The sequence below is a fragment of the Vibrio sp. sp1 genome, from assembly GCF_016920955.1.
Lineage (GTDB): Bacteria > Pseudomonadota > Gammaproteobacteria > Enterobacterales > Vibrionaceae > Vibrio > Vibrio alginolyticus.
Genome location: NZ_CP060590.1, coordinates 1612879 through 1728221, shown reverse-complemented (window position 1 = coordinate 1728221; position 115343 = coordinate 1612879). Strand labels below are relative to the sequence as shown.

The window sequence follows — 115343 nt, the reverse complement described above, 5'->3', positions numbered from 1 at the left end:
CATCCCCAGATAGGTGGTGGAATACGTATATTGATCCTTAGGCCCAAATTCGAAATTAGTAGAAAGCTTCATTCCCGGTTTGAGAAACCTATGCAGTTCATCTTTAGTATGAGTGGCTGGCATCACATTGGCGTTTTAATTTTTTAGTTAAGCTGAGGCTATCAAAACGCCATTTTGTTATTCAAGATAGTAAGGCATAAGTTTTTGTAAAATCATCGCTATCTGTGAAGTGGTGGGCGATAAGTTTGGTTCATTCCATCTTTCATAAAGATTTGGCTTGCCACAATACTGCCGCATGTGACCAACATCAGCGCTAACCAAGTGAGAGAATCTGGTTGTTCACCAAAAATTGGAACGGCAAGAAGTGTCGCGACGACTGGAGTTAATGAACCAAAAGCAGCGCTGGCTTCGGCACCGATGATCCTAATTGCATAAATGAAAGTGAAAGAAGCGATTAAACCTGCGCCAACACCTTGTAGCATCGCGTGGCCAAATAACTCCTCCCATGGCCACTGGCTGAAAGGTGTTACCACCAAATAACTGTCTACCCACCCGAAACCAACAGCGATGATGAGCAGAGCCAAAGACGCGATTGCAACGAATCCTGCACAGACGTGTGCATTAAGATTGGCGACACGAGCGCTGATGGTGAAAGCAGCCCACATGATGCTGCCAGTTAGAAACAGGATATGCCCTTGTAATTGAGACCAGTTGTACTCTGCGCCGCTATTAGAAAGAAGGAATACGAAAATCCCTAACAGCACCGTAGAAAGCCCGATTAAGCGGTGAGCACTCAGCGACTGTTGATAACAAAGTACCGCGATAGCAGAAACAAACAATGGCAAAGTGCCAGGTACTAATGCACTGCCGTGCGCCACGGGAGCGAAATGCATAGCCGTTCCGACGACCAGAAGATAGGGAAGGCCGCTTCCAACCACAACACCAACCAGGTAGCGTTTAGGCACTACGCGCAGCGACTGTTTATGCTTAATCACAAATGGTAATAAAATTATACTTGGGATTAGAAAGCGAACTAACGCGATATCGGCTGGCTGCAAGGCAGAAATTGCGCCCCCTTTTAAAGAAATAAAGAAACCAGACCAAAGCAGTAAGGTCGTTAATATAGCTGCGTATCCCAAGATCATTATCGACATGTCCATTTGTAAATGATGTGTTAATTGTTGAATAAAACTCTTGCCAAAGGGAGGCAAAGTTTGACGTAATTAGGCTTGATGTTGGTGATAAATTGCGTATAAGTGTTAATTGTTGGTGATTAAAGGCACGGAAGAATAAATGGATAAAATTGACAGGCAACTTATCAACCTAATGCAGAAGGATGCCACTCTGACAACGGCAGAACTTGCTGACCAAGTAGGGCTATCGGCATCACCTTGTGCAAGACGCATTAAGCGTTTGGAGCAGGAAGGTGTAATAAGTGGTTATCGAGCTATTGTGTCCAGAGACACTGTAGGCATCGCGATGACTGTATTTGTTGAAGTGAGTTTAAATAACCACCAAGCTTCTTCGATTGATGAGTTTGAACATGCCGTTGTTGAGATGGATGAAGTGATCTCATGCCATGTCGTATCAGGGGCCTATGATTACCTGTTAGAGGTGGTCAGTAAAGATCTCGCTGGTTATGAAACATTTACTAGAAAGTTACAGCGATTAGAAAATGTGAAAGATATTCATACCCACCTGGCGATTAGACAAGTGAAAGGAAATGGCAGTTTGCCGATTTATGCATAAGAAAGATGAAATTTTTCGATAGACTTAAGATTGCCCACTATCATCGAAAGCGATATAGACAGTTTGGTAAAGACAGAGCCCGAACTCTGGGATGGGCAGATAAGTATAGTCAGATCAGCCGTTTTGAGGCGTTGTGCCGAGGGTTAACGTTAGACGGTTCAAGTATTTTAGATATTGGGTGCGGCTACGGAGACTTGTTAGCGTTTATCGAACTTACGGGGGGGCTTCCTCAAAGCTATATTGGCATTGATCAGCAAAAACAGTTTATCTCTGAAGCCAGAAAACGAGATTTTCGTACGCAAAGTAAGTTTATATGTGGCGACTTTTCAACGTTGGTATTGCCTCGTTGCGACTTTGTTTTTGCTTCCGGATCATTGAACTATCAATCCACCAACCCAAATCATACCATTGAAATGATTGATAAAATGTACCGAGCGACAGAGAAAGGTTGTGTGTTTAACTTGTTGGATGAATCCAAACTACCCAGCATGAAAATGTTAGCGTCGCACAATAAAGAAGGTGTCTTTCGCTATTGTCGGTTGCTGTGTCCGAATACACGATTGATTGAGGGGTACTCCGAGCACGACTTTACGATTGCCATGATCAAAAAAGCGGAGTCCGTTTCCTGACTTCGCCTTATAAATTCTTAAGCCTTATTGGTTTTTGTATTGTGAGATTTCACAGTTACCTGTGTATCTATCAACCTTGAATGAGAACGCGGCTGAATGGTATTCCCTCCCATCACTCCATATTGTTTCTCCGAAGATTTTACACAGATCCAAATCACTGATTGAACCGAACTCTTTTACGTGCCTAACTACTGACAAAAACTTGGCTTTGGTAGCATTAGGACATTCCCTGTTACTTAATCGATTGATAACCATGTTTGTAGCATCATCTCCAGCCAAATGTGACTTTTTATTAAATTTTATTAATGGCTAAACTAACCAAAAAATGTCCATAAGTAAAGCATTAATGTGACGTATGTCTCTATAAATTGATTGTCTTGGTCATGGTTTAGTCAAGTTTGTCAAAGGGAGCAATCCCATTATTTACATTTGATATCATTCACGACTAAGGAAAGATAAAAAGCACGAATAACGTCCAATATTGGAGTGAAAAACCAACATCGTCTATTCAAAACTGGCTCTGTTTTTACTTCGAAACATCTTGAGCGTATTGAAGCGCTCGGGCTTCTTTATCATAGACTTGTGACAGAGTTTGATATTGTGAAGAGAGGCGCTTGTAATCTTCAGCAAGTTCCAAAGCGTTGGTGTTATACCATTCCGCAGTTATTTGATTGGCTGTTTTGTTTGACTCGCGGCACTTCTGGGCCAGTATCTCCCACCCATTTGCTGACCATTGGGATTGTGTGCTCAATTTAAGCAGCTGATTCGCTTTAGTTGTGAGCTCTTCTTTGTATTGAATCGATGCTTTTAATTGCGCTTTGAACACATTTTGGTTCGACTTGGCACGCCAAAGTAGCACGAGCTCATGCAGTGAAAAGGTTTCGGACAATAACTGACGCTGTTTATGTTCGGTCAAAAGTGTATTGAATACCTCAACATGCTGATTGTAATTGGACTCTAAACGATTGAATTGGGTAAGATTGTCATTCCACGACGATGGGTTACATTGAATATTGGCGTGCCCCGTTATCGGGAACAGAAGAAATAGTAGTATCCAATTGAGTCTGTTGATCATTATTGCTCGCGTTAGTTGACCTGCTCTTTTGAGTATATACCCAAATTTCTACGACATGCGTGCTGCTGGTGGGATAAGAATAAAGAATGAAAAGGAAAAGGGCATGAAGAAAATTCTCGTCGCATTGATTGTCATGCTGTTGCTCGGCGGAGCGGGGGCTGGATACTATTTCTTCTTTATGCAGAAAGATGAACCTGAAGCACCAAAGGCTACACAAGTCGAGCAATCGTCACTGCAAAAAGAAACATCTAAACCGATTCTGGATTTAGAAGCCGTTCCCCCGGAAGTTACCGAGTACTACGTTATTGAGCGTCGTGTCAATGTTTACAACAAGCCTAACCCTAATGCTTTAGTTGTCGATACGCTCTATAAGGGAGAAAAAGTATCGGTGTTAGAAAAAGTAGATGGGTGGTACCGAATCTCCGGCTATCTTGTCTATGAAGAGGGTGGAGAAGAAAAAGCCGAATGGTTGAATGCTGAAGGGTTATCGGATGCAGAGCCAGTTATTAAAGAGCAAGAGCGCTTAGAGATATTGGATGAATACCTACAGAAGTCGGATGATTTAAAAGTTCACTTGGATATTTTCCGTAAGAAAACACAGCAATTGTTAGACGATGAAACCTGTGATCCGAGTGATTTTGAGGAGCTCGGAGGCTGGGTTCGTTCTGTGACGTTCAAAAAGCGCAACGTTTACTTCATCTATTGTGGCGGTTTGGAGCAAGAGAACAAGATCTACTTAGATGTTGATAAGGGCGATATTTTTTATCGATAACTCACGACCAATTACACTAGTTCTCTAAAGACGTTTTGATAAATGCAATAACGATGCAAACCTGAAATCAGAGATTTATAACTTTTTAGTTGTGAACCATAATCAATAGGAATACTATCAACGAGTCAAGTGACCTAACTTGGCTCTTTGTGTTTTTAGTGAGTTCCTATGTCTTGGATTTACCTTAGAAAGTTGATTTTGCTGCTATTTGCAATGGTATTGCTACCAGTGCATGTATCTGCTGCGCAAATCGACCACAAGGCTCACGTACCGCACTTTTCTAAGCTACAACCTTTTGTAGCCGCAAGTGTATCGCCAAACTCTTCCGTCGATTTTTCTGAAGTCTCAGAAGAAAGCTCTCAATCTCCAGTATCTGAAGGCCATGCAAGTCTCGATTCCGTTGCTTTGTTTAACTCTCAGCGCTGGACGTCTTACTTACGGGAAGGGCTTGATGACGAGCACGTAGATTTTGTCGGCGATCTCACTACTCCGTTTTACGCTGATGCGGGTTACGCATACAGCTTGATGGACATTAACTGGCGTCACAACCAGTCCACATTTTATCATTTCACAAGCGATCATCGCATTTCTGGTTGGAAAGAGACCAATGCCATGTACGTCGCACTCAATAGTCAGTTTTCTGCCTAAACACCATTTATTTGCACCATTGTGCACTCTTAGCACGACGATTGTATTCGACAGGACGTGAGCGTTCTGAGCATTTCATACCCTGAATTTATTCTGGGAGCATCTGTCGTGTGTTAAGCCTTGTTATTAAAAGCTTCACTTCATCGTGAAGGGATGATGTTTACATGAAAAAAACACCAAAGCAGCAAAAGAACAGAAAGCTGATGAATCACTACTCAGCTTGGAAATATGTAGTATTAATCACGACGGTCATTATTTTAACCCTAAGTGCTATACCAACTTGGTTTGGCGAACAGCCTTCTATCCAGTTGACGTTTTCGGAGCAAAACAACAGTGAAATGTCGGTTGTTCATCTGAATCAACTGCTAAAAACCAACCATATTTCAGCCGACAAAATCATCGAAAAAGACGGCAAAACAACCATTGTATTCGATGGTGAAGATGCGCAAAGTAAAGCTCGTGTGTTGTTAAACAAAGAGCTAAATAAAGACGACAGCATCACTTTCTCATACGTATCGGTTGCGCCAGAATGGTTGAATGAGATGGGCTTTAGCCCAATTAAGCTCGGTCTTGACCTTCGTGGTGGCGTTCAGTTCTTGTTGAATGTTGATGTGAATAAAGCGTTTGAAGAACAACGTGATGCATTGATTGATGAAATCAAAGCGAACCTACGTGATCAACGTGTTCGTGGTGTGCAAGTTCGAGCAGAAAGCGGCAACCGAATTACGGTAAACAGTGACAGCGAGCAAGCATTGTCGGAAGTGAACAAGTTCTTGCGTCAAAACTACCCGGGCTGGATTTCAAAAAGTTCATCTCGTGGCTTTGTGCTTGAACCAAGTGAACAAAATATCCAAGAATTTCAATCGTCGACTCTTCAACAAAACCTGAAGATCATGCGTGGTCGTATTGAAGAACTTGGTATCACAGAAGCACTAGTGCAACGCCAAGGTAAAGAGAGCATTCGAATTGAGCTCCCTGGTGTACAAGATCCTGCTCAAGCGAAAAACGTTATTGGTGCAACAGCAAGCTTGGCGTTTTATGAAGTGAAAGATGCGAGCCAAGCACACAGCAGCCAAGATCTTGTTCTTCAAGATAATGACGGTCGTACTGTGATTTTGGCAAAACGACCAGTTCTAACGGGCGAGCACATCGTGAACGCTCGTGCTGGTGTCGACAAAATGGGCATGTCAGAGGTAAATATTTCTCTTGACCACGCTGGTGGTAAGAAAATGAGTGACTTCTCAGCAACTCACATCGGCAAGCCAATGGCGACCGTTTACCGAGAGTACAAAACAAACGATCGCGGTGTAACTGAGCGTAGTGAGCGCGTTATCAGCGTCGCAACTATTCAATCTCAACTTGGTAGCCAGTTCCGTATTACTGGGGCAGGTAGCATGGACGATGCACAGCAGTTAGCGCTATTACTTCGTGCGGGTTCACTAACTGCGCCGGTTACTATTGTGGAAGAGCGAACAATCGGTGCTTCTCTGGGGGCAGAAAACATTGAAAACGGTTTTGCAGCACTGGCTTTAGGTATGGGACTAACACTGACCTTTATGGCACTTTGGTACCGCCGCTTAGGTTGGGTAGCAAACGTGGCGCTTTGTGCCAACATGCTTTGTTTGCTTGGCTTAATCGCCTTGTTACCAGGAGCGGTTCTAACGCTTCCGGGTATTGCCGGTTTAGTGTTAACCGTCGGTATGGCAGTAGACACCAACGTTATTATCTTTGAACGTATTAAGGACAAAATGCGTGAAGGTCGCAGCTTCGCTCAAGCGATTGATCTTGGCTTTGACAGCGCATTCTCGACCATCCTTGATGCCAACATTACTACCATGATCACCGCCGTGATTTTGTACGCCATCGGTAATGGCCCAATCCAAGGCTTTGCCTTAACACTCGGATTAGGTTTGTTAACCAGTATGTTTACAGGCGTATTTGCCTCTCGAGCAATGATCAATTTAATTTGGGGCCGCGATGCCCGTCGTGATGTGAGGGTTTAATCATGGTCGAAATGCTAAAACAAAATATTCGTAAAATTCGCTACTTTACTACGCTAGTTTCCATCATTTTAACGGTGATCGCGATCGTCGCTCTAGGCTTTAAAGGGTTGAACCTAGGTTTGGACTTCACTGGTGGTATGGTGACAGAAGTAAAGGTAGATAAGCAGCTAACTAACCATGATCTGCTTGACGTTCTGCAACCAAAGCTTGGTGAATCTGCGTCAGTGACACGCTCTGGTGAAGATGGCCGTTGGGTGATTCGTTACTCTGCGCCGGAAGATGGACAAACGTTGCCAAGTGTAGAAGAGGTGTTGAAGCCAATCTCTCACCAAGTTGATGTTGTCAGCAACAGTATAGTTGGCGCTCAAGTTGGCCAAGACTTGTTTGAACAAGGTGGCTTAGCATTGTTGATTTGTGTGTTGAGTATTCTCGGTTACTTGTGTTTCCGTTTTGAGTGGCGTTTGGCCAGTGGTTCACTGTTTGCTTTGGCCCATGATGTGATCTTAGTGCTTGGTTTCTTTGCAATTACTCAAATGGAGTTCAACTTAACCGTTTTTGCTGCTGTGCTGGCGATTTTAGGTTACTCATTGAATGACTCGATCATCATTGCAGACCGAATCCGTGAGCTGTTGATTGCGAAACAGAGTTGGAAAACAGAAGACATCAATGACCAAGCTGTTATCGCGACGTTTTCACGCACTATGGTGACATCTGGTACGACATTGATCACTGTTGGTGCATTATGGATTATGGGAGGAGCGCCTTTGGCTGGTTTCTCAACCGCCATGTTTATTGGCGTTCTGTCGGGGACATGGTCTTCGATTTCGATTGGTACTGTGCTGCCTGAGTGGTTGAAACTGGAGCCGAAACATTATCTTCCAGTTGAGATCGACGCTGCGCCGTAGCATTATTTTTAAGGTAAAAGTGCTTGCGCCACTCATCTTGAGTGGCGCTTTTTTGTGCTTATTTCACGCGCATCAAGCGATGTTTCACAAGTCCCAAGTCGAACTCTAAGACTTGTGAGCGCTTCATTGCTTCGACTTTATTCAACATTGGCTCTTGGTAGCCTTTCTTCTTCATCCACTGAAGAGGTACAGAGAAAGCATCTTCATTAACGACATAAGACTCGCCTTTATGCTCACCGCTATAGACGTTCACAACCCAAACTCGGGCTTGAAAGTCCAATACTTCACCCATGACTTTAGCTATTTTATTCAGAATATTTTTCATTGTTTCCAGTTTGCCTTAGCTTAGTAGCAACCAGACACCAACTCCCATCATTAAAGTGCCTGCGATACGGTTCATTAGACGTACATTCTTAGACTGACCTAATACGTGTTTCAACCCTTTACCACCAGTAGCGTACAGAGACATGCAAATGAACTCAAACAGTAAAATAATGGAGACAAGTATGATCAGTTGCGGTGCAAGCGCTGCGTTTTGGTCTATAAAAGGCGGTAAAAGAGAAATCATAAATGCCCAGCCTTTTGGGTTTGCGATTGCGGTAACGAAGCCTTGCATGATCAGTGCGATATTGTCACTCTTTGGTGTTTCTAAGTTGTCGACATTAATCGCAAGTTTCCCTCGCGATCGCCACATTTCAACTCCAAGATAGAGTAAATAACCGCCACCAATGAACTTTAACGCGATAAACATCCAAGGATAATTGAGCATAATCGCAGCGATACCTAACACCGCAGAGACTGACACCAGCGCAACACCGAGAAGCTCTCCTATCATCATCCATAACGTGCGACGATAACCGATACTCATACCTAACGTTAGGGCGAGAGTCATGCACATACCAGGCGTGATTGAGACAAAAAAGAAAGTAGGGATGAACATACTGAGCAATGCAAGATTCATATCTGTTGATGATTTAGTGATTAAAGAGAAGCCACAAAGATAGTGCAAAGTGGAAAAGGATGCTACTACAAAGCGAGCGATTACTTTCACTAGTAGCTAGTTGATGTTCTTCGAATATATAAATTTAAAATGAAATTATATTTTAATCTATGCGTCATAATAGTGCGTATTGCACCAGTATGAGACAAGCTCTTATATCATTTTTAGATTAAATATATTCAATTTATTATATTTTATCGGTATTAATCATCATTGTATTAAAATAATCGAATTGATAACTAAATTATCATTAAATGCAGTAATTAAATGATATGTTTGATAATTATTTTTACCGATAATTGAATTATTATTCTAATCTCAAGTTTGTTGTAATCATATAGGCTTAAAATTCAGATCTTAAATCATGACATAATGTAACTTCTACCATTCTGTATGTAAGTTCATGATATTTAATAATTATGTTTCTATTTCTGTTGGTGTGGCTTTTGTGGAAGTGTGATTTAAAACAATGACTTATGTAAAATTAACCATTTTATAACATTTCACGGGTAATGAGATCTAAATCAATCTTATGCAATTGGGTGAGTTTTTTATTTGAAATGTAATATTTCTAGGTTAACTTAAAATAAAGGCAGCACGGGATTGGTTGTCAAAAGAATAAATAAACACGTCAGTTGGTGAACTATTTCATCAGTGTATTAAGTTTGCTTTTTAAATGCCGTTAAGAATGGAGTCTTCAATGAAGAAAGTCGCTTTGATCACTGGATCAAAAGGCGGAATTGGTTCTGCTATTTCCTCTCAATTAGTCAATGACGGTTACCGTGTAATCGCTACTTATTTCACAGGTAACTACGAATGTGCACTGGAGTGGTTCAACAGCAAAGGGTTTACCAAAGATCAGGTTCGCCTTTTTGAGTTGGATGTAACAAACACGACAGAGTGTGCAGAGAAATTGGCGCAATTGCTTGGGGAGGAGGGAACCATTGATGTTGTTGTCAACAACGCAGGAATCACACGTGATGGCGTGTTTAAAAAGATGACTGCGCAAGCTTGGAATGATGTCATCAATACCAACCTCAATAGTTTATTCAACGTTACGCAACCCCTCTTCGCTGCAATGTGCGAAAAAGGCGGTGGTCGTGTCATCAATATCTCTTCAGTCAATGGTCTTAAAGGGCAGTTTGGTCAAGCAAACTACTCGGCGGCGAAAGCTGGGATGATCGGTTTCTCTAAAGCCTTAGCATACGAAGGTGCTCGCTCGGGTGTGACAGTTAATGTTATCGCTCCGGGTTACACGGGTACGCCAATGGTTGAGCAAATGAAGCCAGAAGTGCTGGAATCCATTACGAACCAAATTCCAATGAAACGTCTTGCGACACCAGAGGAAATTGCAGCATCAGTGAGCTTCTTGGTCAGCGATGCGGGCGCCTACATCACCGGAGAGACTTTGTCGGTGAACGGCGGCTTATACATGCACTAAGGAGAGAAGATGATGGAAAAAGTATTTATCGTAGCGGCGAAGCGTACTCCAATTGGTGCTTTTGGTGGTAGCCTGAAAAATACTTCTGCTGGCGATCTGGCAGCAGTAGCGATTAAGGGCGCGTTGGAAGCGGCAAAGTTGCCTGGCGACAAGGTTGACGAAGTGATTGTTGGCAACGTTGTTGGTGCAGGTCAAGGAATGGGTGTTGGCCGCCAAGCGGCACTGTTTGCGGGGATTCCTGAATCTGTTCCTGCATATGGCGTAAACATGGTTTGCGGTAGTGGCATGAAAACGGTCATGGATGCCGTGTCCCATATCCGTAGTGGCGATGCTGAGATCGTTGTTGCAGCGGGTGTTGAAGTCATGTCTCAGATTCCGTTTGCTGCACCAAGCAGCATTCGTGATGGCAACAAAATGGGCAATCTGGAGCTAAAAGATCTGCTCATAGCGGACGGTTTAACCGATGTTTACAACCAATATCACATGGGTGTGACGGCAGAAAACGTAGCAAAACAAATCGGCTTAACTCGCCAGCAGCAAGACGAATACGCGCTGTCTAGCCAACAGAAAGCGGTAGCCGCTATCGAAGCTGGCAAATTTCAAGACGAAATTGTGCCAGTGGAAGTAAAGCAACGCCGTGAAACCGTGATGTTTGATACGGATGAATACCCAAAAGCGAACGCGACAATGGAAGCCTTAAGCAAGCTACGTCCTGCTTTTGACCGCGAAGGCACTGTGACTGCGGGTAATGCATCAGGCATTAACGATGGAGCGAGTGCGATTATCGTGGCGTCTGAAAGCGCAGTTAAAGCGCATGGATTAACGCCGCTTGCTGAAATCGTAAGCTATGCGCAATCGGGTCTTGATCCGAAGATCATGGGCCTAGGTCCTGTTGAGTCGGTCAATAAAGCACTCGAAAACGCAGAACTCACAGTAAATGATATCGACGTTTACGAGTTAAACGAAGCATTTGCAGCGCAAGCACTTGGCGTGATTCATCAGTTGGCGGAAACAAACCAAGTTCCAGTTAACGCGATTCAAGATAAAGCGAACTTTAACGGTGGTGCTATCGCGCTAGGACACCCGCTTGGTGCATCTGGAAACCGAATCTTAGTCACGCTGGTTCACGAGCTTCATAAGCAAAATGGTCAATATGGCGTTGCTTCACTTTGTGTGGGCGGCGGCATGGGCACGGCTGTGGTTGTAAAGACAGTTAAGTAATTATTTAAACGGACATTTTTAATTCTTTCTCTAGGAGACAAACCATGTACACAGATTTCTTCAAAACATTTAGCGATCAAACTGAAAAAAATCTAGAACCTTACTTGAAGTTCAACAAGCTAGTGACAAAAAACGTAGAAGTGTTGACCGAGCTTCAATTGAACGCCATTCGCACATACAGTGAAGTGGGTCTAAACCAGATGAAAGCAGCGACAGAAATCAAAGACGTAACGTCATTGACTGCTTTCAACAGTCAGCAACTAAGCGTACTTACTAAACTTTCTCAACAAATGATGGATGACAGCAACAAGCTTCAAGCGATTGCAAAAGAGTTCAAAGAAGACGTTGAGAAAATGACTTCGGAAAATCTAAAGACTGTTACTCCAGCGTAATTTGTCCGATTCTCGCCGCCCCTAGATTTGGGCGGCGTTGTTTTTTCCGAATATAGGAGTAAGACTATGTTTCAACACTTCTTTTCGGACTATCTTGTGAAGCTTCAGGAAACCAATCATCAGTGGTGGCATGATTTCGAAGTGAACAAGGCAGTCGTGAACTCTCCTTTAAACAAGGCCATGCAAGAAGTGAACTTTGAGGATACTGCCAAACTGTTCGAACAAGCTGCGAATCAGCCTGCTGCGATTTTAAAGCTGCAAGCACAGTGGTGGGAACAGCAGCTGCAAATTTGGCAGAATGTTGCATTGGCAGGGAACCAAGCACAAATCGTCGAAGCTGAAAAAGGGGATAAGCGTTTCTCAAACGAAGCGTGGCAAAATGAAGCCATGTATAGCTTCATCAAACAATCCTACCTTTTATTTAGTAAGACCTATCTGGACACCATCGAGTCTTTGGAAGGCTTAGATGAAAAGACGAAAGAACGTATTATTTTTTTCTCTCGCCAAGCCATTAACGCCCTTTCTCCTTCCAACTTCATCGCCACTAACCCAGAGCTTTTGAAGCTGACACTTGAGCAAAACGGTCAAAACTTACTGGCAGGCTTAGAGCAGTTGAAAGAAGACGTTGAGTCGAGCGCAGACATTTTAAAAATTCGTATGACGAATAACAATGCATTCCGCGTGGGAGATGACGTTGCGACGACACAGGGCAATGTGGTTTTTCAAAACGAATTGTTTGAGTTGATTCAATATCGACCTCTAACAGAGAAAGTGAATGCGACGCCGCTGCTCATCGTCCCACCTTTCATCAATAAATACTACATCCTTGATTTAACAGCAAAGAACTCAATGGTTCGATGGTTGTTAGAGCAGGGGCATAGTGTATTTATGATGTCTTGGCGCAATCCAGGCAAGGCACAAGCGCACATAGAGTTTGGTGACTACGTGACAGAAGGCGTAGTGAAAGCCGTCGCTGCAATTGAAGATATAACAGGACAAGAGCAAATCAATGCTGCTGGTTATTGTATCGGTGGTACTGTTTTAGCAAGCACGGTTGCCTACTACGCTGCAAAACGTATGAAGAAGCGCATTAAGTCTGCCACTTTCTTCACCACGTTGCTCGACTTCTCTCAACCAGGTGAAGTCGGCGCGTATATCAATGACACCATTGTTAGTGCAATTGAAGCGCAAAATAACACAAAAGGGTATATGGACGGCCGTTCCTTAAGCGTGACGTTTAGTTTACTGCGTGAAAACAGCTTGTACTGGAACTACTACGTCGACAATTACTTGAAGGGTAACAGTCCGGTTGATTTCGACTTGTTGTACTGGAATAGCGATAGCACCAACGTCAGCGCTGCATCTCACAATTTCTTGCTTCGCGAGCTCTATTTAGAGAACAAGCTGGTGCAAGATAAAGGCGTCAAAATTGGTGGAGTATGGATTGATCTAAATAAGATCAAAATTCCTAGCTATTTTGTGTCAACGAAAGAAGACCACATTGCGTTATGGCAGGGAACTTACCGTGGTGCGCTGAACACGGGTGGTAACAAAACGTTTGTCCTCGGTGAATCTGGTCATATTGCGGGCATCGTGAACCCTCCAGCTAAAAATAAGTATGGTTATTGGTTGAACGATAATTTGGATGACTCTGCTGATGAGTGGTTGAATAACGCGGAACACAAAGAGGGATCGTGGTGGACACACTGGAACGAGTGGTTACTCCAATTCAACCCTAAAGAGCAAGTTGAGCCTTTCCCTATTGGCTCAGAAAACCATCCGGTTATTGATGAGGCGCCAGGACAATACGTCAAACAGGTTCTGCCAGTAAAAGAATCTTAAACGACTCCCTATAGCAGTAAATCTTAGCGGCCTTTATGGTCGCTTTTTTTATGTATGATTGCTTGTTTGTTGTTGGCAAGTACCATTGATTAATAAATAAAAAGCGCCGAGCATTTGCTCGGCGCTCAGTGTCAACAAATAGGCTAGTTGACGAGTAGAGATGCGTTACGTTACACCTCTTTATCCTTACCAAATGACAGCAGCCAGAGAGAGATTGCTGCTACCGCCACAAAGCCGGAAAGAATAATCACTGGCATAGCACTGTAGCCAAGGATATGCCAAATTACAGATTCTAATGTACTCATGGTAAGTCTCCTTAGTGCCAGCCTTCAACGCCGCTCATGTCTGGTAGTTTGTGCGCAATACCTTTGTGACAGTCTACACATGTTTTCTCGCCTGAAGCGAGAGCGGTGGAGTGTTGTTCTGCCGCACGTGATCCTTGCTGAGAGTAATCCATGAAATCAAACTCATGACAGTTACGACATTCAAGAGAGTCATTCTTTTTCATACGTGCCCACTCTCGCTCTGCGAGGTGTCCACGACGCTCTTGGAACTTCTCTGGCGTATCGATCGTCTTCGTTACGAAGTGTGCAAATAGCTCTTTAGATGCCTGTACTTTACGAACGATCTTATCCGTCCATTCATGAGGAACGTGACAGTCTGAACAAATCGCACGAACACCAGAACGGTTGGAGTAGTGAATTGTTTCTTGAATTTCAGCAACGATCGGCGCGTGACAGCCAGAACAGAATTCTTCTGTGTTGGTTGCTTCCATACCTGTGTTGAATGCGCCCCAAAATAGAAGGCCACCAGCGAAGCCTAGAAATAAAACCACACCAGCGGCAGCTTTACTCGGGCTCGACAGTCTCTTCCAAAACGCTTTAAGTATTTTCATAAGTAACCTCTTAGTACTCGCGTTTCAATTACTGAAGCGAATCGACTGCCTTAAACTCGTTTTCCACTAGTGGTTTTGCATCCGTTTGTGGAACGTGACATTGCAAACAGAAGTAACGACGAGGAGACATATCTGCCAGTACCGCATCTTCTCTGTTTACATAGTGCGTTACGCTAATTTTAGTCGCACCTGACTCTTTTGCATTTTTCCAGCTATGGCATGCAAGACACTTGTTAGCATTTAACGAAATTTCGTAGTGACGAATGCTGTGTGGGATCAACGGTGGTTGATAAACATAGCTGTCTTCAACAATTTGATCTTTAGGGAAGTCTTTGAACTCGTCTGCTGGACGCGTATCTTCCAATTGAGACATTCCACGTAAAGATTCTAGACCTCCAATACCACCTGGATTATCCAACTCAGCTTGCGCAATGCCTGTCACTAACGCACCTACAGATAAAACTGCGACAAGTAATTTTTTCATCATTTCATCTCCGCCTTTATGGCTTAAATTCTTTATTAGGCCGCCATAATGACGGCCGTAGCATTCAGTATCTGAAGGTTAAGCAATCTTAGTGATTTTGACTGGGCACTTCTTAAAGTCTGTCTGTTTAGACAGTGGATCAGTCGCATCTAGGATAAGCTTGTTAATCAAAATACGTGCATCAAAGAACGGTACGAATACCAAGCCTTTTGGCGGACGGTTACGACCGCGAGTTTCAACACGAACGCGTACTTCACCGCGTTTGTTTGCCATGAGTACTTCTTCACCACGACGAACATTGCGTGCTTTTGCGTCTTCTGGGTGCATGTAACACACTGCGTCTGGTACTGCTTTGTATAATTCAGGTACACGACGAGTCATGGTGCCTGTGTGCCAATGTTCAAGAACACGACCAGTACATAACCACATATCAAATTCATCGTTCGGTACTTCTGGTGGCGCTTCGTATGGCGCGGAAATGATCTTCGCTTTGCCGTCAGCATTGCCGTAGAAGTCCCAACCAGAACCTTCTTTCGCGTATGGGTCTGAACCTTCTTTAAAGCGCCACTGTGTTTCCTTACCATCAACAACAGGCCAACGTAGACCACGTACTTGGTGGTAGCGGTCGTATGGAGCCAAATCATGCCCGTGACCACGGCCAAATGTTGCGTATTCCTCAAACAGACCTTTTTGAACATAGAAACCGAAGTGGTGAGCATCGTCATTCAGTTCACGAGCTTCTTCGATAGGGAATTTGTCGACGTTACCATTGCGGTAAAGTACGTCGTACATTGTTTTACCACGGTATTGAGGCGCTTTCGCTAGAAGCTCTTCAGGCCACACTTCTTCCATTTTGAAGCGTTTCGAGAACTCCATTAGTTGCCAAAGGTCCGATTTTGCTTGACCGACTGTGCCCACTTGTTGGTACCAAGCTTGGGTACGACGCTCTGCGTTACCGTAAGCACCTTCTTTTTCAATCCACATTGCGGTAGGAAGAATAAGGTCTGCTGCTTGTGCTGTTGCTGTCGGGTATGGGTCAGACACAACGATGAAGTTTTCTGGGTTGCGGTAACCTGGAAGACGTTCTGTGTTGATGTTTGGACCGGCTTGCATGTTGTTGTTACATTGAACCCAGTAACAGTTCAGAACGCCGTCATTCAGCATACGGTCTTGCAATACGGCGTGGAAGCCAGGTTTTGGTGGAATCGTACCTTCTGGCAGTTTCCAGATGTCTTCTGCAATCTTACGGTGTTTAGGGTTAGCAACCACCATATCCGCTGGTAGGCGGTGAGCAAACGTACCAACCTCACGAGCGGTACCACATGCTGATGGTTGGCCCGTTAGTGAGAATGGGCTGTTCCCCGGAGTCGAGATCTTACCGGTTAGTAGGTGGATGTTGTAAACCAAGTTATTCATCCATACACCACGAGTATGCTGGTTCATACCCATCGTCCATAGAGACATCACTTTCGTGTTTGGATCCGCGTATTGCTTCGCAAGCTCGATAAGCTTCTCTTTCTCAACACCAGAGATTTCAGATGCTTTCTCTACTGTGTATGGCGCTACTGATTTCTTGTACTCTTCGAATGAGATAGAAGTGAGTTTGCCAGAGTTCGGGTTCTTCGCTGCTTTTTGTAGCGGATCGTCGTCACGTAGACCGTAGCCGATGTCAGTGTCTGCTTGAGTGAAGTTCGTGTGTTTGTTCACGAAGTCCCAGTTTACTGCATCGTTTTCGATGATGTAGTTTGCGATGAAGTTAGCAATTGCAAGGTCAGACTGAGGATTGAAAATGTAGCCGTGGTCAGCCAACTCAAATGAACGATGGTAGTAAGTAGAAAGCACGTTCACTTTAACGTGAGGGTGGCTTAGGCGGCGGTCAGTAATGCGAGTCCATAGAACCGGGTGCATCTCTGCCATGTTTGAGCCCCAAAGAACGAAAGCGTCTGCGTTCTCGAAGTCATCGTAACAACCCATTGGCTCATCGATACCGAATGCGCGCATGAAACCTACAACGGCAGAAGCCATACAGTGACGAGCGTTTGGATCAATGTTGTTTGATCGGAAGCCTGCTTTCATTAACTTTGACGCAGCGTAGCCTTCCATTACTGTCCATTGGCCTGAGCCAAACATACCTACGCTTGTTGGGCCTTTTTTCTCGAGGGAAGCTTTCCATTTCTCAGCCATGATGTCGAAAGCGTCATCCCAAGAGATAGGTGTAAATTCACCATCTTTGTGGAATTTGCCATCTTTCATTCGTAGCATCGGTTGAGTTAGACGGTCTTGACCGTACATGATCTTAGAAAGGAAGTAACCTTTGATACAGTTCAGACCTTTGTTTACTGGTGCTTCTGGGTCACCCTGTGTTGCTACCACTTTGCCGTTTTGAGTGCCAACAAGAACAGAACAGCCTGTACCACAGAAACGACAAGGTGCTTTGTCCCATGTGATTTTGGTTTGATCAGAGCTTGCAATCAGGTTGGCTGCAGATGCTGGTAGTGTCACACCTGCGACAGCAGCAGCTGATGCAGCCGCGTTTGCTTTCACAAACGCACGTCTTGTCATTTTCATACTTCACCCTCGATTTGGGAATGTTGTGTTCCAGTGTCTTCTTCATCCGTTTCTTCAAGCCCAGTTTCGATTTGGTGATAAACCAATACCGTGCTTAAGACGTTCGGTAAATTGTTAATGGCATCGATAGTGTCTGTGATGAAACCTTGGTTCTCAGTTTCAAGTACGACGATAATCTTGCCTTCAGGACTGTCACCATAGATTTCCGCATTTTCGTGTGCTTCTATCTTTTGTTTGATTTCGTCCAAATGTTCCGGCAGCACATGTACTACCAAACTTGAAATATGCACTTCATTTAGTGACATATAGCTCTCTCATTTATTTTTATTGCCTTTGGCCGACGACATTCGGCTTAGGCTGTTGTATTGCTCACATTGATGGATGAAGTCGGGCACACTGAAACACAGGCGCCGCAGCCGTTACACTCATCAAGGTCTAAATTGGGTTGTGCTACTTTCCCCAGTTCTAATTTGAACTGAATCGCCATCGGGTCGCACATATCCCCACAGCTTCGGCATTCGACATTTTGTTTTGCTAAGCAGTTATCGTTGATACTTGCTTTTGCTTGCCAAGGTTGTTCTGTTTCTGGCAAGAAAAGGGGCTCAGGACAGGCGTTTGCACATTGATAGCAAAATGTGCATTCATCGATGGAAAAATCGACCGAGGGGAATCCGCCATCACTTTTGGTTATAATCTTTGTTTCACAGGCCTCAATGCATTTACCGCAGCGAGTGCAATCGTCCGTAAACTGTTGCGGTTTAGTTAACCAAGGCAAACGTACGACGTTGTCGGGGTGCGCTTTTCTTGCAAAGAGTCTTCTTCTGGAAAGGTCTACCACTTAGTCACCTCGAAACTTGGAACCCAAACTAAGCATAGTCCACAATTTTCATTAATAAACTGTCATTTAAACTAACGAAATTGTAGTTTTTGACATATTTGTATAAATACCTCTTAGGGGGTAAATGGTATGCAATATTGTTTTGGATCAATAAATTCCGTCGCAGGTGATCACATATTGATAAAGTTGAAAGGTAATGGGTTCATTGCACGTACAAATAGGATTGTTAATGGGCGAGGAACTCAGATTGTTTAAAAATGTGAAAAAGTCGGTGACGCGCACGATTGCGTCCGCAATGCTTCTTATTTTGCTGCTCTCAGTTGCTACGACTGGTTTTGCAATTTTTACGTTAGCGTCCAGTTTGAACGATGCTGAAGCCGTCAATGTTGCTGGCTCGATGCGAATGCAAAGCTACCGTCTGGCGAATGATATTCAGGTTAAATCTGTTGACTATTCTTCACATATTGACGCATTTGAACATTCGATATATTCACCTTCAATGAAAGCGCTTCAGCATTGGTCTGTGCCAGAAGACATCACTCACGATTACTACCGTCTTATTATCAGATGGCATGAACTCAAGGCGGTGCTTAGAGGAGACAACCCGGCAGAATATCAACTCCTAGTGGCCGGTTTTGTTGAACAAATCGATGAGTTTGTATTTAAGCTGCAAAGCTTTTCGGAGCAAAAACTGATTAACTTAGCCTGGATCGGCGGGTTAGGGTTGGGTGGCATTCTTTGTGTCAGTATGTTTGTCGTTCATTTTGTGCGCCTCGAAGTTGTTCGGCCTCTGCGTGCCTTAGTTTTTGCTAGCGAGCAAATTAAAAATCGCTCATTTAATATATCGCTCAATGTATCTAGCGATAATGAAATGGGAATACTGACTCGAACCTTTAATCGGATGGCGACAGACCTTGGTAAGTTGTACCGAGGATTAGAACAAGCGGTTGATGAGAAAACACGTAAATTGCAGCATGCCAACCAGTCTTTAGAGGTGCTGTATGACTCGTCAAAAGAACTCACGGCGTCGCGTATTAATCAAGACAATTTCCAGGCGATTTTGCAGCATATCGTCAGTCTTGAGGGCATTAAAGCGGTCAAACTTGAAATCGAGCAGCTGGGAGAACCGAGCTGGATATTGATGGAAGGAGAAGAATGCTGCCAAGATTGTGATGAAGATTGCCACGGTAAAGCCCTGATGCTAGATGGTGAGCACTTGGGTTATTTATATTGGAAAGCAGGGTTACCTTGTCCGAACGAGGCTCTTATTGACAACTTCGTGCAGATTTTATCACGCGCCGTGTATTACAATCGGGCGCAGCGCCAAGCAGAACAAATTCTGCTGATGGAAGAGCGAGCCACTATTGCTCGGGAGTTGCATGATTCATTGGCTCAAGCACTCTCTTACTTAAAAATTCAGGTCGCTTTGTTAAAGAGAAGCGTAAAGAACTTGCCTGACGAAAAGGCGATCGCGCAGGCTAATCAAGTTATTGCTGAGCTAGATACGGGCTTATCTGCGGCTTATACGCAGTTACGCGAGCTACTGACGACGTTTCGTCTTACGATTAAAGAGGGCAGTTTTGGCCAAGCATTGCAAGACATGGTTGAAACGCTCAGTGAACAAACTGCTGCGGACATTACGCTAAAAAATAGACTTTCATCAACTGAACTGGATGCACATCAGCAGGTTCATTTACTACAGTTGATAAGAGAAGCGGCAATTAATGCTATCAAACATGCGCAAGCAGATAATATTCACATTCAATGTCTCGATAATGATGGAAAAGTCACAGTAACCGTTAGCGACGATGGAATAGGCTTTGAACATCAAGACGAAAAATTAAATCATTACGGTATGAGTATCATGCAAGAGCGGGCCGCTAGACTGCATGCCGATCTTCACATCGAAGCATCGATAAACAAAGGTTGTACCGTAAAATTAGAATTCCAACATAGTAAGGAAGTAAACAGTGACAGTGTGTAAAGTAATGCTGGTGGATGATCATCCACTCATGCGAAGAGGTATCCACCAGCTTTTAAGCTTTGAGCCTGAGTTTGAGGTTATTGCAGAAGCAAGTAATGGCGCGGATGCAGTAGCGAAAGCGCATGAGCTGGAACTGGATCTTGTACTTCTTGATCTTAATATGAAAGGCATGTCTGGCCTTGATACTTTGCAAGCACTGCGTGCAGATGGCTGTGAAGCCAGAATTGTCATTCTAACCGTTTCGGATAGCCCAGCAGATATAGAAGCAATAGTTCGAAGTGGTGCCGATGGCTATTTATTGAAAGACACTGAGCCCGATGAGTTGGTTGAGTTGCTAAAACAAGCGCACCAAGGGGACAAGGCATACAGCCAAGAAGTTTCTAAGTATTTGAGTGAACGTTCAGAGCAAGAGGACGTGTTTGATACACTGACCGATCGTGAATCGCAGATCTTAAGAGAGGTGGCAAGAGGTTTCCGCAACAAGCAAATTGCCGATCGTCTTTTTATCTCTGAGTCTACGGTTAAAGTACATATGAAGAGTTTACTTAAAAAGCTTCAAGTTCCTTCTCGTACTGCAGCAACCGTCCTTTATCTTGAGCGCTTTGGAGACATCAAATAACATTGTTGGATTTGAATCTGTAATAATAAATAAAATCAAACAGTTATATTGATTCTGACGAATAAAAAAACCGCCTGTTAGGCGGTTTTTTTACTTGTCTGGGCGAATAGAGTACAAGTCACTGTTGTGCTTACCACACTCCAAATAGTACTGATAAGCCACTTTTTTGCTTTCAGCAATGACTCTCATGCAGTGCATTTTCCCCTGTTCAAAATATCGAATCTCATATTCTACACTGGTATCAAGTTGCTCAGCGGCTGCCATACTTCGCCTCCATAAACCATCCAAAAAACATCCATGCAAATTATATGCCGTTATAGGGAGCGTCGTTCGGTACGTTTTTTAGCCGATAATTGCGCTCTAACTCACTTTTTTGCGGATAGCTGTGATCAAAAAGTTAATTTCAAACTCTATATATTATTAAGGTGGCAATCAATATTTGTCACACTGGTGTAAGTTTGCCGCAATACTAAGTGATACAGGTTGAGTATAGAACTTAATCAACAGAAAAGGGAATACGAATAAGTGACTAAATTAAAGGATGTATCTAATAAGGCGCTTCGTTATGGCCTTCTATTTTGTTTCGTATTTCTGCTTGCCGGTTGTGCGAAAAAGTTTTTATACAGCAATATCGATTGGTTCGTGCTCGATTACTTAGAGGACTATGTCTCGTTGCAAGGGGAACAAGAAGTCCTAGTGGAAGAGCGTTTATTATTGTTGGCAGACTGGCACAAGAAAGAGGAGTTACCAATATATATCGAACATTTAAAAGACCTTGAGAGATTAAAAGCGAGCGATATCACCTTAAATTACTTACAAAAAAATCGAGATAGAATGCGAGCGCATTACGATAGAGTGGTCAGCAAAGCAGCACCAGATCTTTTTGCGTTAAGTTTGCAATTAACGAAAGAGCAAGAACGCGAGTTTTTGAGTAATGTACAAGAACATTATCAAGAGCGAAACGCAAAATATGCCGATAAGACAGAAGACGAAGTGCGTGAAATTATTCTGGATAACACTGAAGAGTGGATGGAAGAATGGCTGGGGAATCTATCAGGAAATCAGCGTCAATTAGCTCAAAGATTTTCTCAGCAAGTTATTTTAAACAGCCCTTTATGGAGAGATTATCGAGCCACGGTATATCAAGAGCTCGAATACTTGTTCGACAACAAATCTAATGTTGTGACTTATCAAGATATATTTATGCGACTCTTGTTCGAGCCAGAGAGTTATTATAGTGAGCAGCTTTCTCTGAATATTGACTCTAACTTTGCATTGGTTGATCAACTGACATTAGATGTTTCTCGTTCGATGACCGATAAGCAATGGCGTCATTTTCGTGAAAAGGTTAAAGAGTGGCGAGTACTGGCAGAGGAACTTTTAGATTAAATTCATGCTTCAATGAGCGGAAGCAAAGCGCAAAAGCCTTTCTTATCAAAAAATGATTCAAAGCAAATTCTTATTGAACTAAGAGCGTAACATAGCGTGAGGTTTGATGAGGCAACGTCAGCTTATCAATGCGTGATATGGCCTCATCGTACAAAACAATGAGAATAAATATGAAACATTTAGTTGAAAGATTTCTTCGATACGTCACGTTTGATACCCAATCCAATCCACATGTGACGCTTTGCCCAAGTTCACCTGGCCAGTTTGTGTTTGCTGAGTTACTTAAAAAAGAGATGCTCGAACTTGGCTTAAGTGACGTGACTTTGGATAAAAATGGCTACTTGATGGCTAAACTGCCAGCCAATGTTGATTATGAGGTTCCTCCTATCGGCTTCATTGCCCATATGGATACCGCGCCGGATGCATCTGGCAAAAACGTAAAGCCGCAATTCATCGAAGATTACCAGGGTGGCGATATTGCATTAGGGTTGGGGGATGAAGTGTTATCTCCCGTGCAATACCCAGATTTACATCACCTACATGGCCACAATCTTATTACTACCGATGGCACTACATTACTTGGCGCGGATAACAAAGCTGGTATCGCAGAGATTCTTTCCGCGGTAGCTCTGCTACTGGAAAACCCAGACATTCCACACGGCGACATTTGTATCGGCTTTACTCCGGATGAAGAAATCGGTCGTGGTGCAGATTTGTTTGATGTTAAAAAATTTGGCGCGAAATGGGCATACACTATAGATGGTGGCCCGCAAGGTGAATTGGAATACGAAAACTTTAATGCAGCAAACGCTGATGTAATTTTTCATGGAGTTAGCGTTCATCCAGGTACCGCAAAAGGCAAAATGGTCAATGCGATGAACTTGGCTGCGAAATTTCAAGTTCAAATGCCCCAAGATCAAACTCCGGAAACAACCGAAGGTTACGAAGGGTTCTTCCATCTAAAATCGGCAGAAATGGGCGTTGCACGAAGCGAGCTAGGTTACATTATTAGAGACTTTGACCGTCAAAGACTTGAGGATCGAAAAGCTTTTATGCAGAAACTCGTCGATGAAATGAACACGGGTTTACGCCATGGTTCTGTAGAGCTAAAAATAAAAGACAGCTATTACAATATGAGAGAAATGGTTGAGCCTTACCCTCATATCATTGAGCTGGCAAAGCAAGCGATGGAAGCGTGTGATGTGGAACCGATTATAAAACCTATTCGTGGTGGTACAGATGGTGCTCGTTTATCTTTTATGGGTTTGCCGTGCCCGAATATCTTCACCGGTGGTTTTAACTTCCACGGAATTCATGAGTTTATTTCTGTTGAAATGATGGAAAAATCAGTACTCGTTATTGTCAAAATTGCTGAGCTCACTGCGAAAAAACACAGTTAAAAGACTACGTCGAGACCTCTTGCAGATTTAATAACAAAATAGCCCAGATCTCTCTGGGCTATTTAAATATTAAGATGGAATACTAGCGCACGTCTTTGTCTTCAATTTCAATGTCTTCTAGCGGTAACCAGTCGACTTTCACACCCGCTTGGTCGAACATATCTTGACTGACTTGGATTTTATCTCCCCAGCGAGATAAAAAGTCTTCAGACTGCTCAGGGCAGTGTACGTGTGAGATCCCTGTTTGAATGATCTTTGCCGCGCAGTTAGGGCAAGGAAAATGCGTTACCCAAATATCACATCCGTCTAAGTCACGTTTTGAGAACAAAATTGCGTTCTCTTCCGCGTGCAGTGTTTTAAGGTATTTCAACTCGCGCTCATCGGTGTCGACACTGTCAGAAACACCATGCGGATAGCCATTAAATCCAACAGATACAATGCGATTCTGTTTAGTAATAACGGCACCGACTTGTGTTGATGGGTCCTTACTCCAAGACGCCACTAGTTCTGCCATCTGGTAAAAGCGTTTCGCCCATTTAGAAATCATAGTCATCCTCTCTGTCGAAGGCGTTGAATTAATTGAATGATAACCCATTTATATTAAAAAAATAGTCAAAATCGGGGTCTTGAGTATGAAGGCGTCACTTTTTACCTTTTTAGCCACAAAACGTTCTTATCTTGAGCACTGAATCTCACTTTACGCCCGAATACAATACTCCCGTTAGTGTTTCCAAGCACACGCTAAAATTCGCGATCTCCTAAGGCGTATATTAAATAGTTATGATTGAGTTGTATGTATATTGCTCATTGAATACCACTGTTAACTAAATTACTTTATTTTCCTTTTGTTTCTCATGTTTACATTTAGAAACACCTTGGGCGCTTTTCAGTGAAGTTTTCAGTGGCAGCAAGGAGTAAGGTTGATAGGAATTCAACAATATCCTGTTCTATAAAGACGGTAAATACATGCAAAAGAAACCACTTGTCGCACTAATGGCGGCTACAGCAATCCTCGCTGGATGCGGGGAAGCTAATAATGCCCAAACGAAAGGTCAAGCGCCTCTCGTAGTGACTCAGGATGTCACGGTTATCGACTACCAACCGAGCAAGTCTTATATCGGTCGCATTGAAGCAGTAGAAGATACCAATATTACCGCGCAGATTTCTGGCTACTTAAAAGCTCGTCACTTTGAAGAGGGGCAAATGGTAGAAAAAGGGCAGCTCCTTTACTCTATCGAGCCATCTTCTTTTGAAGCCCAAGTCGCGAGTGCTAAAGCCGCACTTGCACAAGCTAAAGCGGCGCTAAAAAAAGCCGAATTAGATCATACTCGAGGTAAAAACTTGTTGCCTCGCGGTAGTATCTCTCAATCTGAGTTTGATGCTTTAACTGCGGCACTTCTTGGTGCGAGAGCAGAGCTAGAAGCGGCAAATGCTCAACTTAAACTTGCTGAAGTTAACCTTTCCTATACTCAAATCCGAGCACCTTTTAGCGGACGTATTAGTGATACCAAAGTTAGTACGGGTGATCTGGTTTCTCCGTCATCTGGCGTGCTGACAACTCTGGTGAGTTTAGATCCAGTTCATACCTCATTTAGTGTGAGTGAGCGTGAGCGTTTAGCTATGGGTATGGATCAAGTAAAAGGTGATGGCTCGGCTGAATCAAACCGCGTTGAAGTTCAGCTTGAACTGGAAAATGGACAGTTTTTTGAGCATCTTGGTAAGCTTGATTTCTTAGGTAATCGTATTGACACCAAAACGGGTACGATTGCTATGCGCGCGCTAGTGCCAAACCCAGAGCAGAAGTTACTTCCGGGTCAACACATCAAAGTGAACTTGAGAGATAAGAACACGAAAGACGTTATTGTTATCCCACGACGTGCCGTACAGACTGACTTAGAAGGTGACTTTGTGATGGTGATGGCTGAGGGAAGTGTGGCAGAGCGTCGTAACGTCGAGCTTGGCCCTCAGGTTGAACAAGGCATTATCATTCGAGAAGGGCTCGATCAGGAAGATACGGTTATTACACAAGGCCTACAACGTGTGCGTAATGGTGTAGAAGTGCGCCTTCAAGCACCTGCTGAAGATAAGCAGTAGGGGGCACTATGTTAAGTCGTTTCTTTATTCAGAGACCTAAATTCGCGCTGGTTATTTCGATCATATTAACGCTAGCCGGCGCGATCTCACTGGCGATTTTGCCAGTGGCTGAGTATCCACAGATAAGCCCGCCATCAGTAAGCGTTTCGGCTTACTACACTGGCGCGAGTGCGGAAGTTGTCGAGCAGGCCATTGCGGACCCCATAGAGACCTCAGTCAACGGCGTTGAGGATATGATATACATGTCTTCAAAGAGCGCGAACGATGGCTCTTACAGCCTAAACGTCACGTTCGATGTTGGCACCGATCCAGATATGGCGCAAGTTAACGTGCAAAACCGCGTGTCACAGATTGAGTCAAAACTGCCTCAAGAAGTTCGCATGGTTGGTGTGACGGTGAAAAAGCGTTCACCTGACTTGCTGATGGTACTTAACTTCTATTCACCTGATGGCAAATACGATGATCAGTTCTTGATTAACTACATTAACTTGAATGTAAAAGATCAGTTGGCTCGTGCGAAAGGTATCAGTGAAGTTAACGTGATTGGTGGTGGCGAATACGCAATGCGTGTTTGGTTAGATCCTGAAAAAATGGCCAACCTTAAGCTAACCACGTCAGACGTATACGCCGCTTTGGCTGAACAGAACGTTCAAGTTGCGGCAGGGCGTGTAGGTGCAGCACCATACAACAATCCGCAAGAAGTTCAGTTTAACCTTGTGACCAAAGGTCGCTTGGAAAGCGTGAGTGAGTTTGAGAACGTAGTCCTTCGAGCTAATCCCAATGGCTCTACGGTTTATCTGAAAGATGTTGCTCGCGTTGAACTAGGCAAAAAGTTCTACGATGGTAACGGTAAGTTCCGTGGCCAGGACGCGTCAATCGTTGCGTTGTCTCTTCAATCGGATGCGAATGCGTTAGAAAGTGGTCAGGCCGTCATGGAGCTCCTTGAAGGCTTGAGCAAAAACTTCCCAGAGGGAATGGAATACGAGACCAGCTACGATACAACCGTGTTCGTATCTGAATCGATCAAAGGGGTAGTAAAAACACTGATTGAAGCGATTCTATTGGTGATTGCTGTAACTTACTTGTTCTTGGGTAGTGCGCGTGCAACGTTGATTCCTGTTGTCGCGATCCCCGTTTCTCTGATTGGTACGTTTGCCATCATGCAGGCAACGGGCTTCACCATTAATACGGTTACTTTGTTTGGCTTGATCCTTGCGATTGGTATCGTGGTGGACGATGCGATTCTGGTTATCGAAAACGTCGATACTACCATGGCGAAAGACCCAAGCATTTCACCGCGTAAAGCGACGTTGCTAGCGATGAAAGAAGTAACGGGACCAATCATCACGTCGACCTTGGTTCTACTTGCGGTATTCATACCCGTCGCCATGCTGCCAGGTATCACCGGTATCATGTATCGCCAGTTCGCTTTGACCATCTGTATTTCGGTTGTGATTTCATCCATCAATGCATTGACGCTGTCTCCAGCACTTTGTTCTCTGGTATTGAAGCAGGGTGGGGGCAATACCGCTAACTGGTTCCAGGCTTTCAACAGAGGCTTAGAGCGCATCACTACGCGTTATGGCCAGATCGCTGGTTTCTTGGTGAAGAAGTCTTTACTGCTCGTGACGTTCTTTATAGTTGCTATCGCAGCGGTCACTTTCTTTGCGAAAACCACCTCTACAGCGTTTGTTCCTCAAGAAGATAAAGGCATTTTGCTGGTTAACGTACAGCTACCAGATTCAGCCTCTTTATCACGTACTGAAGAAGTCACCAATGATTTAATGAAAATGATCGGTGAAGAGCCTGGTGTGGATGGTGTGACGGTTGCGAACGGTTACTCGTTTATGACAGGCGCAGCAGCATCAAACGGTGCTTCTGTATTTATCAAATTGCATGACTGGGATACTCGTAACTCGCTGCAAGGAGAGCACTCTGCTAATGCTATCGCGGCACGTATTAACGGGCGAGCGGCGACAGAGTTACCTCAAGCGGTTGTTTTTGCGATGGGACCACCGGCGGTTCCAGGTATGGGCGCTGCGTCTGGTTTTGAGTTTGTGCTTGAAGACACGCTAGGGCGAAGTCGTACCGACTTGTCGATGGTCATGGGAGAAATGATCCAAGCGGCTAACCAAGCGCCTGAAATTGCCTACACGTTTAGCACGTTCCGCGCGAATGTTCCGCACTACTACGTTGATATCGATCGTGAGAAAGCGCAGCAATTAGGTATTTCGCTGTCGTCTATTTTCCAAACCTTGCAAGGCAACTTAGGTTCGCTTTATGTGAATGACTTCACCATGTTTGGTAAGAACTTCCGCGTAACCATGCAAGCTGATAGCCAGCACCGTAGCAGCATGGAAGATCTAGAGCGTTTCCATGTTCGTTCTTCGAACGGTGATATGGTTCCGTTAAGTACGCTAGTGAGCTACGAGCAAGTGTTTGAGCCTGATGTGGCATGGCGTTACAACATGTACCGCAGTGCTATCATTCAAGGCCAACCAGCTCCGGGTTACTCTAGTGGTGATGCGATTGCCGCAATGGAACGCGTTGCTGCTGAAGTTCTTCCGCAAGGGTACACGTATGAATGGACAGGTATGGCTTATCAGGAAGTGCTTGCGGGCAACCAAGCCATTTATGCGTTTGCGCTGGCTTTGATATTCATTTACTTGTTTATGGTGGCTCAGTATGAGAGTTGGAGTATTCCACTGGCTATTATTTTGGTGGTCCCAGTAGCAACGTTAGGTTCCTTCCTTGCGTTGAATCTAACTGGCACGCCGCTTAACTTGTATGCCCAAATTGGTCTTGTCTTGCTCATAGCCTTGGCGGCGAAAAACGCAATTTTGATTGTGGAGTTCGCCAAGCAAGAGCGTGAAGAAAAAGATGCTGATATCGATAGTGCAGCGGTTAAAGGAGGCACGTTACGTTTCCGCGCTGTGAATATGACATCTTGGTCATTTATCCTGGGTATCTTCCCGCTTATCTTTGCCGCTGGTGCGGGGCACGTGAGTCAAAACTCACTCGGCGTGTCGCTGATTGGTGGTCTATTGTGTGTGCTTCTAGCAGGTACATTCTTGATCCCAGGCTTCTACGCCCTGGTGCAAAGGCAGCGTGAGAAAGTTCATGGCGGCAACACCAAGCTGGTTCCTCTTGATGATGAATAATCACATCCGAAGTGCGCAGTAAGCACGAAGTGACAATTGAAAAAAAGCCCGAAGCGATGATTGCCTCGGGCTTTCTATTTTGAAAAGGGTTATTTTAGCGCAGTTTTGAATTGTGCAACGGCTTCATCCATATCATGAGCTTGAGCAGAGACAGAGTTCACTTCGTGCAAGCATTCCTGAGCGGATTGCATGTTATTCTCAGATATTGCGTTTAGCTCGGTGATTGAACCGCTAACTTGGTTCATAACGATACCTTGTTCTTCAATTGCTGAAGCTATGCGCTCCGAATTACCTTGAATTGAATGCATGTCAGTGATGATCTGCTGTAGGCTAGAATCCAGTTTTTCAGAAGCATTAAGTGTTTGTTGCCCTTGATCGTTACATTGATCAATATCAGCAACAACTGTAGACATTTGAGTTTGAATGTCTGCAACGACCCGCGTGATTTCCTCTGTGGATTGATGAGTTCGGCTAGCTAGGGCGCGTACTTCATCGGCGACAACTGCAAACCCGCGGCCTTGTTCGCCTGCTCGCGCGGCTTCAATTGCTGCGTTGAGAGCTAGTAGGTTGGTTTGCTCTGCTATTTCTTGGATGATGTTCACGGCACCACCAATTTTATCTACATGCTGATTCAGCGAGCCAATCGACTGCTGGCTGTTTGATAAAATCGTGGTTAGTTGACCGATGTTGGTTACCGTCGCCTCAACAACTCCTCGACCTTGTTCGGCATTATTCGCTGCCTGATGTACGCCTTCTACCGCAACTGATGTGCTTTCAGAGATTTCACCTATTGTGGCAACCATTTGCTGAACTGCCGTCGCCATTGATGCAGTGTGGTCAGTTTGAGTGTGGAATTGCTCCATAACGCCTTCTAACTCACGATGCATATTATCGGTACTTGCAGTGAGTTGCGCCGATTTTTCTTGGGTACTACTAATTAGATGCTCAAGCTTATCCAATAGGTCATTGAGGTGATGACTGATATCAAATAGCTCGTCTTGACCTTTCAAATCAGATCGAAGTCCCATATTGTTCGTTTCGCTGATACTTCGAATGGTGCCAAGTAAGCTATTCACTCGCGTATTGATTGAACGTGAAATTTGCCAAATCAATGCGAAAATAACGACTAAGATCAGAGCTGTAATGACCTGCTTGATGGTCGACATTTGTTCATCACGTTGTGCGGCAGCAGAGCTAAGGGCTGTGGAAAAGGTTTCAAATTGCTCTTCTACGGCATGAGATAATGCGCGAGTTTCACCGAGTAGGCCTTTGTCATAAGCAACCCCAACAACTTGCTTTTGGGCCGCCAATTGCTTACCTGTTTTGATAAGCTCAGGAGCATATTGCCCCTCAAGCAAGTCACTATTGAATAGTCCTGCTTTTACCGCAGAGTCAAAACGGACTAATGCCAATAACTGCTGGTGGTCTGAACGTTGTTTTGCTTCTAATAGTGCTTGTTCGTAACCAGCGAGAAGCCCACTCTTTGAATCAAGCCCGTATCGTTGGTAAGCGCTGACCAGATTCTGAAAGCCCCTTTGGTATGCGAGCAAGTCTTGCTTAAATTGTTGACTGGAAGGTAATTCATTACTCTTGAGTATATTCGCAAGCTCTTTTTCTGTGTCTATAAACTTGTCAACATTGGCGTCAAACTTATTTAGATATTTGTCATTACTACGTAGTAGGAAATCTTTTTCATTTCTGCGTAAGTTGAGTAAGCGTATTTCTAGATCACCAACGAGTTTGATGGCGTGATTAAGGTCATTGCTCTTATTTTCAAAATGGGATGACGTACCCAAAAGGGCCACGATGCCTAAAATGGCGATAACTCCGAGGAAGTAGAGTTTTTGCCTAATAGTCATATTGTTGTTTCCTGAATAAGTAACTAAAAAGAGAAATCCAATGAGATTTCCAAGGGCTAGCAAACGTTGTTCAACTAACATGTCGAGAAAACGACATGCACTAATACAGCACTTTTTTACGTTGCTGTTTTTTCGCTCCGTGCTTGTTTTTTGTATCAAGTCGTCGGCGTTGAGAAGCGCGGGTTGGTTTCGTTTTAATACGCTTCTTCTCCTGTAAAGCGGCAGCTTTTATTAATGCTTGAAGCCGATTTAGGGCGTCTTCCTTATTTTGTTCTTGTGTCCGAAATTGTTGCGCTTTGATGATGATCACGCCATCTTTACTTATACGACTATCAGAAAGTGCAAGTAATCGCTCTTTGTAAAAGTCAGGTAAGCTGGAATGCCGGATATCAAAGCGCAGGTGTATAGCGGACGCTACCTTGTTAACGTTCTGGCCACCATTTCCTTGAGCTCTAATTGGGGATAATTGAATTTCCCACTCTTGAATTGTGACGGAGTTCGAAATTTTGAGCATGATAAGTAAATGCCGGTAAGGACGATTGAAAGAGCTGATAAATTAACATTACAGATGCACAAATAGAAGAAAAGACATGAGCACGATTGATTTTAGACCCTATGAGGGATTCATATTTGATATGGATGGTACTCTAATCGATACCATGCCAGCCCACTTGGCAGCTTGGCAAGCAACTGCTGAGCGTTTTGATTTTCTGTTTTGCCAGGAATGGTTTCACAGTTTGGGAGGGATGCCGAGCTTTAAAATTGTTGAGGAACTAAATCGTGTGCATGAGCTTTTATTAGATCCTAAAACTGTCGCGACATTTAAAATGGAAACATTCGCTGCTATGGAGCTTCATGGTGACGTTATTCCTTGCACGAACATCGTGTTAGAGGAATATTTAGGCCATAAGAAAATTGCAGTCGGTACTGGCAGCCAACGAGAAAGTGCCATGCGCTTATTAAGTCATGCAGGTTTATTAGACAAGTTGGATGTTGTAGTAACCGCAAGTGATGTAGAGAACCATAAACCCTTTCCAGATACCTTTTTGATGGCCGCGGAACAACTCGACTTGGAGGCGTCACAGTGTCTTGTGTTCGAGGATACTGAGTTGGGGAAGCGAGCGGCGCATGCAGCTGGTATGGATTGCGTTATGGTGCAAGATAATGAGTTGATCTTTTTCCCAAAACCATAGTGGCAATATCCCTTAATATGAGATCAAAATGGGGTGCAAATGCACCCCATTAATTTTTACCACATCATCGATCATGAATCATAGATGCTTATTCTGGTTGAACTAGCTCTTGGTATTCAAATGAAGGTACCACAACTTCTACGCGACGGTTTTTCTCACGACCTTCGCGAGTGCTGTTGTCAGCAACTGGGTTTTCTTCACCCATACCTTTAACTGTCAAACGATCTGAACCAATGCCAGCTGCGGTTAGGTAATCAGCAACAGATTGAGCACGACGCTCAGACAGTTTTTGGTTGTATGCCGCAGGGCCTGAGCTATCCGTGTAACCAGTAATCTCTACTTGAGCTTGAGGATATTCGTTCAAGAATGAAACAAAGTTGTCCAGACGTTCAGAAACGGAATCTGTTAACTTAGCACTATCGAATTCAAACGTACCTGTACCGTACTCTTCTTTGTGCACCTTGCTCATCATCACTGGTTCTGGATCTGGCTCGATCACTTCTTCCGTTACAACTGCTGCAACAACTGGAGCTGCTGCAAATTTGTAGTTAACACCGATACCAAAGAAGTTAGCATCCATGTCGTCCCACACGTCGTCAGACATGTCTTGGTAGCGTTGGTATTCAGCGCGAACACTCCAGTTTCTATCGATCGAGTATTCAGCCCCCAAAGAACCTGTTGGGACAAAGTCTGTTTCGTCATCAGACATCATGTAAGCACCACCGATCTTAGCAAACAGATTCCAAGAGTCGTTTAAGTGCCAGTTGAATTTAGGTGCAAGTGTTAAAGCCGTTAGATTGCCGTCAATCGTATTAACCGTGTTAGCCCCTGACATCGAGTTAGCTTTGTAGTCGCCTAAGAAGTCTACGCCGTACTCTAGCCCAATGATATCGGTAAAGTCATAACCGATATGTAGTCCTGCACCGAACGCTTCATCATCACAAGGGCTATTTAGATAGCAAGCGTCGTCAAGTGTAGTCATGCCCACTTTGCCCCCGATGTACATTTCAGCTTGAGCAGAGTTTAAAAGCGCGCTACTACCAGCTACCACTGCTGCTACTGCAATTGCTACTTTGTTCATAATGTTTCCTTGTATTGATTGCATATTAACTTCTACTTCGTTTTATCAAAAAATTAGAAAAAACCAGCGTTTATAAGAAATTAGTTTAATATTATAATCATTTCATATCAAGCAACAATATATTTGAACTTGATCAACATTTACTACCCAAAAATACCTCACAAACTTCTGATATTTCTTACATTGTAGTAAAGATTTTTTGGTGCATAAGAAAATTGATGATTATTTTGAACTTTTTTTCGTAAACTTTACTTTACATTGTGCGTGGTGGTTAACAGGTGGTTTTTATTTGCATTTATTTGCAAAAACTGATTGCAAGTCTACGCCTAAGCCGATAAGTTACTTAAACGCTAGACAGAAAATGACCACAGCCCTTGATGCTGCTCGCTTTGTGAACAATGTTGCAATGAGTTCAGTTGGTAAAAATGGGGTCGGAAATAAAACCAGGAAGTAGAAGTAATGTTTCAAACTGATGATGTAAGAATAAATAGAGTAAAAGAGTTATTGCCACCTGTTGCAGTATTAGAGAAGTTCCCAGCGACTGAAACCGCTTCTTCGACCACTTTTGATTGCCGTAACGCCATTCACAATATTCTTGAAGGAAAAGACGATCGATTACTCGTGATCGTTGGCCCGTGTTCTATTCACGATCCGGCTGCCGCGGTTGAGTACGGTAAAAAGCTAAAAGTACTACGTGATGAACTGGGCGAGCAGCTTGAGGTTGTTATGCGAGTTTATTTTGAAAAGCCGCGTACAACCGTTGGTTGGAAAGGCCTTATCAATGACCCTTACTTAAATGACACCTATAAGCTAAATGATGGTCTACGTATCGGACGTAAACTTCTTCTTGATCTAACCGATATGGGCTTGCCAACGGCAAGTGAATTCTTAGATATGATCACACCTCAGTACGTGGCGGATTTGATCAGTTGGGGCGCTATCGGTGCTCGTACGACAGAATCTCAGGTTCACCGCGAGCTAGCTTCTGGTCTTTCTTGTCCTGTAGGTTTCAAAAACGGTACAGACGGGAATATTAAAATAGCGAGCGACGCGATTCGTTCTGCAAGCGCTTCCCATCACTTCCTTTCAGTAACAAAATACGGTCATTCCGCGATCGTAGAAACCGCTGGTAATCCAGACTGCCATATTATTCTACGTGGCGGTAAAGAACCAAACTACAGTGCAGCACATGTAGCTCAAATTAAAGATGAGCTGGACACTGCAGGTCTGCCGAAAAAAGTGATGATTGATTTTAGCCATGCTAACAGCTCGAAGCAGTTCAAGCGTCAAATGCTGGTGTCTGATGATGTATCCGAGCAAATCTCTGCTGGCGAAGAAGCCATTTTTGGTGTGATGATCGAGTCTCATTTAGTTGAAGGTCGCCAAGACTTAGTGGATGGCAAAGCAGCCACTTATGGTCAGTCGATTACTGATGCATGTATTGGTTGGGAAGATACGGAAACGGTACTTCGTCAGCTTTCTGATGCAGTAAAAGCGCGCCGCAACAAGTAAGCTCAACAGAAAAACTTTTTAAAAGCGAAAAGTGAATAGTGAAGAGCCAGAGGTACTATGCCTCTGGCTCTTTTTGTTGAGAATTACTCTCATATCTTTCTATTGTTTCTGCTTTCCTATATGTTATCTGTATACGTTGTAACCAAAAGGAATTTGGAATTGAATCGTAATGTATGGCTTCTATCTCTCTGCCAAGCCTTATTAATGACAGGGAATATTTTACTCATATCTGTTATTGCCCTTATTGGCAAAACACTTGCGCCGTCATCAAGTTTTATCACATTACCAGTTGCACTGCAGTTTTTGGGACTGATGGCCGCGACAATTCCCGCGTCGCTAATTATGGGCAAGTTAGGGCGTCGCCTTGGTTTTAGCCTTGGTAATGTCATTGGCATTTTGGGTGCTAGTCTAGCGACGTATGCATTAAGTCAACAAAACTTCTATCTGTTCTGCATGTCTACGTTTTTGCTTGGTGTTGGTATAGGTTTCGGTACTCTATACAGGTTTGCTGCCATTGAAGTGTGTGAAGAGTCGGCAAGGCATAGGGCGATTTCGATATCTATGGCGGGTGGGGTGTTAGCGGCGATCCTTGGACCTAATTTGGCGGTGTACTCACAGCAGTGGTCAGGTGATGGCTTATACATTAGTGCATTTGCTGTGCTTGTCGTGCTTTATATAACCGCGTTGGTTGTGCTACAAACCATTCGTTTTCCACCTGCACACACGCAGGCGCTACACGCTAAGGCGGATAAGCTGAGACTGATTATTCGTCGACCTAATTTCATGCTGGCAGTTATCGCGGCAATGGTTGCGTACGCGGTGATGAACATTTTAATGACAGCAACTCCTTTAGCGATGATTGGTTGTGGCTTTGATTTTGATAAAGCGGCGGGAGTGATCGAATGGCACGTGTTGGGTATGTTTGCACCTGCGTTTGTCACGGGCCGTCTGATAGAGCGGTTTGGCGCTAAGAATATGATTTTAGGGGGTGGATTGCTATTTGTTGCTTGTATTGGAATTAACATACATGGAGTGTCTATCTGGCATTTTAGCCTTGCTTTAATCTTGTTAGGAATAGGGTGGAACTTTATGTTTATCGCAGCCACCGGGCTGTTTAGTCAAAGTTATGAAGCGAAAAACAGAAGTAAGGCTCAAGCGTTTAATGAATTCTTCGTGTTCAGTTGTGTCACCATTACCGCATTACTATCTGGTTGGCTTGAGTCTACCGTAGGTTGGCAGAATCTTAATTTGTATGTTCTTCCATTTGTGTTACTCGTTATCGCGATGTTTGCGTTAAAAACGAATAAAAAGCCAGAATCACAAACCGCTTAATTAAGTCTTAATATATAACCCGGCCGATCGTGTCGGGTTTGTTTATTAGCTCAAATCAACAATCTCTTCTTTATGTTTTTATCGATAATGTGAATTCCCACAATAAAAATGTCGGTTTGATAAGACTTTTTATCTAACTTTTTGTAATAAAAATAAAAATCCTGTATATATCTTGCCGAAAATCAATAAAAACTAAAGAAGTTTCGTCTATGTCAGCCAATATTTCTCATAAAGCTCAAGAAACTCTCGTGAGGGAGTCTGAGGAACTCGTCTCAACAACGAACTTACAAGGTGTTATTACATATTGTAATGAAGCCTTTTGCCGCGTTGCTGAATACACTCACGAAGAACTTGTCGGTCAGAACCACAATATAGTTCGTCATAATGATATGCCTAAAGCCGCTTTCGGTGATATGTGGGCACGCCTTAAACAAGGTAAAGCCTGGCGTGGAATGGTTAAGAATTCCACTAAGTCTGGCGGTTACTATTGGGTTGATGCTTATGTCACCCCTATCTACGAAGACAACCATGTTGTTGGGTATCAATCAGTGCGCGTGAAGCCAAAGCGAGAGTGGGTTGATATTGCGACAAAAGCCTACAAAAGCATGCGTGCTGCAGAGAAGTCTGGCCGAACTTGGTCGTTGAAAATCAATGAAACCATTCGCTATGCGATTCTACTTGGTGCACTAACCGCACCTGCAACCGCATATGCGTTGTCTGTTGAAGGGCCGTTGGCTTGGCTTGCAAGTGCGTTACCTGCAAGTGTTCTGGCTCTGTTATTCCGCCAAGAGTTAATTGATACACCTCAGCAACTTAAAAAGTTACAAAAGCAATATGACAGCGTAAGTCGCTTGATCTATTCCGGTAACACGGCATTTTCGATTGCCGATTTCCATATCAAAATGCTATCCGCAAGAATTCGAACCGTGTTAGGAAGAATGACTGACTCCGCATTGCCTTTGCAGCATTGCGCCGAAGAGCTTAGTCAAACAACGGCAGAAGTCTCGGCTGCATTAAATCAGCAAAATACCGATATTCATCGTGTGCGAGATGCTACCCAAGAGGTGGAGTCGTCGGCAAATTCGGTTTCTTCGAGTACCAATGATGCCCATATGTTGATTGATGATACATTGAAGTCATGCTTGATGGCGAAGGAGACCATTGATCAAACGCACACCAATCTAGCGCAATTAAGCCTTCAAGCTGAAAAAGCGACGGAAACGACGTATCAACTGAGTGATCAGGCGCAGAAGGTGAACCATTTGATGGAAGAGATTGGTGGGATCGCAGAGCAAACCAATTTACTGGCACTCAACGCGGCGATTGAAGCGGCAAGAGCAGGGGAGCAAGGTCGTGGTTTTGCTGTTGTAGCTGATGAGGTCCGCGCGCTTTCTGGGCGAACATCCAATGCAACTGAACAAATCCAAGCCTCTATCTCCACTATGTTGGCAACGATTCAAAGTTGGCAGAAAGATATTCTGGCAAACAAAGAGCAAACCGATGCCTGTTCTCAAGTAGCAGAACAAAGCGCGTTGCGTTTGTCTGAAGTTGAACAGATGATGCAAACCATGAGTGGGCTGATGGTTGATGTAGCAGAAGCGGCGAATAACCAGTTAAAGCTATCTAGTGATGTAAACCAGCACATTCATTCTATTGCTTCGACCGCAGAACAAAACTTGGCAGCAACACATTCAGTTGAGCAAAATAGCCGACAGTTGAAAGACCAAGTACAAGATTTCTATCAGCTCGCACTTCGATTTGAAGACAAATAGTCGTAACGAAAGTTGTGATGTTTATGTCCTGGCTGCGTTTATGCGAATAGGAGCCAGATAAAAGAAAGCCCCGCCATTGCTGGTGGGGCTTTTCAGTTTTCACATTCGCAATAGAGAAAACTGACTATCTTTTTACTGCAATTACGCGAGTAGCTCTTTTGCTGTGTTCACTACGTTTTCAGTCGTGAAACCAAACATTTTGAATAGTTCGCCAGCTGGTGCAGATTCACCGAATGAAGTCATACCGATGATGCGACCGTCGAAGCCTACGTACTTGTACCAGAAGTCAGCAATACCTGCTTCAATTGCGATACGTGCTGTTACGTCTGATGGCAGTACAGCTTCACGGTAAGCGGCGTCTTGTTTGTCGAATGCGTCTGTTGATGGCATTGAAACAACGCGTACTTTCTTACCTTCAGCAGTTAGCTGTGCTGCTGCTTCTACTGCTAGTTCAACTTCAGAACCTGTTGCGATAAGGATTAGCTCTGGCTTGCCTTCGCAATCTTTCAGAATGTAAGCACCTTTCGCGATGTCTGCTACTTGTTCTGCTGTGCGCTCTTGTTGCGCAAGGTTTTGACGAGAGAAGATAAGTGCTGTCGGTGCATCTTTACGTTCAATCGCTAGTTTCCAAGCTACAGCGGACTCAACTTGGTCACATGGACGCCATGTGCTCATGTTTGGTGTTAGGCGTAGCGATGCCATTTGCTCAACTGGTTGGTGAGTTGGACCATCTTCGCCAAGACCGATAGAGTCATGCGTGTACACTTGGATGTTCTGAATTTTCATCAGCGCAGCCATACGCATTGCGTTACGTGCGTACTCCATGAACATTAGGAATGTTGCGCCGTAAGGAACGAAACCACCGTGTAGCGCGATACCGTTCATGATCGCTGTCATACCGAATTCACGCACGCCGTAGTGGATGTAGTTACCAGAGAAGTCGCTTGCTTCTAGAGACTTAGAACCAGACCACATTGTTAGGTTAGAAGGTGCTAGGTCAGCAGAGCCACCCATGAACTCTGGTAGTAGAGCACCAAATGCTTCTAGAGCATTTTGAGACGCTTTACGTGATGCAATGTTTGCTGGGTTAGCTTGAAGATCAGCAATGATTTGGCTTGCTTTCTCTTCCCACTGTGCAGGAAGCTCACCGTTTACGCGGCGTTTAAATTCAGCTGCCAGCTCAGGGTACGCTGCTTCATAAGCTGCAAATTTCTCGTTCCACGCTGCTTCCTTAGCTGCGCCTGTTTCTTTCGCTGACCATTCTGCGTAGACTTCTTGCGGAATTTCAAAAGGACCGTGCTCCCAACCTAGTTCTTTGCGTGTTGCTGCGATTTCTTCTGCACCTAGTGGCGCACCGTGACAATCGTGTGAACCAGATTTGTTTGGTGAACCAAAACCGATGATAGTCTTAGTACAGATAAGTGTAGGACGTGGATCCGCTTTCGCTGCTTCAATTGCTGCGTTGATTGCGTCAGCATCGTGACCATCGACTGCAGGGATTACGTGCCAACCGTAAGCTTCGAAACGCTTAGGTGTGTCGTCAGAGAACCAACCTTCAACGTGACCGTCGATAGAGATGCCGTTGTCATCCCAGAATGCAATCAGCTTGCCTAGACCTAGAGTACCTGCAAGAGAACATGCCTCGTGCGAAATACCTTCCATCAGACAGCCGTCGCCCATGAACACGTAAGTGAAGTGGTCAACGATGTCGTGGCCTTCTTTGTTGAATTGCGCTGCTAGCGCTTTTTCAGCTAGAGCCATACCAACCGCGTTAGTGATGCCTTGACCTAGCGGACCCGTTGTGGTCTCGATACCTGGCGCGTAACCGTACTCTGGGTGACCAGGAGTTTTAGAGTGAAGCTGACGGAAGTTTTTCAGATCGTCGATAGACAACTCGTAACCTGCAAGGTGCAGTAGAGAGTAAATCAGCATTGAGCCGTGGCCGTTAGACAGTACGAAACGGTCGCGGTCTGCCCACTCAGGGTTTGATGGGTTGTGGTTTAGATGAGAGCGCCAAAGAACTTCAGCGATGTCAGCCATACCCATAGGTGCACCTGGGTGACCAGAGTTAGCTTGTTGAACACCATCCATGCTTAGCGCACGGATTGCATTTGCTAGATGTTTACGATCCATAGTGATTACTTCTCGATATTTGATTTAAATAGAGGGAACTCGCCGAAACAAGTTCAAATAGAATTTTTTGAAAATAGTGCTGATGGTAAAAGCGAGTAGACGGGCTACTCGCTTTTGGTAAGCAATTAAAGCTTAGCTTCGATCATCGCTTCTAGTTTGCCTTGGTCAACGGCGAAGTTGCGGATACCTTCAGCCAGCTTCTCAACAGCCATTGGGTCTTGGTTATGTTCCCATAGGAATTCAGCGTGAGTCATTGGTGCTGGACGCTCAGCTGCGCCTTTAGAATCAACTAGTTTCTCAACTACTTCACCTTCAGCTGCTTCTAGTTCTGCAAGTAGAGCAGGAGCGATAGTTAGACGGTCACAACCAGCTAGTTCTAAGATCTCACCGATATTACGGAAGCTTGCGCCCATAACTACAGTTTTGTAGCCGTATTCTTTGTAGTAGTTGTAGATCTTAGTTACAGATAGTACGCCTGGATCTTCTTGAGCTTCGAAGTCACGGCCTTCTTTCGCTTTGTACCAGTCCATGATACGACCAACGAATGGCGAGATTAGGAATACACCCGCTTCTGCACAAGCACGTGCTTGAGCGAACGAGAATAGAAGCGTTAGGTTACAGTTGATGCCTTCTTTTTCTAGGATCTCAGCTGCGCGAATGCCTTCCCAAGTTGAAGCCAGTTTGATAAGGATACGGTCGTTAGTGATGCCAGCATCGTTGTACATTTTCACTAGTTGACGAGCTTTCGCTACGCTGCCTTCCATATCGTAAGATAGACGAGCGTCTACTTCTGTAGAGATACGACCTGGGATAGTTTTTAGGATTTCTTTACCGATGTTTACTGCAAGCATGTCACAAGTATCTTGAACTTGTTGAGCTTTGTCGTTGCTCTGTGCTTTAGCGTATTCGATTGAAGCATCGATTAGAGGTGCGTACTCTGCGATTTGAGCGGCTTTAAGGATAAGAGAAGGGTTAGTTGTTGCGTCTTCTGGCTGATACTTTTTAATTGCATCAATCTCGCCAGTGTCTGCTACTACAGTCGTTAGTTTACGAAGTTGCTCTAACTTGTTGCTCATAATCGATCATCCTATTTAAATGGGCTTAAGCGTGATTTTTGTTATCACAGCTTGTGCATTTGCAAGCGAGTTAGCTAACCGTCTCATCGCATTTAATGAGACATCTGCTCAGCCAACTACGGAAAATTTCGTTACCGAACAAATGCTATGAACATTTGATCGATAGCTGAGTAAATGATGTGTCCATATTTATCCTATCTATGCTGAAAGTCAATCGCTGAAATGGACTTATAGTGAACTTCATCAACGTTTTTTTACTGTGTGTTTAGTGGTTAACCCAAATAAACGTTTGCCCTTATTGTTCAAAGCTTGAGCGTTGTCCAAGAGGGTAAAAAATTGTAGTGAGAAAATGTTATTGCGATGAGCAAATGTAGCGTTTAAATTGATAAAGAACATATGCTAAGTCAATGAGCATATGTTCACTTATTGCATACAATATCGATCCTCTTAAAGGGCGAGAGAAACCATGAGCAGTTCTAATCAAGATATTTCCATTGAAAACACGGATTTGTTGACAGAGATTTCCGTCGCGTATTATCAAGACGGTGCGACTCAGGAAGAGATATCGAGAAAATTTGCCATATCACGCGCAAAGGTCGGGCGAATGCTCAAGCAGGCGCGTGATGAAGGCATTGTTGAAATTACCGTTAAATACCATCCGGTGTTCAGCGCCAAGATTGAACAACGTTTGATCGAGCGATTCGGCGTTAAGCGCGCGCTTGTTGCTCTTGATCAACCGAATGAAGAAGCGCAACGACTACAGGTATCGGGATTGGTGTCCAATTATCTCACTAGCACGCTCAAAAACGGCATGGTGGTGACGGTCGGACAAGGGCGCAACGTGTCGTCTGTCGCTCACCATATTGGTGTTATTACGCCGCGTGACTGTAAATTTGTGTGTGGCATTGGTGGTATTCACCCGCGTGGCGGTATGTATAACGCCGACCATATTTGTCGTCAGTTGGCGAAGAAATATGGGGGAACCTCTGAAACCCTTTATGCGCCGGCATACGCAGAAAATAGAGAACAGAAGTTGGCCTTCATGCAAAATGCAACCGTGAAACAAACGCTCGACCTAGCACGTAAAGCCGATGTTGCTTTGGTTGGTATTGGTGACATGAGCGAAAACAGTTACATGGTCGACTTAGGTTGGTTTACGCCTGATGAAGTGGTTCAGTCGAGACTTCAACAAGGTGTGGTAGGGGATTTTGCAGGTTATGACTTCTTTGATATTCACGGTAATGTAGCGAACACGGTAATGAGTGACCGAGTAATTGGACTTGGTATTGAAGAGTTTCGGCCGATCTCGGAAGTCATTGCGATCGCAGCTGAGAACAGCAAGCCACTCGCTCTACTCGGAGCATTAAGAACTGGAGCGATAGACGTGATCGCCACGAGCGTTAGTAACGCATTAACCGTGCTCAACTTAGATGAGCAAATGCACGGTAACGCGACATCTGAACGCTAACGGAAATAGTCGGCTTTTGATGTAGTCAGGCTATGAGGAGGGACAAATCACTCATAGCCAGTTTCTATTTCGAAATGACAAGTTTGGTTTAGAAGCTGCGTTTAGTATATTGGAACACATCATCTTTAGATAAACGTAAGATACTTTGTTAAACAGACACTTGTCTTAACGCTCGATAGGTAGAGAGTGGTCTGCACCCCATTCGGTCCAAGAACCGTCGTACACCGACAGATTGTCCAGACCAATTTGATACGCCGCGAGTAATAAAATGCATGCGGTCACACCGGAGCCGCAACTAAAAATAATTGAATTGTCACTATCTATCGTTAGTGCGCTAAATATCTGTTGCAACTCTGAATTTGGTTTAATGTGACCGTTGGTTAAGAGTTCTTGAAACGGTAAGCAAACCGAATTTGGAATGTGCCCACTACGTAGACCTTCTCGTGGCTCAGGCACTTCAGCAAGGAAGCGTGCTTTGGCTCTGGCATCGATGATATTTGCACTTTTATTGGTGGAATGAGCAAGAACATCTTGTGCACTCAAAAAGGCATTTTGATTGAGCTTACCCGCAAAGTTACCTTTTTCGCTTGGTTGCGATAGGGCACTTTCGACAGGAAATCCGGCTTCAATCCAAGCAGGAAGACCGCCGTTTAAGACTCGAACATTATCATGTCCCATAGCTTTGAACATCCACCAAGCTCTTGGTGCGGCTAAAGTGCCTGAGTTGTCATAAACCACAATCAAGTCTTCGTTGTTCAAACCGAGTTGTTGCGCACTTTGGTTGAAGCCTTCTTCTGTTGGCATCATATGCGGTAGGGAGGAGCCTGGTAAGCAAAAGTCATTGTCGTAATCAAAGCGTAAAGTATTTGGAATCCACTTATCTTGGATCTTTTTACCTTCAGAAGGGATTTGAAACGCAATACTAGCGTCGAGGAGCTTGACGTTAGGTTGGCCGAGAAGGCTATTGAGTTCATCAGTACTAATCAGTGCTTGCATTGTCTTTAGTTTGCTAGGTGGATAATCTTACTGTTTTACAACAAAAAAATCGCATGTTCAAAAGAACGATGCGATTTTTAAGTTAAAGATTGAAGATTTGTTCTGAAAGACAGCTTTCGATTTACCCAGTTACATGGTCCAAGTGTTGTCTCCAGAAGTAATCACTTTCTGAATTGGGTCACTACCGTCATAGAACCAAATTTCAACAAGTAGGCTACCTTGGCTATCAGAAACATTAAAGTCGACATTTGCTGTACCATTGTTGAGTGGAACCGATGCGACTTTGCTTGGGTATTTTGCATCGTAGTTACCTGAACTGTTCTCGACAAACTCTTTGTACACGCTTAGGTGTGCTCGTTGTGAAGAGAAACCACTGATGTCTACATTGAGCGTACCTTCCGTCACTGGGTTGTAGCTAAAGCCATCTGGTACTACTAGATCCTGCATGGTTGCATCTTCTACAGTTACGGTAGTCTCTTCTACGGTTGTTTCTTCCTGTTGGGTTGTGTCTTCCTCTGCAACGGTGGTTTGGGTTGGTGGAGGTGGTGTACTGTTACCACCTCCGCCGCCACCGCCTCCGCCACAAGCCGTTAGTGCTAATCCCATGATGATTGTGATAAGTGCTTTCATAATGTTATCTCCCTATGGAATGTAGCATTTGTTAGGTGTTGGAGCGGTGTGCCAATCTGTGCTTAGTTCGCCACCAGACTCAGCCCAAGTTTGGAATTGAGGGTATGCATCGACCATGTCTACACGCTCTAGCGGCCAATCCCAATCTTCTACTATTAACAGTGCCCAAGGTAAGTTGTTTGCTGTTTTGAAGTACACACCTTGTGCTGGGTCACTTGCATCGACGCCGACACCGAAGAGGTTTTGGTCATCAAACTGTTCTGTTGGTGCTTGGTCTGCTAAGTGAACTTCCCACTTACGCCCTGGTTGGAAAGTAATACCATCGCCATGGTAAGTGCCCGGTGTTGCAAAGATGAACGGGTCGTATGGCATGGCTTGAATGGCTGAACGGTCAGATCCTTCAGTGAAGTACACATTCAAGGTAAAGGTGAGTGAGACGTTATCATCACAGCCAGACTCTGTGCGGAAGTAGCTACAGCTGCTCGCCGCGTGTGTGCTTAAGTCTTCACTGATGATGAAAATTGCTTCATCAGAAATACTTTCCAAGCCATTAGATGCTTGTTCTACACCATTGAAGGATAGTGTTGTTAATCCGTTTTCAATCGAGCTTCTCAATACACCCGGTAGTCGGATTGCGAAGCCATTTTTGTAACTTGCACCGTAAGCCGCTAGGTCGCCAGTAATTTGAATACTCTCAACATGACCCGCAAGACTGGTTTCGGTGATGCGGAATTTTACGACCACATCGTTCATGTCGTAGTCTGCGGTGTATGGCCAGTTATCTTCGTAAGCGACGGTGGCGTAATCTTCTGCACTCGGGAAATATTCCACTGAGTAACCATTACCAGTGATGGTTATTGGGTAATCTTCCACCTCACCAGATGTCGAACCACCATCGTAGTTTAATCCGGTTTGTTGGCTAAAGCGGAATCGGCTCCAGCTAGACCCTTCCGTTGCAGCGGTTGAAACGACAAACGGTAGGGGATTATTACCCGCAGACAGTAATTGGTCGGTAAAGACTTGCTCACCTTCATCATCAAAGTCACCATCGCGGTTCCAGTCAAACCATGCTGATAGGTAGCCAGAAGTAGAAGCTGTCACATTCACAATTGAGCTTAAGCCTGGATCAAGTGCGGATACAAAACCAACACCATCTTCATCGGCTGTGCCCACAGAGTTGTCGTTTGCTTGACCGTCGGCATCACCATCTGGAGCAACAGAGCCAAGCCAAGTTGCACCGTCCACTTCGTGACGAGGACCGTTTGACGCAAGTGTTGTGTGGTAGCTGTCTGGAGCATCACCGAAATCAATTGGCTCGTCTTCGTTAATCACCGGAGCATTTGCACAACGTGCACCGTCATTTTGGCTTGAGCTTGGACCGTTGGATACAAACTCAACCGCAGGAACGATACCTGCTGCGATATTGGCTGCGTTACCTTCCGAAAGATCAACGCGATAGATTTTGCCATCTTGGTTACGTGACACGTAGTAGTTGCCGTTTACATCGAAGTAGCCAGCACCAAATGTGCCTTTCTCACCTGTGTCACCTATCGCAGTTGCGCTACCGTTTGATGGGTTGAACTGATATAGCACACCAGAGTTGTTGTCGATGCCGTAAAGGGAGCCATCACCTGGATGGAATGCAAAGTCGGTTAGGTTCACTGTCGCTGTTGAGCTAATTTTCACGATGCTCAATGTCGCATTTGGATCAGAATTGAGCGGAGAAAGGTCAATGGAGAAAAGTCCTTTGCCTTTGCGGTACAAGTAGTAGACGTGGTTGTAAACGTCGCCAACGTAAAACGTGTGGTCGGTAGGAAGGCCCGAAACATTAAGTGTCTCTGCTTGGAAGTCTTTACCAAGACGAACAATCTTTTTGTTTGTGGTGTCGTAGCCGTAGATATAACGGTCAGTGAAGTTAAAGCCTACACCGTTGATGCCCGAAGCCAAACCTGTGTCGTCCTCTAAAAGAGTCGTAGAGCCTGTAACCAAATTGACGCCATAGATTTGAACCGGGGTTGATTGGAATAGGTATGCTTGGCTTGGGCACGTATCAAATGGCGCCGCTTGTGCATAAGCGCTCACTATTAGAGACCCAAGTAGTAGTGATGTCCTTTTCATAATTCGCCCTCTCATTGGTTCGTGATATATGCAATGAAAGGAATGTGCCAACTTTTAAGTTGTTGAATTTTATGAAGTTAAAATTTGTAAGAAGAAGGGTTTTAAATCTGATTGTCAAAATGAGAAAAAAGCCCAACATCGAGTTGGGCTTTTTGGGAATGATTAGAGGTTTAGAACTAACTACAAACCGGACAGGTTGGCATTTTCATCAGATTCATTTCTCGCCAAGACATGCTGAGCGCGTCCAAAATCAGAATTTTGCCTTTCTTTGGTTGGCCGTAATCAGCAATCACTTTAATCGTCTCCATCGCTTGTACTGCGCCAACAATACCCACAACAGGAGCCATGACTCCGGCTTCGACACAACTTAACGCACCGCTGCCGAAGAGGGCACTTAAGCACTGGTAACATGGTTGAGTTGGGTCGTCGTAAGTAAACACACTCACTTGGCCTTCCATACGAATAGCCGCGCCTGAAATTAGCGGTGTTTTAGTCGCAAAACATAGGCGGTTAAGTTGATTGCGCGTATCGACGTTATCTGATGCATCGACAACAATAGTGTGTTGCTTAATCAGGCTCTCTAACGCGGTATCATCAAGACGTTTTGCGATGGTATCTACGACAATGTGCGGATTAAGTTCACGTAGTGCATTGGCCGCCGAGTCTACCTTCTTACGACCAATATCCGCATCGTGGTGCAGCACTTGGCGCTGAAGGTTAGACAACTCGACGATATCATCATCAATCAGCGTGATTTTACCGACACCAGCAGTCGCCAAATATTGGCTTGATGCGCAGCCTAAACCGCCAGCACCAAGCATCAATACCGATGCTTGTTTGAGTGCTTCTTGTCCTTCAAAGTCAAACTGACGAAGAATGATTTGGCGGTTGTAACGCAACATTTCCTGATCGGAAAGAATATCCACAACGTCTTCCTAGTAAAGGGTTGAGTTGAATAGTTGAATCTGAACCGTTTCGCCCACTTCAACTCGGCCGCGTTCACGTTCCAATACAACAAAACAGTTCGCTAGGCTCATTGAGCGGAATGCACCAGAGCTTTGGTTACCGGTTGTTTCAACGACAAACTTGCCATCTTCCAATGTATAGATACCACGTTGGTAATCGGTACGACCTGGCGCTTTCTTAAAGGCGGTTTTGGTTGTTGCTGGAATAGATTCGGGTGCTTTCCATTCTGTATGGCCTGCAAGTTTTGCCAGCATTGGTTGAACAAGCACGTACATAGTAAGAACTGCAGAAACAGGGTTACCCGGCAGCCCACAGAACCAAGCTGTACTTAGCTTACCAAATGCGAAAGGTTTACCCGGCTTGATTGCTAACTTCCAGAAACCGATTTCACCAAGCTCTTCAAGAATGTCTTTGGTGTAATCCGCTTCGCCCACACTAACACCGCCTGAGGTCACAACCACATCTGCCAATGTTTGTGCTTGTTCAAAGGTTGCTTTCAGAGTCTCTGGGCAATCTGGAATGATACCAAGATCAATGGCTTCACAACCGAAGTTCTCGATAAGTGGTTTAATACCGTAACGGTTGCTGTCGTAGATCTGACCTTCGTCTAGCGGTTCGCCCAGTGGTTTAAGTTCATCACCAGTAGAGAAGAAAGCAACTTTTGGCTTACGTACTACTGTCACATGGCTAACACCAAGCGACGCAATCATCGGAATATCGCGAGGTGTCAAACGTGCACCTTTTGCCAGTACGATGTCGCCTTGTTTGATGTCGTCACCTGTTGGGCGGATGTTGTTTTGCGGCTTCACGTCAGTTTGATTGAACTGAATGCCAGCATCCGTCACTTCTGTGTTTTCTTGCATGATAACGGTATCACAACCCTGTGGGATTTTTGCGCCAGTCATGATGCGAACACAGGTACCTTGAGGCCATTCACCTTCAAAAGGTTGTCCTGCAAATGATTTACCTGCCAGAGGCAATACAGAAGATGACTCAAGATCTTGAATGCGAATAGCGTAGCCATCCATTGCTGAGTTATCGAATGGCGGTACGTGGATAGGAGACAAGATATCTTCTGCCAGTACAAAACCGAGTGCTTCAGCAAGTGGAAGAGAAAGCGTTGTTTGGATAGGTTTGATTCGCGATAACATTTTGTCCATCGCTTCTTCAATTGGCATCAAGCCAGGTGCGTCGCAGCAGCCCATTGAGAAAATCCTGTGTTCTTTTGTTTTGTGGCAACTTTACCATAAAAGGGGACTGAGTAAGAATGTCCACCTATAAAATATGGGTGTAATTATTCAAAAATCCGAGTATCCTTGTCAGCCATCCAAAAGGGGTAAAAAACCTGCGGAGCTCAAGAAAATCAGCTCAGTACCTTCATCTGATGTGACTTGGTGTAAAGACACGAACTGAGCAACTCAAAGCGAAAAGTATGAATGCAATTTTGATTGGGTTTGTACGAAGGCTGAAGTAAAACAAAAGAGGAAGTGGAATGTCAGGTCTTAGCGAGTCAGCGAAGTTAGTAAAAGAAGCGCTAGAGCAACGCGGTTTGGAAACGCCAATGCGTCCAAACAACGTAAGTCGTGAAGAGAAGAAAGAGAAGATCGAACACCACATGCGTGAGATCTTAGGTCTACTTCAACTTGACCTCACTGACGATAGCCTAGAAGAAACCCCTCACCGCATTGCTAAGATGTACGTTGACGAAATCTTCTCTGGTCTGGATTACTCCAACTTTCCTAAAATCACGGTGATTGAGAACAAGATGAACGTGAGCGAGATGGTTCGCGTGAAGGACATCACGGTGACCAGCACTTGTGAACACCACCTTGTGACCATCGATGGCAAGGCTGCTGTGGCTTACATTCCACGTGGCAAGATCATTGGCCTGTCAAAGATCAACCGTATCGTTCGCTTCTTTGCGCAGCGTCCACAAGTTCAAGAACGTATGACTCAGCAAATTCTTGTTGCACTTCAAACGCTGCTTGAGTCCGATGATGTGGCAGTGACGATTGACGCAACACACTACTGCGTGAAATCTCGCGGTGTGATGGATGCAACCAGCGAAACGACAACAACTGCATTGGGTGGCATCTTCAAGAGCAACCCAGCAACGCGTGCCGAATTTCTGCACGGTTTACGCTAGGTAACCAAGTACTATTCTAAGAGGATGGCAAACGCCATCCTTTTTTTATGCTTGTTTAGAAAATGACTTCATGATTTCTGGCCAATACATTTTGACGTAACCTGCCGATACCCAAACAACCAATACAGTCGCGATACTGAGCTCTAGAAAACCAAAGTCGTGTAGCCAGTGCCAGTGAGGGTGCGATTCGGCAAAAAAAGAGGTTAAGCGATGCATTGCGATAGCGCTGATCACGGAAGGAAAGGTTACTGCCGCGATAGAAGGTTGAAACTTCAAGCGAAGTAAGCGGAAGTAACATAAGTAGATCAATAAAGTCATAGTGATGGCGATCCCGGCCAATGCGCCTGTCAGTATCGGATCAGGTAAGGGAAAGTTCACCAAGTATGCTGCTAATGACAAGTTTACCGGCGCGGCCATAATCGCGAGGGTCGGTCTTGCTCGCCTTGGTAGAGAGCCGAAAAACACCAAACGATACAACACGAGTGGCAGCATGAAGAAATAAATGCCGATGCACATCATCGCTAACGTTTCGGAAAATAAGTTGTGACCTAGTTGAGAACCGGCTAGTGAACTACTGATCAGCCCCACCGGATAAAGAAACCAACTCGGTACGATATTGGACATTTTGAAGTTCATTAGCTGAAAGCTAAAAAACAGCACCATCATAGTAAAATGCAGCAAAAGCGCCATAAACCAAAGTGGATAAGCGATGATAGGCGCTACAGCGGCAAGGTAATCTGCAAGGATCAGTAACGCCATACTCATTGGTGCCATTAAACTACCACTCAGCGGGTGACGAATGTCGACCATGAATAATCGTGGATTAGCGGCATATTTTATGAGTACAGGGGCGAGTAAAAGTGCGCCGAGTGACGCCAAAAATGGACGTATCGGTTCACCAATCTCAGGAACATAGAGTGCCCAAGCTTGCCCTAAACCTATCATACCTAGTGCCAACGCGGCTTGAGACGGCGGGACACTATAAAACTGCACAAGTCTTCTCCAGTTCAAATCTACTCCATTTGATTTTTGCCTGAATGAAACGAAACATGACGATTTGGATGAAATGCTCTATTTAAGTAGCGAATACTAACAAGTATGGAGAGGGGTTTCTCATGAAAGGTGGTGAGCAAATATCAGAGAATGATAATTTTGTGAGTTTGGTATCGAATATTTGGGAAAAGATGTAAAAATGCAGAGTTTATCGCTCCAAACCCTTCGATAGTCTGGAGCGAAGTGATAACAAAGAGAATGTTATGTTGATTGATTCTCCGGTAGATCCTGCTGGCGTAACTTTTCGTTTTTGATTGTACGATGCAGCAGCTGGCTGTAAATAGGTTGTCCACCCAACAATTGAGCAATAATCACAGCGCCCAAACAAGTAATGATCAATGGCAGGATTAAGTAGTAGTTATTCGTCATTTCAATCACTAACAGAATACCAGTAATCGGTGCACGTACCGTTGCAGCAAACAGGGCACCCATGCCCGCAATCGCAAATACACCAGGCTCGATATCAAGCGCAGGGAGCAAGACATCAGCACTTGCTCCGAACGCATAGCCAAATAAGGTTCCCAGAGCAAGCATAGGTGCAAAGATGCCTCCCGGCGCACCAGAACCAAAACAGAGCAGGGTTGTAATTACGCGACCAAAGAAAAGCAAAACTAAAATAGATACCGAGTAGTTACCGTTAGTAATGTCAGGAATAAGGCCGATACCACCACCAGTTAGTTGGGGAACGTACAAAAGAAGCAAGCCAAACACGCCTCCCAGTAACGAACCTACAATCAAGTAGCGCTTACGATCGTTTTTGTGAATTGCGACAAAACTGTCTTGTGCCACGGTAATTAGTTTATTGAAGATCACGCCAAACACGCCAAACAATGCGCCAAGCAATAAAAACAGCCATAGGGTTTGAAGCTCTGGCGACTGGTATTGCGGCATAGTGATAACGGCGTCTTGCCCGTTAATGGCGCGAAACACTATGTTCGCCATAATGGCAGAAATGATCACTGCGCGAATTGAGATCAAAGAGTAGCGAAACTGAGGTCGCATTTCCTCCACAACGAACATAATGCCTGCGAGAGGGGCATTAAAAGCCGCAGCCAAACCGCCAGCAGCACCAGAAGCGAGCAGGGAGTGGCGGGTATCGTCATCCTTTACGCGGAATATATCGGTCACCATTCGACCAACAGCGCCCCCCATTTGAACGGTTGGGCCTTCACGACCCAGCACCATACCTGAGCCAAGTGCGCCCATGCCGCCGAAGAATTTTACTGGTAGAACTCGCCACCAGCGCACTGGACGAATATTATCCATTGCCCCTTCGATTTCAGGAATACCAGAGCCTGCCGCTTCTGGCGCAAAGCGGTGCACAAGAAAATAGCCAATAAAAGCTAAAAGTGCGCTAATGAGAACCGCTGCCAGCCACAGTGGTAGAACATTACCAATTTCGCTTCTTAACCATTCTGTTCGTGTTTCAGAAACGAAATGAACGGCAAGCTCGAAATACGTACCGACAAAACCAGCCAACGTACCCACAATGGCGGCCATAATGAGAACAGAAAATGGTGTTGACCCTCGAGAGACAAACTGGTTAATCGCATCTTTCGGTACGTGCGCCAACACAGATTTCACAATTCTCTCGCGTTTGGTCATTAAAAAGCTCTCCTGTTGCTGGGGGGAAGGGACGAAAGAAAGTATACGCTTCGCAGAGTCTAGACCTAATCAATAAAGATGCAATTTAGCTTTTCACTATTGAGTGTTCGAAGTGTCGCGATATTATTCATTCACTCAGATTGTGCTATTGCTCTCATAATTTAGGATAAAAAACTTGTTTTTTGAGAAAAATGAACCATGCTTTAAATGTAAAGCAACATGACTGCTTCAGAAGGAGGGATGTGAGGTTTTACACACAATTTGGATGGATTCAAACCCTACGGTAAGTCCTCGTTTTATGTTCGGGATGCATCAATAGACATCGCCGATTCGCACACTCACGATTGAGTAACGAGGTAGAGGCGCACGCACATGTGCGCCTTCTTAATTTCTGCGTTATAACTTTCATCACCACCTGCCACTATTTTTCTCTTGAACATTTTCTTGCAGTTAGTAATGTCTTGGTTCGATGTCAACCAACTAGAGCAGTGCATGCGCTTTTATCTCCGACTCTTACTTTCTTTATGTTGTTGTTCGGTAACGTTTCCGGCACTTTCAACGCCGAGCTGGTGGCAAGACACGTTGTCAGCAATGCCATATTCCAATCTAAAAGAACGTATAGAAAAAAGTGGAAGCTGGTATGGTTGCGAAGTGCAGTTGCGAGACAACTCAACGTTTATCAGCGCATTTTGTTTGGATGATTTTTCGTACTACCAGCAGCACTTGTATGGTGAAGTGGTTTTGAGAAGAGAAAGTGCTCAGTTCTCGTTTCTCACTGAATACGAGTGGCAGCGTCTGAATGACTTACTTCTCAACTTAAGAAAGGATGGGTTAGTTTTACGCAGAGTTACTATCGGACAAGAACACTATGATGTCGTTGAAGCTCTGGAAAAGAAATCTTCCGAGCTTGTCGATAAAGAAGTTATTTTGTTGATGAACCGCTATCCACAAGAAACGATTCGAAGTTTGCTTTGGGTAAAACCGGACGAGTTTCTGACGCCATCACCGTCCTTAAATGTGCAATTGCGCAGTGATGGCGAAATTATCGAGGTCAAAGTGACTCGTTTTTAGATTCTTTATGGAGAGATAGGAAGGTCGCCATTGCTGATTCATCCAAAAAACCATCCGATTTTTTGTGAGCGCGCAGGTATTGATAGCCTGCGATTAGCTTGCGGTGTAGCTCTTCTGCATCGTCTGACAACGGCTGATTCATAACGTGTTGAAAGGCAAGTTTGTACGCATCCATATCCACGACTTCAGCACGGCGATATAAATAACCACATCCCGTTGCTAACCATTCGAGAGAGCAATTGGCGCGCATTGCAATTTGATTTGCTTTGGTTAGGCTAGGTTCACTGCCTTTAAGGTATTTGCGTATTAAAGCTTCAGACACATCGACGCGTCGAGCGAACCCGCTGATGCTTTCTTCTCCGATCAGGGTGGCTAGGCGTTGGGCAAAAGACATATTTCGTACTCCAGTTCGAATTGCGAAAGTTTACCCGTTGAGCCGGTACGAAAACAAGACTACGATGAATGCAGATCAATTGAAGGAGAAAACCCATGGTTGCAAAAGTAGTAACTGCACCAAAAGGCCCAGAGTTCTCAGAGCTGGTTCAAGGATATTGGCGTGCAGTTGAGTGGGGAATGACGGCTCAAGAGCGTTTGTCATTTCTTAAGCAACACATTGAGTTAGGCATTACGACGGTCGATCACGCCGACATCTACGGTAATTACGAGTGTGAGGCGTTGTTTGGTGAAGCGTTAGCTTTAGACAAGAGTGTTCGTGAGCAAATTCAGATCGTGACGAAATGCGACATCAATTTGTGTGGCGATAAAACGCCAGAGCGTAAGATCAATCACTACGACACGAGCTCAGCACATATCTACCAATCGGTGAATAACTCGCTAGAACGTTTGAATGTGGATGAAATCGACGTACTTTTAATTCATCGTCCTGACGTGTTAATGGATGCGGACGAGGTTGCAGAAGCATTTTCTGAGCTTCACAAAGTCGGCAAAGTGAAGCACTTTGGCGTGTCTAACTTCACTCCACGCCAGTTTGAACTGCTGCAATCTCGCTTAGGTAAGCCGTTGGTTACTAACCAAGTGGAAATCAACCCACTTAACTTTGAGGTTGCACACGATGGAACGCTTGAGCAAATGCAAATGTTGCGCACGCGACCAATGGCTTGGTCTTGCCTCGGTGGTGGTTCAATTTTTAGTGGTGACAGTGAGCAAGCTGTTCGTGTCCGTAACGAATTAGAAGCAATTCGTGAAGAAGTGGGCGCAGCGAGTATTGATCAAGTAATTTATGCCTGGGTACGTCGTTTGCCATCTAACCCTATTCCAATCATTGGCTCTGGTAAAATCGAGCGTGTGCAAACTGCAGTTAATGCATTGAACATCGAACTTACTCGAGAGCAATGGTATCGCGTATGGGTGGCTTCTAAAGGCCATGGTGTGCCATAGAATTGATATCTTATCGATGAAATTATTATTAAAGGCATCCTCTAGCAGGGTGCCTTTTTAGTTTTAGCGCGTTACTGTTTACCCATTATGGAAATGGAAAGAATGAAATTCGAGCAAAAATGGGCTTTGGATGTTAGCTGCAACTTTTTGCTTACTTTTGGTGGAGGAGTTTTACCCATGTTTGTTTTATGTCACTAAACAGCGAATGTGATGCTTGCTTTTTAGTCATTTTGTTCACTCATTCATTCATATTGCGTATGCTTATTGAATAATAAAGAAATAAAAAACTCGTCAGTTTTCTCGTATTACATGCTGTAACAATCTGTTAGACTCCGGCGCAGATTGTGGAATATAAAAAGGTGATTGAATGTCTTTTCCCGTACTCATCTGTGATGATTCAGCGTTAGCACGCAAACAGATGGCGAGATCACTACCAGCCACATTGAATGCCGATATTACGTTTGCTATCCACGGAAAAAACGCGCTAGAAGAACTCGAAAAAAACGAGTTTAAATTGATGTTTCTTGATTTGACCATGCCAGAAATGGATGGCTTTGAAACACTAGAGCACATGCAACGGTTGGGGGATAAAACTCCGGTGGTTGTGGTGTCGGGGGATATCCAACCTAAAGCGAAAGAGCGCGTGTTCGCACTGGGTGCAAAAGCGTTTATTCAAAAACCGATCGCCAAAGATGAACTCAAGAAGGCGCTTAAAGAGTTGGTCGAGCCAGAACCTCGTCCTCAAATTATCACGCCTGTCTCTATTGAGTTACCGATTTTACGTCGTCGCGATATTTACATGGAAGTGGCTAACGTTTCAATTGGTCGAGCAGCCGATGCGTTGGCGCGTCACTTTGATGTGTTTGTGCAACTACCTCTGCCGAACGTCAATATCTTTGAAGTGAGCGAACTTCACATGGCCCTACGCGACTTGGCGTCGCATGACAACGTATCGGGTGTTTGTCAGGGATTTTGTGGCGAAGGTATTGCTGGCGAAGCGCTAGTGATTTTGAGTGATTCAAGCGTATCTGATCTCAAAAAGTTGATGAAAGTACCAGCAGACAGCGAAGAGCTAGAAGAGCTTGAGCTGCTAATGGATATTTCTAATATTTTGGTGGGGTCGTTCTTAAATGGTTTAGGCGAGCAGTCTGAAGTCCGATTCTTCCAAAGTCCACCAGTACTCCTTGGTCAGCATATCTCAATTGACTCGATCATTGAATCTACAACTGGAGCATTCAGCCGCACGATGACATTCGAAGTGAGCTACAACATTGAAGGAACGTCGATTCGTTGTGACTTGTTGTTTATGTTTGTGGATGAATCCTTGCCGCTGCTTGATAACAAACTGTCTTATCTAATGGAGGAGTTCTAATGTTGAATATGCCAGCAGAGTTTGAACAATTCCATTGGATGGTGGATATGGTACAAAACGTCGACATGGGCTTAGTGGTCATTGATCGAGATTACAATGTACAGGTCTGGAATGGGTTTATGACTCATCACAGTGGTTTGCAGTCTCATGATGCGATTGGTCGTTCTATATTTGATATCTTCCCTGAAATCCCACAGGAGTGGTTTAAATTAAAAACAAAACCAGTGTATGACCTAGGCTGTCGCAGCTTCATCACATGGCGACAACGACCTTACTTATTCTGCTGTCGTAATGTTCGACCAGTTACGCAGCAAGCGGAGTTTATGTACCAGAATGTTACGTTGAACCCAATGCGCACACCGACTGGAAAAATCAACTCGTTGTTTTTGTCTATACAAGACGCGACGGCTGAAGCTCTGATGTCTCAGAATCAATAGCGATAAAAAACTTTCTCAAAAGCCAAGGTCCGCCTTGGCTTTTTTGTATACTTATAATTGTGTTTCCCAATGCGTAGAACGTGAATATGGACTTTAATCTCGCCCTAAAACTCTACACCGCAGAGCAAGTAAAAAACGGTGAAACGCTGGCTGCGCAAATGGCTGGTGTTTCTATGTATAGCTTAATGCAACGCGCTGGTATGGCCGTGTATGAGCGCTTTTTACATTTGTATCCTAAATCAAAAAATATCCTAGTGATTTGCGGTAAAGGGAATAACGGTGGCGATGGTTACGTATTTGCATCTCTTGCGAAACAAGCTCAACTCAATGTACATGTTTTCCAAATTGGTGATGTATCTGCGCTAAAAGGTGATGCTTTGCGCGCATACCAAGATTGGCAGTCAATCGACGGTGTTAACAATGATTGGGATGAATGGAATACCGCATTGCTAGAAGCAGATGTGATCATTGATGCCATGTTAGGTACTGGTTTAAGCGGTGAGGTTCGTTCGGAGTATCGTCGCTATATTGACCAAATTAATCAAATTCATGCCCCTGTGATTGCAGTCGACATTCCTTCTGGTCTGTGTGCTAATACAGGTGCAGTTTTAGGTGATGCTATTCGTGCCGAGCATACTGTAACCTTCATTGGGGTTAAGCAAGGCTTATGCACTGGACAAGCGAGAGATCGCGTTGGCGAGCTCTACTTTTGTGGTTTAGGCGTCAATACTAAGTTTGATACTATCGAAGTAGAAAGTGCATTAGGTATTGATCATCAGGTTGTTTCAAGATTAATGCCCAAGCCAAATCCAACGGTCCATAAAGGTGACAACGGGAAGTTGCTTTGTGTTGGTGGCAACCAAGGGATGTCTGGAGCGATTCGTTTATGTTCCTCCGCTGCGATTAGAGCCGGAGCGGGTTTAACTGCCGCAATTACTCACACGAGTAGCCTTATTCCACTGCAGGTTGGTTGCCCAGAAGTAATGAGCCAGAGCATCACCGCTGACTTACTCAGGGATACTGAGAACGACTTAACTAAACGCATTCGCTGGGCTGACGTATTAGTGTTTGGTCCTGGCTTTGGAGATGATGAGTGGGCTTATCAAGCCTATCAATATCTGGCTCAAGAGCAGAAACCTAAAGTTGTTGATGCTGATGGCCTCAATATTCTAGCGATGCTGAGCCAGCGATGCGATGGCACTCTGGTGTACGACAACCATCGAGTGATCACGCCGCATCCTGGAGAGGCTGCTCGACTACTAAATGTAACCATTCAACAAATAGAAAGTGACCGATACTCTGCTGCAAGACAACTGCAAGAGCGTTATGGCGGTGTAGTGGTTTTAAAAGGCGCGGGGACACTTATTTACGATGGAACGAGAATGTACGTCTGTCTAGCGGGTAACGCCGGAATGGCGACGGGGGGAATGGGAGATGTGTTATCTGGAGTCATTGGTGCATTACTAGCCAAAGGTTTACCAATTTCTGTTGCCGCACGTTTAGGTGTGGTACTTCACAGTCATGCTGCTGATATAAACGTGAGTCAGAATGGTCAAATTGGTCTTTTGGCAAGTGATGTCGTTAGCACTCTTCGTACCGCTATCACCCAAGAGCTCTATCGAAATTAATTAGATTTCATGCATTGCTGAGAAAATTGGTCGATTTTTTTGAGTACTGTTTTACGAATTAGCAGGGCATCTTAGTATTAGGTGATTGAGTTTTAGGCAGGTTTGAGAGGTGATGCGTTTTAATTTTTAAGATATGACGCAAAGGTTTGCGCAATAGGTTAACTCAAGTGCTTTCTCAAGTTGTTGATAGTTATAAATAATAAGAGGTTTTGGTGACTTGGGGAGCGTTTTTGATATGCGATTTTCAAGATGGTATCACAAAAAAAATTCAAATATCAGACTTGTAGGAAATAAATCACAGCCTATAATGCTGAAAACCGGAGCGTCTGCCAACGCTCCGGTTTTTTTGTGTCCGAAGAACAGTGAACTCGTCTGCCAACGAAATCACTACGCACTCTGGAATGACACATATACATATGAATCAAGGAATTACACAATGCGTATCGAACAAGAACTTAAGTTAGGTTTTAAAGATGTACTGTTTCGCCCGAAACGTTCTACCCTTAAGAGCCGTTCTCAAGTAAATTTAACCCGCGATTTTACATTCAAGCATAGTGGTCGTCAATGGTCTGGTGTGCCAGTAATCGCAGCAAACATGGATTCGGTTGGTAGCTTTGCAATGGCTAAAGCGCTGGCTGAGCATGGTGTAATGACCGCTGTTCACAAACATTACACGGTAGAAGATTGGGCTGAGTTTGCTAAATCAGCAGATAAAGTAACCATGAATAACGTTATGGTGTCTACGGGAACATCTGACGCAGACTTCCAAAAAACCAAAGACATCATGGCGCTTTCAGATGAATTTATTTTCATTTGTATCGACATTGCTAATGGTTACTCAGAGCATTTGGTCGAGTATGTTGAACGCGTGCGAGCTGAGTTCCCAGACAAGGTCATTTCTGCAGGCAACGTGGTTACTGGTGATATGTGTGAAGAGCTAATCCTAGCTGGTGCAGACATCGTTAAAGTGGGTATCGGCCCAGGCTCTGTATGTACAACTCGTGTAAAAACGGGTGTTGGTTACCCGCAGCTTTCTGCAATCATCGAGTGTGGTGATGCAGCGCACGGCCTTGGTGGCATGATCGTCGGTGACGGTGGTTGTTCTTGTGCGGGTGACGTAGCGAAAGCATTCGGTGGTGGCGCGGATTTCGTAATGCTAGGCGGGATGCTAGCGGGTCACGAAGAGTCAGGCGGCGAAGTGATCGAGAAAGACGGCGAGAAGTTCATGAAATTCTATGGCATGTCGTCGAAGAGCGCGATGGATAAGCACTCAGGTGGTGTCGCTGGCTACCGTGCGGCTGAAGGTAAAACCGTATTATTGCCATACCGTGGTAGCGTTCACGGCACTATTCAAGACATCCTTGGCGGCGTTCGCTCAACATGTACATACGTAGGTGCAGCAAAGCTTAAAGAGCTAACCAAGCGTACTACATTCATCCGCGTTCAAGAACAAGAGAACAACGTGTTCGGTAAAGAGTAAATCGACTGTATGTAACAAGTGTAAAAAGCAACCATAATTTGATATTGCCTCTTCATAAGTCTATTGCTTTTTAAGTTTATGACATTTTTGAAGAGGCAGTTTTATGTCTGCTCTACCTTCCCCTTCTACAGCCAGCCTGCTTTAACTTGAAACTGCGTTTGACACTCCTGCTCGAAACTAAACTAAATCACGTGAAAAACATACACCGTTAAGTCAGTGCTAAGATGGGAAAAAGAGTCACGGTAGAATCATTTTAGAATGTGCCGCTTGTTATCATTTTGATTTCGAGCTTAGCATCGTTCGTTTTTGCTCCTAGCCGATACGGTTTTCATACTGCTTCAATAGCAAAACCCATACCTATGTTCCAGACTTTCTAGTATCAGTTTGATACCGGTGAATATACGCTGTATGAAGTAAAATCCGATATGGAGAGTTCAAAATCGGAATTTCAATGTGAATGGGAAGCAAAAGTACAAGGCGCGTTTGCGTTAGGTTTGGAGCTAGAACTGGTTACAGAGGAAGAAATACTGGATGAGGTTATCTCTAGCAACCTTAAACTTTTGCATCGATATTCCCCAAGAGATAACCGAACCACTTTCATCAAACTCTCCTTACGATGTTAAAACTGAATGGTACCCAAACAGCGAAAAGTTTAGGACATCACCTCTGTCTAAATGGAAGAAAAATATTTCCATTCCTGTGTGATTTGCTCTCTCGAAGCCTACTTAAAACAAGCTTAGAGATCTCACCTCCTCTCGAATCTGAATTGGGTTGTTATGCCTAAGAAATCGTTCTCGAGTTTTCATCGGAAGTCGGCACTTCAGCAAGAAAAGCCTGAGCCAAATGAGAGGGTGTCGATACCAGCGATGTTGATGAAGAAACATATCGAGATATATCTGCATTTCCTGACAATATAGCCATTCAAATTACTTTTCGTCTAAGCATTCTTCGTTATTTAGCACTGTAAGTGCGAAAAATCATTCCAAAGACTATTGAACCACATCGTGTTGTACTACAACGGTTATATGACAAGATTATTCCAAGTGCAATATCAATACACCGGTGGTTGGTTTTCAGAGTATCTGATTGTATAGCTCCAAGGAATAAAGATAAGGGTAATAGTAAAGTCAAGAACCAACATTCGTTGATGCTTTGATGAAACAAGCTGTAGAAAAAGTTATCTTTGGGCGAAAAGCGCGTATCAGAAGGGCCAACAAGCGCGTGCGAAGGCAATTACGTCAGCATAATCTGAACAATGGAACGAAGTACAAATAGCCAACTTATGAATCCCTTCGGAAACGGGTTAAAAAGAAGGTCCCTTTCGAATTACTGACCGCGGAGAAGGGGGAGCGAGTCGTGAAAATAGAGTTCCGTCGGATGGGAAAAAAGATGTTGAGTTTTTACGTCTTTGAGAGGGTAGAAATAGATCATACGGTAGTAGATCTCTTTGCTGTACATGAAGAACATCGCGTGCCATTGGGCCGACCTTGGCTTACTCAATTAGTTGATTGTTACAGCAAAGCAGTTATTGGTTTTTACCTAGGGTTTGAACCACCTTGTAATTAGGTGGTTAAGTAAATCTCGATGTTTGCTCAGTAACTCATTAGATAAACAACCTAAGTCCGTGACTTCCATACCTACAGTTAAGATTGATTCCAATATTTCGACTGCAACTGAAGTTGAACCGCTCTTGACCAATTTAACTAACACATAATTAATATTGCTGACGGTGCGATTATGCTCAGGTGAAACATTGAAAAGTTGTTTTTTTACCAAAAGCTCTATGGTTCGAAAAAAGTGGGAACGAAAGTATGGTTACCACAGACCTTCATCGTCGGAGACCGCTATGTATCGCGTAAAACAACTACTAGGCGCTTCACTCACGCTTCGAAATTACAACGCACAAGTTGGGGAGACATACGCCATTATCAAAGCACTCAACACGCATACTTGAAAGAGGTTTTTGGTTATATCGATGCGACAACGTTAATAGACATGATGATTACTCCTGTTCTTACTGGTTGCACCATTAGTTTGGTACAACGGTGCTAGAAGGGAGGTGCGAAGATCACATCAAAGCTACTAAGTGCATTAAGATAGAGTTGAGACTTGGACTATCTACATATGAGATCAAATCGCAGAATTCAGCATTGGAAAGGTTCGACCGATTTTGTCAACACGCTGTCCGTTACTTCTACTCATACTAAGTGCGCCATTAGTTTGGCGCAACGAAGCTAGATAGGAGATACGTTCATCACATCAAATCCCCCTGTATTCCTCAAGCTATTTTAGCCTGAGGAACACATTTCAAGTGAAGCTTATTGAGGCGCTTTCATCGCTTCAGATTGCTCGCCCGTCATTACGAAGTGCAACTCACCACCCGGTATGAACTCGGAATGGTCGAAGAAGAAACCGTTATCCAAAGCTTTGCCATTGATGGTGACAGACTTGATGTACATGTTGTCATCGGCGTTGTTCTCTGTGGTGATGGTGAACGTGCCGCCTTTCACTGGAATCACCGCTTTGTCGAATAGCGGACGACCCACAGTGTAGATAGGTTCTGCCGCGTTCACTTGGTAGAAGCCTAATGCAGACATCACATACCAAGCGGACATGGCGCCTACGTCTTCGTTACCAATGACGCCTTCTGGCGCTGCAAAGTACATGTCATCAAGAATGTGGTCGACGACTTGTTGTGTCTTCCAAGGTTCTGCGGTCCAGTTGAATAGGTAAGGAATGTGGTGCGAAGGTTCGTTACCAAACGCAACTTGACCAATCAAACCAGACATATCCGGTGTTTCTGTACCTTGGCTTTCTGCGGTGAAGGTTGCTTCTAGGTTCTTCTGGAACTCAGCATCGCCACCCATGATGGTTTTTAAGCCTGCGATGTCATGCGGTACAAACCAAGTCCACTGCCACGCGTTACCTTCGGTGTAGTTGCCTGTTTCGTGCTCCGTACCGTATGGGTCGAATGGCGTCATGAAGGTTTCATCAATCATCAATGGGCGCATAAAGCCCGTCACGCCATGCTCTGCGTACTCCGTTGGGTTGTAATCGAAGTACTTTTTGTAGCCTTTCGAGCGTTCAAGGTATTGCTCTTCCGCTTGAGTATCACCGGCTGCTTTGGCGATTTGTGCGATAGCCCAATCGTAGAATGCGTTTTCCAGACCGTAAGAAACAGACTCAACCGTGTAGTCTTCAAATACTGGCTCACCATCGACACGTTGGATAGCTGGCGTGAAGCCGTTTTTCTCAATGTAGTCGATGTGCTTGGTTAAAGTGCGATCCAATACGCCCTGATCCCAATCGGCTTGCAGTGCAGGGTAGTTGTCGTAAGTCGAAGAGTCGATCGCGGCTTTCAGCGCCAGGTCTTTCTCTTGTTGAGTAAACTCTTCTGGGAATTTGGTGATCGCATCCGCAATCACTGCTACCGCTGGATAGCCGACCATGGTGCCTGTTTCGTCACCTAAGTGCTCCCATTTCGGCAGCAAGCCGCTTTCAGTGTACTTCTGAACTAGGTTCTTCGCGTATTGCACCGCGCGGGTTGGCTCTGTGATGGTTTTTAGTGGGTGTAATGCACGTTGGGTATCCCATAGAGAGTAAACCGAGAAGTTTGGCTGCTCTTCTGTCGCTTGACCATAAGCGATGGAGTATTCCCCTTCACCTTCACGAATCGAGCCTTTGCCCATGCCACGGAATCGACCATCTACATCTTGATGCACCATCGGCGCAATCTTGGTGTGGTAAAGCGCAGTGTAGAAGATCTCTTTCTGATCTTCTGTGCCCCCTTCGATAGAGAAGTTGAGCGCTTTTGCCCATTTCTCACGTGCGTTGTTGCGCGCAGTATCGAAAGAGACATTCGCTTCGGCATCGTAGTTGTTTTCTGCGCCTTGTGGGTCAACCGCAGATAACGCCACTTGCGCATTCAACTCTTGTGAGCCTTCATCTTCAAATTCGATGTAGGCAGTAACGTCCGCTTTGACACGCTTAACTGGATTACCTTGGTCATCGTAAATCAATTCAGAAACGTGCTCTGCCGTTAGGCCGTCAACAGGTTCGCCATTGGCAAGGATGTAAACGTCTTTGATCTTCTTATCGAAAGTCGCATAGAAGAAGATTTTTTGGTTTTTCGCCCAACCAGAGAAGTGCGCTGCATCGCGCTCACCCGTGATGGTATGACCGTCTTCGCTCACCGTCAGTTTGTTGCGCAGAGAGGTCGAACCCCAGTCGCTGTTGAGGATGGAGTTGAGGTCAATCTTCAAACGTTGTGGTTGACCTTGCGGGTAGGTGTAACGATGGAAGCCGACACGTTCAGAAGCAGTAAGCTCAGCTTTGATGCCGTTTTCTGCAATCTTCACAGAGTAGTAACCTGCTTCTGCCACTTCAGAGGTTTTGTCCATCTTGACCGAAATCGCTTCGCGGTAGTCGTCGCTGTCTTCGATGTATTTAGCTTTATCTTCGGTAAACGGCAGGAACAGAATGTCACCTAAGCCGCCCATACCCGTGCCAGATAGGTGAGTGTGGGAGAAGCCAAATAGGGTCTTTTTATCGAAGTGGTAACCTGATGAAGAGTGCCAGCCGATCAGCTCGGTATCTGGAGAAAGTTGCACCATGCCTTCTGGCACAACAGGACCCGGGAAGGTGTGTCCGTTAAAGCCGGTACCAATGAATGGGTCGACGTATTTTAGGTTGGAAGTATCGACGCTTGGTGAGGTGTTATCGTCGTCATCGTTGCAGCCAGCCAAACCAATAACACTCGCAATCACTGCGGTGGCGATAGCGGTTTTCGTAAAGTTCATAATCTTGATTCCTTAGGCAGGAAGCGCGTCACTTCCTGCCACTGAGTTAATCTATCTGCTTATTCTTTAAACACGAATTACATAAAACGTTACTGAGCTTGAAGCGCTTCTTGCTTGTCACCCGTCATGATGAAGTGAAGCTCGCCGCCCGCTTTGATTTCGCTGTGCTTGAAGGTGAAGTTGGCATCCAGCGGTTTGCCGTTGATGGTTACGGACTTCACGTACTTGTTGTGTGGGCTGTTGTTGTCTGCGATGACGGTGAACTCGCCGCCCTCCACTGGAATGGTGATTTCATCGAACATCGGACGACCAATGGTGTAGACCGGATCCGCAGGCGTCACTTGATAGAAGCCCATTGCCGACATCAAGTACCAAGAGCTCATCTGACCCACGTCTTCGTTACCGATCAAACCAGTTGGTTCGCTGGTGTACATCTCTGACATGATGCGGTCTAGGTACTCTTGTGCTTTCCATGGCTCATCCGTTAGCGCGTATAGGTAAGGAATGTGGTGCGATGGCTCGTTACCGTGCATGTACTGACCGATGTAACCCGTTAGGTCTGGTAGCTCTTCGCCTGTGTTTGAAGAACGTGCATTAAATAGCTCGTCCAAATCTTCACGGAACGCTTTCTCTGGCGTGGTGTCTTTGCCTTGCGCCAAGTCGGCTTGGTAGATTTCTTGTTTCAGGCGGTTGAAATCGTGCATTGGTTGGAACTTCCATTGCCATGCGTTCCCTTCGGTGTAGGCAAACTCGTCCACGTAGTAAGGGTCGAATGGTAGCAGCGGGCATTTCTCTTTCATCACACCTGAGCCTTCTGGCCACTCAACCATTTCACACTCATCCAAACGATCTTCATCAATTGGTTGGTTGAACTCCAAAGGTGGTTTGTTTGGTGATGAGCTTAGCGGGTGGTTTTTCGGACGTAAGAAGCCCGTCTCTGCATCCCAATGGTTAAGCCAGTTGTCGGCACGAGTCATAAACTCTTCTTGCAGTTTTACATCGCCAGCCATGCGCGCGATTTCTGCCATTGCCCAGTCGCCGTAAGCAAACTCAAGCGTGTAAGATGCACTGTTCCAATAACCGTGATGAACAAAGCCATTTTCTTCGTACACCTTCACTTGCACAACGTTTGCTGCGCCGATGTTGTTGTCTTCCGTCCAATCTGGGAATTCCGACGCCTCGTGGTAACGCACCGTAAACTCAGCCGCTTCTTTGGCAAGTTGTGGGTCGATGTCTAAACCTTTCGCCATCGCGTCAGCAATGATAGAAACCGCAGGGAAGCCGATCATAGTGCCTGTGTAGTGGCTGTGCAGTTCCCATTTCGGCAGAATGCCACCGTCTTCGTATTTACGAATCAGGTCGTTGGCAAACTCTTCGGCACGTTCCGGATCGATGATGGTTTTCAGTGGGTGCGCTGCGCGGAAGGTATCCCACATGGAGTACACAGAGTAGTTTGGTGTGTCGCCCGCGTCTTTTTGAATGCGAGTACGCATCGCAGGGTATTGACCGTCGACATCTTGGAAAATCATTGGCGCGATAGAAGCGTGGTAAAGCGCGGTGTAGAAGATCTCTTTCTGATCTTCCGTGCCGCCAGATACCATCATGCGGCTAAGCTCTTGGTGCCATGCGTCGTTGGCTTGAGCGCGCGCAGTATCAAATGACACGTCTTTCGCTTCTGCTTCTAGGTTCTTCTCCGCACCTTCTGTGCCTGTTGGTGACAAGCCTACTTGGATTTCTAACGGTGTTGATGATGGTGCGAATTCTAGGTAAGCGATGGTTTTCACTGCGTCGATGTTGTCGTTGTTTACATCGATTTCCGTTTCTGCGCCGTCAACTAAAGCAATGGCTTTGACGATAGGTTGGTTGAAGGTGGCGTAGAAGTACACGTGCTGGTTGTTCGCCCAGCCATTCGAGCTACGTAAACCGCGGATGGTGTAAGCGTCGATGAACTCCAAATCACCCTTCATGGTGCGGTTGTTGAAGTGACCTTTGTTGAGAGTGTGGTCTAAATCGAACTTGATGTGTGGCGTAGTGCCTTCTTTGAAGGTGTAGCGGTGGAAGCCAACACGTTGCGTGGTGGTTAGCTCAGCTTTGATTTCGCCTTTGTTCAGTTCAACTGCGTAGTAGCCCGCTTCTGCCGTTTCGTTGTCTTTATCGAAGGTGTTGAAAACGGCGTTTTCTTTCTTGGTGAAAGGCAGAACTAAGATATCACCAAGGTCGGTAATGCCTGTGCCGGAAAGGTGAGTGTGGGAGAAGCCATATACAGGGATTTCAGTCAGCTTGCCGTGGTCGAAGTAACCTGCAGCAGAGCCCCAACCTTCCATTTCGGTATCAGGAGAAAGTTGTACCAAACCGTAAGGCACAACCGCCCCCGGGAAGGTGTGACCATCTGCGCCTGTACCAATCAATGGATTGACGTATTGAGTTAGTGTGGTGTCGAGGGATGGAGTACCAGATTTGCTGTTGTCGTCATCACTGTTACAACCAGCAAGACCAAACATGGCAGCGAGTATAGCGGTAGAGATAAGGGTTCTTTTTAGTTTCATTTTTATGGTTCCACTGAAGTGAAGTTTTTTAGGGGGCTAGGTGCCCCCTTTCGTTATTTGGATGGGTATCGGCTACTGCGCTTTCATCGCTTCAGATTTGTCTGAAGTCATGACGAAATGCAGCTCTCCACCGTCTTTCAAATCGCTGTGCGCGAAGCTGAAGTTGTCACTCAATTGTTTGCCGTTGATGGTCACTGACTTAACGTAGATGCTCTCTTGGCTGTTATTTTCTGAGGTGATGGTGAATTTACCGTCCGCGACTGGAATCACGGCTTTGTCGAACAGAGGACGACCGATGGTGTAGCTTGCTTCGCCCGGTGTGACTTGATAGAAGCCCAATGCAGACATCACATACCAAGCCGACATCTGACCGACGTCTTCGTTACCAATCAGACCTTCATGGGTTGGGTGGTAGAACTCGTTCATCGCTTGATCGACAATTTCTTGTGTCTTCCAAGGCTCAGCCGTCCAGTTGTAAAGGTAAGGCACGTGATGATCTGGCTCGTTACCCATCACGAACTGACCGATGTAGCCCGACATATCGTGTGATTGGCTCGTATCGGCGTTGGAGTCCGCATTAAACAGCGCATTCAAGTTAGCGAGGAATGCCGCTTTGCCTTGTTCGGTTACGTTTTCAGGAAGAGAGAAGTCAGTGCGGTCGATGTGCTCGCCACCCATCACGTTAGCCAGACCGTTCAAGTTGTGCGGTGCAAACCATGTCCATTGCCATGTGTTGCCTTCGGTGAAGTCTTCGCCTCGGTGCTCAGCACGGTAAGGCCAGAACACGTCACTTTCATTGAGTGCTTTGCGGTCTTTACACGCGTTGTAGTCCATACCGTCTGGGATAGACAGCGCCATGTTCTCGTCCAAACATTCTGCTTTCAGGTTGTTTGCCCAAACCTTGCTGCCACTGTTCATGTAAGCCGGACGCATAAAGCCTGTCGCACCCAATGCGTTGCCTTTGGTGTCTTGCAGTTTGCCGTATTGCTCTGGGTTGTAATCGAAGTAGTTCTTGAACGATTCAGAACGCGCCATGTAGCGGTCGTACTGTTGGTCGTTGCCCGCAAGTTTAGCGATCTGAGCGATACACCAGTCGTAGTAAGCATTCTCAAGACCGTAAGACACCGACTCGTTCACAAGCTCGTCGTATTTGTCGACTTTCAAGCCTTCCACATAACCCGGTTTGTCGCCAGAGTCCGGCGCCCATTTGGTGTTAGCTGGAATAAAGCCGACGTCTTCTTGGTAGTCGTTATGACGTGTCATGACCGTGAAGCGTTTGTCACCGTTCCAAGCATCTTGGTAAGGCACCCAGCTTTCAGTTTTATCAAGGTTGAAGTTGACCGTTTCGTCAGCGGCTTTCAACGCCAAATCAAACTCAGCAGCAGTAAAGGCTTCTGGGTGTTTGACCATGATATCGGCAATAACCGAGACCGCAGGGTGACCGACCATTTCACCGGTGTAATCCGAGTGCAGTTCCCATTTTGGTAGTACGCCGCCCGTTTGGTATTTGTTCAATAGATCGCGTGCGTGTTCAATTGCGCGGTCTTTATCGATGATGGTTTTCAGTGGGTGTGCGGCGCGGAAGGTATCCCACATTGAGTATACCGAGTAGTTCACTAAGCCATCTTCTGCTTGGTGCACTTTGCCATCCATGCCACGGTATTTGCCATCCACGTCTTGGTATAGGAATGGAGCAACAAACGTACGGTAGAGCGAGGTGTAGAACATGGTCTTGTCGGCTTTGTTGCCGCCTTCCAGTTCAAACTCGCCAAGGATGTTTTCCCAAGCCACGCGGTTTTGTTGTACGACGTTGTCGAAGTCCCAACCGTTAGTTTCTGCTTCTAGGTTTTTCAGTGCGCCGTCAACGCCAGTGCCAGAAATCGCTACTTTGACCACCAATGGCTCATCGCTCTTACCAAAGTTCAAATGTGTCAGGACATCGTTTGCGCGTTTTGCCAAGCGTTCTGGGTCAGGTTCTGGTTCGCCCGGCATTGGTTTGTGCTCTGCGTAACCACGATAATCTTCCAAGCCGACTTCGGTAGCGTCAGTTGGAGTCAGTTTGCTCTCAGAAGCCAGCTTTGTGTACAGGTTTTCTTCAATGATTGGATCAGAGAATTCCGCCGCGAAGAACACAGTTTGCCATTGACCCCATTCGTTTGAGGTACGCGCGCCTACGACGGTGTTGTCGTTAACGCGTTTGTAGTAGATGCTGCGAGAGTGGTTGCCGTATTGCTCCAACAGTTTGTGTTGAAGATCGATACGTACTTTGCGGTCTTCACCTGGTTTGAAGGTGTAACGTTGGAACGCCACGCGGTCGGTTGCAGACAGTTCAGCTTTTACGCCGGTTTCTACAAGATCAACCGAGTAGTAACCAACTTCTGCCACTTCCGAGCTTTTATCCATGGTCACGGCATCGGTATTAAAGCCTGTGTATGGCAAGAAAGCGAAGTCGTTTAGGTCGCCTTTACCTGCGCCGGAAATGTGGGTCATTGAGAAGCCAGAAAGCAGGCTGTGCACAGGATCGTATTCAACAGGCGAGCCTTTGCCATTCCAACCGTTTGGATCGAAGTTATCTGGTGACGGTTGAATCATACCTTCTGGCATGACTGGAGATGGGTTTACGTTGCCAAGACCTTTAGTGCCGATCAAGGTATCAACGAATTCCAAAGTAGGGGTAGAGATAACTGGAGTTTCTGGATCAGAGTCGCTGCCACAACCAGCAAGACCAAGCATGGCGGTTAACACTGCGGTAGAGAGTAGGGTTCTTTTTAGTTTCATTGTTTTTATTCCACGAGAAAAGGGGACACGAGGTCCCCTCAAAATCATTATTCGCCTAGGTTGGCTTGCATTGCTTCAGACTTGTCAGCCGTCATCACGAAGTGCAGTTCGCCGCCTGCTTTGAATTCGCTGTGCTGGAAGGTGTTGTAAACATCCAGAGGCTTACCGTTGATGGTTACTTCTTTGATGTACATGTTGTCTGGACCGTTGTTCTCAGCCGTTACCGTGAAGGTGCCAGAACCAATGTCTACCGTCGCTTGGTCGAAGTTCATGCCCGCAACTTCTGTCATGTTAAGAGAAGCACCAGACTTGCCATTCTCGCCGATTTCAACGTTTGATAGCGCCAATTTCGCTTCAACCGTTAAGCCGTCTTTGGATGTGTCGAACTCAACGTAAGCGCGTGCGTATTGATACTTGCCACGTGTTTCGTTACCGATTTCCGTAATGCCTTCTGGCACGTCCATGTAACGACCTTGCTCTTTATCGTAGTAAGCAAAGCGAACGTTTTTGATTGGTTGGTCGAATTCCATCACGAAGAATTCTTTTTGGCTTGGTGCCCAGCCGTCAGAGAAACGGTGACCTTCAAGACGGTTATTGTCTTTGTCCCATTTCAAGTAAGAATCAGAGGTGTAGTCCCAGTTAATTTTGAAGCCAGTGTTCACGATGATTTCTGACTTCTCATCACGAGGGAAGGTGTAACGGTGTACACCAACGCGATCTGACGCCGTCAACTCAGCTTTGATGTCGTAATCCAATAGATCGACTTTGTAGTAGCCTGCCGTCGCTTGCTCGTCACGATGTTGGAAGCGAGACGCTTCTAGGTTTAGCGTTGCCGAACCTTCATCAATCATGTAATCCGAACGCGAGTTGATTGGCATGACGAGAATGTCGTTCAAGTCGCCAGCACCTGCTCCGGAAAGGTGGGTATGAGAGAAACCGGAAGTACGTGCGTCGTGGTAGTAGTAGCCTGAAATGTATTCCCAGCCGTTAGAACCGTTGTTTGGAGAAAGCTGCACCATGCCGTGTGGTGTGGTTGCACCAGGGTAGGTGTTGCCTAGGTTACCTGTGCCGATGAATGGGTTGACGTAGCGTGTTACGTCCATATCGGCGAAATCTACCGGAATGTGAACGCCCATGTCGATTTCAGGTGTTTCTGGGTTTGGCTTGTCATCGCAGTCGCCATCGCCAACTGGAGGACATACTGGCTTGCCGCCGTCAGGAATATCCGGCAGTGCGGGGTTGGTGTCACCGCCTTCATAAATGTTGGTTGTGTCGTCGTTACAGCCAGTCAGACCGACTAGACCACTTAAAACTGCGCAAGCGAGTAGGGAAGGTTTGAATTTCATTTTTAAAGCCTTGTAAATTGTAGGGTTATATAATTAAAAAAATCAGGGGTATTACTAAAACTTAAAAACTTGAAATAGAGCCCTTTGGGGGAAAGGGCTCTTAGGGGGAGGAGCTTAAGGTTTAAGCTTTCACAAGAGTCGCTGCGTTACGCATCGCTTCTTTCGTTGAACACTCAACAACGTTTGCTTTTGCAAAGCGGTGAGCGTCTTTTACTTGGATATCGTGAGCTAGAATAACCAGCTTCGCGTTTGCTACATCTAGGTCAGTGATGCGGTTCTGGATACCGTTTTGACCTTGAGTTTCTACTTTGATTTTCAGACCCGCTGCTGCACCTGCTTTCTCTAGTGCTTTCGCTGCCATGAATGTGTGTGCTACGCCAGATGGGCAACATGTTACTGCTACGATGTCGTACTCGCCTTCGCCTGCTGCTGGAGCCGCTTGAGCTTGTGCAGGTGCTGCTTCAACGATTTCGTCTTCTGCTTCTTCTTCAGCAACTGGTTTCCAGAAGCCAACGATAACTGCTGTTGTTAGTGAGCCTAGTGCGATACCCACAACGTACATTGGGATGTTGCTTGATACAGGAGCTGTGATTAGACCGCCCCATGATGCGTGCAGTAGTACGTCTGTTAGGAAGCCGAACACACAGCCAACGATACCACCAGCAACGATTGAAGGAAGAACGCGTACAGGGTCGTTTGCTGCGAATGGGATAGCACCTTCAGAGATACCGATAGAACCCATGATTGCTGCTGCTTTACCTGCTTCTTGTTCTTGCTTAGTGAACTTCTTCTTGAATAGGAATGTTGCTAGTGCCATACCTAGAGGAGGCGTACAGATTGCGATACCAACACCACCCATTAGCCATGGTTGAGTATCAACTTGAGTTTGAGCGAATAGTGTTGCTACTTTGTTGATTGGACCGCCCATATCGAAAGCAGTCATACCACCAAGAATCGTACCTAGAACCACTTTAGAAGCGCCAGCCATAGAAGCTAGGAATTCGTTCATAGAAGCCATGAAGATCTTGATTGGCTCACCGATACCCCATAGAACGATACCTGCAGAGATAAGCGTACCTAGTAGAGGGTAGATGAAGTAAGCGCCCAACGCAGTCATGTTAGCAGAAAGAGGGATCTTCTTAAGTTGGAATACCACACCACCTGCGATGAAGCCCGCTACGATACAACCAAGGAAGCCGCCGCCCATGTCAGCCATGATGCCAGAAGAGATCATCGCTGGTGCTAGAGCTGGTTTGTCTGCAATTGAGTAACCGATGAAGCCACCAAGAATAATTGGGAACAGCACCAGACCTTTAATACCGATATTAGAAATATCAGCCAATAAACCGTCTGCTGGAACCGCACCTTTACCTGATGCCATTACCGCTAGCGCCAGTAGTACACCACCCGCAACGATAAATGGAAGCATGTGAGAAGTACCGAATAAAAGGTGACCTTTCATGGTACTTAGGATTTTTTTGAAATCGCTATTATTACTAGCTTGAGCTGTGATTGTACTCATAATTTCACGCCTTATGAATTAATTAAAATATTTAGTATTTGGTTTTCGTCTTTTGCGTTATGAATATCTTCAATAAACTCTTCGCTAAATTTACCGAACAATTCTTGAAGAACATAAATATGGTGGTCGGCACCGTTATCTGGTGAGGCAATCATGAAGAATACGGTCGGTTTGACTCCCTCTTCGTCGCCATACTCGATGCCTTCGCGCTTTACGCCAACAGCGATTGCAGGCTCTGTAACCGCTTTGCTTTTTGCGTGTGGGTAAGCGATGCCGTCCATTGAAGTCACGCTTAATGCTTCACGTGCTTCGATGTCGGTTAAAAAAGCCTCTCTGCTGCTGATTCGATTATTTTCGAATAGCATTTGCGCTAGCTCTTCAAAGACTTCTTTTTTATTATTTGCTTGAAGGTTGTCTTTAATTAAATTGACGTTTGTTAGTTCTGTAATCATTTTTTGACTCATTGGTACTGAAGTAATGAGGCAAATTTAATTAATGTTACGGTTTTCTGAAATAGTAAAAAAAATCCAATAACTATATTTTTGTATCACTGAGAGCTAAGTGTGATTTAGCTCTCCAATATATCAATATAAAACTAGGATGAATGAATATCAAAAGCCAATAACGGCGGTTATTGGCTGAACTATAAAATGTAACAGTATGAAGGAAGCTTAATTAGCGTTCACTAACTGTGAGCGCGCGCAACACGACCTTCACAATCCAAAGTGACCTGTTTTGCGTAAGCCGGAATGAAAACTGATTGTCCTTTTTCAACCACGCATGTTTCACCGTTTGCGTGAGTTAGCACAAGTTTGGTATCCAGAGGCATAAGGATCTCAGCGGTTTGAACTTCTAGAGTACGCTGGTGAGCTTGTTTAACGATGGCGAATTTGAAATCGTCCACAGGAATTGGGTATTCCAACATATCGTCGATTTCGTTTGGTGCGAGCAATAGGCTGTCGAACGGCTTCTCGTTGAAGCGTGTGCATGCAACGAGCTCTTTCACGTCCATGTATTTTGGTGTCAGACCCGCGCGCAATACGTTGTCTGAGTTCGCCATGATCTCAAGACCCGTACCTTTCAAGTAAGCGTGTGGCGTTTCTGCATCCAAGAACATGGCATCACCCGGTTGTAGGGTAATGACATTAAGCATCAGTGGTGCAAACAAACCAATATCGCCAGGGTATTGCTTCTCTAGCTCAAGAATAAGGTTGAACAGAGGTAAGTCGGTGATGCGAGCTTGAGCCAATAGCACCGTCAACGCCATCTCTTTCTGTTCGCCTTCTAGTGATAGTAGACCCGAGAAGAAAGTCGCCAAGCCAGTTGGCGTTTGGTTTGCGATAAGGTCATCCACTAAGCCTTGCAGCTCAGGAATCGCCAACTCAGAGAAGAAGCTGATGATTTCACTTGTTGGGCGGAAGCCATTCATCGCTTGGTATTCGGTTAGCGCGTAAACCAACTCAGGTTTGTGGTTTGGATCTTTGTAGTTACGGTTTGCAGCGGTTAGGGGAATGCCTTGTTTTTCTTCCAGTGCAAAGCCTAATTCTGCTTGTTGTTTGTTTGGGTGAACCTGAATCGACAGTGCTTTCTCAGCGGCAAGCACTTTAAACAGGTATGGAAGTTCACCAAAACGGTTTGTGACTTCTTCACTCAGAAAGGCATTCATGTCTTGAGCAATCAGTGAAGAGAGTTTGGTCTCCTCACCGTTTACCATCACCAATGAGCAACCGTTTGGATGCGCGCCCATCCATACTTCTGCTTGTGGTTCGCCCGTTGGGTTTTCAATGCCAAATAGTTGGTTAACAGAAGTAGTACTGCCCCAAGCGTAGTTTTGAATCACGTTGTTCATCAGGAAAAACATCGGATGCTTAGCTTGAGTTTGAATCGTTTGTGTATCGGACATCGTTAAATCAGACATAGAGTGTCACCATGAGAGAAAATCATGGCTTGGGCGACATTGCCCAAGCCATAGGAGCCATTTGGGGGTAGGGGTGATTAAGCGGCTGCTTGCATCATTTTTGCTTTACGTACTTTCTTCAACGTTACACACGTTACTGCGGTAACCGTTGCGCCAGCTGCCATACAAATCAGAGCAAGGACTGGGTGGTTCATCGCGCCAAGTAGAGCGACAACTGGACCGCCGTGAGCAACGCTGTTGGTGATGCCGAATGAGAACGCCATTACTGCCGCCACCATTGAGCCAAGTACGTTTGCAGGAATCACTGACATTGGATCTTGCGCTGCGAACGGAATAGCACCCTCAGAGATACCAACCAGACCCATTGCACCTGCTGCTTTACCTGCTTCGGTTTCTGATTCTTCGAACAGGTCGAACTTACGACCAAGCGCCGTTGCCAGTGCCATGCCTAGAGGAGCAACAGGGATTGCACACGCCATCGCACCCATAAATTGAGTTTGACCGCTCGCAATCATGCCCACAGAGAATAGGAATGCGACCTTGTTGAATGGACCACCCATATCGAAGCCAGCCATACCACCAAGTACGATACCCAGTAGAACGACGTTACCTGTACTCATGCTAGTTAGTAGCGCAGTCAGACCGTCCATTAGGCTTGCGATTGGCGCGCCGATAACGAAGATGAATAGACCTGCGATGAATAGCGAACCTGTGATTGGTGCGATCATGATTGGCACCAAAGGTTGGATGAATTTGTGGTAGTTAATCGACGTAATCCACTTCACGAAGTAACCCACAAGCAGACCTGCGATGATGGCACCGATAAAGCCTGTACCAGCGTCTGCGCCGTAGAAAGAACCGTTGTTTGCAATCCAACCACCGATCAAGCCAGGAGCTAGAGCTGGGCGGTCAGCAATCGCGTAAGCAATGTAACCGGCAAGGATTGGGATCATCAGCGTAAAGGCAACCACACCTACGTTGAGGATTTGGTTCCACATGCTGCCTTCAGGAATTGCCATGCCCGCTTCACTTGGTTGACCACCGACTGCAAGAGCAAGTGCAATCAACAGACCACCTGTTACAACGAATGGGATCATGTGTGATACGCCGTTCATCAAGTAGCGGTACAGATCAGAGCGAGCCTGAGAGGCTTTGTTTGCAACAGACGCTTGTGCATTGCTGCTTGCTTCTGCTTGGTATTCTGGAGCGCTTAACGCTTCGTTAATCAGACCTTGAGCATCGCGGATAGGGGCTTTTACGTTAGTTTTAACCACGCGTTTGCCCGCAAAGCGGTTTATGTCGACTTTTTTGTCACACGCTACGATGATTGCGTCTGCACGTTCGATTTCTTCTGCGGTTGGGCTGTTTTTCACACCGATTGAACCGTTCGTTTCAACCTTGATTTCGTAACCCATCGCCGCTGCACCTTTCTCTAGCGCTTCTGCCGCTAGGTAAGTGTGCGCTACGCCCGCAGGACAACCAGTAACACCAATGATGAAGCCTTGGTTTGCTGGTGCGTCTGTCACTGCTTGAGGCTCTTCTTTAGCAAGTAGAAGTGCCAGTGCGTCTTGGCTGTTTGCTGCACCTAAAAACGCATCGATGAAACCATCTTCAATCAGTTTTGAAGACAGTTCTGCAAGTACTTCGATGTGGTGGTTATCGCCACCGTCTGGAGAAGCGATCATGAAGAACAGCTTTGAAGGTAAACCGTCTTCCGCGCCGTACTCGATACCTGATTTGCTTACGCCGATCACAACCGCTGGTTCAATGACTGCTGCACTTTTTGCGTGTGGGATAGCAACGCCATCCTCAAATCCGGTATTACCTAATTCTTCACGTGCTTTTATATCTGTTAGAAATTGCTCTTGGTCTGAAATACGACCTTGGGCGTGTAGAACTGCAACCAGTTCTTTAAATACGTCTTCTTTTGAAGACGCTTTAAGATCAAGCTTAATTAAGTATTCATTTATTAGTTTGGTGATCATTATCGAACCCCTATAAATATAATTTTTATTTCAGAGGTATTTTTAAATTACTGAGAAAAAGACTGTAGTGAATAAAAAATGCATTTACTGGAGGATTGTAACCGACTAACTATAGTGTGATTTAGATCGTTCACTGGACAAATCTAGCTGCATATCTGTGACATGATGGATAAGAAGCTAAACGATAAGTGAAATGTGGCTTTGCTCCCATTTAAAAAGGGATTGAGTGTTTTTGATAGAGTTTTTGTTACTGGAAAATTGATGCGTTAACTGGGTTTTTGTAACATTAAAATGGAAGTGTGATTTTGCTCAATAGCACAAAAATCCAGTCCGGTGTATATCTATAGTAAATAGCATCATTGATGCATATATAGAGTGTGAGACAATGATTTTTCATGATTTAATTTCAGCGGTATTAAATGAAAGAGAGCCATTTCATAATATTTGGTTTGCAGGAGATTTTCATACGCCGCCTGAATTTAGCTATCAAGTTAATTTCCCTCGCCTAGAGTTAGTTCTGGATGGGGAATATATTAATGAAATGGAAAGTCATGATCGAAAAGTAACGCACATCGTTGCTAAAAAAGGCGACGCGATATTTATTCCACCTAACTGTTGGAATAAACCAGACTGGGATACCGATTGCTCAGTGTTAAGTATTTTGTTTGGGCGTCGACAACTTGGGTTAAGTTTGGTGAGCAAACGCAAAGGTGAGGCAAACTTTTACGATATTCAAAAGCATAGCATCCAAACACGCTCAGGATTTGCGATAGATAACATCTTAGAAGCGTTGAGCTCACTGGCTCGTGAGAATACTAAAAAACCAATGGATGAGCTTTTACTGCAAGCATTACTGCAATACGCGAAGACGATGTTGGATGCACCAGTCGAGCAGCAGTCACATAGCCGTGTGCAAGATCTCTATCAAGGGATTTGTATCTACATTCAAGAGAACTTCCATCGCCCAATCACACGTGACAGCATTGCGTTGAGATTCAGTATTTCCTCGAACCATTTGTCGCGCTTGTTCCGTCAGCAGGGGCACATGACCTTGGCAGACTACATTACTTGGGTACGCGTGGATCGTGCGAAGTTTATGCTCAAAAAATACAACTTCAAACTCAATGACGTGTCAGTGCGCTGTGGATTTAAAGACGTGAACTATTTCTGCCGAGTATTTAAGAACCGTACAGGAAGAACGCCGACGGAATATCGTGGTTCGATTTAAGCCTTCAGTCAGAGTGCGTAAATTATAGAGAAGTTTAGGCGAGCAGCCTCGACATGGCGTACATCAGCAGCGCTTGTAAGTCGACGCTGCTTTTTGTTAGTAGTAGGCGTTCCGCTATTTGATCGGTAAGCAGATTTCGTGTGAGGTTAGTAGCCGCAATGATCTGATCTCGGGTCGGCCTTTCTGGCATCACCAGTGCTATAGTCAGATGAACATCACCCATCTTTGAAGCCCAATCCATCGACTTTTCATTTGCAATAACGGCAATGGAAATGTGGTCAACACCTGAAAACATCACATGCGGTAGAGCGATCCCCGGAGTCACGCAAGTTGATGAACGTTCTTCGCGTTTAATAAAAGCAAGAATCAGTTCGTCGGGATGAATGGGGTGGATCAGCTGAGCTAATCCTTTAAGACATTCAAACTTGGTGAGCTCGGTATGCGCTTTGGCGTAGTGCCATTTGATTTCACAAGGTGGGCAAATTTGCGGTAAACGCTCGGCCAGTTGGCTAGAAAACTCATAGTTGATATGAGATCCCACCACCGTAAAGTGTTCAGCAATCATGTCTTTGATGACGAAGCAGGCCAGCTCTGCGTCAATGCCAATCGCTGTGATTTGACACAAATCACCTTGTTGTAGACCTGCTTGCAAAATCGCCACGGACTTGGTGAGTTCCGCAACACGATTTTGCGTTACATTAATGATATGTAAGGTACTTTTGAACTTCTTTGCCACTCGATTGAGTGGCTGAGCAAGGTGCGCACTGGCATTTGCATTATCGACGAAAAAGGTGATTTGGTATTCGTTCATCTGCAAATTTAGTCGCGGCAGTGGACGAGGAATACTTTGTCGACGTTCAGCAAAACCTCTTCAATGGGGATTTGAATTTTGCGCGTCCCTTCGAATCGGCCTGGTTGTTCTATCTCAATATCCGACACGATCAAAACCCGATCCGCTTGAGCAATATCGTGAGGAGTGAGCTGATTCTCTATCCCCATCGCACCTTGCGTTTCTACTTTAATTTGCACGTTATGTTTTGGCGCAGCTTTCATGAGTGCATCTGCCGCCATATAGGTATGAGCGATGCCTGTAGGGCATGCTGTCACCGCTACGATTTTCATGTTCTATCCATTTTATTTTTTGTGGATATTAACACAGCCACCGCAGATTGAATTGATTTGAGCTGGATTAACGCAAGAGCTCTATCACAGTTTGAATCTCATGTTACATTAATCCAGTTAATGCACTTTTAGTCCTATATATCAAAGGGTAGGCACTGGTTAATCTATGCCCAAATAAAATGAGTAGGAACGCATACGAGCCAGGGGATCCTGTATCTCAAACTCACTTGGGTATATATTCGAGCGTGAATATTGGAAGGTAAAGCAATGGACATCACAAACCTAATTGAGCTGGAAACGATATGTTTAGATCTAAAAGCTCAAACCAAAGATGAAGCGCTCAAAGAGCTGGTCGATATGCTAGAGGCCGCTGGCAAGCTCAACAGTCAAAGCCAGTTCTTGGCAGATATCTGGAAACGAGAAGAGATCGGTAACACAGGATTTGATGATGGTATTGCGATCCCTCATGCCAAAAGTGATGCTGTAGCGCAACCAGCTGTCGCGGTCGGGATCAGCCGTAATGGGATTGATTATGGCGCCGAAGATGGCGAGCTGTCCGATGTGTTTTTCATGCTGGCGTCTCCAGATGGTGATGATCATCATCACATTGAAGTATTGGCACAAATTTCCACCAAACTTATCGAAGACGGCTTTGTTGAAAAGCTCAAGCTGGCTCAATCGCGAGAAGAAGCGCTTGAGATGCTGACTGATATTCAAACCCAATCCAATGAATTTCTCCCGACTTCTTTAGAATTTGCATCAGACCCCCTGAGCCCTTGGGCGCAAAAACTTGGCCGCATTAAAGAGCACCTGCTGTTTGGCACATCCCACATGATCCCGTTTATTGTTGCGGGTGGTGTGTTGTTGTCGTTGTCGGTGATGATCTCTGGACACGGTGGTGTACCACAGGAGGGCATTCTGGCCGATATTGCCCAAATGGGGATTGCTGGCCTGACATTGTTTACTGCCGTTCTTGGCGGTTACATTGCTTATTCCATTGCCGACAAGCCGGGCCTTGCGCCGGGTATGATTGGGTCTTGGATTGCGGTCAGTCATTACAATACGGGTTTTTTAGGTGCAATTGTGGTCGGCTTTTTCGCCGGCTTTGTGGTTTGGTTGCTGAAGAAAATTCAACTGCCGGACAGCATGAGTTCGCTCGGCTCGATCTTTATCTACCCACTGGTTGGTACGTTTGTTACCTGCGGCGCAGTGATGTGGGTGATTGGTGCGCCTATCGCCAGCGCAATGACGACCATGAATGATGTGCTGACGGGGATGGCGGGCTCGGGCAAAGTGATGTTGGGTACCGTACTAGGTGCAATGACCGCGTTTGATATGGGCGGTCCTATCAACAAAGTGGCGACTTTGTTTGCTCAGACACAAGTAAATACTCAACCGTGGCTAATGGGTGGTGTCGGTATTGCGATCTGTACTCCGCCGCTGGGCATGGCGTTAGCGACTTTCCTATCGCCAAGTAAATTTAAACGTGATGAACGTGAAGCTGGTAAAGCAGCGGGCATCATGGGCATAATTGGTATCAGCGAAGGAGCGATTCCGTTTGCGGCGGGCGACCCAGCTCGCGTCCTGCCTGCGATTGTTGCTGGTGGCATTGTTGGTAACGTGATTGGCTTTATGTTCCACGTAATGAACCATGCCCCTTGGGGCGGTTGGATTGTTCTCCCTGTCGTGGATGGAAAAATTGGTTACATCATCGGCACGATTACGGGCTCAGTTACCACTGCATTGATCGTGATTGCACTAAAGAAAACCGTCACCGAAGATGAAAGCTACACTGGTCATTCTCAAGTATATGGTTCCGTTCAAGGCGAAGGTGAGGCAGATGTTTTGGCGGTTACATCTTGTCCATCAGGTGTGGCACATACGTTCTTAGCGGCGAAGTCATTGGAAAAAGCGGCTTGTGCACTCGGCATTAAGATTAAAGTCGAAACTCAAGGGGCGAATGGCGTCATCAATCGAATTACCGAGAAAGACATCGAGAAAGCGAAGTTTGTGATATTTGCTCATGATGTCGCGATCAAAGAACCGGAACGTTTTCGAAAAGTAAAAGTGTTGGATGTCAGTACTAAGGATGCCTTGCTTCATCCAATTGCTTTATTGCAAAACAAGAATGAATAGCTATCTTTTAGTTAGCACTTTCTTCGTTAAATTTACTATATATTTGGTCGACTAAGTCGGTAAACTGGCTCCAATTTGGACTATCGAGCACTACCTCAGAGTAGTACGATCTTGAAACCAGTTTGGCCATGGATGACATCTCTAATCAACCGTGGTTCTCTCACTTTCTGGATTGATGAAGAAGCCATTCGCAAGTGGAAGCAGAATAAGCAAGGTAAACGTGGTAAACCTTTTTAGATCAGCGGCTTAGCCATTATCACTGTGCTTATAGTGAAACGAGTTTTCTCAATACCGTTGAGAACATTGCAAGGGTTTATCGATTCTGTTTTTTTCATTGGCTAACGTCCCTATAGCCTGTCCACATTACAGTTGTATCAGTCGAAGAGCTAAGCAAGTCGAGGTTTTATTTAAACCAAAGACTAGAGGTGTAATATATCATCTAGCCCTCGATGCGGCAGGTCTCAAGGTCTATGGTGAAGGTAAACGGAAGGTCAAGAAGCATGTAACTGGCGGGAAGTGTAGAGTCTGGAGAAAATGGCATTGAGCTATCGATACCAGCACTTACGAAATCGTTGCGGCAGAACTGATTTTATCTAATGTTACCTATGCAGAAGTCCTCCCTTACTTGCTCAAGCAAACAAGTCGTAAAATCATAGCGATATTAGGTGATGGCGCTTATGACACAGGGGATTGTCACGATGTCATACGTATCCAAGTGTAAGTGGAAAAAAACGATACGGCTACCATAAACGCTCACTATCAGAGACAGCAATGTATCGAGTGAAGAAGTTGTTAGTTGAGCGGTTAAGCCTGAGAAACTACAATGTTCAGGTTGATGAAACTTACGCCATGATTAAAGAGTTGAACAAACTTACAGGGTTTGGTATGTCTGAAACTCAGTGTGCAGTATGAGAATTGCTCAACTTCAGGCTGTTTGGTGCTCTGACCGAATTACGAAACAAAGACCCGTTTGGTTCTAAAAGCACTCGTCTGGACTACCGATGTGAAGAATATGAAGAGTTAGCTAAAACAGAATCAAATAAATTTGGCAGAGGAGAGAAAATGAATCGAGATATAGGTTTATAGGTTTCGCCTAGCTATTTAACAAAGTATTTAAGATTGATTCGAAACACGTGGTATTACCAGTTCAAATTGAGTTTAGTGTTTACGGTGCAATGAATTTGTTCTGATCCATTGATACTGAATACTCTCGTAAGGGACTTTTTCCATACTTTTAGTCATTACGCTTGACGTTGGTGCAATGCTATGGAATCACCATATCAGCACGTTAGAAGCCTGGACTTTGATTGGTGGATTCATGCTTTTGATTGGTTGGTCAATCTGGAGCGCACTACGCTCAAAGGGAGACTACTTAGAGCAAGAGATGGGCTACGAACTGTCTAGCCAACGTATGTCACAGAAGTCTTCCATTTTCTGGCTGTTTACAGGGTTAGTGTTACTGATTATCAGCTCGCGCATTTTGGTGTGAGGAGCTGTGGAAATCGCACAACAACTCGGTGTCAGCGATTTATTGATTGGCCTAACTATTGTGGCTTTAGGAACGTCGTTACCCGAATTAGCGGCATCTATAGTGGCGGCTCGTAAAGGCGAGCATGATATAGCTGTGGGTAATGTGGTAGGCTCAAATATGTTTAACTCCTTAGCAGTCATCGGTATTGCGTGCACCATTGCACCTATTGCCAATATTGGTGCTGAAGTCTTCTGGCGTGACTGGACATCGATGCTTTTTGTCACGGGATTACTGCTGTTGACCGCTGCTCGTTTTGGCAAATCACAGACAATTTCTCGCAGTGAGGGCGTTGTTCTGTTGGTGTGTTATTTGGGATACAACAGTTATCTAATCTATGGAGCGCTTTAATACATAAATATTGAACAGTGAACTTATTGAGTCACGCAGTAAGATGGAACACATTACGGTTTTTTATGATACGCGTTAGGCACTCGTTGTGCTGATCTTGCAAAATACGCTCTTGACAATTTTATCTTGGCTTATGTGGTATCCAAGCTCGTCAACCTCGGGATATTCAAAAAGACAGACAAAGTCAGTGGTGGAGATGAAATTATCGCTCGCTGTCTCAAGTGGCTTCTTATGCGGTTTGTTTAGTCGCACTTGTAGATGTTGCCAGTTTGATAGCTTTAGTGGGTGCAGCGGGTTTAGCGATTGGTTTAGCTCTGAAAGGCACCCTGAGCAACACTGCCGCAGGTATCATGATTTTATTTCTGAAGCCGAACAAAAAAGGTGGGTTTGTTGAATTCGGAAGCTGCTCAGGTAGCTTGGTTGATATTGGTTTATTCACTCCCGTGTTTTAGACGGCAGATGGCCTTTACATTTCTAGTTAGAACAGTGTTATTTGGAGCTCAACTGTTTGTAATTTTAGTCATAGCAACAAACGTCGTATGTATATCATGGTTGGTATCTCTTACCAATATTTAGTCGAGGTCGGGTTGAACGTACTTAAAGAACTGGCGTTATCCCAAGCGCATATTCTTAAAGATCCTGAGTCTCAAGTAATTGTTCGCATGCTGGCTGATAGTTAGATTGGCCTCCAGCTTTGCGTCTGACGTCCAACGGATAAATACTGAGAAACCTATTGGTCGGTGCAGAAGCAAGTGAAGCTAAATATCAATACGGCTGGGTTAGCTATATTCCTTTTCCCGCAGAGAAATCTTTACATGAAGTGGTTGTACAGTAATACTGAAGGTAACTTTCTTACCTATGGTTTTTTAGTAAACTGTCGGGTTCACAAAAATATCAACTTATGGTTCCTTTAAGTGATATCAACAAATGGTTGCTTTTTGAGTAAGCTATTGAAGTGAAAGAAATCGTAGATATCACTTTATGGTTGTTTCGATAGGAGGTTCGAATCATTATGAGCCGTAAGTAGCGCTCTTTTTGTCTCAGTTTTCTTAGCGGCGATGTATTCGTGTATACATGCAACGGTTTTTAGAGATAGGTTGGAATATTAGTCGAAATTTGAAACTGTAAACGCGTTTTTGGGACTAGAATTAAGTATCATGAAGATAATATTTGTCATTATCTTCAAATTCTTGTGAAGAAAGAACCAGTTTGGAAACTAGCTTAATGAGTATATATCAGGTAAGAAACCTCAATCGTTACTTTAAAGTTCTTGAGCATGATCCGTATCAGAGGGCCATAGATGCGGGCGATGATGATCTGTTGAATAGGCTTTTCAATGAGCCAGTAAGAGCAGAGGGCTTGTCTGATGTTTGGGTAGAAGAGAGTGTTCAATTTACGGCTCACTACAAGACATCGGTAAAAACCCCTGACATATCTGTTTGGGGAACGTGTTTAGTGCTGACGCTGCGAGCGGCTGAAGTGCTTAAACCATACATTGAAACAGATGGTGAGTTTTTACCTATAGTGATTGATGGTGAGAAGTTTCAGGTTTTCAATGTCATGAGCTTTGGAGAAGAAGACCAGGAAAATACGAAACACGAATATATTGATGAGCATCCGGTTGGCTTGACGTCGCTTAAGTTCATCGAGTTGAGCGTTGCAGATAAGTATGTTTTTAAGTCGTTGATGCAAGGGTGTAACTTGCTGTATTGCGATGATAAGCTAAAGAACTTGTGTAATGAACATGACCTGCGTGGTGTCGAATTCGATCTCGATCTACTAGATGTGTTCGACTACTAGTATACTAGTAAGCCGTTTCATTTTTATTGTCTCGTAGTTACCAATTGATTTTTTCTGTGACTACTTAGTAATACTAGTTATGAGTTTCTTTTATGTAATAACGTTTATTGTTGAATTTCTGAGTTTGAAACGTGATGTCACAAAGTATCAATTCATGGGTATGTAAATAAAGATTAGAATCATTAAGAGCCGCATGTAGCGGCTCTTTTTGATCATGAAATTGGTTAGTGGCGACAGACTACGAAGCGCTCAGAGGGTTACGAGGACTCGCTTCAGATAAATGAAGAAAGAGCGAATCGAAGTGGCTGTTGTTACCTATTTGACTGCTCATACCGTTGCCATTCCGCTGTTAACTCTGCTTTTTCTTTTCTCGCTGCAATCAGCATTTCTATATTTACGTCAGTGTTTGGGTGCCTTTGAATGTATCGCTCGTAATCAACCGGAACACCATTGATGTGCAGTTCAAGATGTAAATGCGGCCCTGTTGTTCTTCCTGTGTTACCCGTTTTCCCTATCACTTGTCCTCGGCTGATCTTCTCACCAACATGGACGTTGCGCTGAGATAAGTGTAGGTAGCGTGATACAGAGCCATTTGTGTGGCGGATATTAATGTAGTTGCCGGCAAAACGGTTGTAGCGGGACTTTAAAACGATGCCATCGGCAATACTACGAATCGGTGTACCTACAGGTGTGGCATAATCAGTGCCTAAGTGCGGAGTCGTTATATTGGTCACTGGATGTGTTCGCTTTAAGTCATAGTCAGAGCTCACTCTGTAGTTTTTATCAAAGGGTGAAGAAAACATGAACTGATTATTTATCGACACACCATGCTCATCAAATACGTTACCGTGACCATCATTGATAATAAATAAATCAGTTTTACTGCCTAAATAGTAAAAAGAACTAATGTAAGTTTCATTTTTACTATTTAATTTAGTTCTTAAGATAAAGTTATCACCTCTTTTAATAGAGTCAATAATATTAAACTTGCTTTTGATAAGTGCTAATAGCAAGTTGATCTCTTTTTGATTCACTCCTGATTTTAATAATGAAGCGACAAAAGAGTATTCAACAACACCGATAGTGATTTTTTGCCTACGAGTATTCTTATTAATTGGTGGCTGCACATTCTCACTTTCGAATTCTAAAGGCTTGATGGTAGGTAGCCTATCCACAGGAGTGAGGAAGTAGTGAGAAAGCGATACGCTAATCAATATGATTAACGCAGTAGTGATAAGGGCTACGGTAGGAGCTTGCACACTCCTTTTTATTATTAAAATAGTCATTAGTTTTGTTGATTTATCAATACTGACAGTTGTGCGTAGAGTATAATATTTTAAATAAAAACTAGCATTAAAGCATGAGTAATTCCTCTGTTTTAACTAAGTTAATGATTATAGGATGTGAAAATAATTTTAATAATTCAGTCAAAGTGACGGTTGGCTTGGTGTTTATGCCTATTTTGTTGGTGTTAATGTCACGTTGAGAAAATATTTTTCAATAATATAATCTCGGGAAAATATATTTTGCCAAATTACTATGTTCGCTAAAAATACGCTGAAATTAACATTAGGTCTTACGCTTACATCTCTTTTATTGAGTGCATGTGGTGGTGGTGATGGAGGAGACAACACACCTCCAGCTAGAAGCAAAGGAAGCATTTCCGGTATGGTGTTTGACGCCCCAGTCAATGGCGCCAAGATTGAGGTTTTCGAGTTCAAAAATGGAAACTTAGGTCGGAAGTTGGCTAACACAACGTCTGATGCCTTCGGAAACTATCTGCTAGAGTTTGAATCTTCGTCAATGCCTCTTTTTGTTGTTGCAAAAGAGGGGAGTTATACCGATCCGTTTACAAATGAAACGGTATCTGTGAGTAATGCGAAGACACTTAAATTTGAAGGTGTTGTGAACTTTAAAGAGGGGAGTGAGCAAAAGTTAATGCTTACTCCGCTGTCGAACTTGGCAGCAGGCTTGGCAAAGTACAAAATTTCCCAGGGGGCCACAGATGAGAGTGCCTTTTCAACTGCTTTGGATAGTATCAATAGCATGTATGGTTTTGACGTAAATGAGACCAAACCTATTGATATTACCAAAGGTGGGCAAAGCAGTTTTGCTAGTACTGGGCATCAATACGGCGCTTTATTAACAGCATACTCGTCTTACTCTTACGATCTTATAAAAAAATACGGCAACAGCGATAACGTCTACACTTCAATGCATTTCGCTGACATCCAATATCGGGATGTTATTGCAGATGGTGTTCTTGATGGTCTTGAAGTGAGCCAGACTTCAGGAGCAGTGACTCCCCTCAGCTTTGGACAGAAAAAGATAAACAGCGACGTTTACACACGTGACTTATCTCAGCACGTTTTGATCGTGGTAAACGACCCAAGTATCAATATTTCAGGTACTGATGCTGCCGACTATGTCGACTTTAGTAAGAAGCTTAATGACTTAGGTACATATGGCAGTACAGATGGCGTCATTCCACCGCGAGATGGGACGGAGATTGATACCACAGCGCCTATCGTGACACGCATTGACCGTGATGTACTTGCAGGCACCGATAAAGTTGACCTAAAAATTGTTGATGATATCGGTGTAGAAGACGTATCCGCCTTTATTCAGTATCAGATTAATGGCTCTTGGTCTGGTGAATTTCAATGTAACGACATACAAGATTTTGGAAGCACATTCTGTTCGGTTGAATTTGATGATTTTGAAGTTGGCCTTCGAGAGACCAACGTAAAAGTTAACATTAATACCAAAGAGATCGATAGTGTGGATATGAACCCTGCCACAGGGCTCTCAAACGTAACAGCAGCACGGTTAGTCTTGTATACAGCGGATGTACTGGGTAATGAGTTAATTCCAGGCAGCCATTCGGGTCTTCATATCAACTTTGAATGGGATAACGATGCGCCTGTTATCGATATTACATCGGCGAGTGCAATTAATAACCAACTTAAAGAATACGTTCTGAAAGGCGTTGTAAAAGAAAGCTCGCAAGAGATTAGTTCGGTCAGTATTTCATTTAAAGATGGCTTACATGAGGGCGTCACATGTTCTCCTGTCACTGTAGAGTCTGGAAATGCTTGTGAGTTTAGTAAGGCTTACCCAACTGATGAATTCCTATCTACGACGGTCTTTGAGGTTCGAGCGAGGGATAGCAAAGGCAATACGGGCTCTGCGCAGCATGCAGTAAGTCGTGACGATCAAGCGCCAGCACAGACGATAACCTATCCTGAAGGTACGTCAATGACGTACGTAAATGTGGGTTTAGATGGTGAACGAACCACTTACGATGGTATCTACTCTCAAGATACGTACACCCCAGACAATGTTCAAGCAAGCCGCGATTTCCTGAAGATTGATTATGCGTACGCAAGTTTAGGGATTCAGAGCTCATTAAAAGGGATAGATTTTAGTAACTTCAACGCTAATTTATTGAAAGAGAATAAAATCCCTTATGTTCGTGTGAAAGTTTCAGACGTAAATACCGATACGGTTTTAGGCTCTAACGCTAATAAGGTTAAGCTTGTCGTCAAGTACTACGTAAGCCAAAACAACGATAATAATTACTCACTTCAGCAAGTTATTGATACAACCGCATCAGATGACGATTACATCGCAAAAATTCCGCACGAAACACTGTTAGATAGCAATGGGCGAGTAGAGGATGTCATTTATTACATTCCTTTTGTAAGAGATATTTTGGGTGACAGCTTTAAATCGGTATCAGAAAACAGTAGTCAAAAGTTAGTCATTCAAACCGTCGATGAGTCTGATAACGAAAGCACTCCAAGAGAAGTATATTTTAGAAGTAGCTTTGACCTACCAACCATAAAAGTGGTGACACCATTTATTGGTGCGCGAGCTCAACTTGAAGGGTTGAGCCCAAGTGGTGAATTCACTTCACTTGCAAGTTGTACCACTATCCAGCAACTGGAAAGTGACCAGTCTATGGCTCTTGACGTAGCGAGCTGTGAAACCACAACTGACGTAGTGAATTATGATTTCATGCGTGTTCGTTTAATTGGTATCGAAGGCAGTGAGCCATACTATTACCAATGGAAAAGAGATCCAGGGACCAAGAAAGTAACGGTTGACTTAAACAAGGCCAATATTGGTGTGTATTTTAAGCTCAAAGGTTCTCAAACTTACTATATTACTGAACTATCGACATATCAGACTGGTTTGTTTGATTTCCAGTGGGATCAAGTGACAGCGGGAGAGAAAACTTCAGAACGTGCGATTCAAATTCTTGATGAGGTGCGCTACGCGTTATCAGGTACGAATAACAACTCATTCTTTGGGTTTGACCCAACGGTTGTGTCTTATGCAACCAATGAAATGCTTACGACTAAAGCGATTCCAGACAAGCCATCAAATGACTATCTACACCGATTCCTTGTTGAAGCAATTGATAGTATTGCCGAGAGAATGCCAAGAAATAACTCATTAGATTTTGCATCTGCTATTTACGATGATTTTAGCTACGATGGAAAAGCAAATGGTATAGGGGCAGGAGGAAGTCAAGTTACGCTCGATTCTTACACGTTTGGCGCTGAAACTTACCGAAAAGACCTGGCGCAATCGTATTATGAAATCATGGCGAGCAAATACGGTATTGAGACCAATATCGCGCAGCTCTATGCTGATGATATTTCGATGGCTAATCCTGACTTAAATGGTAAGAACATTTTTGATACAGAGGGTAGCAGTATCGATACCTTGCCTCCGCAGCCAAAATTAACCATTGAAAGCGGTAGAGAGACGATGGTTGGTAATAGGCTTTATATCGCTGGCGAGGTTGTTTCTAAAATTGTCCTAGACGATCCTTCTGGTATTGTAGGAACCGACGCTTACGGCCCGAAGTTTAGCACGATGTGGTATCAAGCTAATGAGCCAAATATTGAAATACCACTGGACATCAACATCGTAGAAAACTCAGGCAGCAGCAATGCTTATCGAAAAGAGTACTTCTTCACCCTCAACTCCCAGTCTAGTGAACTAAAAGACATTATAGAGTTTGCCGTGGAGACCAGTGCTATGGACCCACATGGCAATGCGTATGGTTATAATGGTAAATCTCCGTTTATAGAATCGGTGTTTATTGATAACGATTTCCCTAAGGCCAGTTATCTTCCACCGAATGATGTCGATGGTAAACCTGTAGAAAACGGTATTTATTTAAATGCGAACAATACTCATGAATTAACCTTCAAGGTTGAGGATATTGTTGGTGATAAGCTTGCCTCGAGGGGCCTTGTTTTCTACCAGCAAACCGGTGAAAAAGTAACATACACACCAGAAAACTTTGCAAGTAACTCGAAAGACGCGTTTAAAGTCAAACTATGTACGGGCGAGATTTGTTCAAATCAAGGCTCTACGATTTATCCTGGTGATGGAGATTGGTTAGTTGTTGCAGCAGCAGAGGACAACTTAGGTAACTCCGTTTCAGAGTTAACTAGCACCGCTCCGAGATTCAATATTCGTATCGACTCTGAAGCCCCTATTGTAAAAAGTGAGCAGGTTCAAAGCCGTTTAGGTGGTAATAACCAATGGGCACCTGTCATTGATTGGGGGACGTTAAGCTCTGGCAATAACGTAAAAATAGATTTGCGCCGCGGATCTGGTCAGGCTCTGACATTAGAAAGCTGTGACCCTCTAACAGAGGCGTGTGACGTACCATACCTAGTTGGTGAACAGCCTGACGTCAAAGTCCAACTGGTTTCAAAAGCATTTGATTACGATGAATGGAATGAATTTTACGTCACTGCGACGGACAACGCTTACCCTGCCAATGTTAGTACAACAGGGAAATTTACCTTCCAAGTCGATAACAAAGGCCCTGAAATCATCCTAAATACGCCTTGGGTTGAAGACACATTGTCTAAAGAGAACTATGTCATAGGGCGTGAGTTCAATGTGCGATTTAAATCCGTAATAGACGATTCAGACCTTGAGCAAGTCTCGCTGTATCAAAGTGGTAAAGATTCGCCAATTAAGACAATTGTGCCAACGGATTCATCTAAAGAGTTTGTCATGTCTCTTATCAAGAGTGACACAGATAAAATAGACATTTCTGAAGATGAAAAAACAACGTCATTGTATGTAAAAGCAACCGATATTTATGGTTTTGAGTCTAGTTCTAACACGCACAAGGTTATTCTTGATCGTGATGGACCAACATTAGGATTAAGTGGTTTCAATGCGAATGACTACTACTTAGGTAACTATGTCTTTGACCTAACGGCGCTAGACCTAAATGCAAACGGTGATGTTTCAATTAATGGTGTCAATCGAGAAAGCCTAGAGTATTGGACGTTTAGCGATCTGGAACCATTACCTGGCTCTCCCGGTACAAAAATCAATGAGGATCTCAAAGTGAGCCTTGGTGATTTAGGTACGGGTACACACAAGGTTCGTTTAAAAGGGTCTGATGTTCGTGGCAACACAACCTTAACCAGTGATGAGCAAGATTTTACCGTCAAAGTGTACAACTCCATCCCGCAGGTGACGCTGGCGATGAGTTACACGGATGGAACGCCAATTACAAACAACACCATCTATCAAGATGGGAATATCGTACTTACGCTTGATATTGTTGATGATAGTGGCGTTGATCGAATTGACTCAACTTATAGATTCTCTGGAGAGCAAAACGGGACTAACTTTACGTTCTCAGAAACCGCAGATGGCACTTGGACTGCAACGTTGCTTTCTACACAAATTGCCAAAGATGGTAATTATGAACTTGATATCAAAGTTTATAACAAAGTTCGTTACCTTGATGAAAAAGACCGAAAGGTTGGAAAAGTAAACCAAACCTTTAGCGTACAGCGTGAAGGCGTGGTTCTAACAGTTGAAAGCCCGCTGGACTTCCAAAATTACTTATCTGATGGTGTTCTTGATGTCACCTTTACTACATTGAGTGCGGTCAAAGCCAAAACGTTAGAGTGTTGGGTTCGTGAAGAATACAACTCTCTGGATGCGCCACCAACTAATGAGCAACCAACTTCTGGTGTTATCAACGTATCGCAAGAACCTTACAGTTGTAGTGTCAATGTTGGGCAAAACATGACCAAAGCACCTGTTACTTTGATCACTAAAACCTTGGGTACAAATGGGCGTGAAACGATCAACAAGTTCAATTTCTCGATGGTGGATATTGATGCACCGACAGTCGTAGATGGTAACTCATACAGTTTTAAAGGAAGTGATGTTTGGTTTGATGAAGCTTTGAAGAAGAAGATGCTCACATTTGAGCTCTCTTTCAATGATGCTTTATCAGGCGTGAATACCGAAAGTTCAGATGAATATCCAAAGTTGGTTCGTAATCTTGGCAACAAAGCTTATACACCAACGACTTGTGCCAAAGGTGTTGGAAATATCAAGTGTACGTATTCTGAATCCTATGCCGATATTATTGATGGCCTGAGTACAACTCAAGAATACAAAATCAAGAACTTATCTGATTTAGCAGGAAACTTGACGCCAGAGCACGATCTACTGCTTGAATTACCTAAAGGTTCGGTAGTCGTTGAAATTACTGATCCGGTTGGAAACACAACCATTAATGGTCAGCAGCTTGTCGCCAAATTCAGAATTAAGCTGTATGAAAACTCTAGACTAGACAATGTGATGGCCAGGTTTGGAACGGAATCCTACAACTATAAAGATAATCCGGAGAAGTTTGCACAATTAGAGGTGTGTGCAGATGATCCAACCTACAAGTGTTCAACATTTACAAGTGAACTTCCTAGCGATGCGGATGGAAAAACGATCAGGACAACGATTACCGCAACGGATGTGTGGTCGAGAGTCGGTGAAGCGACCGTTGATATTAAAGTTGACAACACACCTCCAAGTGTTGGCGATGAGATTATCGTAACCGAATCGCCAACAAATCCTGATAATGTTCGTTTTCGTTTTGACATAACGGACACTGGTAGCAGCCTGGCAACAGTAAACTACTCGGTTTTAAACCCGAGTTATCAAGAAGAAAGAGTAGAGGATGGGAATGGTTCATCTACGTACTTTGAACTACCGAAATCTCAGTTAGAGGGGCGTGGTTCAATCACAGTAGACATCAAAGCGACAGATAGCGTCGGACTGTATTCTGATATCAGAAAAGTCATTGATATTAGTGTTCCTAAAGTCACAGTTGATTTCGATGGAATTACGAGTTTGCAGGGTGGGAAACTGTTCTTAACCAAGGCAAGCCAGCCGTTTACGGTATCTACGGTGGAAGGAGAAAGAGTGAAAGCTTCACAATATTCTGTGGAGCTTATTCCAAGCCTCGGTGATTCCTTGCGTTACTCAGGTGATGTTATCTCATCTAGTGGTAATGGAATGATGAACTTTGCCGTCGATAACCAAGGGTCATATACCCTTAAGGTGACGGTGACGGACTCAGTTGGAAGAGAGAATACAAGCTTTGAATTACTAGGCAAAAGTTATGATGGAAAGGTTATCGAATCTATTGTTGATTATGACGCTCCAAGTATTTCGGGCTTAAGTGCTAATCAAACCTCTAAGGTGCCGACAAACGATAAGTATCAACTAGAAATTAGTGCATACATTACAGATAAAAATTTAAATCTCGTCACGTCAAAAGCGGTGAGTGGTGGTAGCACAGTAGCTCCTCAAGCGATTACTGAGCCGACAACCGAAGCGGGGCCTTATGTCATAAGCTATTTGTTACCGAAAGGCGATCATACGATCACGGTGGCAGCAACAGACAAGGTGGATAACAAGAGTGAAAGTTCTATTGACGCGCATGTGGAAGCGGCAACCGTTCCCGGGCTAAGTATCTCTACCGCCTCAAGCGCCCCTCTTTTTGGAGGCGAAGAGATTACGCTTGCGTTTAACTTTACAGAAGAAGTTACGAACTTTGATATCTCAGATGTCCATCTTGTCGCTAGTGATAGCGGTGTAACAGGAACGTTAAAACAAGATACTTGGTCGACTTCAGACAATATTACGTGGACGGTTAATTACATCAGTCCAGAAAAGCAAGATAAAAACATAACAATACAGGTAGAGGATGATAGCTACCAAAGTACCAACACCATTCCTGGAAAAGGAAGCAGTTTAAGTATCGCGGTTGAAGGAACCTTACCAAAACTGACCAATGTGACATTTAACCCCGAGCATCAGAGCGTGGGGCAAAGCGTGAGTGTCTCGCTTGAGTTTGATAAAGAGCTCCAAGAGGCGACCGCTACGCTTGGCGGCAATCGCATTAGTTCTCTATCAGCAACGGCAGATAAAAAGGTCTGGATTGGTGATGTACAAGTTCCGAGCACCGCGCTGTTAAGTGTCGACTTGGTTGTTAGTCAATTTAAAGATTTGACTGGCAACATAGGTGAGGATAATACTGCTCACGAATTACCGATCACGCCGACCTTAGCCATCACGCCAGTGGGCAATGTGGATGAAACGCATGCCGCCACGCTACAATTCGAAGGTACGTCAACTCGTTTTGATGGTCAGTCCCTGCGTCTTGAAGTGAAAGCCCAAGGCAGCGCGACGGTACTAAAAAGCGGCAGCGCGACAGTACAAGCCGGTGGCACTTGGATCAGTGACGCAATGGACATGAGTCACCAAACCAATGGTACTTATACTGTGATGGTGACGGGGACGAACTCAGCGGGCATTGAAGTGAGTGAAAGCCAGAGCTTTACACTGGCGCAGTCTCTGCCAACGCTGACTAACGCGACGTTTACGCCTGAGCACCAAGCCATCGGCCAAAGCGTGACGGTGACGCTGGAATTCGATAAAGATCTGCAATCCGCCGCAGCAGAGTTAGGTGGTACGACGATCACTTCATTAGTGGCAACCGCGGACCCAAGTGTTTGGACTGGTGATGTGGTGGTACCAAGCACGTCAGAGCTGAATGTGGCGTTGCTTGTTCGTGACTACCAAGACTTATCAGGAAATACCGGTAGCCAGAACACGGCTTACTCCATGCCGATCACGCCAACTTTAGTTATTACGCCAGTGGGTAATGTGGATGAAACGCAAGCCGCCACGCTACAATTCGAAGGTACGTCGACACGTTTTGACGGTCAGTCCTTGCGTCTTGAAGTGAAAGCTCAAGGCAGCGTGACGGTATTGAAAAGCAGCAGTGCAACAGTACAAGCCGGTGGCACTTGGATCAGTGACGCAATGGACATGAGTCACCAAACCAATGGCACTTATACCGTGATGGTGACGGGGACGAACTCAGCGGGCATGGAAGTGAGTGAAAGCCAGAGCTTTACACTAGCGCAGTCTCTGCCAACGCTGACTAACGTGACGTTTACGCCTGAGCACCAAGCCATCGGCCAAAGCGTGACGGTAACGCTAGAATTCGATAAAGATCTGCAGTCTGCAGCGGCGGAGTTAGGTGGTACAACGATCACTTCATTAATGGCAACCGCGGACCCAAGTGTTTGGACTGGTGATGTGGTGGTACCAAGCACGTCAGAGCTCAATGTGGCGTTACTAGTTCGTGACTACCAAGACTTATCAGGAAACACCGGTAGCCAGAGCACGGCTTACTCCATGCCGATCACGCCGACCTTAGCCATCACGCCAGTGGGCAATGTGGATGAAACGCATGCCGCCACGCTACAATTCGAAGGCACGTCGACACGCTTTGATGGTCAGTCCCTGCGTCTTGAAGTGAAAGGCCAAGGCAGCGCGACGGTACTAAAAAGCAGCAGTGCAACGGTACAAGCTGGTGGCACTTGGATCAGTGACGCAATGGATATGAGTCACCAAACCAATGGCACTTATACCGTGATGGTGACGGGGACGAACTCAGCGGGCATTGAAGTGAGTGAAAGCCAGAGCTTTACACTGGCGCAGTCTCTGCCAACGCTGACTAACGTGACGTTTACGCCTGAGCACCAAGCCATCGGCCAAAGCGTGACGGTAACGCTAGAGTTCGATAAAGATCTGCAGTCCGCCGCGGCGGAGTTAGGTGGTACCACGATCACTTCATTAATGGCAACCGCAGACCCAAGTGTTTGGACTGGTGATGTGGTGATACCAAGTACGTCGGAGCTCAATGTGGCGTTGCTTGTTCGTGACTACCAAGACTTATCAGGGAATACCGGTAGCCAGAGCACGGCTTACTCCATGCCAATTACACCGACAATACACCTAGACGTTATCAACGATGTTACTGGAGTGGAAAGCATGACAGTAAGTGGTAGCAGTGAACGGTTTGAAGATGGTGAGTTCATAGATATTAAAGCAGTCGACGCTGATGGTACAGAAGCCACAGGTATGGCTACCGTGCTTTCAGACTCATGGACGACTGATTTAGATCTTTCAGGACTGAAGGAGGGGGTAGTGACGATTTATGTAAATGGTACCAACAAGCTTTCCGCCTCTGCCGAAGAGGCTCAAGCAACATTTAACTATGATCGTTTCGCAAGTACAGCCTCCTTAGGTGCTGTTTACAACCGATATTTTAGTGAGAACAAAACTTTAAAAAATGCGGCATAAATAAAGCGAGCGTTTAGCTCGCTTTATTTCTTTGGGACTTTTTGTGATATTTATCAAAATAATTGCCTTTATTGATAAGTTACTCGAATTAATGAATCGTCTTAATACAAGGCTGAATAACTATAATAACTAGGCCAATGTTGCTTTTAGGTGTGTATGACGTGATTGTGATGGTCGCTCGGCAGGTGCTGTGGTGAATGTGTCTCGTTGAAAATCTTTTTAAATATTATATATTTACGCTCGTTTCTATACTCTGAGTATAGTGTTCTGCATGAGGTCGATGGGTAATACCTCACCTCTTTAACTCGCGATGAAGCAAATTTAATCCTAGCAAGCTTCAGAGCAGTTACTTTTGTGAGTGCGTAATGCGCTCACCTTTTTATTTAAACTTCCTCAGTAACAGTCAATTTGTTGTTTGTTGCTGAGGAGGGCACCTCATAAACTTCTGAATTTCCTCGTGCTTACCTGAAGCGCACGTTACTACGATTTTTGTTAACTTCAGTCCATAAATTAAATTTTTTTAGATAGTACGATTTTACCATTTTGACAGAGTGCGTGATGTTACTGGCTTTTGTTGTGGTCAAATCGCATGTTTTGATAGCAAAAGTCACCATTTTTTTGGTGTTTTTGATTTCGGGCGATTTTTCTATCTCGTTGAAAATAAATGGCTAAGTAAGTAGGATACGCAGACCAAATCGTACTTGTAAGCCTTATCAGCTTAATTGTCACCGCAGCCATATTTACGATGTTGGTTGTGGAGAATTCAAATGCATTTAGTTTGCAAATTTATACCTAGCTCGAAGCTATCCTCCAACGAGCTATCTTATGTTCTTACACCGGACGAGTGTATAGGGCAGCTTTCGCGTTTGCGAAATTCAGATGACATCCTTAGAAACCTCCCTAAAGAGTTGGCGCAAAAGATTTCCATCTCTGCCAAAAAAACGACCAGCGCATTGCTAGCTGCTATAAGAATCGAATTGGGAAAAGGCAATTGGGTGTCATTATCTACCGTTGCTCGTCGGTCGCCATTGACGGACTCTCAGCTGCAAAGCTTCCCTAGACTTAAATCACTCGTTGACTCTGTATCTGCTTCGAATGAAAGCAAAGCTTTTAAAGCAGGATACAAGCAGGTTACCGACGATGTTGCTTTAGTTCGTAGTTACACGCATGTCCCCTCTGAGCCAAGTCTAGATCAAAAAATCGTTGTCGAGTTTGCAGGGCAGTGGTCTAGCAACGCGGCATGTTTGATGTTGGGAAAAACGGAAGCTCAAAAAGAAAAAGTGACTGTAGGCAAGGCTGATACAGAAAACAAACACCGCAGCCTCGCGACATTTAAAGATCTCGAAGCTGAGGGCAAAACGCTCTATATCAAAATCCCTTGCACTGATCAGCCTCAGCCAATTTTGCTTAAACTCGCCGAAGATATGCAACCCGTTGATAAAGAAATTCAAATGGATGAGTGGGATAACGTGTTGGTGCCTGTACTACCTATGCTAGAGGGCCCAAATGGACATGAGTTGGTTGCAGAAGGTTATTTCTATGTAATCTGGAATAACAAAGTTTGGCGAGAGGTTGAAGTTACACCAAAAGGCTACTTTGCTGATGTCGATTTAGAGTACTACAGAAATAATGATCCTGAATCCTCGATGAAAACACGACATGTCAACATTGATGGGGCCAACCTTGTACCAGACTACTATATTGGCGAAGAAGCATTTGAGATTTATCAATCCGGTCAGAAAGTGTATTCGGGACATCTAAGCCTTGATCAAGGTGCTAGGGTATTCCGCTTTGTAGATGAGGAAGTAGATGTTGTTTTTCCAGAATTAGATATTGATCCTATCACTGTTAAAACGGTGCTAAGCCCTTATAAAGCTGGCAAAGATGGTTTGCGTATTGCGCAAGGCGTTCCTCTACCGCATATTTGGGTGCCATACAAAGTCGCGGGAAAAGCACAAGAATGTTATATCCATTACTCCGAGTTGGCTTTGACAAACACGGAACTGTCTGAGCTAGAGAGTGATCCTGCTTCAATTGCTAAGTCTCTTTCAGAGTTGCAAATATACTCCTCATCCCAAAGCTTTAATAATGCGGGCGAGAATATTATTCCAGTTTCCGGTACCGCATCGACAGGCATCGGCAGTGGAGTCATCAACGAACACAAAGAGAGCAATATCGCGGGGCTTAAGTTGGCTCCAAGAGGCGCATTGCCTTCTATACGTTACCTTCACGAGCCTTTGACAGATCAGCCGGACGATTTCTTTGGGCTTCGTAACATAGAACAGGATTGGATTCACAAATCGTACTTTCGTTCAGCAATGAAAGATGACGATGGTTATATGACGCTTCGGTTCGCATTCCCGCCGGAAGAGGTCAAGAGCGTCGATATTGTTCGAGGTGTTCATTCGAGCCTCTCCACCGGTAGCCAACGTCTTGTCGTTGTAGAAGAAAATGTACCCATTTCAGAATTGCTAGGTTAAACCATGAAGAAAATACTATTACTGTTGCTTGCTGCTTTATCGATAGCGGGTTGTAAAGATGACGGCCGCACTTACATTGGTGAACACAACTATTACACCATGGAGCCAAGTGAGATCTTTAAATCTGACTCTGCGACATACCAACAACGTGACTTTCCTCGTTACTTTATCCATCGCGCCAAAGAATGGCCAAGGGAAGACTTAAATGACGCGAGCTCTTACGATTTGCCACGCGTTCAGTTTACTTGGGCCAACTTATCAAACGACTCAGGCTATGAGCCAGACCCTATGTATAATGAATACGAAGGACGAACCAAAATTTGGAGTATGAAGACTGATGGCACCGATTTACGTTTGGTGACCGATTTGCCATGGCTTGGCGATGGTGACATAACTGTTGATAAAACCAGTCGCTCGCCAAACAATCGTTACGTTGCAGTCGGTTTTGGTTTGACTAACTACCTTTTTGATATCAAAAACCAGAAGCTGATTAAGCTGCCACATGATATTGAAGGCCCTTCCGGATTTTTATGGGCGGAAGATAGCAGCTACGTTTATTACCGCACTGGTAAGGTTGGTCGTGTGGTTTATAAGTGGGATATTGCTAAAGGTGAGGCGGAAAAGACCGATCTTTACATCAGTGATACTGGCTTCATAAAGGACGGGAAAAGATATCAGGTAAATGATTTTGCTGCGCTTATTTACGATGCAAATACAAATCAAAAAGCAAAAGCAGTTTTTTGGGATAAGGACTTAGCGACGAATAAATCAAAAGCGGATTATAAAGCCATAAGTCCAGAAGGGGACATTGTCTGGGCGGCTAATCGCAACTATCACAATGTGTTTGTCGTCGACCTAGCGAAAGGTAAACAGATTAAGCGTGATGGGGCAATGCAATATGCCATCGGTTTAAATAATCGTTTTTCGCTAACAAATTACAACGCGATGCTGATGTCGGTGCAGAAAAACCATACTAAACAAGCGTGGAGCTGGTCTCCATTGGGTTATGGGCGCACGTTAGATCCTGCAATTGTGTATAACCTCTCCGCAAATCAAGGAAATTGGTTTAAGGAGGCGAACTAATGGCTTTTACGTTTGATAATGAAGTCTATCTGTTTGGAGCTTTCTTTAGTGCCGTAAAGAACGATGATGGTGTGGAAGTGTGGCCGGACTGGCATTCCCAGCCAGATCTCACTCAAGTAAATGAGCTAGAGGGTAAGATTCGTCCCATACCTTTGACTCCAGTGATGGTCAATGCCTTGTCGGGAGGTGAACCCGCACTGTGGGGCACCACCAGAGAGGGAAAATTGGTCGAGTTAGGTTTAGGCGAGCCACCACAAGCAATGGGTAAGCAACCTTTATCGGGAGAAAAGGTCGACTCTGAAAGTTCTGTACCGAGTGATGTCAACAATTACGAAGTACTCAAGTTGGGCAACCGACCGGAAGGGATCTGCAAAGGGAAAAGCTATGAATTAAGCTTTCCACCATTGCGTTTGTTGGCGCAGATGATTGCGCCGCTGAATGATCCAGAAAGTACTGGGGGCGCAAAAAATCTAGTAAGTCTTGCAGAAAACATTAAGCATTTTGCCCAGTACATTGATGATGGGACCAACAAAACAAACCAAACGGGTGTGAAGTTCCAACTTACTGAAATTGCAGTAAACCAACTTGCTCCTGCCTATGCTGGTGGTGACCTTTCGCCAGAACAACAAAGTTACAATGATTGGTTAGAGCGTCAGAAAAAAAGAAACAAACCCCTGAAAGGTTTTGTTGTGCCAAGAACGCACAGTTGTGCAGTGTTGTTCACTGATAATCTTTATCGTGGCGCGGAAGTTTCGCTAGTTAGACCGGTTAAGCAGCTCAAAGCGGGCGATTTAGAGAGCGCCGCAGAAGAAGTGATTAATGTGAAGGTAGTCGATACCAACGTTGCAAGATGGGCAATTGAAGTTGGTGAAAAAAACGTTTTACCAAGTGCATTGTTTAACCTTGACCCTAGCCAAGTTGAAGATGGTTTTTATTTGTTGCGCATCCAATTTTGGGAAACTGAATGGAAAGCACTCGATGAAACACGTAAAAAGTTACCTGAAAGTGTGTTGAAGGCCAATGCCACAAAGCAGTTTATGAAACACCCTAAAACTGATGTGGAGCAGAATGTATATACTTATGAGCTGCATGAAAAGCTGACGTTTATCGAGACAGCGGGCATTGGCAAAATGGCGTGCGTGTGTGGTGACATGATCACCTTAGAGGAAGCGCTCATCCAACAATTTCCTAATCAGTTGCCATCTTATTCAGACTACGCGACAAAGGGGTTAACCTATCAAACTAAGCAAAAGCCGGGCGTCGCACCGTTATCTTTGCATGCTGCGATCAACAAAACCTACGAATCGTTGAGCAGTGATTTTCTCTCCATTGACGGTGCTAAGCTTTTTGGCCCACCTGCGGATATGGCGAAAACCATCGGGCAGGCGCTATGGGAAAACAGTGAATCAGGGGCTTTACCTCCATTTCTGATGAGTGGTATCGCGTTACATTCGGCACTTGCCGCCACCAGTGGTGTTAAAAAGAGCGTCAGCCTTGCAAAGGTTTTTGCGCGTAAAGAGCTAACGCTGAAACAAGCACAAGCGTTAGTGTTTAGAAAGCATGTAATCGATATTCCTTATATCAAACGTGCTTTTAAAGCGGCAGGCCCAGAGTCAAAAATCATGCGTGGCGTTGGACGTTTAAGCAGTGATTTTTTGAGCGGAACAAATCGCGCGCTACCAGCAATTGGAGTTATCGCAAGTGGCAAGGAAGCGTTAGAGCAATATTCGGCGTTCTCTGAACAAATTAAAAATGCGAAAGAAGCGCAAGAAACTTTAAGCAAATACTCTGAAAACTATCTTTCTTCTTTAACGTTTGTTCGTCGCTTTGATAATCCAGAACATTGGCAAAAAAAGGCAGAAGCGGTGCAGGAAGCGCTTGGTAAAGAAGGGAATGCTCAGATCTTTGTTGATGGTCAAGGGGTCGTTGTTCGAATGAACTTCAAGTTTAACTCTGCTGAGTTTGAGAACGAAGTTCAAGTACTGCATATCGACTATATAGAAGTATGTAAAAAATTATGCCAGCTTTTATCCAAAAACCCTGATTACCAAGTTGCCATTATTGGCCATGCAGGGCCAATAGGAACGCATGAAAATAACTTAAAAATTTCCAGATTGCGTGCGGATGTCGTTAAAGAGGCCATCCTTGCCAAAGCAAGCGAAAAAGAACGAGCGAATCTAGAATCAAGGTTGTGGATTGAATTTAAGGGTAAGTCACAACTGATTGATGATATCGAAGGTTATGCCGACGTTAACGACCGATCAGATACTGCTGATATCGCTGTGAACCGACGTGTAGAGGTTAGGTTGATCATCCCTGACTTTGCGGTTTCCCTACCACCGAGCCGCTCGGGAACGATGGCATTAAATCGCGCGCATCAAATTTGGGAAGGGCATCAGCTTGCGGCAAAGGAAGCTCAAGATAAGTTGATTATTGCTGCCGTTGATGCAATGGCAAGTGTCGCAATCTGGACGCCTGCCGCACCAGTGGCTGCCTATTATTTTGCCGGTAAAGTGGGTGCAGATCTTTTGGGCGCTGCAACTGATTTCTATGGCGACCTTTTTGGTGATGCGACGTTTAAGGAGATCAAAGCTCAGTACAACAACAAAAGCATGCTAAAGACACTCAGTAGCATCAACAAAGAGCTTATCTCTCTGTACAAAGGGATAAGTCAAGACCTTCAACCTCAGGTCATTGATGCTGTTGGCTTAGCTGACTTTCTCAAAAAACAGGCGAATCATGATGAATTGTTGAAGCGCTTTTTGTTGCGCTCTTATGCTTTGAATTCATTGATTGAGTTACTAACGCTTCTCCGCGCTAAGTGGAGCCTGACGGGGGACTTTGATGATTTCATTGAGGATTATCGAGTTGACGAGTTTATTCAGCTGTATGTCATGAGTGATAACTGGGAAATTCCAGTCAATGATGGTAATACACTGGCCCTGAACTGGGTAAACCGCTTTAAAAAATCTGGTTTGTTCTCTAAATCAGATGCCAATAGCTCGTTACAATGGAGTTACGGTGAAAAAATAGGGGGGGCATTTAATACGGGATTCCCTGTACAAACACGTCTATTCTTGGACCGAAAATCAGATGAGTCCTTGCAAGAAAGAGCTTCTATCCGAGAAGGCCTAAAGGCATTTTGTCACGACTTCAACTTAGCTACAGTAGAACTTGGGCATGATGATATAGAGTTCAGCCGCTTGCTGGTTCAAGACGGTGCTAAATGGACGCCATATGTAGAGTGGGCATTTGCGCAGAATGGACGAAAGCTACGCCCACAAACTCGCGTGAAACTACAGGTGGTTTTAAAAGACAATGTCTCATCTAAGGCACTGTTTTTACAGGAGGTCGCTTATCGCGCCGCTGTTGTTGGTTTGGACTCTCATGGGCCAACCTTTGATGTGTTGTTTACAAAAATGGATGCTTCTCAATTCGAAGACCCTGATGAAGCGATTAAAGAACACTTTAAGAGTAAGCGTGTTGAGGAATTGCATGGTCTTGAATTTGAACCAACATATGAATTTGGTGAGTTTTTAATCCATGGCATCAAGCCGTTATGTCCAAATGTTAAAGTCATAGATGAGGTGAAAGCCTTCTTTACAGGTCAAAGCGTGTTTGAATATGTTCGAGACACTGGTGCTTTTGAGCAGATGAGATATGTCTTCTCACTAGGAGGACATGATTTGCTAGCGGGTAAGTTAGAGGGCTTGGGTACATATAAAAATTACACTCTAGATATTACTGAAGTTAACTTTGGTATCGATGGTCAAAGCCCTGCACAAGAAGCGAAAAACTTTAACGGTCGAACATTGGAAAAGACGAAACTCACAGACACTGACTTTTTAATCGAAGAGTTTGTCATGAGTGAGTCTGCATCATCCCGAGACACTACACCGAAGGTGATCGATGGCAACCTTATTATTTTGCCTGGTGTTGAAATTGACGGTGACCTTGCTTGGGGTGAAGGCAATGCGAATAAACTGATAAGCAACAAGTTTGATTGGTCGAAAGAGCAACGGTTCTCACTTTGTTTTGCGGTGTTAGGGGATGATCGTGCGAGTGACGATTACGATACAATGTTACTCAATGCCATTGAATGTGGGGTGAAACTGCAGATCAAAGATGGTCCAGTTAAACATGACGTGATGCATTATGCTGGAGTGGTCAACATTCATTCTCGTCTTGTTACCGAGAAGTCAAATACTGGGTATAATGGAATAGAAACAAGAACCGTTTTTGATCTAGAGCTTGACGATAGCGGCGCGACTAAGCGTACAGGTCTGGAGCAAAGCGCCGTTCAATTTATTGATCAGAATGACGCGAATTTCTCCCGTTTATTAACTTCAAGCGAGAAAAAGTACCTTTATATCATTCGCTTTGAGTACTCTTATGTGTCGCCTACAGGCAAACTAGTTAATGGTTTAAGACCTTTTGGTGATGTTTTAGATGGTAATGATCTAAAACCTATCAAACTTGAGCTGGCTTCATTTGAACAAATGGATGTAAGTGAAGGTTATGAACTACCGAAGTTTGAGCTTCAAGTTCCTGCGGTGAAAGACTTCATGACGGGTAAGCCATGGATAGAAACGGTTGAAAAGGAAAATGCGACAAGTGAGGCGAATCACTTACACTGGAAAAACCTAGGGGTACAGAACGAGCAGAAAGGATATGTTGAGAATTGGATAACGAAACAAGCGTCTTCGCTCAATGCTCCGGAAATCGCTCTTTTACAGGCAAAGTAACATACAAAAAAACCGCCTTCGGGCGGTTTTTCTTTTCTTATGACTTCATACTGAATTTAGAATTTTCTTTTTAAGCCCCATCAACCCGCTGCAGAAATGTCGTATTTCTTCATCTTGTGGTTGAGTGTGCTCATTGGCAGCGCCAATTGCTCAGCGGCCTTCTTGGTGTGCCAATTGCAGGCATTTAAGCAATCGATGATCACTGTACGCTCGTATTGGCTAACGACGTCTTTAAGGCTCTTTGAAACGTCTTCTAAATCCGCTTGTGCTTGCTGCTCGTAAGCAGGTTGCTCTGGGGTAGGTGAAGCTGCTTTCATGTCGATACTTGGTACATCTTCTGGGATTTGTTCGCCAAACTCAATGTGAGTAATGGTTTCAAAATCGGACAGTAGCACCGAGCGCTCAATGATGTTCTTAAGCTCACGCACGTTCCCTGGGTATTGGTAGGCAAGCAGCTGTTTACGTACGTTGGCACTTAACCCTGGCGCTTGCGGCAAACCTAGCGTGTTGGTGGTGTGTTGCACGAAGTGCTCTGCGAGAGGGAGGATGTCCGACTTGCGTGCTCTTAAAGGTGGCAATGTAATCGGGAAGACATTCAAACGATAGAACAAATCGGCACGGAATCCGCCATCTTTGATTTGCTGCATAAGATTACAGTGGGTTGCGGCGATTACGCGCACGTCCACATCAATCTCTTTGCTGGTGCCGATTGGGCGAACTTTACGTTCTTGTAGCACACGCAGCAATTTAGCCTGCAGTAGCATTGGCATATCACCAATCTCATCCAAAAATAGTGTGCCGCCGTTGGCTGCTTCAAACAAACCGACTTTGTCTTTGTCCGCGCCAGTGAATGAGCCTTTCTTATGGCCAAAGAGTTCTGACTCTAATAACTGCTCTGGGATTGCGGCACAGTTCTGTACGATCAAAGGTTGTTCTGAACGATTAGAGTTTTCGTGAATGTATTTCGCGATCACTTCTTTACCAGCGCCCGTTTCACCACGCAACAGAACGTCGACAGGAAGAGATAGCACCTTATCAAGACGATTCAAGACATTGAGCATTTCTTCGCTCTCTGCAATAGGACCCTGATAGGTTTTTTGGGTACGCTTTTTGAGTTGAGTGTTCTCACGCATTAGGGCGTGATTGTCTGCATTGAGATTTTTAATCACTTGCCCGTATTGCTCTAACCACACAGCTTGGCGAATATTACTCGCGGCCATACGACAAAACTCAGTCAATGCAGCTTCATTGTCGATAACACTTAAATCGAGTAAGACTAACAGTCCAATGGTTTTGCTTTCGCTATCAATCAAAGGCCAAGCCAATAAGTTCTCGCTTTTTAATCCCAGTGTCTGCTCAGTTTGATAGATGCTTTCGCAGTCATAGCCGTTGTACTTATACAACTCGTTAATCAACACCACTTCACCATTACGAATGGCAAAGTTGAATGGATCGTTCTCACTGGCTGAGTCTAACTGTAATGCTTCCCAAGGGTGGGAAACGATAGTTTTATCGTTATGGTGAGCGGTACTTGGAATCAACGCCTGCCCAGTCTGGTCCAAAACATAAATGATGCCGTGCTTTGCGAGGGTCATTTGTCTCGCAGCGGTCAACACGGCATCCAAGGTTTGGGTAAGCTGGCTGCGATCAGCCAAAGACTGACTGATCGCAAGTAGGGCGTTACTAAGTTCGCTATGGTTAGCTGAACGCATAGTTTAGTGTTCCTTGCTCATCGACAGACACTTCGATTTGCGTATGTGAATCATCCTTGTTATGCACTAATAGCTGAGTCGATAGTTGCGGCAGCAACTGACGGTTGATGACTGCGTCGATGTTACGCGCGCCCGTTTCAGCAAGGCGGCAGTTACCTAGTACGAACTCAACCAAGCTTTCTTCGTAGCTCAGGGACAACTTGTGATGGCTCTGTAGACGCTGAGAAACTTTGTTCAGCTTGTGGTGAATAATTTCTGTCATTGCTTCATCAGACAGCGGAACAAATGGTAGTACTGACATACGTGCCAACAGCGCCGGCTTGAAGTGTTGGTTCAAAGTAGGGCGAATAGCTTCTGCGATGATGTTTGCATCGATGTCTTTGGATTGATGAACCAAAGATTCGATCTCATGCGTCGCAAGGTTACTGGTCATGATGATCAGCGTGTTCTTGAAGTCGATTGTGCGGCCTTCGCCGTCGTTCAGCGTGCCTTTGTCGAACACTTGGTAGAACAGGTTCAACACTTCAGGGTCGGCTTTTTCCACTTCATCAAGAAGAACAACAGAATATGGACGTTGACGAACCGCTTCTGTCAGCATGCCGCCTTCGCCGTAACCTACGTAACCCGGAGGTGAACCAATTAGGCGAGATACCGTGTGCTTCTCTTGGAACTCAGACATGTTAATGGTCGTCATAAAGCGCTCACCACCAAACATTTGATCAGCAATTGCACGAGCAGTTTCGGTTTTACCCACGCCACTTGGGCCAACCAGCAGGAATACGCCTGTTGGTGCGTCTGGGTTGCCTAAGCCTGCTTTTGCGGTTTGAATGCCTTCAGACAGTGCATCGATAGCGTATTCTTGGCCTTTGATGCTTTGTGTTAGGCTTTCTTTCAGTTTTAGCGTGGTTTCTGCTTCGTCTTGAAGCATCTTACCCATTGGAATACCAGTCCAGTCCGAGATCACATGGCTGACTTCATCTGGGCCCACTTCAAAGTGAACCAGTGGGTTGCCATTGCGGATTACATCTAGCTGTTCTTGGCAGCCCGAAATTGCAATGCGAACGGCTTCTTCATCCATTTCTGCATATGGAGAAACGTCTTGCTCTTGTTCTGAATCTTCGTCTGCAACAAGCTCTTCTTCGTTTGTTTCGCCAAAGACCAGTTCATGTAAGCGAGAGCGTAGAGCAATCATCTCTTGGATCTGCTCTTTTTCTTTGTGCCATTGCGCTTCTTGTTCTGCTAGCTCTTCTTTCGTTGTTTCCATTGCCAGTTTTAGGTCTGGAATGTTAGCAAGGCTGTGCTTGTCGCCAGTTTGCTGCAGAGCATCACGCTCAAGTGCTTCAAGCTCGCGCTGTTGAGCTGCAAGTTCTTGCTGCAGAGTCTCAACAGAAGCAGGAATGGCATTAAGGCTGATGTTCACTCGTGCACACGCCGTATCTAGTACATCGATCGCTTTGTCTGGCAGTTGACGGCCAGAGATGTAACGAGCAGAAAGTGCTGCCGCAGCAGTGATAGCATCGTCACGCACGTAAACGTTATGTGACTTCTCGTATGCTGGGCGCAGACCACGAATGATCAATGCTGCTTGCTCAGGAGACGGTTCGTCGAGTTTCACCAATTGGAAACGACGCGCAAGAGCAGGATCTTTCTCGAAGTACTTCTTGTATTCCGACCATGTTGTCGCAGCGATGGTTTTCACTTCACCACGCGCTAGGGCTGGTTTTAGCAAGTTTGCCGCGTCGCTGCCGCCCGCTTGGTTACCACCGCCAACAAGGGTGTGTGCTTCATCGATGAAAAGAATGATAGGGGTTGGCGAGTTTTTCACTTCATCCAATACTGCGTTTAGGCGTTTTTCGAATTCGCCTTTTACGCTTGCACCAGCTTGCAGAAGACCCATGTCCAGGCCGTAAAGCTCAACACCTTTGAGGTTGTCTGGTACGTCACCTTGTACAATCTTAAGTGCCAAGCCTTCTACTACTGCGGTTTTACCAACGCCCGGTTCACCAACAGCAATAGGGTTGTTTTTACGGCGACGAGCAAGAATGTCCACGATTTGGCGGATTTCTTGGTCACGGCAGAAAACAGGATCGATTTCGCCTTTGCGTGCTTTACCAGTGAAGTCTGTCGTGAACTTACTCAGTGCTGAACCATCCTCACGAGCTTGTGTTTTCTCTGAATTAGCAACTTGCGCCTCAATAGAGTGGCTTGTTAGTTCTGCAAAGTTACGCTTAAGGCTGTCAGGATTTACCGCCTCAAGGATAGAGGCGTAACCATGTTGGCCGTAACGGAGAGGGTTGCTAACAAGAGTAAGGAGTAGGGCGCCAGAGCGGATTTGTGTTTCGGATAGATCTAAAGAAGAAACCAGCCAGCTTTCTTGCAACCATTCGATTAATAAAGCAGAAAAAACAGGTTTGCTGCCATTTCCTTTGGCGTTGGTGTCGAGTGTGGATCGAACCGATTGTCTTAATAAGTTCTCAGAACAATCAAAATGACTTAATAAGACGTCAAAATCACTATTTGGCCTTTCTAATAGACTCAGTAAATAATGCTCAATTTGAACTTCGTTTGCTTTTTCAGAGACTGCAAGTGCAGCGGCGTCTTCTAATGCTACTTTTGCAATCGGGTGTAGACGCTGAATTAATGAAGAAAGGTTTATATTTATCATAGCCATTTTATTCTTTAGAGGAAAAGAGGTAGCGGCTATTATACTAAAAGTAATTGCGTTCTTTTTTTATCAAGATATTTTGACTATCGTTTGTTGGTTATTTTTAATGATTATTGTGACATTAATGTTTGTGGTTATTTTAATGGCGTTGTTATTCTAAATTAATTGATAGTAAAAGTGTCGGATTTATTAGTTTTAATGACTTTATTTACACGGTTTTATATGGTTATTTTCACTTTTTAAAGTTAGAACAATTTATTATTATCTTAATCCAACTTTTTGGTTTTTTATCCAATAAATTGTACTCAATATATTAGTGAACAATGCCTGGTGTTACTTAAGTTGTTGTTTTTGTTTGATTTTTAAGGTTGGCACGGACTTTGATTATACCAACTAGTCGCGGTGATAAGCGATTTGGTGATTTAAACAAAACAGATTTTAGAAAAGGAAATAGCGATGCCAACTCCAGCATATATGTCTATCCAAGGTGAGACTCAAGGCCATATTACTAAAGATACTTACTCTGCAGATTCAGTAGGTAACACATGGCAAGAAGCTCACGTTGATGAGTTCCTAGTACAAGAACTTGATCACGTGCTAACTGTTCCACGTGATCCACAAAGTGGTCAGCCAACTGGTCAACGTGTACACCGTCCACTTGTTGTAACTAAAGTTCAAGATCGCTCATCTCCACTACTATTCAACGCACTAGTATCTGGCGAAAAACTTCCTGAGTGTGTGATCCGCTTCTACCGTACTTCAGTTCAAGGTAAACAAGAGCACTACTACTCAATCAAATTGATTGATGCGCTACTTGTCGATATCCAAACTCGTATGAACCACTGTCAAGACGCAGCAACAGCTGACCGCGTGACAGAAGAAGTGCTTAAGTTCACTTACCGTGCGATCGAAGTAACTCACGAAAACTGTGGTACTGCGGGTAACGACGACTGGCGTGCTCCACGCGAAGCTTAATTGCTCGTCGCGTAAAGATTCAGGGCCAACGATTGTTGGCCCTAATTCGATTATTTGTATCAGGTAAAAGATATGGTGAATGACGTAGAATTTAAATTTGAAGTGCCTGGATGTGGGCATGAATTTCGGGTTGAGAGCTTTCATGTTCATGAAGAGTTATCTAAGCCTTTCCACATCAATCTCTCATTACTTTCACTTGATCCAGATATCTCGTTCGATGAGTTAATACGTAAAGCAGGAACATTGACACTTTACGGACAAGGTGTTGGGGCTGCGCGTGTGTTCAACGGCGTGGTGAATGAAGTTCGTTACTTAGGGACTGGACGTCGTTTTTCTCGTTATCAATTAGTCTTGGTTCCTCAAGCTTGGTTCTTATCTCAGCGCCAAGATTGTCGTATTTTCCAGCAAAAGTCAGCGCAAGACATCATCACAGAAGTACTCGATGATGGAGCAGTCACCGATTACCGATTTGAAGTGTCGGGTACTTATCCTCCAAAAGAATACGTTCTGCAATACCGTGAGTCTGACTTGCACTTCGTGCAGCGTATGATGGCTGAACACGGTATGTGGTATTACTTTGACCATAGCGATTCAAATCATACGATGGTCATTGTCGACAGTAATGACGCGATTGCACCTTTGATAAGCTCGCCACTAAATGCTTCTTACATTGGGCCGATTGTTTATCATGCCGATGGTGGCGGTGTTGCCGATCGCGAACATATCTCTGATCTCGAGTTAGTTAACCGCGTTAGAACGGGACAGGTTACGTACACAGATTACAACTACGAACACCCTAAAATTCCACAAGAGATGACACAGGCTGGCGAGCTAGACCAAGATCTCAAGCAGTTTGATTATCCTGGACGATACGTCGACCCGCTGATGGGGCAGGTGAGAACCACGGAGTGGATGTCGGAACACATAGTCGATAATCAACAAGTGGAAGCAACGAGTGACGTAATGCGCTTAGCATCTGGTTACAGCTTTAACGTCAGTGACCACCCGCGTTCTGAGATTAACCGCGATTACCTCATGTTGTCCGTAATGCACACAGGTCAAGATCCGCAAGTGCATGAAGATGAAGCGAGTGGTATGCCAACCACTTACTACAACCAGTTCTCGTGTATTCCACGTGATGTGGTGTTTAAAGCGCCTAAACTAGCGGCACCAGTAGTGGATGGCCCTCAAACGGCGGTCGTTGTAGGACCAGAAGGTGAAGAGATTTACACCGACAAGCTTGGTCGAGTGAAAGTACAGTTCCATTGGGATCGCTACGGTGATAACAACGAGCATTCAAGCTGTTGGATTCGTGTAAGCCAATCCATGGCGGCGCCAACATGGGGCGCAGTTTATTTGCCGCGTATTGGCCACGAAGTCGTAGTAACTTTCCTTGAGGGGGACCCAGATCGTCCGTTAGTTACGGGCGCAGTTTACAACGGTTTGCATTTCCCACCGTACTCTTTGCCAGAAAACAAAACTCGTACCACGTTCCGCACGCAAACGCACAAAGGAACAGGTTACAACGAGTTGAGTTTTGAAGACGAAGCGAACCAAGAAGAAGTCTATATTCACGCTCAAAAAGACATGTCGACCAAGGTGCTCAACAACCGTTACCGTGATATCGGTCAAGATGAATTCTTGAAGGTTGCACGTCACCAAACGAATGAAGTTCATGGTGACCATAAAGAAACCATTCATGGGCATAAAACGACACAGGTAAACAGTACGTTTACGGAGACAGTCGAGCAAGACGTTACCGTTACATACAACGCGAACGAAGCCCAGTATGTGAAAAACAATTCTGACTTAGAAATTGGTGATAACCGTACGACTAAGATCGGTAAAAATGATGACTTAGATATTGGCGAAAACAGTAACCTTACTATCGGTGCGTCTAAGAGTTCAGATATTGGTGCGGATGATAACCAGACGGTTGGTGGCAACTTAACGGTATCAGTGAAAGGGAACACCGCTTATAAAGCTGATGGTGCAACGCAAATTATCAGTGGCGACAAGATTGTATTGAAAACGGGTGGTTCCTCTTTAGTGATGAACAGTGATGGTTCAATAAAGTTATCAGGCTCGGCTATTACGATCGAAGGCAGTGACAAAGTCGTCGTGAAAGGTGGCAACGTAGTGGTTAACTAACAATGGAAAAACAACCTCTTACAACAGAAGTAATATCAGAGCAGCAAGCCGAATCAACGGCTTGCTTTTCGCGTTTTGGAATAATAGTGGCTATCAATGAGTCTACGGGCAGTGTGCGAGTTGATTTTGATGGTAACCCATTTAAGCAGCCACTCACTGCGAGACTGGGACGTGGCTTTCGTCGTTCTGAACTGCAAATGGCTATCGATAATCGATTAAGTTGTCGAGTTGAGTTTTTGAACGACGACTTAAGCTTGCCTCTTGTGACGGACATTTTCTTCTCCATTCTGGATGACTCTGACGAGTTTGTATTGCGAGCGAAGAAGATGGTTATCGAGACAGAACAAGAGTTGGTAGTCAAAAGTGGTGAGACAGAAACTCGCTATAGCGGGCGCGATGGACGAATTACCACTAAAGCGAAGTACGTCACTTCTCAAGCAGAAAAAGCACAAAAAATTCAAGGCGGAACGATCGCAATTAACTAATTACCTAGCATTAGCTAATTTACGTCGAGTTAGCTAATTACTTTGTATTAACTAATTGCAATCGCGTTATGGCACGCTAATAACGGATAACTAGATGCGACAAAGAATCGGTGTCGAGCACCTAAAGGCACCCATAACCAATCAAGAAGTCGAAGGCGCGTTAGCAAAAGCTGATCGCGCTGTGAATGACCTTTCCCAGTTGCCAGTAACATGGCTGGATTTCTGTAATGAAAAGCTGTCCATTGCTTCTGAAAGTATCGGTTTTTTAATCAGGCAGCGAGTTCAAATTCACAAAAGGGGTTATCCAAGTAGTGAGTTGGCGTATCTCAAGCTGATCGAACGCCAAATTGAAGAACTGAAGCAGGTGTACTTGTCGTTTTATCGGCTAGCACCGGGGTTGATTCATCAGTTAAGAGGCCAGGAGCCAGAAATCTACAGCTGGCTGATGCTACAGGGCGAGTTGGGCTCAGAGTTGGATAACCTTTTGTGCGGATTGAGTTTACTCGAAGATATTGACGCTAAAACCGCAATGGTCATTGCCGTACAATCTCCGGTTGAATCTATGGATAGCACGCTTTCGGAGCTTATTGAGGGTAATGCGACATCCAGTGCGTTTTACTTTGAATGCTTACGTGTACGTCAAACATTAAGTGTTTCTCTCATCAAGCGCTGGCACAAAGCCAGCATCATTAGCTCTCATGTTGCTTTGCCACTGCTCGCTTTACAAGACGTGAAAGAGGGGATTGATTGGCTCAATGACAATGCAGGCAGCGAACAATATCTATTTGAACGTTTGATTACCAAACGTGACAGAGGCACTTGGTTCCGTCAGTGCTTTGGCATCGAACCAAATGGATTACCATCAGCGCAAGTGCTCACTTATGCCAAGTTACTTGAGTTAAAAGAGTTTGAGGCGTTTGATATCTCTTCTTCATTAGCACCTGTTGATTTTGCGCTGGGTGGTAATTGGAAACTGGTGCCCCAAATCATCGAGCACTTGGAAAGTCTGGAGGAAGCTGAAGGTGAAATTTGGCTTCAAGCCTTGTATGTCGTCTACGGAAAGCTTCTTCCTCTGACTCCGCAAGATGTTGGTGTCGAGTATGAATGGGAAGAGATCGTCGATCTGCTCAATGAGTGGGTGGAAGATGAAAAATACATCCAAAATCTACCAAGCCGCTTGGGTTACGCATTGAGCTTCGAGTCTACGTTAGCTGCGATGCAAGATGCTAACGTTGATGTGCTGTTCCGAGATTGGCTATGGCGTCAACTCTGTATTCAATCCAGAGCCTACGTGCCTTGGGATATGGCAATGCCGATTCATCAACAAGACTGGAACTTCAACAATTTAAAGGCCGCACCTTCTGCGAGCGAACGATTCAACTTAAGGAATAGCAATGCAGTTATGGGATATTGAGGCGCACCCTGAGCTATCACTTAAAGGTCGTTTTCAACGTGACGAAAACGGCGATGAAGTCTGGGTTGTAGTCGCCAAACGCACATGGCAATTCGATGGTGTGGTTTGGCACGAATTAGATGAAAGTGAAATCTTCGATGATCCCCAATATTTGGGCGAAGAAGGCTTCTCTGCGATGAAAGTTGACCACGAGTTCGCGTATACCAAAGAAAACACAGATGTACTTGTTTACGGCAAAGCGCGCAGCTACGCGAAAAAGCCAGTGACATACCAAGAGTGTCGTGTGCTGATTGATGGTCATATCGATAAGACTCTCGCTATTCACGGGGAGCGAGTATGGGTTGAGCATGCTGGTAGTATAACGCTGAGCAACCCAGTCCCATTTATTGAAAAAGACATTGATTACACTTGCGCGGTAGGCGGTGATTTACGTAACCGAATAGGCGGTGGTGTTGCCGATTCCAACAAAGAATTGCTTGAACAGAAAGTACCCTCGATTTTTTATCCCCGAGAGGACTGGAGTGCCGCCGCGAAAAAACTACGCGTTGCGGGGTTCGGGCCAGTGCCTCCGTTCTTTGAGGCGCGCCAGAAGCTGGCCGGCACGTTCGATGACGATTGGATTGAGAATCGCAAGCCAATGTTGCCACTCGATTTTGATAAGCGGTTCTTCCAAAGCGCGCCTATTGATCAACAGTGCAAAGGCTTTCTTCGTGGGGGGGAGCGTTTGATGATGAGTGGTTTTTGTCATGATGACACGCTTTCATTTCGAATTCCTAAAGAAAAATACCGTGCGATCGCGACGTTTAAAGGTCAAAGTTATCAAGCTGATATGGCGATGTACACCTTATTCGTTGATGCGGAAAAGAAAACTATATCAATCAGTTACACGGCTGCGTTTCCTTGTCAGGGCAAGGAGCATTTGTTGGTGTCGACATCGATCACTAAGTTGGAAGAGGTAAGCGAGCATGCATAATTCAACAGGCCGTTACGTGCTAGGGATGGAAGTGATGACGCCAACCGGTATGAATTTAGATATTGCTAGTGCAGTTTCGTATGCTGATTTAGGAAGATTCGACCAATGTGTAGGGGATGATGGTATCGAGCGTTTTACTTACGCCAAAATCGAATACACCAAAGAAAGTGAGCAGTTTGAGAAAACGTGTGAGTTAATCACCCACTTGCTTGATTCATTGTTAGCACAGTTACCACGTTCATTGAGACCAATACCTTTGCTTATAGCTGTGCCTGCGTCTGTTTCACTAGTAAAGGTGCAAGAATGGCTTGGTGAAAGTAACTATGCTGAATTTCTCTCTGTGGTGAATGCTGTTCATGCCAGTGGGCCCAGTTTCGTTCTCCAGGCCATGAAATCATTGGATAAATATGATGCTATGATGTGTATCAGTGTCGATTCCTTGGTGAGTTCGATGCAAACACTCATCGACGATGCGATGGTAATGAGTACCAATAATCCATGGGGCGTTATTCCGAGCGAGGGTGGGGCGGGTTTAATTCTTTGTCGAAAAAACACCGTAGAAACATTGAAACTTAAGCCTCAAGCGCAGCTTGGCTACATTGATACGGAATTAAACACTTCAGACCGAAGAGGCATGTTTCGACTTGTTCAACGTGCGAGTAAA

General features: G+C 44.7%; 82 protein-coding genes and 4 pseudogenes (2 of these 86 only partly in view). 46 read left to right on the top strand and 40 right to left on the bottom strand.

Features of this window, described 5'->3' with window-relative positions:
* A protein-coding gene (locus H9L11_RS22990) for a flagellar brake protein (RefSeq protein WP_017635180.1) crosses the window boundary here: on the bottom strand, positions 1-123 show its beginning. Its footprint begins 540 nt before the window's first position; 123 of the gene's 663 nt are visible here — the first part of the coding sequence; it begins with the start codon at positions 121-123; its stop codon lies beyond the left edge, outside the window.
* A 95-nt stretch (positions 124-218) separates the two neighbouring features.
* Positions 219-1145 carry a DMT family transporter gene (locus tag H9L11_RS22985; RefSeq protein ID WP_025767932.1) on the bottom strand — a complete coding sequence of 309 codons (927 nt, stop codon included), beginning with the start codon at positions 1143-1145 and terminating at the stop codon, positions 219-221.
* A gap of 148 nt (positions 1146-1293) precedes the next feature.
* Here H9L11_RS22985 and H9L11_RS22980 point away from each other — a divergent pair, with 148 nt between their 5' ends.
* Positions 1294-1749: an Lrp/AsnC family transcriptional regulator gene (locus H9L11_RS22980; protein ID WP_005373581.1), complete on the top strand. Its 456-nt coding sequence runs from the start codon at positions 1294-1296 to the stop codon at positions 1747-1749.
* A 5-nt stretch (positions 1750-1754) separates the two neighbouring features.
* Entirely contained in the window at positions 1755-2378 is a 624-nt protein-coding gene (locus H9L11_RS22975; RefSeq protein WP_005373579.1) for a class I SAM-dependent methyltransferase, read from the top strand.
* A gap of 24 nt (positions 2379-2402) precedes the next feature.
* Here the strand turns inward: H9L11_RS22975 and H9L11_RS23690 are convergent, their stop codons facing one another.
* Positions 2403-2633, bottom strand: coding sequence for a hypothetical protein (locus H9L11_RS23690; protein WP_080276950.1), 231 nt, complete (start codon positions 2631-2633; stop codon positions 2403-2405).
* A gap of 271 nt (positions 2634-2904) precedes the next feature.
* The gene (locus tag H9L11_RS22970; RefSeq protein ID WP_017635183.1) at positions 2905-3453 is read right to left on the bottom strand and encodes a hypothetical protein; all 549 of its coding nucleotides are present in this window, start codon (positions 3451-3453) and stop codon (positions 2905-2907) included.
* Between the two features lie 103 nt (positions 3454-3556).
* On the opposite strand from H9L11_RS22970, the gene H9L11_RS22965 reads away from it, so the two are divergent.
* The 4 genes from H9L11_RS22965 to secF all read left to right on the top strand — a co-directional run bounded on the left by H9L11_RS22965 (position 3557) and on the right by secF (position 7781).
* Positions 3557-4225 carry an SH3 domain-containing protein gene (locus H9L11_RS22965; RefSeq protein ID WP_005385650.1) on the top strand — a complete coding sequence of 223 codons (669 nt, stop codon included), beginning with the start codon at positions 3557-3559 and terminating at the stop codon, positions 4223-4225.
* A gap of 168 nt (positions 4226-4393) precedes the next feature.
* The gene (locus H9L11_RS22960) at positions 4394-4873 is read left to right on the top strand and encodes a hypothetical protein (protein WP_033906372.1); all 480 of its coding nucleotides are present in this window, start codon (positions 4394-4396) and stop codon (positions 4871-4873) included.
* A 164-nt stretch (positions 4874-5037) separates the two neighbouring features.
* Positions 5038-6876: a protein translocase subunit SecD gene (gene secD / locus H9L11_RS22955; protein ID WP_017635185.1), complete on the top strand. Its 1839-nt coding sequence runs from the start codon at positions 5038-5040 to the stop codon at positions 6874-6876.
* 2 nt (positions 6877-6878) lie between these two features.
* Complete coding sequence (gene secF / locus H9L11_RS22950) at positions 6879-7781, top strand: protein translocase subunit SecF (protein ID WP_005373567.1); 903 nt, start codon at positions 6879-6881, stop codon at positions 7779-7781.
* A 58-nt stretch (positions 7782-7839) separates the two neighbouring features.
* Here the strand turns inward: secF and H9L11_RS22945 are convergent, their stop codons facing one another.
* Both H9L11_RS22945 and H9L11_RS22940 read right to left on the bottom strand, forming a co-directional pair.
* Positions 7840-8106 (bottom strand): hypothetical protein, encoded by a 267-nt coding sequence (locus H9L11_RS22945; RefSeq protein ID WP_005373566.1) that lies wholly within the window; start codon positions 8104-8106, stop codon positions 7840-7842.
* 15 nt (positions 8107-8121) lie between these two features.
* A complete protein-coding gene (locus tag H9L11_RS22940) occupies positions 8122-8742 on the bottom strand; it encodes a LysE family translocator (protein WP_021035942.1) in 621 nt (206 codons plus the stop codon).
* 739 nt (positions 8743-9481) lie between these two features.
* Here H9L11_RS22940 and H9L11_RS22935 point away from each other — a divergent pair.
* The 4 genes from H9L11_RS22935 to phaC all read left to right on the top strand — a co-directional run bounded on the left by H9L11_RS22935 (position 9482) and on the right by phaC (position 13677).
* Positions 9482-10222 carry an SDR family oxidoreductase gene (locus tag H9L11_RS22935; RefSeq protein WP_005373555.1) on the top strand — a complete coding sequence of 247 codons (741 nt, stop codon included), beginning with the start codon at positions 9482-9484 and terminating at the stop codon, positions 10220-10222.
* 12 nt (positions 10223-10234) lie between these two features.
* Positions 10235-11443, top strand: coding sequence for an acetyl-CoA C-acetyltransferase (locus H9L11_RS22930; RefSeq protein WP_033906557.1), 1209 nt, complete (start codon positions 10235-10237; stop codon positions 11441-11443).
* 44 nt (positions 11444-11487) lie between these two features.
* A complete protein-coding gene (locus H9L11_RS22925; protein ID WP_005373550.1) occupies positions 11488-11835 on the top strand; it encodes a phasin family protein in 348 nt (115 codons plus the stop codon).
* 66 nt (positions 11836-11901) lie between these two features.
* Positions 11902-13677: a class I poly(R)-hydroxyalkanoic acid synthase gene (phaC, locus tag H9L11_RS22920; protein WP_205391223.1), complete on the top strand. Its 1776-nt coding sequence runs from the start codon at positions 11902-11904 to the stop codon at positions 13675-13677.
* 170 nt (positions 13678-13847) lie between these two features.
* Here phaC and H9L11_RS22915 read toward each other — a convergent pair whose 3' ends face one another.
* The 6 genes from H9L11_RS22915 to napF form a co-directional block, all read right to left on the bottom strand.
* Entirely contained in the window at positions 13848-13982 is a 135-nt protein-coding gene (locus H9L11_RS22915; RefSeq protein ID WP_005373546.1) for a TIGR02808 family protein, read from the bottom strand.
* An 11-nt stretch (positions 13983-13993) separates the two neighbouring features.
* Positions 13994-14572 carry a NapC/NirT family cytochrome c gene (locus H9L11_RS22910; protein ID WP_005373542.1) on the bottom strand — a complete coding sequence of 193 codons (579 nt, stop codon included), beginning with the start codon at positions 14570-14572 and terminating at the stop codon, positions 13994-13996.
* A 28-nt stretch (positions 14573-14600) separates the two neighbouring features.
* Entirely contained in the window at positions 14601-15056 is a 456-nt protein-coding gene (locus tag H9L11_RS22905; protein ID WP_005389061.1) for a nitrate reductase cytochrome c-type subunit, read from the bottom strand.
* 78 nt (positions 15057-15134) lie between these two features.
* Complete coding sequence (gene napA / locus H9L11_RS22900; RefSeq protein ID WP_005389060.1) at positions 15135-17624, bottom strand: periplasmic nitrate reductase subunit alpha; 2490 nt, start codon at positions 17622-17624, stop codon at positions 15135-15137.
* Positions 17621-17929: a chaperone NapD gene (locus tag H9L11_RS22895; RefSeq protein ID WP_005373535.1), complete on the bottom strand. Its 309-nt coding sequence runs from the start codon at positions 17927-17929 to the stop codon at positions 17621-17623. Before H9L11_RS22895 ends, napA begins: the two co-directional genes overlap by 4 nt.
* A gap of 47 nt (positions 17930-17976) precedes the next feature.
* Entirely contained in the window at positions 17977-18462 is a 486-nt protein-coding gene (gene napF, locus H9L11_RS22890; protein ID WP_081107471.1) for a ferredoxin-type protein NapF, read from the bottom strand.
* Between the two features lie 247 nt (positions 18463-18709).
* Between napF and narQ the strand changes: the two genes are divergently transcribed.
* Positions 18710-20446: a nitrate/nitrite two-component system sensor histidine kinase NarQ gene (narQ, locus tag H9L11_RS22885; protein ID WP_025767926.1), complete on the top strand. Its 1737-nt coding sequence runs from the start codon at positions 18710-18712 to the stop codon at positions 20444-20446.
* A gap of 4 nt (positions 20447-20450) precedes the next feature.
* The gene (locus tag H9L11_RS22880; RefSeq protein ID WP_031777156.1) at positions 20451-21065 is read left to right on the top strand and encodes a response regulator; all 615 of its coding nucleotides are present in this window, start codon (positions 20451-20453) and stop codon (positions 21063-21065) included.
* A gap of 90 nt (positions 21066-21155) precedes the next feature.
* Here the strand turns inward: H9L11_RS22880 and H9L11_RS22875 are convergent, their stop codons facing one another.
* On the bottom strand, positions 21156-21329 hold the full coding sequence (locus H9L11_RS22875) for a hypothetical protein (protein WP_005373524.1): 174 nt from the start codon (positions 21327-21329) through the stop codon (positions 21156-21158).
* Between the two features lie 261 nt (positions 21330-21590).
* Between H9L11_RS22875 and H9L11_RS22870 the strand changes: the two genes are divergently transcribed.
* Both H9L11_RS22870 and pepT read left to right on the top strand, forming a co-directional pair.
* Complete coding sequence (locus H9L11_RS22870) at positions 21591-22454, top strand: DUF6279 family lipoprotein (RefSeq protein ID WP_171342612.1); 864 nt, start codon at positions 21591-21593, stop codon at positions 22452-22454.
* Between the two features lie 170 nt (positions 22455-22624).
* Entirely contained in the window at positions 22625-23854 is a 1230-nt protein-coding gene (pepT, locus tag H9L11_RS22865; RefSeq protein WP_151515725.1) for a peptidase T, read from the top strand.
* An 82-nt stretch (positions 23855-23936) separates the two neighbouring features.
* Here pepT and H9L11_RS22860 read toward each other — a convergent pair whose 3' ends face one another.
* A complete protein-coding gene (locus H9L11_RS22860) occupies positions 23937-24401 on the bottom strand; it encodes a cytidine/deoxycytidylate deaminase family protein (protein WP_005373515.1) in 465 nt (154 codons plus the stop codon).
* Between the two features lie 419 nt (positions 24402-24820).
* On the opposite strand from H9L11_RS22860, the gene vmeY reads away from it, so the two are divergent.
* Both vmeY and vmeZ read left to right on the top strand, forming a co-directional pair.
* Entirely contained in the window at positions 24821-25948 is a 1128-nt protein-coding gene (gene vmeY / locus H9L11_RS22855) for a multidrug efflux RND transporter periplasmic adaptor subunit VmeY (RefSeq protein ID WP_017635193.1), read from the top strand.
* Between the two features lie 8 nt (positions 25949-25956).
* A complete protein-coding gene (gene vmeZ, locus H9L11_RS22850) occupies positions 25957-29109 on the top strand; it encodes a multidrug efflux RND transporter permease subunit VmeZ (RefSeq protein ID WP_005373507.1) in 3153 nt (1050 codons plus the stop codon).
* Between the two features lie 89 nt (positions 29110-29198).
* Here the strand turns inward: vmeZ and H9L11_RS22845 are convergent, their stop codons facing one another.
* Together H9L11_RS22845 and arfB are read right to left on the bottom strand one after the other, a co-directional pair.
* Positions 29199-30968 (bottom strand): methyl-accepting chemotaxis protein, encoded by a 1770-nt coding sequence (locus tag H9L11_RS22845; protein WP_025767924.1) that lies wholly within the window; start codon positions 30966-30968, stop codon positions 29199-29201.
* A gap of 100 nt (positions 30969-31068) precedes the next feature.
* On the bottom strand, positions 31069-31482 hold the full coding sequence (gene arfB / locus H9L11_RS22840) for an alternative ribosome rescue aminoacyl-tRNA hydrolase ArfB (RefSeq protein WP_017635196.1): 414 nt from the start codon (positions 31480-31482) through the stop codon (positions 31069-31071).
* Between the two features lie 76 nt (positions 31483-31558).
* Between arfB and H9L11_RS22835 the strand changes: the two genes are divergently transcribed.
* Positions 31559-32161, top strand: a complete 603-nt coding sequence (locus H9L11_RS22835; RefSeq protein WP_171342611.1) for a beta-phosphoglucomutase family hydrolase — start codon at positions 31559-31561, stop codon at positions 32159-32161.
* Positions 32162-32249: 88 nt separating this feature from the next.
* On the opposite strand, the gene H9L11_RS22830 is transcribed toward H9L11_RS22835, so the two are convergent.
* Positions 32250-33242 carry an OmpA family protein gene (locus H9L11_RS22830; RefSeq protein WP_017635198.1) on the bottom strand — a complete coding sequence of 331 codons (993 nt, stop codon included), beginning with the start codon at positions 33240-33242 and terminating at the stop codon, positions 32250-32252.
* Positions 33243-33444: 202 nt separating this feature from the next.
* On the opposite strand from H9L11_RS22830, the gene H9L11_RS22825 reads away from it, so the two are divergent.
* From H9L11_RS22825 to H9L11_RS22810, 4 genes are all read left to right on the top strand, one after another.
* Positions 33445-33696: a hypothetical protein gene (locus H9L11_RS22825; RefSeq protein WP_017819898.1), complete on the top strand. Its 252-nt coding sequence runs from the start codon at positions 33445-33447 to the stop codon at positions 33694-33696.
* A 5-nt stretch (positions 33697-33701) separates the two neighbouring features.
* On the top strand, positions 33702-34754 hold the full coding sequence (gene aroG / locus H9L11_RS22820) for a 3-deoxy-7-phosphoheptulonate synthase AroG (protein WP_017635200.1): 1053 nt from the start codon (positions 33702-33704) through the stop codon (positions 34752-34754).
* Positions 34755-34913: 159 nt separating this feature from the next.
* Positions 34914-36086, top strand: coding sequence for an MFS transporter (locus H9L11_RS22815; RefSeq protein ID WP_171342610.1), 1173 nt, complete (start codon positions 34914-34916; stop codon positions 36084-36086).
* A 209-nt stretch (positions 36087-36295) separates the two neighbouring features.
* Positions 36296-37858: a PAS domain-containing methyl-accepting chemotaxis protein gene (locus tag H9L11_RS22810; RefSeq protein ID WP_151515720.1), complete on the top strand. Its 1563-nt coding sequence runs from the start codon at positions 36296-36298 to the stop codon at positions 37856-37858.
* Between the two features lie 141 nt (positions 37859-37999).
* On the opposite strand, the gene tkt is transcribed toward H9L11_RS22810, so the two are convergent.
* Both tkt and tal read right to left on the bottom strand, forming a co-directional pair.
* The gene (tkt, locus tag H9L11_RS22805) at positions 38000-39991 is read right to left on the bottom strand and encodes a transketolase (RefSeq protein ID WP_042522667.1); all 1992 of its coding nucleotides are present in this window, start codon (positions 39989-39991) and stop codon (positions 38000-38002) included.
* 125 nt (positions 39992-40116) lie between these two features.
* On the bottom strand, positions 40117-41067 hold the full coding sequence (gene tal, locus H9L11_RS22800; protein WP_005373488.1) for a transaldolase: 951 nt from the start codon (positions 41065-41067) through the stop codon (positions 40117-40119).
* Between the two features lie 466 nt (positions 41068-41533).
* On the opposite strand from tal, the gene H9L11_RS22795 reads away from it, so the two are divergent.
* Positions 41534-42535: a sugar-binding transcriptional regulator gene (locus H9L11_RS22795; RefSeq protein WP_005387670.1), complete on the top strand. Its 1002-nt coding sequence runs from the start codon at positions 41534-41536 to the stop codon at positions 42533-42535.
* A 165-nt stretch (positions 42536-42700) separates the two neighbouring features.
* Here H9L11_RS22795 and H9L11_RS22790 read toward each other — a convergent pair whose 3' ends face one another.
* The 5 genes from H9L11_RS22790 to moeA form a co-directional block, all read right to left on the bottom strand.
* Positions 42701-43531, bottom strand: a complete 831-nt coding sequence (locus H9L11_RS22790) for a sulfurtransferase (protein ID WP_064376232.1) — start codon at positions 43529-43531, stop codon at positions 42701-42703.
* A 129-nt stretch (positions 43532-43660) separates the two neighbouring features.
* Positions 43661-44161, bottom strand: coding sequence for a hypothetical protein (locus H9L11_RS22785; protein WP_053307245.1), 501 nt, complete (start codon positions 44159-44161; stop codon positions 43661-43663).
* Positions 44162-44173: 12 nt separating this feature from the next.
* Positions 44174-46279, bottom strand: coding sequence for an LruC domain-containing protein (locus H9L11_RS22780; protein WP_064376233.1), 2106 nt, complete (start codon positions 46277-46279; stop codon positions 44174-44176).
* 176 nt (positions 46280-46455) lie between these two features.
* The gene (gene moeB / locus H9L11_RS22775) at positions 46456-47205 is read right to left on the bottom strand and encodes a molybdopterin-synthase adenylyltransferase MoeB (protein WP_053349250.1); all 750 of its coding nucleotides are present in this window, start codon (positions 47203-47205) and stop codon (positions 46456-46458) included.
* A gap of 9 nt (positions 47206-47214) precedes the next feature.
* On the bottom strand, positions 47215-48450 hold the full coding sequence (gene moeA / locus H9L11_RS22770; protein ID WP_064376234.1) for a molybdopterin molybdotransferase MoeA: 1236 nt from the start codon (positions 48448-48450) through the stop codon (positions 47215-47217).
* A 287-nt stretch (positions 48451-48737) separates the two neighbouring features.
* Here moeA and folE point away from each other — a divergent pair, with 287 nt between their 5' ends.
* Complete coding sequence (gene folE, locus H9L11_RS22765; protein ID WP_005373478.1) at positions 48738-49391, top strand: GTP cyclohydrolase I FolE; 654 nt, start codon at positions 48738-48740, stop codon at positions 49389-49391.
* A 45-nt stretch (positions 49392-49436) separates the two neighbouring features.
* On the opposite strand, the gene H9L11_RS22760 is transcribed toward folE, so the two are convergent.
* Positions 49437-50384, bottom strand: coding sequence for a TDT family transporter (locus H9L11_RS22760; RefSeq protein ID WP_005373475.1), 948 nt, complete (start codon positions 50382-50384; stop codon positions 49437-49439).
* A 261-nt stretch (positions 50385-50645) separates the two neighbouring features.
* Positions 50646-52049 (bottom strand): H(+)/Cl(-) exchange transporter ClcA, encoded by a 1404-nt coding sequence (gene clcA / locus H9L11_RS22755; protein ID WP_005373473.1) that lies wholly within the window; start codon positions 52047-52049, stop codon positions 50646-50648.
* Between the two features lie 456 nt (positions 52050-52505).
* Between clcA and H9L11_RS22750 the strand changes: the two genes are divergently transcribed.
* Positions 52506-53120: a hypothetical protein gene (locus tag H9L11_RS22750; protein ID WP_080659228.1), complete on the top strand. Its 615-nt coding sequence runs from the start codon at positions 52506-52508 to the stop codon at positions 53118-53120.
* Here H9L11_RS22750 and H9L11_RS22745 read toward each other — a convergent pair.
* Positions 53101-53514 carry a helix-turn-helix transcriptional regulator gene (locus H9L11_RS22745; RefSeq protein ID WP_005387686.1) on the bottom strand — a complete coding sequence of 138 codons (414 nt, stop codon included), beginning with the start codon at positions 53512-53514 and terminating at the stop codon, positions 53101-53103. The genes H9L11_RS22750 and H9L11_RS22745 overlap by 20 nt on opposite strands.
* 95 nt (positions 53515-53609) lie before the next feature.
* Here H9L11_RS22745 and H9L11_RS22740 point away from each other — a divergent pair, with 95 nt between their 5' ends.
* From H9L11_RS22740 to H9L11_RS22715, 6 genes and pseudogenes are all read left to right on the top strand, one after another.
* Positions 53610-54518 (top strand): aldo/keto reductase family oxidoreductase, encoded by a 909-nt coding sequence (locus tag H9L11_RS22740; protein WP_005373468.1) that lies wholly within the window; start codon positions 53610-53612, stop codon positions 54516-54518.
* Between the two features lie 367 nt (positions 54519-54885).
* The gene (locus H9L11_RS22735; protein WP_005373466.1) at positions 54886-55890 is read left to right on the top strand and encodes a response regulator; all 1005 of its coding nucleotides are present in this window, start codon (positions 54886-54888) and stop codon (positions 55888-55890) included.
* Positions 55890-56327 (top strand): PAS domain-containing protein, encoded by a 438-nt coding sequence (locus tag H9L11_RS22730; protein ID WP_005373463.1) that lies wholly within the window; start codon positions 55890-55892, stop codon positions 56325-56327. Before H9L11_RS22735 ends, H9L11_RS22730 begins: the two co-directional genes overlap by 1 nt.
* Positions 56328-56413: 86 nt before the next feature.
* A complete protein-coding gene (locus H9L11_RS22725; RefSeq protein WP_064376236.1) occupies positions 56414-57955 on the top strand; it encodes a bifunctional ADP-dependent NAD(P)H-hydrate dehydratase/NAD(P)H-hydrate epimerase in 1542 nt (513 codons plus the stop codon).
* Between the two features lie 436 nt (positions 57956-58391).
* Positions 58392-59435, top strand: coding sequence for a GMP reductase (locus H9L11_RS22720; protein ID WP_005373458.1), 1044 nt, complete (start codon positions 58392-58394; stop codon positions 59433-59435).
* Between the two features lie 1773 nt (positions 59436-61208).
* Positions 61209-61389, top strand: a pseudogene (locus tag H9L11_RS22715) (IS5/IS1182 family transposase); the annotation flags it as partial.
* Positions 61390-61753: 364 nt separating this feature from the next.
* Here H9L11_RS22715 and H9L11_RS22710 read toward each other — a convergent pair.
* The 8 genes from H9L11_RS22710 to H9L11_RS22670 all read right to left on the bottom strand — a co-directional run bounded on the left by H9L11_RS22710 (position 61754) and on the right by H9L11_RS22670 (position 76329).
* A complete protein-coding gene (locus H9L11_RS22710; protein ID WP_064376237.1) occupies positions 61754-64234 on the bottom strand; it encodes a GH92 family glycosyl hydrolase in 2481 nt (826 codons plus the stop codon).
* A gap of 89 nt (positions 64235-64323) precedes the next feature.
* Positions 64324-66780: a GH92 family glycosyl hydrolase gene (locus H9L11_RS22705; protein WP_064376238.1), complete on the bottom strand. Its 2457-nt coding sequence runs from the start codon at positions 66778-66780 to the stop codon at positions 64324-64326.
* A 72-nt stretch (positions 66781-66852) separates the two neighbouring features.
* On the bottom strand, positions 66853-69558 hold the full coding sequence (locus H9L11_RS22700; protein ID WP_205391222.1) for a GH92 family glycosyl hydrolase: 2706 nt from the start codon (positions 69556-69558) through the stop codon (positions 66853-66855).
* A 47-nt stretch (positions 69559-69605) separates the two neighbouring features.
* Complete coding sequence (locus tag H9L11_RS22690) at positions 69606-70904, bottom strand: glycoside hydrolase domain-containing protein (RefSeq protein WP_153015660.1); 1299 nt, start codon at positions 70902-70904, stop codon at positions 69606-69608.
* 121 nt (positions 70905-71025) lie between these two features.
* Positions 71026-72426, bottom strand: coding sequence for a fructose-specific PTS transporter subunit EIIC (locus H9L11_RS22685; RefSeq protein WP_205391221.1), 1401 nt, complete (start codon positions 72424-72426; stop codon positions 71026-71028).
* Between the two features lie 11 nt (positions 72427-72437).
* Positions 72438-72878, bottom strand: a complete 441-nt coding sequence (locus tag H9L11_RS22680) for a PTS sugar transporter subunit IIA (protein ID WP_205391220.1) — start codon at positions 72876-72878, stop codon at positions 72438-72440.
* A 233-nt stretch (positions 72879-73111) separates the two neighbouring features.
* A complete protein-coding gene (manA, locus tag H9L11_RS22675) occupies positions 73112-74344 on the bottom strand; it encodes a mannose-6-phosphate isomerase, class I (RefSeq protein WP_205391219.1) in 1233 nt (410 codons plus the stop codon).
* Positions 74345-74421: 77 nt separating this feature from the next.
* A complete protein-coding gene (locus H9L11_RS22670) occupies positions 74422-76329 on the bottom strand; it encodes a fructose-specific PTS transporter subunit EIIC (RefSeq protein ID WP_053349240.1) in 1908 nt (635 codons plus the stop codon).
* Positions 76330-76714: 385 nt separating this feature from the next.
* Here H9L11_RS22670 and H9L11_RS22665 point away from each other — a divergent pair, with 385 nt between their 5' ends.
* Positions 76715-77557 (top strand): AraC family transcriptional regulator, encoded by an 843-nt coding sequence (locus H9L11_RS22665; RefSeq protein WP_029802624.1) that lies wholly within the window; start codon positions 76715-76717, stop codon positions 77555-77557.
* Positions 77558-77591: 34 nt separating this feature from the next.
* Here H9L11_RS22665 and H9L11_RS22660 read toward each other — a convergent pair whose 3' ends face one another.
* The gene (locus H9L11_RS22660; protein ID WP_033906396.1) at positions 77592-78368 is read right to left on the bottom strand and encodes a PTS sugar transporter subunit IIA; all 777 of its coding nucleotides are present in this window, start codon (positions 78366-78368) and stop codon (positions 77592-77594) included.
* An 8-nt stretch (positions 78369-78376) separates the two neighbouring features.
* On the bottom strand, positions 78377-78679 hold the full coding sequence (locus H9L11_RS22655) for a PTS fructose transporter subunit IIB (protein ID WP_005463048.1): 303 nt from the start codon (positions 78677-78679) through the stop codon (positions 78377-78379).
* Between the two features lie 267 nt (positions 78680-78946).
* Between H9L11_RS22655 and H9L11_RS22650 the strand changes: the two genes are divergently transcribed.
* The 5 genes and pseudogenes from H9L11_RS22650 to H9L11_RS22630 all read left to right on the top strand — a co-directional run bounded on the left by H9L11_RS22650 (position 78947) and on the right by H9L11_RS22630 (position 84494).
* Positions 78947-80815 (top strand): fructose-specific PTS transporter subunit EIIC, encoded by a 1869-nt coding sequence (locus tag H9L11_RS22650; RefSeq protein ID WP_033906397.1) that lies wholly within the window; start codon positions 78947-78949, stop codon positions 80813-80815.
* Positions 80816-80947: 132 nt separating this feature from the next.
* Positions 80948-81727, top strand: a pseudogene (locus tag H9L11_RS23660) (IS5 family transposase).
* A 316-nt stretch (positions 81728-82043) separates the two neighbouring features.
* Positions 82044-82694, top strand: a pseudogene (locus tag H9L11_RS23685) (sodium:calcium antiporter); the annotation flags it as partial.
* An 88-nt stretch (positions 82695-82782) separates the two neighbouring features.
* Positions 82783-83608, top strand: a pseudogene (locus H9L11_RS22635) (mechanosensitive ion channel domain-containing protein).
* 310 nt (positions 83609-83918) lie between these two features.
* Entirely contained in the window at positions 83919-84494 is a 576-nt protein-coding gene (locus H9L11_RS22630) for a hypothetical protein (RefSeq protein WP_033906398.1), read from the top strand.
* A 311-nt stretch (positions 84495-84805) separates the two neighbouring features.
* Here H9L11_RS22630 and H9L11_RS22625 read toward each other — a convergent pair whose 3' ends face one another.
* Entirely contained in the window at positions 84806-85780 is a 975-nt protein-coding gene (locus H9L11_RS22625; protein WP_115386557.1) for a peptidoglycan DD-metalloendopeptidase family protein, read from the bottom strand.
* A gap of 253 nt (positions 85781-86033) precedes the next feature.
* Between H9L11_RS22625 and H9L11_RS22620 the strand changes: the two genes are divergently transcribed.
* The 4 genes from H9L11_RS22620 (at position 86034) to H9L11_RS22605 (ending at position 104304) form a co-directional block, all read left to right on the top strand.
* Positions 86034-95996 (top strand): tandem large repeat, encoded by a 9963-nt coding sequence (locus H9L11_RS22620; protein ID WP_240199938.1) that lies wholly within the window; start codon positions 86034-86036, stop codon positions 95994-95996.
* 767 nt (positions 95997-96763) lie between these two features.
* Complete coding sequence (locus H9L11_RS22615; RefSeq protein ID WP_033906401.1) at positions 96764-98476, top strand: hypothetical protein; 1713 nt, start codon at positions 96764-96766, stop codon at positions 98474-98476.
* A gap of 3 nt (positions 98477-98479) precedes the next feature.
* Entirely contained in the window at positions 98480-99559 is a 1080-nt protein-coding gene (locus H9L11_RS22610; RefSeq protein ID WP_033906402.1) for a hypothetical protein, read from the top strand.
* A complete protein-coding gene (locus H9L11_RS22605) occupies positions 99559-104304 on the top strand; it encodes an OmpA family protein (protein ID WP_064376244.1) in 4746 nt (1581 codons plus the stop codon). The genes H9L11_RS22610 and H9L11_RS22605 overlap by 1 nt, the downstream gene beginning before the upstream one ends.
* Positions 104305-104384: 80 nt before the next feature.
* On the opposite strand, the gene H9L11_RS22600 is transcribed toward H9L11_RS22605, so the two are convergent.
* Complete coding sequence (locus H9L11_RS22600) at positions 104385-106016, bottom strand: sigma-54-dependent Fis family transcriptional regulator (protein ID WP_170890167.1); 1632 nt, start codon at positions 106014-106016, stop codon at positions 104385-104387.
* Positions 106003-108681: a type VI secretion system ATPase TssH gene (tssH, locus tag H9L11_RS22595; protein WP_064376250.1), complete on the bottom strand. Its 2679-nt coding sequence runs from the start codon at positions 108679-108681 to the stop codon at positions 106003-106005. Before tssH ends, H9L11_RS22600 begins: the two co-directional genes overlap by 14 nt.
* 456 nt (positions 108682-109137) lie before the next feature.
* Between tssH and H9L11_RS22590 the strand changes: the two genes are divergently transcribed.
* The 6 genes from H9L11_RS22590 to H9L11_RS22565 all read left to right on the top strand — a co-directional run.
* Complete coding sequence (locus tag H9L11_RS22590) at positions 109138-109656, top strand: Hcp family type VI secretion system effector (RefSeq protein ID WP_005373415.1); 519 nt, start codon at positions 109138-109140, stop codon at positions 109654-109656.
* A 72-nt stretch (positions 109657-109728) separates the two neighbouring features.
* Positions 109729-111807, top strand: coding sequence for a type VI secretion system tip protein VgrG (gene tssI, locus H9L11_RS22585; RefSeq protein WP_005373412.1), 2079 nt, complete (start codon positions 109729-109731; stop codon positions 111805-111807).
* Between the two features lie 2 nt (positions 111808-111809).
* Positions 111810-112292, top strand: coding sequence for a hypothetical protein (locus tag H9L11_RS22580; protein WP_064376245.1), 483 nt, complete (start codon positions 111810-111812; stop codon positions 112290-112292).
* A 94-nt stretch (positions 112293-112386) separates the two neighbouring features.
* Positions 112387-113706 carry a hypothetical protein gene (locus tag H9L11_RS22575; RefSeq protein WP_064376246.1) on the top strand — a complete coding sequence of 440 codons (1320 nt, stop codon included), beginning with the start codon at positions 112387-112389 and terminating at the stop codon, positions 113704-113706.
* Positions 113687-114679 carry a DUF2169 domain-containing protein gene (locus H9L11_RS22570; RefSeq protein ID WP_205391218.1) on the top strand — a complete coding sequence of 331 codons (993 nt, stop codon included), beginning with the start codon at positions 113687-113689 and terminating at the stop codon, positions 114677-114679. Before H9L11_RS22575 ends, H9L11_RS22570 begins: the two co-directional genes overlap by 20 nt.
* Positions 114672-115343, top strand: the 5' portion of a protein-coding gene (locus H9L11_RS22565) for a hypothetical protein (RefSeq protein ID WP_033906406.1). The gene runs 273 nt beyond the window's last position; only the first 672 of its 945 coding nucleotides appear in the window; its start codon is at positions 114672-114674; its stop codon lies off the right edge, out of view. Before H9L11_RS22570 ends, H9L11_RS22565 begins: the two co-directional genes overlap by 8 nt.

Coding starts and splice junctions, on each gene's coding strand:
- H9L11_RS22985 (WP_025767932.1), bottom strand. CDS start 1,145: ATGATCTTGGGATACGCAGCTATATTAACGACCTTACTGCTTTGGTCT.
- H9L11_RS22980 (WP_005373581.1), top strand. CDS start 1,294: ATGGATAAAATTGACAGGCAACTTATCAACCTAATGCAGAAGGATGCC.
- H9L11_RS22975 (WP_005373579.1), top strand. CDS start 1,755: ATGAAATTTTTCGATAGACTTAAGATTGCCCACTATCATCGAAAGCGA.
- H9L11_RS23690 (WP_080276950.1), bottom strand. CDS start 2,633: ATGGTTATCAATCGATTAAGTAACAGGGAATGTCCTAATGCTACCAAA.
- H9L11_RS22970 (WP_017635183.1), bottom strand. CDS start 3,453: ATGATCAACAGACTCAATTGGATACTACTATTTCTTCTGTTCCCGATA.
- H9L11_RS22965 (WP_005385650.1), top strand. CDS start 3,557: ATGAAGAAAATTCTCGTCGCATTGATTGTCATGCTGTTGCTCGGCGGA.
- H9L11_RS22960 (WP_033906372.1), top strand. CDS start 4,394: ATGTCTTGGATTTACCTTAGAAAGTTGATTTTGCTGCTATTTGCAATG.
- secD (WP_017635185.1), top strand. CDS start 5,038: ATGAAAAAAACACCAAAGCAGCAAAAGAACAGAAAGCTGATGAATCAC.
- secF (WP_005373567.1), top strand. CDS start 6,879: ATGGTCGAAATGCTAAAACAAAATATTCGTAAAATTCGCTACTTTACT.
- H9L11_RS22945 (WP_005373566.1), bottom strand. CDS start 8,106: ATGAAAAATATTCTGAATAAAATAGCTAAAGTCATGGGTGAAGTATTG.
- H9L11_RS22940 (WP_021035942.1), bottom strand. CDS start 8,742: ATGAATCTTGCATTGCTCAGTATGTTCATCCCTACTTTCTTTTTTGTC.
- H9L11_RS22935 (WP_005373555.1), top strand. CDS start 9,482: ATGAAGAAAGTCGCTTTGATCACTGGATCAAAAGGCGGAATTGGTTCT.
- H9L11_RS22930 (WP_033906557.1), top strand. CDS start 10,235: ATGGAAAAAGTATTTATCGTAGCGGCGAAGCGTACTCCAATTGGTGCT.
- H9L11_RS22925 (WP_005373550.1), top strand. CDS start 11,488: ATGTACACAGATTTCTTCAAAACATTTAGCGATCAAACTGAAAAAAAT.
- phaC (WP_205391223.1), top strand. CDS start 11,902: ATGTTTCAACACTTCTTTTCGGACTATCTTGTGAAGCTTCAGGAAACC.
- H9L11_RS22915 (WP_005373546.1), bottom strand. CDS start 13,982: ATGAGTACATTAGAATCTGTAATTTGGCATATCCTTGGCTACAGTGCT.
- H9L11_RS22910 (WP_005373542.1), bottom strand. CDS start 14,572: ATGAAAATACTTAAAGCGTTTTGGAAGAGACTGTCGAGCCCGAGTAAA.
- H9L11_RS22905 (WP_005389061.1), bottom strand. CDS start 15,056: ATGAAAAAATTACTTGTCGCAGTTTTATCTGTAGGTGCGTTAGTGACA.
- napA (WP_005389060.1), bottom strand. CDS start 17,624: ATGAAAATGACAAGACGTGCGTTTGTGAAAGCAAACGCGGCTGCATCA.
- H9L11_RS22895 (WP_005373535.1), bottom strand. CDS start 17,929: ATGTCACTAAATGAAGTGCATATTTCAAGTTTGGTAGTACATGTGCTG.
- H9L11_RS22880 (WP_031777156.1), top strand. CDS start 20,451: ATGCTGGTGGATGATCATCCACTCATGCGAAGAGGTATCCACCAGCTT.
- H9L11_RS22875 (WP_005373524.1), bottom strand. CDS start 21,329: ATGGCAGCCGCTGAGCAACTTGATACCAGTGTAGAATATGAGATTCGA.
- pepT (WP_151515725.1), top strand. CDS start 22,625: ATGAAACATTTAGTTGAAAGATTTCTTCGATACGTCACGTTTGATACC.
- H9L11_RS22860 (WP_005373515.1), bottom strand. CDS start 24,401: ATGATTTCTAAATGGGCGAAACGCTTTTACCAGATGGCAGAACTAGTG.
- vmeY (WP_017635193.1), top strand. CDS start 24,821: ATGCAAAAGAAACCACTTGTCGCACTAATGGCGGCTACAGCAATCCTC.
- vmeZ (WP_005373507.1), top strand. CDS start 25,957: ATGTTAAGTCGTTTCTTTATTCAGAGACCTAAATTCGCGCTGGTTATT.
- H9L11_RS22845 (WP_025767924.1), bottom strand. CDS start 30,968: ATGACTATTAGGCAAAAACTCTACTTCCTCGGAGTTATCGCCATTTTA.
- arfB (WP_017635196.1), bottom strand. CDS start 31,482: ATGCTCAAAATTTCGAACTCCGTCACAATTCAAGAGTGGGAAATTCAA.
- H9L11_RS22835 (WP_171342611.1), top strand. CDS start 31,559: ATGAGCACGATTGATTTTAGACCCTATGAGGGATTCATATTTGATATG.
- H9L11_RS22830 (WP_017635198.1), bottom strand. CDS start 33,242: ATGAACAAAGTAGCAATTGCAGTAGCAGCAGTGGTAGCTGGTAGTAGC.
- aroG (WP_017635200.1), top strand. CDS start 33,702: ATGTTTCAAACTGATGATGTAAGAATAAATAGAGTAAAAGAGTTATTG.
- H9L11_RS22810 (WP_151515720.1), top strand. CDS start 36,296: ATGTCAGCCAATATTTCTCATAAAGCTCAAGAAACTCTCGTGAGGGAG.
- tkt (WP_042522667.1), bottom strand. CDS start 39,991: ATGGATCGTAAACATCTAGCAAATGCAATCCGTGCGCTAAGCATGGAT.
- tal (WP_005373488.1), bottom strand. CDS start 41,067: ATGAGCAACAAGTTAGAGCAACTTCGTAAACTAACGACTGTAGTAGCA.
- H9L11_RS22795 (WP_005387670.1), top strand. CDS start 41,534: ATGAGCAGTTCTAATCAAGATATTTCCATTGAAAACACGGATTTGTTG.
- H9L11_RS22790 (WP_064376232.1), bottom strand. CDS start 43,531: ATGCAAGCACTGATTAGTACTGATGAACTCAATAGCCTTCTCGGCCAA.
- H9L11_RS22785 (WP_053307245.1), bottom strand. CDS start 44,161: ATGAAAGCACTTATCACAATCATCATGGGATTAGCACTAACGGCTTGT.
- H9L11_RS22780 (WP_064376233.1), bottom strand. CDS start 46,279: ATGAAAAGGACATCACTACTACTTGGGTCTCTAATAGTGAGCGCTTAT.
- moeA (WP_064376234.1), bottom strand. CDS start 48,450: ATGGGCTGCTGCGACGCACCTGGCTTGATGCCAATTGAAGAAGCGATG.
- folE (WP_005373478.1), top strand. CDS start 48,738: ATGTCAGGTCTTAGCGAGTCAGCGAAGTTAGTAAAAGAAGCGCTAGAG.
- clcA (WP_005373473.1), bottom strand. CDS start 52,049: ATGACCAAACGCGAGAGAATTGTGAAATCTGTGTTGGCGCACGTACCG.
- H9L11_RS22750 (WP_080659228.1), top strand. CDS start 52,506: ATGTCTTGGTTCGATGTCAACCAACTAGAGCAGTGCATGCGCTTTTAT.
- H9L11_RS22745 (WP_005387686.1), bottom strand. CDS start 53,514: ATGTCTTTTGCCCAACGCCTAGCCACCCTGATCGGAGAAGAAAGCATC.
- H9L11_RS22740 (WP_005373468.1), top strand. CDS start 53,610: ATGGTTGCAAAAGTAGTAACTGCACCAAAAGGCCCAGAGTTCTCAGAG.
- H9L11_RS22735 (WP_005373466.1), top strand. CDS start 54,886: ATGTCTTTTCCCGTACTCATCTGTGATGATTCAGCGTTAGCACGCAAA.
- H9L11_RS22730 (WP_005373463.1), top strand. CDS start 55,890: ATGTTGAATATGCCAGCAGAGTTTGAACAATTCCATTGGATGGTGGAT.
- H9L11_RS22725 (WP_064376236.1), top strand. CDS start 56,414: ATGGACTTTAATCTCGCCCTAAAACTCTACACCGCAGAGCAAGTAAAA.
- H9L11_RS22720 (WP_005373458.1), top strand. CDS start 58,392: ATGCGTATCGAACAAGAACTTAAGTTAGGTTTTAAAGATGTACTGTTT.
- H9L11_RS22710 (WP_064376237.1), bottom strand. CDS start 64,234: ATGAACTTTACGAAAACCGCTATCGCCACCGCAGTGATTGCGAGTGTT.
- H9L11_RS22705 (WP_064376238.1), bottom strand. CDS start 66,780: ATGAAACTAAAAAGAACCCTTATCTCTACCGCTATACTCGCTGCCATG.
- H9L11_RS22700 (WP_205391222.1), bottom strand. CDS start 69,558: ATGAAACTAAAAAGAACCCTACTCTCTACCGCAGTGTTAACCGCCATG.
- H9L11_RS22690 (WP_153015660.1), bottom strand. CDS start 70,904: ATGAAATTCAAACCTTCCCTACTCGCTTGCGCAGTTTTAAGTGGTCTA.
- H9L11_RS22685 (WP_205391221.1), bottom strand. CDS start 72,426: ATGAGTACAATCACAGCTCAAGCTAGTAATAATAGCGATTTCAAAAAA.
- H9L11_RS22680 (WP_205391220.1), bottom strand. CDS start 72,878: ATGATTACAGAACTAACAAACGTCAATTTAATTAAAGACAACCTTCAA.
- manA (WP_205391219.1), bottom strand. CDS start 74,344: ATGTCTGATTTAACGATGTCCGATACACAAACGATTCAAACTCAAGCT.
- H9L11_RS22670 (WP_053349240.1), bottom strand. CDS start 76,329: ATGATCACCAAACTAATAAATGAATACTTAATTAAGCTTGATCTTAAA.
- H9L11_RS22665 (WP_029802624.1), top strand. CDS start 76,715: ATGATTTTTCATGATTTAATTTCAGCGGTATTAAATGAAAGAGAGCCA.
- H9L11_RS22660 (WP_033906396.1), bottom strand. CDS start 78,368: ATGAACGAATACCAAATCACCTTTTTCGTCGATAATGCAAATGCCAGT.
- H9L11_RS22655 (WP_005463048.1), bottom strand. CDS start 78,679: ATGAAAATCGTAGCGGTGACAGCATGCCCTACAGGCATCGCTCATACC.
- H9L11_RS22650 (WP_033906397.1), top strand. CDS start 78,947: ATGGACATCACAAACCTAATTGAGCTGGAAACGATATGTTTAGATCTA.
- H9L11_RS22630 (WP_033906398.1), top strand. CDS start 83,919: ATGAGTATATATCAGGTAAGAAACCTCAATCGTTACTTTAAAGTTCTT.
- H9L11_RS22625 (WP_115386557.1), bottom strand. CDS start 85,780: ATGACTATTTTAATAATAAAAAGGAGTGTGCAAGCTCCTACCGTAGCC.
- H9L11_RS22620 (WP_240199938.1), top strand. CDS start 86,034: ATGTTCGCTAAAAATACGCTGAAATTAACATTAGGTCTTACGCTTACA.
- H9L11_RS22615 (WP_033906401.1), top strand. CDS start 96,764: ATGCATTTAGTTTGCAAATTTATACCTAGCTCGAAGCTATCCTCCAAC.
- H9L11_RS22610 (WP_033906402.1), top strand. CDS start 98,480: ATGAAGAAAATACTATTACTGTTGCTTGCTGCTTTATCGATAGCGGGT.
- H9L11_RS22605 (WP_064376244.1), top strand. CDS start 99,559: ATGGCTTTTACGTTTGATAATGAAGTCTATCTGTTTGGAGCTTTCTTT.
- H9L11_RS22600 (WP_170890167.1), bottom strand. CDS start 106,016: ATGCGTTCAGCTAACCATAGCGAACTTAGTAACGCCCTACTTGCGATC.
- tssH (WP_064376250.1), bottom strand. CDS start 108,681: ATGATAAATATAAACCTTTCTTCATTAATTCAGCGTCTACACCCGATT.
- H9L11_RS22590 (WP_005373415.1), top strand. CDS start 109,138: ATGCCAACTCCAGCATATATGTCTATCCAAGGTGAGACTCAAGGCCAT.
- tssI (WP_005373412.1), top strand. CDS start 109,729: ATGGTGAATGACGTAGAATTTAAATTTGAAGTGCCTGGATGTGGGCAT.
- H9L11_RS22580 (WP_064376245.1), top strand. CDS start 111,810: ATGGAAAAACAACCTCTTACAACAGAAGTAATATCAGAGCAGCAAGCC.
- H9L11_RS22575 (WP_064376246.1), top strand. CDS start 112,387: ATGCGACAAAGAATCGGTGTCGAGCACCTAAAGGCACCCATAACCAAT.
- H9L11_RS22570 (WP_205391218.1), top strand. CDS start 113,687: ATGCAGTTATGGGATATTGAGGCGCACCCTGAGCTATCACTTAAAGGT.